The sequence below is a fragment of the Bradyrhizobium pachyrhizi genome (genome assembly GCF_001189245.1).
GTDB lineage: Bacteria > Pseudomonadota > Alphaproteobacteria > Rhizobiales > Xanthobacteraceae > Bradyrhizobium > Bradyrhizobium pachyrhizi.
On the sequence record NZ_LFIQ01000027.1, the window covers coordinates 1 to 94,749 of the forward strand.

Here is a 94,749-nt window from a genome sequence, read left to right on the forward strand (position 1 = left end):
GGCAGTTCCGGATGGCGTTTGACACGCCAGAACAAATGCGTTCCGCCGTCCCCTCGCCCGTACAAAGTTTTGCTCGGGAAGCGCTTTTCGAGGCCGCGGATCGAGAGGGCCTGCTCACAGCCTTGACCTTTGATGTGCCGGTACAGTGGCCGTGGGCGACTTCCGCCGCCCGCTCGCCTGAACAATGCGTCGCTCAGGAACAGCTTTTCGACGCAGCAGAACGGGGCGGCTCTGCGCCTGCTGATGGTTTCCACGAGCCGGAGCTTTGGCCGACAGTGCGCGCAACCGCCCGCCCGCCCGTACAAAGTGTCGGCCGAGAGAATCGTTTCGATGCTGTAACCCGGCAGACCAACTCGCTGCCGCACAATCCCGCCTCTGAAGACTACGTTGGACGGATGATCGATCGGGACGGCGCGGCTCCGGCCGCACTTGATCCGCCGGCCCCCGCGAACAGCGAGAGCTTCGATGCTTCCTTGGTCGTTCCCGAGGATTTCTCCCATGGCAGCCAGTCCGCGCCGGATATGATGCTCTCCAAGCTGGGCCGCTGGGGTCTGTTGCCAGATGCAGCACAGCGGGTAAAGACCTACGACATTCGTGGTGAACGTTATATGGCGGTATTAGGACCGAAAGGGCGCAATGATGTTCAGCTTATCCATCTGAGGTCTCCTGCGATCGGCGATACATTTGATGCTTCGTTCGCCATTCCCGAGGATTTTTCCCATCGCACCCAGCCCGCTCCCGACATGATGCTCTCCAAATTGGGTAAGTGGGACTTCTTGCCTGACACTGAATATCCGGTCATGAACTACCAGATTGGCGGCGAACGCTACACGGCTGTGTTGGGACCGGGAGGTCCCAACGACATTCAACTCATTCATCATCCTCGGCTCGCTTTGCTGGGTGACGCTGCCGTTGCGGCGCCGACAGTTCCCCCAGATCGCTACGGCGCTCGTGCGTCAGGGTTTGAGCCGCGCATGTCGTTCGAATTGCGAACGGACGCTTCTTCGGCGCTTGCGCCAGACCTTCTACTGCCGTCTGCCGCACAGGCATCGGGTCAGCAGCCGCCCCCGCAAATGCCTGAATTGGGACAGTTGTTCGGCGATGACTTCAGGCACCGGCCCCCGGGTCGCTTCTCCTGTCGTGGTCGACATGCTCCAAAACCTGGATCTTCTGCCAAGCCGGGATGTCCCGATGACCCGCTTTTTGATCCATGGTGAACCCTACACGGCCGAAAACCTACCCGAAGGCACCATTCTTCTCTTTCATCGGCCGCAATTTGGCTGAGCGAAGGGCGCCCCGGCAGCTACGCTCGAGCTGCTCCCGAAACCAGTCAGATCTTTTGCTTTCCAGAGATCCTACAACTGCCTCCGAGCGAACTCGACTGTGGTAAGCCCATCACAGGCAGTCCCATCATGGCCAGTGATATCCGGCTAGATATATCGATTGCATTATACTCATATGCGGCAGCGTGGCACTTTCAGTGGGACTGATGCTGGTTGAACGCGCGGGGGGCAGCTTGGCGAGTTGCTCGCATCTAGAACTGATGGCTCAATTGTAGCTCGGCGTCTTCGAACCTCGCCTTGTTCCGGCGCGACCACAATCGTACGGGGACTGTCACACGGGCTCCACCGCATCGGAGAGAGCGAGATCTCCTAGCCGGTCACTTTGCAACAAGGACGGGCGCTAAGCCTAGACTCAACTCGTCGATTGCCGGTTTTGGGGTGGAGCCCTGCCAGATGAGCTTGCTATACGCGTCATAGGCGATCGACGTGCAAGATGTGGTTACGGATCGGATCCACCCGGAGTGTGTTGACTGGAAGTCGCCCCACATTGATGCAAAGTCATATGCATGATTCTTGGCTATACGCCAGCCAAAGTCCAAAGAGATTTCCAGCACGCAGTCGCTGGTGGATCCGGCGGTCGAGACATCACCAGCAACACTCGAACTATAGTGCTACGGAATCTGCAATGACAGCTTTCCGCGCCGGATCACTTGAAACTCCGAGTGATCGAAATTGGAATGGTTCTCAGTCAAAGCCGACTACCGTCATGTTCAGACCATCGTGTTCGTTTGACCACGTACTATGCCGGAAATCGGACATGAAGCTACGCGGCGCGGCGCGGATCACGCAGCCTCACTCACGTGACAGACAGATCTCATTGGCACGTGGATTGCTGGGACATGGCAAGGCGGTATACTCGGTCGCCGGGCAGGAGTTCGCAGACGTAGGTTGACTGACTTGGCAACGAAGGTGACAGCCCCCTAGTTCGAGGACACCATGACAAGCATGCGCTGCTGTCACCGCAGAAAACGCGATAATACAGCGCGCTCCCCAGCCGTCTTATTTATACGGCGCAATGGTTGAAGACGAATCCGCCGCATTGCGATGCGGCCAGCATCTCCGCTCTTCATCAGTGACGCGCAGTAGCGCTCGTATACGCACCGGAACAGTTATGAACGCTTCGCCAGAGATGATCCCACCAGACAGCGACGTCAAGCCTGCCACCGGGGATAACCTCCCGACGCTGCTCGCTGAGATCCGCGCCCGTCGAAACGATTTCGCCGTCGCTCAACAAATTCCAGGCTATATAATCGAGGGCTTCAAACGAGTCGGCGTCTATCGGGCTATGGTCGCAAAGCGCTTCGGCGGCGAGGAGCGAACGCCGGCCGAGTTTTGTCGCCTGATCGAATGCATTTCCGAGGCCGACGGCTCGGCCGGCTGGGTCGCCAGCTTTGGCGATGGGGCCTGCAATCTCGCTGCTCTTCCAGATGAAACGCTTGGCAAAATCTACGCGAATGGACCCGACGTGGTGTACTCAGCTGCGCTTTTCCCGCTACAGCCCGCCCGGCGAAGCACCGGCGGATTTGTCGTAAGCGGCACGTGGCCATTCGCCAGCGGCTCGCCCGGCGCGGCTTTGATCGGCGTCGGCATCACGGTGGAAGACGACCCAACCGGTGGCCTTCCGCGTGTAGCCGTAGTGCCAGCCGAAAAGGTGACTATCCGCCCCCATTGGGACGTCATTGGCCTGCAAGGAACCGGCAGCCACGACGTGGTTCTCGAAGATATCATCGTGCCGGAGGAATGGACCCTGATCCGCGGCGGCTCGCCGACACTTGACCGGCCGATTTACCGTTATCCGTCAGTCGCCTTCGCCGCCCAGGCGCATGCGGTCGTTGGCATTGGTATTGCACGCTCCGCGCTGAACGAGCTGATCTCGATGAGCCGGAGCCGCCCCTCGATCACTGGAGCGCCTGTGATGGGACAGCGTGGCTATGTCCAATTGGAGACGGCCAAAGCGGAAGCCAAACTGCGTTCCGCGCGGTCCTTCTTCTATGAGGCTACCGAAGAACTGTGGAATGAGGCGCTGAATGGCTCCATAAATCCGAACACGGCCACACTGATGCGGCTCGCCGCCACCCACGCCGCGCTACAAAGCGCCGAAGTCTGCAAGATCGCGAGCAGTCTCGCCGGAACTGACTCGCTGTACACGGCGAGCAATCTGGCGCGCGCGATGTGCGACAGCTTCGTCGTTGCTCAGCATGCGGCTTTGAATGAGGGAACACTTCAGCGTGCCGGCCAGCTCCTGCTCGGAGGTCCAGCACAGCCGGGTTTTCCGTGACATGGCTTATCGACGAGCATTTTCGCACGATCGCCACAATAGGATGGCTGCGAACAATCACGACGACTAGAAGCAATCTGGCCGTCGTCACCATCGAGACTAAGTCTCCTGGCTTGCGAAGCCGATTCACATGGGTCAGGGGGATCGAACTTTCGACACCAATCCCCCTGCGCGGTGCTTCTCGTTTACCAGATGAACTTTGCACCATCAGGAAGGTCGCAGATAAACTCGCCCTGGTTCACGAGCTCAGTCGTTCCGACGACAAGCTTGGAGGCACGCACCGTGAGCTTACCTTCGCGGCTGAGACTATGGCGGATGTATTCCGTCACGGCATGTCCCGTGCTATCCACCGTTTGATGCGCGTTGGCGAAGCTGATGCCATTCTGGGCGGTGACCCTGAAGGCATTGATGACCAGTCCAGCTTGCGTCGCCGACGCAGGCTTGCCTCCCTCCGCGGTTGTACAGCGGCTCATGTCCAGTATGAGCTTCACGTTCTTGCCGGTCTGCAGGGCATTGAGCACCTCGGTGTATTTTGGCGAGGGCTCATCGGCTCTGGCGTTCGTGCTCACGCTTGCCGCCGAAAGCAGAGACAACAGGATCGCCAAGCCTTTGCCAGTAAACTTCATATGCTCTTCTCCCTCCATTATAATCACAGATCGCCTAAGCTGACACTCGCATGATGACGTCTTCGCAATCCGATTGGCCGCTTTCAGACATCAAGCGCGGTCGTGCTAACGACAAGAACAAGCTGCCGCAATCATGCGCAAGTGGTTGCGAGCACTAATCCGACCTCACAACCTCGTAGGTTAGTTTTTGCCAAGCCAGTCTAATCAGTGCACCGCCGCCCGAGCAGTGATCGAGCGCAGGTGACATTGAATCGACCAATCGCAATGGTCGCGGCAATCTAGCCGCGCCAGTGAGATCGAGACGACTTATCCGAGAACTGCTTGGCATATCCGTGGTCGCCTCGTCACTTCGCCAATGGCTCGTTGGCACGAGACTCTGAAAGCCGCTTCTACTCATGGCCGGCTCGGCCTTGCGCTGCCTCGCCTTGGCCAGAAGACCGCTGGATGCGATCGCATCACCTAGCGGCCCAGTGGAGGCCACATCAGACATGGCAAGCAGCGCCGCACGCTACGCCTATCCGCCGCTTGAATGCGTTCCATCAAAACAATTGATTTTGCCGATCTTGCCCGACGCCTCCATAGTCGGCCTCAATCTTTGGAGGCAGCATTCAAGAATGTGGTGTGACAATCGATTCTCTTTTCAGTCCCTTGCCGGTCAATTCCACTTGGATAATCGTCTGCATCCAGGACGCTAAGCCTCACGCCTCAGATCAACGCATCTGGCGGCACGCCTGCCCGCCAATTGCCACACGTGAGCCGATCAGGCAATCGCACGCGCACGCGCGTTGTGGCTTGCCTTGGAGCGAAGCAAGAACGGTTGGATCTTCACACGACGCCGTCGCTGTGGCTGAACCTGCACATCATGGGATATAGGACAGACAAAATGCTCACAACGTTGGAGAAAGTCGCAATCCTCAAGGCTATGACGTGTCCAGACTATGTCGTTGTCGCTTCACGACCCGCGTTAGTTTGAAGACGCGTGTAACCAACTGTTAAAGAGGCTTGAAACTCTCCTAACGTCAGATTGTAGGATTTCCGACAGCTTCGCGACAAAGGCCCCCGCTCGCGCGAACACTTCCTGACAGGTAGCAAGAATTGCGAACGTCTCTCAAATTCAACGCCGCACCGCTCCGCTTCGTCACGCCGATCGATCACACCCGTCGACGACGTGTTCTCAAAACCGCTCGTATACAGCACGGAGGGCTCAGCGCTATGCCCGTTGCAGCGGCGGCGCGATTTCGCAGTCGAGCAGAACGCAGGCTCTGTTTACCTCGCGATTTCCGCGCACGACGCAACCAACGATTCGGGCTTCGATCATTCCGTCGCAGCTCAGCCAAGATGAGATGCAGCTGGCTGCCTGACCTCAATCACACGCGCCGCGGTTCCGACGAGCGGCGGCCCTATCCGCCCCTCGTTCGCTGCTGTCGGTCGGGCGCAGCATCGGACGAGACATCGGGATCGTTGGCCTCCCGCAAGTCTGTCTGCCGTCAGGGAACGGCTTACTCCGTAGTCGGGAGGAGCATCGATCCATTCGTCGCGCACCGCGGCTCTGGAACACTGATCCAGATGCGTAAGGTGAAACCTGTCTTTCACGCGGAAAAGCTTGCCTCGTTATGGCGATGCTACAGGCTCGACAGCACAGCAAGACTGACCGCGAGACCGGACAAAAGTGGGGAGTTCCTAAATGTCGATTTCGCTAGGCTGCTCAGCCATCAATCCAACCGTCGGCGCTTGCGCTTCGATTGCGCGCTCTAGCGCTGTCATGACCGATGGCGGCTACTCAGCGCGTGCAGACACAGCTGCGATCGACGCTCAGATGCACCAACCTGCCCCTGCGGCTTTCGGCTTCGCCAGTGATTTCGCGGTTCTTCTCGACACAATGGCCCTCATTGATGGCGGGCTATTCTTCAATCCGAAGACGTGCAAATCACGAGGATTGTCCGCCCGCCATCATGCTCTGCTTCATCGCCGTCGGAATTTTGCGCATGCGCCAATGCGGGCGTCTGCCGATTCCATCGAACCTCTTGCTCAACCGTGACGCGCTTAACGGCTTGGCGTGGATGGACGAGAGGCGATGAAATGCGAATTCTCCTGATTGATCATCATTCGGACTTCGTCCGTGCTGTGAAGGAGGCGCTGTTGAATTGCGGGTTCGCTGTTGATGTGACGCGCACGCTCGATGAGGCGGCGGCCGCGCTCGATTGCGCCAACTACCACATTCTTTTGCTCGAATTGGTTCTGCCCGATGGAGACGGCTTGGACTGGCTGAAGCAGTTGCGACGCGAGGGACGCTCAATGCCGGCCATGATGATGAGCAGTCTCAACGACCTCGGCCGGCGGATTGCGATTTTCAACGCGGGAGCGGATGATTTCCTCCCCAAACCTGTGTCGACCGACGAACTCATCGCGCGCATGCGGGCCATTCTGCGGCGGTCGACGCAAATGATGGCGCCGGTCGTGACATTCGGCAATCTGCATTTCGACCCGATCGGGAGGCAAGTCGCGGTCGGCGGTCGGGTACTGCGGATTGCCCGCCGCGAAGTGTGCATTCTTGAACATCTGCTCAACCGCGCCGGCCGCACCGTGCCGCGCGCATCGCTGGAGGATAGCCTTTATGCGTTCGATGACGAGGTCTCGACCAATGCGCTGGAGGTCGGGATCTATCGCTTGCGCACGCATTTGAACCAGGCGGGAGCGACGCTCAGGATCAAGACCGCGCGCGGCGTCGGTTACACCCTTGAACTCATTGGCGCGGCATCGGCCGCCTAACTGAATCGAACTTGAAAGCAACAATCCCTTGAAGGTCGTTTATAATGCTGCCGGCGCTGATGAGCCGTGGATGGTCGCCGGGGCGGCGCGCTCAGCTGTTTTGCCTCTCATATGCTACGTCCTGTGCGGACTTGCACTGCTATTTCCACTTGCTGCAGCAGCCGAGAGCAAGCGGGATGGCAAAGCAGAACCGCCGCGGAGCGCGCCCGGCAGCACCTCCGGCACGCTGAACCTGATTTCCTCCCAGGGCAAGACGATCCATCTGACCGCTGCGGCGGCGAGCATCTTTGTTGCCGACCCGACGATTGCGGATTATCAGGCGCCGTCGAATACGACGATCTTCGTGTTTGGCAAGAAATCAGGACGGACAAGCCTCTTTGCCCTGAACGAAAACGGCGAGGCTCTCGCCGAGCTGCGCGTGGTCGTCACACAGCCGATCGAGGACCTGCGGGCCACGCTTCGAGCCGAGGTCGGCGACTATCCGATCCAGGTCAGCTATACCCCGCGCGGGGCGATCCTGAGCGGTACGGCGCCCAATGCGGAGGTTGTTGAGACTGCCAAGAAGGTCACCGAGCAGTTTCTCGGCGCGGGAGCGCTGGTCGTCAACAAGATCCAGGTGGCCGGCTCGTTGCAGGTAAATCTCAGCGTACGGGTCGCAGAAGTCTCCCGCAGCGCCGTCAAGGATCTCAATATCCACTTCACCGCATCTAGCCCGAACGGCGCTTTCCTTATCAGCGGCAAAGATGGCGGGTCCGGCGCGGCCGGCGGCGGCGGCACGATCGGCATCGGGTTTAGCGCCGGCAATACCAACCTGAGCGCTGTTCTTGACGCACTCGCCAGCGAGCACCTCGCCTCGATCCTGGCTGAGCCGAATCTGACGGCAATGTCCGGCGAGTCCGCGAGCTTCCTGGCCGGCGGCGAATTTCCGATTCCGGTCATGCAGGATAATCGGCAGGTGTCGGTTCAATTCCGCCAGTTCGGCGTGAGCCTCGAGTTCGTCCCGACGGTTCTTAACAACAATCAGATCAATGTCCGTGTGAAGCCCGAAGTCAGCGAACTGTCGAGCGAAGGCCAAGTCAAAATCAATGGCATGGAAGTCCCTGCTCTCTCAACCCGGCGGGCCAGCACCGTGGTCGAGCTCGCCAGCGGTCAGAGCTTTGCAATCGGCGGGCTCATCAGGCGCAACTTCAACAATGACATTGGCGAGTTTCCCTGGCTCGGCGACGTGCCGATCCTCGGCGCCCTTTTTCGCTCCTCATCGTTTCAAAAGCGCGAGACCGAGCTCGTTATTATTGTCACGCCCTACATCGTGCGGCCGGGATCGAACCCGACCCGGATGAGTGCGCCGACCGACCGCATAGCACCGCCCTCAGACACAGGCCGCATCTTGACGAACACGCTGGCGCGGCCACCAAAAGACCGAGATGCTCCCCGCACGAGCGCACCAGGATTGACCGGCAGCGCCGGCTTTATCATCGAATGAGGATCGTCAAATGACCTTGCGACGTTTGTGCCATTTGGTCGTTGTTGCGGCAACATTGGGCGGATGCGCAAACAGTGCTTCGATCCCTCCCGGGCCGCCTGAACAGGCGATCCAGGTGGAGCAAAAGAACAGCGTTTTGTTCCTACAGAGCCTTCGTGGCTCGGAAAGACATCGGCTGCGGAGTTTCATTGCGAGTGCAAGTGGCGGCCGGCGGGACGCACTCCATGTCGATGTCACCGGCTCGCCCCGGCTCATTGCACAGGTGGCCCATGAGGCCCGTGCCATGGGCGTTGCCCCCTATAATATCCGGCTATCCGCCTCACCTCTCGATCTGCCCTCCCGTTTCGGGGTAAGGATCGAGGTGATCACCTTTGAAGCCCACTCTCCTGTCTGTCCGTCGCTTTCCATCGTCGGGCCTGCGGTCAACGATAATTCGTTCGACCCGACGCTTGGCTGCTCGACCAGAAGCAATCTGGCAGTCATGGTCAACGATCCGATCGACTTGCTGGACAATCGGTCGGTCATAACGAGCAAAGGCGATCGCGCTGCCATACCGGTTGCCAGCTATGGCACGTTTGGCCCAGGCAACAAGAGCAACGGAGAAGGCGGACAGAGCAGTGGGGCCGCGTCGGAAGCCCCCGCGGTGGCAACGAGGGACGTACAGCCTCCTCGATGACGGCGTTGCATCGCTACCGCCTGATCAAAACGATCTAGCGCTTTTCCGTGCCGATGAATCGCAGGCTGGATTTTTGTTCTGGCGCGTTTTCTTCCGCGAACCGGTACCCCACTTCGCTCGAAAACACCCTGGAGCCTTGTCCGTTCCGATTGAATCGGAACGGAGCTCCAGATCTTGTTTTGACGCGTCTTCTTCGCGGCAACCGGTGTTCACTTCGCCGGAAAACGCTCTAAACCAGCCCGGCAGCGTAAAGCGCTTTTGCGACCGACTCGAAATATTGCGACGGAACCGGATTGCCGAGTCTTGCTTTGCCGAGCAACTGACGCGTCAGGACGTCATCATCCACTATCTTGAGGCGCAGCGCCCGCGCCTCGCCAAGCAACTTGGAAGCAGCTTCGCCCTCCGCCCGACAGACCAGAACCGGCACGCCGGTTTCGCCGCGAACATAGCGCAGCCCAATCAAAGCTGCGGACCCCTTCAGTATCAAGTTGGCGCGATTGACGCCAAGCGGACCCTCGTCCGCCGACACCTGGCGCAGACGCCGGCGTTCACCCTTCACCTGCGGATTGCCTTGCTGTTCCTTGTTCTCGCGCTTGGCCTCGGTTTCGGTCATGCGCATCTCCTGCATGAACAACCAGCGCTGAATCAGAAGGTCGGCCAATCCGCCCACGAGAAAGGCCCCAGCAGCGATTCCTGCCAGCAGCTTGACCTCGCTGAAGACTATTGCGAGACAGCCGATGCCGCAGACAGGCAAGTACACCAGCGCTTTCCAGCTTGCAGTCACGGTGAGGAAAAAGCACGTCCCCAGGAGCATCACTTTAACCAGCGTCTTGCCAAGCTCGATGGCCGAACGTTTCGATGCGATCCGCTTCAAGCCTTTGATCGGATCCAGTTTCTCAAGTTGCGGTTTGAGCGGCTCCAAAGCAAACATGAAGCCGCCATTGGCCAGAACATTGGCCAGAAGGCCTGCTACCACGGCAGCCGCAAGCAATGGCCCGACCGCCGCAACCGAGAGTTCCAGTAAGCCGTTGAGTGCCTGCGGAACCGCACTCGAGAAGGGCTGCTGCTGCAGTTTGTCGATCAGCCGGACCGTTTCATGCCACTTGTCTTCGATCGCCCCCGCTCTCCACCACAGACAGGAAAAGCCGGCGCAGGCGCTGACCCCGCTCACCAGATCGGAGCTGCGCGCGCTCTGCCCTTTCTTGCGCGCATCGCGCAGCTTCTTGGGGGTCGGAGGAAGCTTTTTCTCCTCGCTCGCGCTGCTCATTTCAAGAGCTTCTTGAAATACTCGAGCAGATTGTTCGAGGTGAGGATTTCAGCTCCCGCGTATTCGAGGAGATAGACGCTGTAGCTGACCATGATGACGCCGAAGGCCACATTCTTGATCGTAGGCGAAAGATCGTTCAGCTTGAGCTGCGATGCGAAGCGGCCGAGCATCATGACCGATATGTCGATCAGCAGCAGCAGAGCCAGCACCGGCCCGGCGACCAATAGCGTCGTGAGCATGATATGATCGAGAAGGGTGAGGCATTCCATTGCCCCTTGTTCCGTCACCGCAGGCAAGAACTGATACACGGGCCAGATCAGATAGCTGCCATAAAGGCTGCTCACCATGGTCTGGAGGCCGCCAACCAGAACGAAGATCGTGACCGCAGTGACACCGAAAAAAAGCCCGGTTCCCGACGCCTGGCTGTGCGTCGCAGGATCTTCCGCCGCGACCTGGCTTGAGATTCCTCGCTGGGTATCGATGATGTCGCCGACTGCCTGGATACTCCATAAGGGAATGCTGAGCAGGATCCCGAGCAGAAGGCCGACGAACACCTCCTTCAGACCGAGCATGGTGACGCTGACCAGACGCGTGTTCGGGTCCAGCGCTTGGAGGCCGAGTTTGATCTGCGCCAGACAGGGTAGTCCGATCGCAATCGTCAGGCTTCCGCGGATCAGGCTACTGATACGCGGTCGGGTAAAGACGGGAAGAACGAGCATGATGCCTAAGGCGCGGGCCGCGCTCAGGCCGGTTGCGGCGACAAGTTCGATTCCGCCCTGGACAAGAGCGTGCGCATCTGAGGGTGACAAGCCAGCCATCCAAGCCCTGCTAGTATCTTGAGGTGAGTGCAGGAAACTCCCGGAAAATACGCTCGGCTTGTTCGATGAGTGGGGCGCTGAGCACCGGAGAAAACCCGGCGAGCACGGCGACGACGACCAGAAGCTTCACCGTCAGGGGCAAGGTTTGATCCTGGAGCTGGGTTGCCGCCTGGATGAGGCCAATGATCAATCCCGAGATGAGAGCTGCGAGGAGCGGCGGCAGAACCCAGATCATGAAAAGCACGAGCGATTGGCTCAGGTGCATGAGGATGCTGGCTTCGTCCATTGTCAGCCTCCCGGCGTCGCGTAGCTTAACACCAAGCCGTGCATGAGACGTGACCAGCCGTCGATGGTGACGAACAGAAAGAGCTTGAAGGGGACAGATATTACCGTAGGCGACACCATCGACATCCCCATGGCCATCAAAATCGTCGTGACGATCAGATCGATGGTGATAAAGGGAAGATAGAGAAGAAAGCCGATTTCGAAGCCGCGCTTGAGCTCCGAGATCAGGAACGACGGCACAAGAATGGCAAAATCATCAGCCGTGGCGCTGCCGCGCATCTCTTCCGACCAGACATGCTCGGTCGAGGACAGGAAAAACCGGCGCTGCTCTTCATTGGTGAACTTCTTCAGATGGGCGCGCAGCGGCTCCTGCCCCTCCTTGGCGGCCGTCACCCAGTCATCAAACGTTTGGTAGCGAAGTTGCGGATCCGTCAGGCGCTTGTAGGTCTGCTCGAAAACCGGGGCGCTGATGAAGACGGTCAGGATCAGCGCAGCGCCGTACAGGACGATGTTAGGCGGTATCGACTGGGTCCCGAGGGCGTTGCGCACCAGGAAAAGAACAACCGAGACCTTTATGAAGGCGGTCGTTGTCACGACTGCGAAGGCGAGCAGGCCGAGGCCGACCGTGATCGCAAGAAGCGCGAGAATGCTGGGTTGAATGTCAGTCATTGACCGCCAACCTGCCGCGTAACCTGACGGCAAGTTCCTCGCCGATCCGCACGATATCGCCGCGGCCGATACGTTGGCCGTTGGCAAGGATATCGACGGGGCCGTCGAGCGGCCGGCCAAGTTCGAACACATGGCCTTCGTTGATGCTTCGCAAAGTTCCCAGCGGCATCGGCCAGCGGCCGCATTCGAATACGAGTGTGATCTCGAGAGCGTCAATATCGGCCTCGGAAGGGAGCTGCTGCGCTTCGGTTTGTGTCGTCATGTGTCCACTTTTCAGGGGGTGGGTTTGCAAGCGGAATGGCCCCCGCAGGACCAGCCGGTCGCCAGCAATCTCGGCAGGGGCCCACAATCGGTCGGCGGTGAGGATGACTCGGCCACGGGCTAGGGGAATTTCGTCCGGCAGCAGCGCATCGCCTCGCCGAGCTTGACGAACAAGGCCGATTGTGACCCGGAGCGAGCCAATCTCGCCTGCAACGATGACAGGGAGTTCAGAACCAAGCTTGGGCGTCTGTCGCGGCAATCGGCCAAGCAGTTCCCCAAGGGCGGTGAACGCGGGCGGAACTGGACCGTCCAGAGACGAGAATAGGAGCAGGCGCGCCTTGCTCGTGAGCAGACCATAGGCGACGTCGAATTCCAGGTATGGGCCTGATTTCGTCGCTTCATCGGTGCGGATAAGCTGCAAATGCCGCCGCATTAGTCTCTCCAGCGAGGACAGCAACGGTTCCAGCGCCAGTTCAAGGACCAGCGAACGCGTCGGCTCGGAAGGTAAGGTCAGGCCATTCTGCACGGTCGCAATCAGCACTTCGGCAAGCGGACCAGGTAACGATAGGACGAGCTTTTCGCCGCCAGCATCAAAGACGCAGTCAAGCATCGATGTCTCAGGCGGCTCGACCTGCCAGACAAGCCGGTTCATACGCAGCGATAGCGGCTTATCACCGAGACGGCTTTGCAGAGGTCCGCGGAAAGCTGCGAACTCATTGAGCCACGAAACCACAGCATGAGAGAGGGTCAGCGCCGGTCTGAATGGTGCGGATCCACCCGGCCTCTGTATCGCAGGCGGCGCCTGCCCATCACGGCACGTCCGCGCCGGCAAAGGAGAATCGGCCATCAGCTCGGCTCGCCTCCCCTTTGGGCGGGCGCGCCGCTCCGATAGCGAAGCAAGATCTCATCATCGGCTTCGATTTCCGCCGCGGCTTCAACATGAGCATTGGTGATGCGCTCAACGTCACGCCCGATCTCCTGCCATTTGTGGCACGCCGCCGAACGTTTGGCCCAAAGCGTCCGCGCCTCAAGGACCGCTGCCTCGGCTTGATCTTGAGCGGTGCGCGCCTCGTCAAGAACCCGCTGCGCCGCCGCGATGTCCTCTGTGAGCCGCCCGATGATGAGATGATGGCGGCGCTCGAGTTCGCTGACGGATATCGCATCGGCCGATAACATCTTCCGATAAAGCTCAGTTTCGACCCTTGCACGGTGTCTTTCGGCATTTGCAAGCTGCTCCGAAGCTCGTTCGACGGCCTCACCTGCGACGCGGCGCTTGGTTTCCATGCTGGACAGTTCACGAAGGGCACTCCGCTCTCTCATGTCCTTCACGAGCCGCAATTTCGACTCCTGCACGAGATTCAGGTGGTCAGACGCGACATCCATGCGACTGTCTCCTCAAAGTTGCATGCCTCGTCCTGGCCCTGCCGCAGGAACGCCCGCAACTCCTCCATCGAGGCGATCGCCCGGTCGGTCAGCGGATCGGAGCCTTGCTTGTATTCGCCGACCTTGATTAAGAACTCCGCCTCCGCGTAGCGCGAGAGCAGATCACGAAAGACGGACGCCCCCTTTCGATGCGGCACAGACACGATCGCATCCATGACGCGGCTTCGGCTCGACAGCACGTCGATCGCCGGAAAATGCTCTCGCGAGGCCAGCGCGCGCGAGAGAATGATGTGGCCGTCAAGAATGCCGCGTGATTCTTCTGCGATTGGATCGCCCGTACCATCACCTTCGACAAGTACGGTATAGAAGGCCGTGATGGAGCCATGCTCGCCCATGCCGGCGCGCTCCAACAGGCCCGGCAGCAGCGCAAAGACGGAGGGCGGAAATCCGCGCCGGGTCGGAGGCTCTCCTGCGGCAAGGCCAATTTCGCGCATCGCGCGGCTAAAGCGCGTCAAAGAGTCCATCATCAGGACGACGCGAAGTCCCTGATCACGAAAATACTCGGCAAGCGCCGTCGCCATATGGGCGCATTGTGCCCGCTCCATCGCCGAACGGTCGGATGTCTCAACGACGACGACTGAACGGCGGAGCGCCTCGCCAAGATGACGCTCGATGAATTCACGCACCTCTCGGCCGCGTTCGCCGATCAGCGCGACAATCGTGACGTCGGCGGCTGCGCCTTTGACGATTTGCGACATCAGCGTCGACTTGCCGCAACCGGCGTCGCCGTAGATTCCGATCCGCTGGCCTTCTCCACAGGTCAGAAGCCCATCCAAGACACGAACGCCGAGCGGAAAAGGCTGTTCGATATCGCGCCGTTTCATGGGATTGGGGGCCCTGCCGCGCAGCGGGCGAGCCTCGCCAGCCTTGATTGGGCCCTTACCATCGAGCGGGCGGCCAAAACTGTCGATCACGCGGCCGAGCAAGTCGGGGCCGACTGGCACTTCCTGCATTCGCCCGGTCGTGACGACTTCCGCCCGGTTGGACAACCCGACCATGTCGCCGATCGGCGTGAGTAACACCCCGTCCGGCAATAGCCCGATCACCTCGGCCTCGAGCGACCATCCGCTGCGGGGATCCCGCAAGAGGCATAGTTCCCCGACCCGGGCCTCCGGCAAGACGGCATGGAGCAGCGTGCCAATCGCCCGCGTGATCCGCCCCCGGACGGCACGCGTATCGATATGCGTGGCGGAAGATCTTAAGGATGAGAGTGCGGCGTGGACAGCCCTCTCTTCAGCCGTGGCATCGTGGGTCGGTCGTTGCGTGGTCACGGCTCACCTTCCTGCGAAGACAGGCCAAGCCCCAGCCGAAGCGCGCGGAGTTGTGCGGCAAGTCCGAGATCGACATTGCCAAACTCGCTCCACAAAACGCATTGGTCCGCCGCCAGCGCCGGATCCGGCTCAATCCGGACCTTGGGCCGACCGTCCTGTCCGTTATAGGCGGCGAATTCCCTGGCAAGCAGATCGGCTTTCAGGGGGGATACGTGAAGGTAAACTTCTGTGTTTTTGTACTTTTGCTCGATCGCATGACGAACACTGCGCACCAGCATCTCACCCGGATCAAAGGCGCCAATCAAATCGCGCACGATCTCAATGACCAGTTCGGGCAATTCCCGTTCCAAAACGGCCTTTCGCTGCGCGAGTTCGCAAGCAGCCTGCGCAATCAACCGCGCCATCTCCTCTGCGCCCGCCTTTACGCCCTCAGCATGGCCGCGCGCCCGCTCGCGCTCATATGCTTTGCGCCCCCAACTTCGAACGCGCTGGAGATGCCGCTCGGCAGTGGCCCGCGCGTGTACGGCGTCATGCCAGATCTTGAGCTCGGCCGCCGGAATCAGGGGGCCGAGCGGGCGGATCTGCGGCGCCACGGGCAGTGCTGGGACGTCGACTGTCATACCGCGGCAGCCTCCATCCCCAAATGGGAAACGACCAGGGAAAGCAGTGGAGCTGCGACACTGCGATGCTCAGCCGCGGGATTGTCCACGGCGGTCCCAATAGGCAGACGTAGAAGCACGCGGATACGGTCAAGCGCCGGAGCCTCGTCAAGCCAGGCGCCGAGACAGGCATGTCCATCGTGTTCAATGTGTCGCGACAACTGTTCCGGATCGGCAACGGGCGTCGTTGCAACCGCCGTGGATAGATGCCGGATAGCGAAGGCATGCGCTTCAGCACCGATCATCTCGACCAAAATCGAAAGATCGCGCTTTGAAACCAGCTTCAGGACGGAGCGTGCATGCCAGATACTGCCCGCGAGCAGGGCAGCCCGACGCGGATCATGTCCGAGCAGAAGGTCGTCGTTCCAGCCAGATCCGCTCACATCCACTTCGCTGCCGAGCAGCAGTTCGGCCAGTCTTGGCTGCAGCCTGGAACTCTGCTGTAGTCGGAGTAATGTCGAAGGCGACAGCAGCGGATCAAGACCCGCAGCAAAACGGCTCGGATGGATCGAGGCAGCAAACTTGCGCAGCCGATCGGAAGCTAGCGGGAACGAACGATTGGGTTCGGTGGGCGATATTGATGCCGACATGAGCGTCCGAGCTATGCCGCATCAGACGTGATCTTTTTACCAGCAGCCTGGACAGCGGGCACATTCGAACGCCTGCAGAACATGATCAGTTTGCGCGATGATTGCCCGAACTGACGAAGACGCGCGCCAAGCAACACATAAGATGCAATGACGAATGTGGCGCCGGCGCCCCCCACCCCGAGCGCAAGCCACGGAGTTGAAGCCGACTTTGCTGATTGAGCCGAAGCGGCTGCCGGCGGCGCCGGCTGCTCAAGTGGAGCCCGCTCAACCGGCACGAAGACCACCGCCACCTTGTCGTAAGACAGCCCTTCGATGCTGTTGGCGACCAGCATCTTGATCTGAGGCAACAGCGCCGAGAGCCTCGCATTCGAGCCATGCCGGATGAAAACCGACGCCGAAGACGGGGTCGCATCTTGCCGCAACAGATCGTTCTTCGGCAGAACCACGTGCACGCGGGCGGAAAGGACGCCATCGATATCGCTAATGGTGCGCGACAATTCTTCGCTCAGCGCATAAACGTAACGGGCGCGCTCCTCGATCGGGGAGGCAACGAGACCCGATCCTTTGAACACTTCGCCAAGATTCTTGAAAGATTGGCGCGGCAGCCCCTCAATATTTAGCAAGTCGATCGAATATGCGAGCTGCCTTTCCTCGACCTGGATCGTGCTGGTTCCGTCCTTGGCGACAACACGAACGGCATCGATACCCTTGCCCAGGAGAAGCGCAAGCATCTCATTGGCCTCACGCTCCTGAATCTTGCTGTAGAGATCAGCCTTGCAGCCGATCAACGGAAGAAGAAGCGGCAGAGCAAGGCAAATGCGAAGCTGCCGCCAAGATTGACGACCGCCGTTGCCCCCGCTGCGCATCGCACCAGTCATCAACTTCACTCAGCCCGCCGATAGTAGCTTGTTCAGTGACGAGCTGACGGCACCGGTGCTTTTGGAGACGAGGGAAGCCTGAACGGCCCCCCTGTAGACACCCCTCAGATTCACCACCATCGCATCGAAATCCGCATCCACCGGCTTAACCGCCGCATGCGCGCCGATGTCGACCGGTTGCAACAGCGGCTGCGCGGCAGGTCCAGGCTGCATGCCGTTCGGCGCAGACCGCGCGCTGCCGGCCGCCGGAGCAACGGCATGGCTGTGGCACACGCTGGAAAGGGCTTGAAGGACGCGGTCGCCCGATGGACTCGCCAGCGTGCTCGCGCGCTGCACTTCCGATACCGTCGGAACCACTGCGGCTCTATCTGCAACTGATGAGGCGGCATTCTGATTGGAGGCCACTTGCCCAAGGGACTGCTCAAAGCGCGCCTGCTCGCCGGGAGCCGCCGGCGAGCAGGCATTGGAAAGACAGTGGGCTGGACTGGGAGAGATCGGCGTTGCGCCTAACATCATATAAGGAGTCATTGTGCTCGTTGATGAGACTAGGCGTTGTTGACCGATGAACGGATCAAGATCGTAGATTGGTGAGCTGACGAAAACCTGACGAAAAACTGCGCTGGTTGCGTCCTCTAAAGATTGCGTTGACTTGCAAGCTGGAACGAAATTCCAGGTTGATTCTCAGGCGGAAGGCCTTCGGGAATGCTTGTCCCCCAAGATCCGAATGGAGAAGAGGGCTTCATTCGTATCACAGAGTAGCTGGACCCGACCCTTTAGCCCGAAGACCCCTCTGAAGATCGACCCGCAGACTCTGGGGAAGATCGGACTACCCGCTAGCGACCATAGCCCGTGCCTCGGCAAGGACGGCGAAAACCTGACGAACGATCACCAGTCCGCCCTCTTCTCGCTTTTGGCCTCTCTGCCTTGCGTTGTACGGGGCCGCGAAGCCTTTGGCCAAGATGCGTAAAGCTGTTCCGTCGGCCCTTCTCAAAAAAGGATGGCGAGCGTGCAACCCCTCCTTCCCAAGCCGCATCGCAGGCCTCGATGCAAGCAGCCTCGACATCGATTACGTCCTGCACCTCAAGCGAACGCAACTTGGGCTTGAGTGCATTTGCGCATCGGCACGTCAACGGACGCAGTTTTCTTCGATCGGTTGCCCTATACCGCGCGTCTCCGCTCATCCCGCCGAGAGCCTTGTGATAAGCTCTGATACCGGTGGAACCGTTAAATGGTGCTCACCGCCTCCAATTTGGCCGATCGATGCCGAACCCGATGCCCACCCATCATAATTTCGAGCGGCGTAAATCATGCCACTGATGTCCGCTGCGCCCCCCGCAAGCAGCGGCGGAGCCTCCTTTCGCGAACGCCCGGGATGTACGAGCGGACGCACCAAAGCGCTGTTCCGGCTGCCTACATGCGGCCGAAAGCTGCCCACACTCCGTCTTCGCCGTCCCAGCTGCCGCGGCTCGCCGCCTTGGAGTACTCCGTGGCGCGCTGCTCGAAGAAATTGGCGTGCTCGACACCATTGAGAATCTCGACAAGCCACGGCAGCGGATGCGTCTTGAGCTGGGTGAATCCGCCCTCCTTGGCTTCGAAGAAGCCGAAGACCGGGTCAATCCGCAGTTGGGTCAGTCGCCAGTCGGCGACATAGCGGACGTAGGCGTGGATCTGCTCAGCTCGCATGCCCTCGATCTTGCCGAGGCCGAAGGCGAGGTCGACGAAGTTCTCCTCCAGCTTCACCATGGTCTTGGCGACGTCGACGATGTCGTCACGGACAGCGCGCGTCACCGCGCCGGTTTCGCGGTGCCATTCGTGAAACAGCTTGATGATACCCTCACAATGCAGACTCTCGTCGCGCACTGACCAGCTTACGATCTGTCCCATGCCGTTCATCTTGTTGTGGCGCGGGAAGTTGAGCAGCATGGCGAAGCTCGCGAACAACGCCATGCCTTCGGTGAAGGCGCCGAACATCGCCAAGGTCCGAGCGACATCGGCCACGCTATCGACGCCGAACTCGTGCATGTAGTCAGCCTTGGCGCGCATCTCGTCATAGCCGCGGAATGCCTCGAACTCGGTCTTGGGCATGCCGAGCGTCTTGAGCAGCAGCGCATAGGCGTCGATGTGGACCGTCTCCATGTTGCTGAAGGCCGCCATCATCATCTGAACAGTGAGCGGCTGGAAGATCGGGATGTAGCGCTTGAGATAGTTGTCTCCGACCTCGATGTCCGACTGAGTGAAGAAACGAAAGATCTGGGTGAGCAGCGCGCGCTCGCTGACGGTGACGCGCTCCGACGCCCAGTCCTTGAGGTCGGCGCCGAGCGGCACCTCCTCGCCCATCCAATGGGTCTGCTGCTGGCGCTTCCAGAACTCGTAAGCCCAGGCGTAGCGATCGACGTCATAGCTGCCGGCCGAGTCGAGAAGGCCGACGCGCCCCTTGCCGATCAGCGTGCGTGGATCGACGGACGAGAGATCGATCACTGACATGCGAGGCACTCCTCATAGTCGGTGCGCGGCCGCGGTGGCGCGGCCTTGTCGCCGTCGCCGATCCTGCCGGCGAACGCCGCGCGCGAGATCGATTTTGAACGGCAGTAGTAGAGGCTCTTCACCCCGTGCTTCCAGGCCGTCCAGTGCAGCATGTGGAGATCCCACTTGTCGACGTCAGCCGGAAGATAGAGGTTAATCGACTGGCTCTGGCAGATGAACGCGGCGCGGTCGGCGGCAAGCTCGACGACCCAGCGCTGGTCGATCTCGAAGGCGGTGCGAAAGACCGCTTTCTCGTGCTCTGACAGGACGTCGAGATGGGCGACCGACCCCTCGTGCGCGATGATCGAATGCCAGGTCGCCGAGGTGTCTACGCCTTTCGCGGCCAGCACCTTGGTGAGATGCGGATTACGCACCGAGATGGCGCCGGACAACGTCTTATGGGTGTAGATGTTGGCCGGGATCGGCTCGACGCAGGCGCTGGTGCCGCCGCAGATGATGCTGATCGAGGCGGTCGGCGCGATCGCAATCTTATGGCTGAAGCGCGCCATCACGCCGCGTTCCAGGGCATCCGGGCACGGGCCACGCTCGCGCGCGAGCGTCACGGATGCCGCGTCGGCATCGCGACGGATTTTTCGGAACATGTTCAGATTGAAAGACTTGGCCATGACACTTTCCATTGGAATGCCCTTGGCCTGCAGGAAGGAGTGGAAGCCCATGACGCCGAGACCGACGGAGCGCTCACGCAGGGCGGCGTAGCGGGCACGCTTCATGCCGTCCGGCGCCACCGTGATGAAGTGGCTGAGCACGTTGTCGAGGAAGCGCATGACATCCTCGATGAAGATGGGCTCCTCACTCCACTGGTCCCAGGTCTCGAGGTTGAGCGACGACAGACAGCAGACCGCGGTGCGCTCCTCGTCGCGATGATCGATGCCGGTCGGCAGGGTAATTTCGCTGCACAGGTTGGAGGTCGAGACCTTGAGGCCCAACTCGCGCTGATGCTTGGGGAGCGCGCGGTTCACGGTGTCGATGAACAAGAGATAAGGCTCGCCGGTCTGGAGCCGGTTCTCAAGGATGCGTTGCCACAGCTGGCGGGCATCGATCTCGCGGACGACCTCGTTAGTCTTCGGGCTGCGCAGAGCGAACGCGGTGCCGGCGCCCACGGCACGCATGAACTCATCGGTGACGTTGACGCCGTGATGCAGGTTGAGGCTCTTGCGGTTGAAGTCGCCGGATGCCTTGCGAATCTCGAGGAACTCCTCGATCTCGGGATGGTGAATATCGAGATAGACCGCCGCCGAGCCGCGCCGCAACGAGCCCTGGCTAATCGCCAGCGTCAGGCCGTCCATGACGTGGATGAACGGGATGATGCCTGAGGTGACCCCGCCCTTTACTTTCTCGCCGATCGAGCGAACATTGCCCCAGTAGGTGCCGATGCCGCCGCCGTTGGAAGCAAGCCAGACGTTCTCGTTCCAGGTACCGACGATGCCTTCGAGCGAGTCCGACACCGAGTTGAGGAAGCAGGAGATCGGCAGGCCGCGCGTGGTCCCTCCGTTGGAGAGCACCGGTGTGGCCGGCATGAACCACAGCCGAGACATCGCATCATAGAGACGTTGGGCATGCGCAACATCGTCCGCGAAAGCGCAAGACACCCGCGCGAACATGTCCTGGTAAGTTTCGCCGGCGAGCAGATACCGGTCGCTCAACATCAGCTTGCCGAACGACGTCAACAGGTCGTCGCGCGACGGATCGAGCGTAAGGTCAGCCGGCTTTGGCGATGGCGCGAGAGGCCACGGCAGCGGAGCCGGCGATGGCGAAAGGGGCACCAGACACGGCTCAGGCGCGGTAGGCTTTGCCTGCGCTAGGCGCGGCCGCACACTCGGCGGCGCGACGAGATGACCATGCTGATCGAAATCGTAAGACGGCGACATCGGCAACCCCGCGATGTTAGACGCTGGGGCCCGCGCGGACGACTTGCGAGGAGAGCTGGCAAACGTCCCCGACTGCAAGCGACCCACCGGGGCACCCCGCCCGAGGACTTTCGTTCAGTCGCGGCAGGTCTCCTGGCTCGCGGGTCGCTACGGCTGTCGGCCTTCCCGGCGCTGTGTCGCGCCAGTGGCCATGATGACACCCGCTCGCCGCTTACAGTTGCGGGGGCAGCCCCGGAGTAGCCGTTTCGGCGCACCGGGTTCCCTCTTAGCTTCCGACCTACAAGATGTGGGGAACGGAAGACCGTGACTGGCTAGACATAGGCACCACTCGCCGGGATTCGTCAACCGGAGAGATCAAGATTTATAAGGCAAAACCATGCTGACCGCCCGGCCTACTCTATCACCGCTGTCGCTTCCGCTGCAGGTGAGATGCCGTTGGCGGCATGTCCGGTTTCCGTTAAGCTTGCGCATGGTCAAGGAAATTCTGGCCCGCGCGTGCATTGATGCGATCTATGAACCGCGCGTCAGTGGAGAAGCAATTCGGCAAGGCGCTCTCCGATCTGAAGCGCAGCGCTCCCGCTCGCCGGGACAAATGGCATCTGGACGACTCGTTATCCACACGCGGGCGAACAACATCAGCTCCGGCGCGCCGGCGACCAGAATGGCCTCGTTCTCGACATCTTGATCCAGCGCCAAAGAGACTCGCGCGCTGCACAGTGGTCCCTAACCTGTCACGGCTCCAGCGCGACCTGCAAGCCCTCCTTACTTTCAACATGAACGTAACGCGGTCCGATCGGCCGTCCCCTGCCGCTGGCGACGGTGACAACGTCTTCCAGAGGCGTGGCGCGCGCATCCGCCTCGGGGCGAGACAAGATCAGATCGGCGTGAAACAGCCCCTCCGATTCGAGACCGGTGGCATCCACGTCGAGGGCCGCCAAGCTGGCCAAACAACTTTCAAACTCTTCAGCATCGCGAAAGCGACGCTGGATAAACGTCGCGCCGGTAAGACGTTCTGTCACAAGACCACGCTTTGCGAACGTCGCGGCCAGCGACTCAAATGGGAACATTCGTAGCACGAAGGAGATGATCCATGGTTGCTTCTCTGTCGCATCGAGAATCTCGCTGAACGTCTTCTCGGTAACGTAGCCGATGCATCCGGTCGACATGATAACATCCACGGAGCGGAGAATGCGCGCGCTGTCCGTCGATAGCGTCTCCTTTTCAAGGTCAGCGACAATGCCCTGCTCCAAGAGGCCAACACTCTTTGCATAGCTGATCGCCCGTGCCGACACATCGAGGCCGATAAAGCTCGCTAACCCGACATCAGGCCAGGCTGCATAAAAATTGCGATCGAGACTCACGAGTTTCTCAGAACTGATCGCTCTCATCTCACGCCGGGCGTAGCGGTGACGCAAGCCCCCGAAGGTCAGCGGAAAGCGATGCACCGCTGCGTTGATGCCGTATGAACAACCAACATCGAGCACGACGGGCTTAAGGTCGGTTGCCGAAGCTTTCGCTGCCAGGATTTGGCGTACAACTGGCTCAGCCACGTCCGGAATCATATAATCCAAGTCTCCGAGGACCGAGAAATATGCCCTCGGATCATCCGAAGCATAAATATCGTGGAATATAGCTTTAGACCGATTGATACGCGAAAACTCTATCCGCAACGCAATGTCTCCCATCTCATTTGCAAGCGACTCGACGGCTGTTGCCTTCGTACTCGCCCGCACTTGGATATATAGGGCATATAGATCGGTCTTACATCCGCCGATGCGATAGCAGAAGCGGCGAGCGGACAAGAGCATCAAACCACCCTCCCGCCGTCGCGCCGTGAGCGATCCTGCTGTTGTGTGAAGAACCCATCAGCCCGTTCAACCCGCCGATAGAAGCTTGTTCAGAGATGAGCTGACGGCGCCGGCGCCCTTAGAGATGAGCGAAACCTGAATGACGCGATCGTAAACATCCCGTAGGTTCGTCAAGGCCGAATCGAAATGATCCCCACCTTCCGGTTTACCTGCCGGATACACCTCGACTTGCTGCGAGCGCAACAGCGGCTGCGCGGCCGGCCCGAGCTGAAGACTTTTCGCAGGAGCGGGCTCAGTGACAAGGGTCGGCGGAACCGCACCCGGAGAAGATGGTTTGCGCCGGTGGATTGCAGAAATATTCTGCAGGACGCGATCGCCAAGCGGGCTCGCCGGCGTGATTGTACGCTGAACCTCCGACAGCGCCGGAGCTGGCGGGCGATCGGCTGCCGAAGAAGCTGCACCTTGCTTCGAAGCCGCCTGCGCAAGACTATCATGAAACTGGTCCCGCACCGATGAACAGCCGCTGGAGAGACATTCGGCCGGGTTGAGAGCGATCAAGGCAACGGCAGGCAACATGAGAAGAACCGCTTTTGTCACGTGATGAGATTGGCAGCTTCGTGAGCGCGAATGGGCCAGTACCCTAGAGAAGCGAGCTGACCGAAACCTGACGAGCGTTCGTCACCTGATGATCACGGTTGGCTTCCATTTAGGAGGAAGCGTCGATCTCCAAATTTGGAACGAATTTTGGTGTCGATCCTGTCGTGAAAAAATAGCAGGAATTCTCATCCGATCTCGGAGGCTGTCATCTTGAAGAAAGTGCTATGTGCTGTTGTTTTCATCTGCTTGAACGTCGGCAGGACGCTCGGCGCGCCGCTGACGCTGCCATCGACGCCTTACAGTTACACGGTTCTGGATCAGGACCTCGCGGCCGCACTGCAGGAATTCGGCAACAATCTGAATATCCGGGTCAATGTAAGTACTGAGGTGAAGGGGCGGATTCGCGGGCGGATACCGGAGCTCCCACCGCGAGAGTTTCTCGACCGCTTGATCCATCTTTATAATCTTCAATGGTACTACGATGGGCTGGTGCTCTACATATCCGATGCCCACGAGGCGCAAAGCCGACTACTGGTCTTGAATCCGATAAGCTTCGATGCATTCAAGACGGCACTCGATGCACTCAACATCTCAGACGAGCGTTACATCGTGAGAGCTGCACCAGGAGATGGTCTCGTCTTCGCTTATGGTCCGCCTCGATTTATCACACTAGTGGAGCAAACGCTGAAAGGACTGCTGGCGGAGACACAGGCACGGCAGAGTACGGCCGGTGTCGATAGGTCGCCGCACGAGTCGGTTCTGATGCTGTTTCGGGGATCCTCAAGCACGGTCATTCGCGACGGACGACCGGATGCCACTGCTTCGCCGCAGGCACCGCATCAAGACAGCCCGGTCCATGCGACCAACTCTGGCCGACAATGACTCGATCACAAAAAGTCGCTTGCGAAGAAATTCAGTGCGTCTGTGCATACTCTCCGCTTTTCGAAAGCTGGTGCTGCCCGGTATGAGCGCGCCGGTGTTGAAACGGCGAAGCAGTCGCGTATCGTGACGACGCTACAGGCTCCGAACAACAGCTGTCCGAGCTAGAAGGAAGCGGCATTCTAGATTTCGGCTTGCGGATTTATTCCTGATGCGAATTGCTCTCCAAGATTCGTCATGCGGATGAAATTCGTCGAAGGATGAGAGACGTTCCGCTGTCAGGAGTAAACGGGCTTCAACGCGCCAATAAGCGACATGCACGGTCAATCCAAGGAGCTTTGGGCAGAAACTGACGGGACCGCATGAAGCGGACGAATTTGACTAGGATCTGATTTGGCCGAAGCTGGCAGCCGCGCCGTCACGCGCCGAGCCATCATTGAGAAGCTGCAATGTGATGTCGGGCAGGCATCTCCGGACAACAACCTTCGCCATGATGGGTGTGCCTCACACGGCCGAATGGCGAGGAGAAGACTTATTCGTCTCAAAAGTCGCTAGACCCGCTCTTGGAGCCAGTTTGCGTCCACCCTTCGTACACCGGGTGATCCAACGGTTATCCCGTACTGAGCTCGGGACATGGATTCGATGCCGGCTCGAACGATCGCGGCGGCTAAGGACGAATAAAAGAACAAAGGCCGGGGCGTCCGGGCTTTGACGTTTGTCAGAGCAACTGGGCCCGCTCAACGCCTTTGACGATCGAGTTTTTCGAGGACTTGGTCGACGACCCGTATCTGATCCGACCGTGCTGGATGCGCGGCTCCAGAGGGCGCCAGCACTTTTGGGCGCAGGCGCGGAGTGGCTACTGCGAAATCAGCGTCCACCTTGAGATGCTCCGGAGCTCTTGCGAGAATTGTTGGATCAAATCAACGAATGCTGCGGATAGGCAGACGTGAGGCCGTTAACCCGCCGACATGGCACCAGGCCAGGCGAACGCAACCAAACGAATCTGGCACCGGCATTGAAAATACGTCCGGCCTTGTTGGCAAGGCCAATTCATCAATCACCTCGAAAGCGTCTATGGGCCGTCAGCTTCTCGAAAGCTTGTCCGTCTTACCATACGGCGTGAATATCTAGACGGCGGTGTTCCCATGGATAGTCGCGGAACTGAGCGCTGGAGCCGCACTGAGCAACAGGATGCAAGTCGCAGCACCTGTTGAACTCTGTCGATCAACACTCCTTGTTCGTCGCGATCTCGGGGCGCGTTACGTGACCGTCTTGTGGTGCACTCTTATATCGGAGGACGTATAATGTCAGTCGACCTATCGCCAACCGCCAACTCAGCTGTGGCTTTACCCGGAATGCCCGCCCCGCCGTCTTCGGCGCAGGACTTTTCCAGCTTTCAGGCGATGCTGGCCAGCCTCTCGTCGAAAGACACGACCAACGATCATTCCGCACCGCAGAAGCCGGCCCCCACAGACGCAGCCAAGCAACTGACGGAGGAACTCACGCAGGAGACGCGGAATATCCTGCCACCGGAGATTAGGGCAGCACTGAATGCATATCAGGATGACCCACAGCCGTCCTGTGCTGCGAGCAGCCCTATCATTGCGGAGGCACCCGCACAAAGCTCAAGGATCACCTGGAACGGTGGCACGCTGACTAATGCGGAACTGCATATTGTCTCTGTGCTGAACCGCCACAAGGACAAATGCCCGCTTGATTGGAAGTCTTTGGGAGATTTGGCCAACGATCCCTCGACACCGCCGGATCTAAAGGCGGCGATCGAGGCACTGCAACAGGACCCGGAGCTCTTCTATGCGATCGGTTCGCAAGGCGACGGCCGCTGTGGCGGCAAAATCAAAGCGGGCGATCTCTGCGGCTTTTCCGATCACCACCCCCAAGTTGCCACGTTCCAGGAGCAGCGGGCGCAGACCTACGAGCAGAACTACATACCATCCGACGGGACCGGGAATGGTGAGCCATCGGTCATGACCCTGACCGACGCCCTGCGCGAACTCTACCGCTATTCCGATAACCTGCCCAAGAACTTGAGCCTTGCGGATTTCAGGCACATCGTGGACGGCAACGCCGACATTGGCAAATGCCCCCCACAGGTCCTCGCGGCGGCTCAATATTTTCTCGACCACCCGGATCAATGGAAGCAATTGTACGGCGGCTCGATAGATCAGGTCCACAAAGAGGACTTTCTGCAGGTCGCTTCATTATCGATGAGTCTCACTCGCCCCGAGCTGGGTACACTAAACACGATCAACAAGAACCAGGACGCTTTCTTTGGAAATGGCGTTCTGACCCGGGAAAAGCTCGTGAGTATGGTGGACGACAAGAGCCTTTCTCCCGAGGTACGACAAGCGGCCTCCCAGCTGCTCTCGGATCCTGTGCTGTTCGGGTTGATGAATAACGCGATTACCGGCTACAAAACCCACCACAAGTTTTTCGACTTCGGCGGCGGCCATACGGTTGATTCCGGAAACATCAGCAGAAACGATTTCAACCAGTTCTTCAACAACATGTCTGACGCGAACCGCGCCGCTCCGCAATTGAAGACGCATGCCGCTCGAACGCCGGCCGAACAGGAAGCCACCGCGGACATGATGATTGGCGTGGCAGACCAGCCCGACATCAAGTCTCCCAAGAAGAACGGCGGCGCTCTCATGCACGCACTTGATGACGTGCTCAAGGTAGGCTCGAAGGTGCTCGACTGGACAGCGACGGCCGTTGGTGTACTCGGCTTCATTCCAGGGCTGGGCGAACTGGCCGATCTTGCTTCAATGGTGATCGAGGCCGAGGCGCAAGCTGCAAATCTTCTGCACACCGCGATCAGCGGCGGCAACATAAAGAAGGCGCTGGAGGAAGCCGGGCTCAGTCTTGCGGCGCAGGCCGTGGGCTGCATCGCCGGCCCCGAGGTCAAGATAGCGATTCGGGAAGGCTTGGTGAAGCAGGCAATTCAAGAAGCTGCGACGGCCGGCATCAACCTGCCGGTGTCAATGGCTCAGTCCTACGCGGAGGACTATCTGAATAACCTGAAGGTACGGATTGAATCTGAGCGCACGCAAGCTGCAGGTGCCTACGCTTAGCGGCGCTATCGACACAGAACAAAGCTGGAACAAAGGTTCGCTTGCGAGGCCACGGCGCAGTTAGGTCGCCCGCGCCGCGCAGGTCCCGCAAGCTCCGCCAGCATATTCGATGCTTACAGCGACGAGCGTATTTTGTCGCTCGCTAAAACGGCGCATTTGTCGGCTGTCTCGAGCGCCCGACGGGCATTCTCACATCGCGTGCGCCACCGCGAAGGTCTCGCCGCGCTAATTGCGCCGTTCATCGCGGACGGTGAACTTGTCGATGCCTTCGCGCCGCCACAGACCGAGCGGCGAACGTGACCAGTTTAGTCGTCGGATCGAGAGCACATTAGTGGACGTGACGCTCAAGGTGCTTGTCTCCAGCGCCTCCTGATCGCTGTCAGACAAAGTGGATCAATTTTTATGGATCTGCCACGAGCGGAACTGGAGGATCGCTCTTCGTTACTGACTCGCATGAGCAACTTTAACCTGCCGCAGCGCCCTGGGGCAGGTTGGAGACAAAACGTTGAGTGGTTCGAGGCAAGTAAATTGCGGAACGAATTGTGAGTGGTCCCGGCCGGCGACCCCCGAGATTGGGCCACGTCAAAGCTTAAGCCCATTTTATCCGTCCCGGCGCTTACATTCAGTTCATCAAAGCTGCGCTTTCACGAACAACGGGCTTGCCTGATCAAGTGCCACATAGGCGATGTCTTCCAACGCTCTGATCTGCAGCCTTCGCCGGCACACTGCCGACATATGAGGCGGCCTTTCCAAGCAGCATCAAAGAGATCGGCTCATTTTATTTCTGAGGCTCGTCAGCTTGTCGAAAGCTAATGCTTCCATAGTGGACGTGACGGAGACTGCTTCCTCCGCACGAACGAAGTTTGAAGTAGGAGAACCCCGATGCGCATTTCCAGCTCAAACGCCGCTGGGCATCTTGATTCTGACCTCCATGCGACTGGCGGCGGCAAAAAGGGATCTCGGGCCCCTGGCGAGCACGATGATCGTGGCCAATCGCCTGGTGCAGGAGTTCCCGTAAATGGCGGCACGTCTGGTCCAGACGCTGACCCGCAAGCCGCTGCTATGCAGCAAGCGTTCAACGTCGCTCTCGGCGCCGCCGCTATGCAATTTGTAAATAGTGAAATGGGTCGTTTCGACGACGCCATGGCCGAGACAGAGCAGGATTCCTGACCTCGCATGTTGCGGCGTCAGGAAAATCAGAGCCGCAAGGCGCGGCAATGTTCGAATAAACAGGAGAAAAAATATGGCTGATAAGGTTGGTGCTTCTCATAGCTCGACTGCGGGTGGCGCAGCTGGTACCGCTACTGCAGCCGCTGGTTCCGCCGCTGCTGAAGCTGCGGGAGAAGCGGCATTCAACAGGCAACTCGCCGCCCTGACCGCCAGCAGCACGAAGGCTGCTGAAAGGGATGTAGAACTTCGCGTCGTCTCGACAGAGCTTTCGACCGTCAAGAAGGCGGCCGACGAGCGGGTGCAGTAACGGATGAAGCGGGACGGCGTTATATCCTCCCGCTTTCGCCGGCCGCAATGATCTGTGAAGTCGCAACGGGCCGTACGGCTTTGCCGTACGGCCTCGTTCTTCGTTCAGGAGGCGACCGTGAATGAATCAGCTTCCCCGCTTTTCGAAGTGTTGTCGGGGTGTTATTCCGGGCTGACCGGCAAAGCGGGTGGCGGCTCGTGCTTAATTGGCAGCAGCCTCGATGCTGATTTGGTCTTCATCGAGCAAGGCCTCGAACCGCACCATCTTCGCGTCAGCTGGCATGTCAGCTCGATCGAGATCGAGGTCCTTGCCGCGGACGTCGCGATCGAGGGCCGCGCCCCTATTTCGCCAAATGAGACCGTTGTTGTCCCTCTTCCTGCCGTCATCCATATGGGCGCGATGTCCATTCGCTGGTCGATCGAAGGCTCTCAACAAGCCGGCTCTACCGGCCGCTGGCATGTACCGATTACCGCACTCACCTTGGTCCTGATCAGCTCTGCCGCAGTTGGCACCGTCTCAACGGGCTTTGTCCGGTCCGAAGGCGTCGCACTGAGCACTTCGTCCCCCGCCACGGACATTGGCCCCAAAGTCGCGCTCGCCGCCCCTGATGCTCCGCCCACCGACGCAGCTGCTCAACGGCTGCAAGAGGAAGTTGATGCAGCGGGCCTGCTCGGTATCAAAGTCGGTTCTGGGCCAGGCGTTGTGACCGCCGATGGCACCATTCCGCCTGCCTCGCTCGCTAAATGGCGGGAAGTCCAGCAGCGGTTCGATGTCCAAAGCAATGGTGCTTATACGCTCGTTAGCGCGGTCGCAACCAAGGAGGAGAAGACGCCCCCCGCGATTGCCGTCCAGGCAGTTTGGCGCGGAAACGACCCTTATCTGGTCATTGCTGGTCAAAAGTATTTCGTGGGCGCGCTCCTGAGCAATGGATGGACCGTAAAGGAGATCGAGGACGGACGTGTGCTGCTGACACGCAATGGCCAGCTAGCTGCTCTGTCCTATTAGAGTTTTAGCCCGCGGGCAACGAAGGAACGTTTCATGACTAGGCTGCCGCAGCGGTCCGTAGAGCCTGGCACCGCCTTTCAGGGAATCAACAACGAGCATCATGCACCTGTCATCGCCCCGGCCACACCTCAGGCCAGCAGCCTCGGCATCGACAAGGTCCATGGAAATGGCGGCAATGGTCACACGTCAGTTGTCCAAGACCGCGAAGCGCAGGAGCGTTTGGCTGCCAACACGATCGATAACGCGCTCGAACTCAAGTCAATCGATCCAATCTTGCGGATCAATCCCACCGATGCCACCGAACACGCAGGTAAGATCGAAACGAGTCCGGAACTCGCCTGGCTGACCGGCCCCAATCTCGCGGATAGCCTGCTCTCCTTCGTCACGCCCTGCCTGCGTCATTCGCATGTTGTGCGTCCAGAACAACACGGCCTTCTCCTCGAGCGGCTGGCCGATGCGCTGTCAGCCGCATCAGAGGGCTCGGTGGCGCGCGAAGGGGCCGCGCTTCTGCAGCTAGAGCTGCGGCGCTTAATCCTGCTCCGGCAGAATCACAACGGCTTGATCCAAGGCTAGCAATGCCAGATCCGCGCGCAGTGCAACACTTCACACCTGCCCAGTCGTCGAATGTTTCCAAAGCCGATGGGGTGGTGCCGATCTCTGGGCCCGAGCGCGATTTGCTCTGCGCGCTTTCCTATGTCCACCTTGCGTGCGGGCAGAGCGCACACGGTCTGGCTCTTTTACGGCCCGTCGTTCACGAACATTCTCAAGACGTCGAGCTGCTTCGTATCCTCGCCTATGCTCTCATCTCAGAGCGCCTCGGCGAGGAAGCGCTATCGGTATTGGACAGGCTGGACGTGCTTGATGATCAGCCATCGTCTCGCCTGCCATTGCTGCTGCTGCGCAGCCATGCTCTGCGTCAGGCTGGCCGCATGGTCGAGGCGCAGGCCACTTTCAAGCGCTATGTTTCATTGCGGGGCAGCACGGCTCCGGTCAAACAATAAGGCTTTGCATGGCCAGGCACCTACGAAATCTCGTCGCCCGCGCGCCGTCTCACCCGGATTTGATGGTCGCGTTGATGCTGCTTCTGGCGATCGGAATGATGATCATGCCGATCCCAATCGTGGTGCTCGATATGCTGATCGGCTTCAATCTGGGCTTTGCCATATTGCTGCTGATGGTCGCCCTTTATCTCAATACGCCGCTCGACTTTTCGTCGCTGCCGGGCGTCATCCTTATCTCCACCGTCTTTCGTCTAGCCCTTACCGTTGCAACGACGCGGCTGATACTCGCCGAAGGCGATGCCGGCAGCATCATCCATACGTTTGGCGATTTCGTCATATCGGGCAACATCGCCGTCGGAATTGTCATATTCCTCATCGTGACCATGGTGCAGTTCATGGTTCTCGCTAAGGGTGCCGAACGCGTCGCAGAGGTGTCGGCGCGCTTCACGCTCGACGCCCTGCCTGGCAAGCAGATGGCTATCGACGCGGAGCTGCGCAACGGCCACATCGATCAGCACGAAGCCCGCAACCGGCGTAGCGCGCTGGAGCGAGAAAGCCAACTTCACGGGGCCATGGACGGCGCTATGAAATTCGTGAAGGGCGACGCCATCGCCGGCCTCATCGTCATCTGCATCAACATGCTGGGCGGCATCACGATCGGTTCGCTTTCGAAGGGCATGTCCCTTGAGGAGGCGATGCATCAATATACCATCCTGACTATAGGCGATGCGCTCATTTCGCAGATTCCGGCCTTGTTGCTTTCAATTACAGCCGCGACCATCGTCACTCGCGTCAACGGTCCCTCCAGGCTTAATCTTGGCGCCGATATCGTCAACCAGCTTACTGCCAGCACACAAGCGCTACGGCTGGCCGCCTGCGTCCTCGTTGTGATGGGGCTTGTTCCCGGCTTCCCCTTGCCACCCTTCGTCATTCTGGCGGCACTCTTCTGTGCGGCGAGCTTTCTCAAGGTTGGTACGCGGGATGGCAAAGCGGACATCAAGACAGGCGCCAGTTCGACCGGCTCGGCTCCCACTCCCGCACAGGGTCAGAAGCAAACCGTGCCTGCGGAAGCACTTCCGATCACGCTCCTGCTAGCACCGAACCTGACACAAGCGATCGACAAAGCAGACCTCGAGCAGGGCATCGGACGGGTTTCGGCACTGGTCTCATCTGATCTTGGCATCACAATTCCACGCATTCCAACCCAGGTCGACCAGCAGTTGGCGGATTCGCAATTCAGGGTGGATGTCGAGGGAGTGCCCGTCGAAGCGGACAGCCTCAAGCCGACACAACTCTTGCTCAACGACGACGCCGTAAACATTGAATTGAGCGGAATTCCCTTTCGGCAGGAGCCAGACACGAACCGGATCTGGATCGAACAAGCTCATACTGCTGCTCTCAAAGCAGCCGGAATAGGATATCACCGTGCAAGCGATGTGATCGCTTTGCGGGTCCAGTCAACGTTGAGGCGCTATGCCCAACGCTTAGTGGGCATTCAGGAAACCCGTCAGCTGCTTGGCCGGATGGAGCAGGAATATGCTGATCTCGTGAAGGAGGTGCTACGCACGACGCCGATCCCCCGCATCGCGGACGTCCTGCGCCGTTTGCTGGATGAGGGCATCCCGATCCGCAACACTCGCCTAGTCCTGGAGGCGCTCGCAGAATGGAGCGAACGGGAGCAGAATGCCGTGCTGCTGACCGAATATGTCCGCTCCGGTCTGAAACGGCAGATCTGTCATCGCTATGCTAACGCCCATCGTGTTGTCGCTGCCTTTATCGTCGAGCGCGAAACCGAGAATATCGTGCGCGGTGCCGTGCGCGAAACCGCTGTCGGTCCCTATCTTGTTTTGGAGGATCGGCAAAGTGAGATGCTGCTTTCACAATTCCATCAGATCCATGCCAGCCTCGCGCGGAGTCAGAGCCAGCCAGTCATTCTTGGCTCGATGGATATCCGGCGTTTCGTCCGCGGCTTCCTCACCCGCAACGGGATCGATCTGCCAGTTCTCTCGTATCAGGATCTTGCCGCGGACTTCACGGTCCAGCCGATTGGCTCCGTCAAGCTTTCTGCGGGCAAGGACAAGCCCCCCACAGGAGAGCATCGCGATCTTCTCCGCGCGGCCGGCTGACGAGTAAAGCTGTGGGCGTGAGATAACCCATGAAATCATATGAAATTGACGTTCTGCGGTGCCGGCGCAGCTTTCGTCCGCACTCGTGCTCAGCCCTTCTCCCAATTCTCGCCGTTTTGCTGCTCGCAGGCTGCGCAAACCTAGACCACCCCGGCCTTTCATCACAGCAGATGCCCACAGCAGAGTTGGTTGGCGTTGCGGAGATCGATCCCGCTATGCGAGAGCGCATCGCTCACGCCCTCGTTCGGGACGCTGACGAGCAGCACTTGTGCGATGCGCTGAAGCAAAGACCGGACAACGCCGATGCGGCGATTCCTGTTGCGCGGGCACTGCTGGCTCGTAAATGCCCGGGCGAGGCGATTGAGGTGCTTGATACCGTCTTGTTGGCGTCACCCGGCGACCTGCGCGCACTGAACGCCAAAGCCGTCGTCCTCGATCACTAAGGCCGCCACCAGGAGGCCCAAGCGCTGTACCGCCAAGCTCTCGCAGCCGAACCGGCAAATCCGATGTTGCGCAACAATCTCACGCTATCGCTCGCACTTGACGGCAAGACAGAGCCAGAGAACGCCAGCCCCCGACCGCAGTGGGACGGCCGACAGGCATTGGCCCGATCGAGATAGACCAGCGACTAAGAGCGAACCACAGATGCTTGATGCTTGCCCGAAGGTTGACTATTCGCCGCGATGCTCGAGGACCGCTTTCCTGGGAAGTGACGTCTTTGGTGGAATGGGGGTCGTCATAGATCGCTGGCGAGATCGGGCAGCTATTCTTGATCTCGCCACCGGCGCTCAAGCAGTGGAGCACTGAAATCTGCCGATATAGGCTTGGACAGCCGGATGGCCTCGACCAAGGCGCTCAATAATGCACGTAGTCCATACTCGCTATGGGCACGTTATCTGCTCAGAAGACAAAGTATGTTCGACTCGTGTCCGGCGCGCCATTAAACTCAGATCATTATGAGATTTTTGGCTGCCGAGCAATCCATCAGGTAAGCACGCGCGAACTCATAAAATGTCTCTCGAGCTCCGCAACTGCCCGTTCCTCCCACTCCGCGGCTTGCGCCAGCAATGAGCACCCTTGGATTGGCCGAAATGCCGCGGTCTGACGGCACAGCGAAGCTATCGCGCGATAGCGGCGCACGTTTTCCATAACGGCCATTCCTGTCATGTCTGATCTCTTCACCTGCTGTTCGGGGCGAGAGCTTGGCGCAGAATTGTTTTCGATCCGTTAGCGGTCAGAGCAGAAAGCGCAAATGGTTGGCAAAACCTTGCTAGCCCGATGTCCTATGATGAGCTCCTCCCCGCGGGAAATCAAACCAGCCTTGTATATCAAGATGCTTCGGCACTTCGTCTAACTGTGCACTGTCGAGCGGGACGTGAAGGCGCGCTCAGGCGCACTATGCCAGTCCGAAACGTCGGCGGGCCATCGTGGATGTCCGCACCGCGCTGCCTAGGCGTGTCGCGCCGGCCGCAGGAGAATTAGATTGCCTGCCTCCTACGGCCACACCGAAGCCGAGGACCACTTGACCTTAGATTATGATCTGCCTTGGCAGCGTCATCAAAGATCTCGCGCGAAACGATCGGAATGGCTCTTCCGCAGACGAAATCTGCTAAGTGCCACCCGCCGACGCGCAATCCTTGCCCGCACGTCGCTCGAGCGTGAGGCCGATCGCTGCAGCCGCTCACCTAGTTCGCAGATTTGGTCGTGCAGCTTCGTCCCGTAGCAAAACGTGTCCCGACCGGAGACTGGTAATGAAAAGCATTCCTGGCTTGGCCGCTTGAGCATCGCGAACCTCTGTCCTGCGCCGTTCACGACACTTTACGCCGGGCCGAAATGTTTGTGGCGCAGGAACTAGCATCCCACCAAAATAAGGAGGTGACAGCACGTTTTGTTTGAACGAGGATCCTATGCGACTGCTCGAAAGATAGTTTTTAGCCAGAGCGATCGCACCGCTCGCGACCAGGGGACTCGGATGATCACGCCGGTTCGACGGAACTGGAGTCCAAAAGAATTATTCAATGGTCTTACGCCTACGATGTTCACCGCCGAACCATCGGCCGTACGCGCACGTTGGGATAAATTGTGGCCTGATCTGTACACGGAATATGACGCCCGGTACTTGAAGCAAGAATTGGCCATCCGAAATCTCGTCGTTACCGATGAAGCTGCGGCATTTCTCAACGCCTGGGCGATCGATGAAGAGCGCCACACCGATGGCTTCATCCGCATCATTGAACTTGTCGCTAATGAATCCGAAAAGGATCTTCGGGAGAGATTGGACGCTCGACCGCATGATTTTGGTCCGATCATTGAACACCTGAAGGACGAATTCTCCCTAATGGTTATGATCGCATTTGATGAGATGTGCACTTGCCGCGCCTACGCAGCAGAAAAGCCGTTTTATGACGGTCTTGGGAACAAGACGTTCCATCTTTGGCTGCGAGAGGTAATTGCCGACGAGGCGGTTCATTCGATGAATGCTGTTAACGTTATTCGCGCGCGCTATCGCGACCGCATTGGCCAAGTCGGCCCAATCCTCGATAACCTAATCCGCGCGAGCAATAATCTACGCTATTGCGGCACCTTCGTCCTGGATTACTTCGGCACAGTGTACTCAAAGGAGCTGCTCGCCAACTCTCGTCTCGCGACCATGAGAAATATTGCCAAGCCACTCACGGTGTAGAGCGAGACTGTAACAGCGAGCCGTACGAAACTTGATCAGCCGTCATATCGCGGCTCAATCCGTCCTTCCCTGTAGGTTGCCAGTTGGCGAACACTGTGCGCTTTCGTGCGCAATGTCGTGTTCACGACATGCCGGCTGTCGACCTTTGGCAAGAACATGCACGTAGGTTCTGTTTTGCACCCGCCTGGCGCGCCGTTCGTCCGTGCGCGGGTTTTCGGGCAATTGGCCTGCCCTTTGCTCCGTCGCTTGCTAAACGGTGTGCAGCTGTCCGCTTTGTCGGTCTGTCCGGCACGGAACGTGACTCTCGATGGAAGAACCGGATTTCGGTCACCGCCACGGCGCAAGATATCGCCACTGGCGCCATAGATTTGATGAGGCGCACCGCCCTGGCGGTCGAACACAGAACGGATGATAGCACAGATCGTAACCTATCCTTTCTTGCGGAGGAGAGCGTCTTTGCCCAGGACACGATCAGGTCGGATCGACCAGCTAGCTTCGCGCTTCAGAACGGCCTGCAGGTGGTGGCAATCCCGGATCATCGGATACCCGTTGTTACTCAGATGATCTGGTATAAGGTCGGCTCGGCGGACGAGCCGGGGGGCAAATCGGGGCTGGCGCATTTCCTCGAACACCTGATGTTCAAGGGCACCTCCAAACATCCGTCGGATGAGTTTTCCCAGACCGTATTGCGCGTCGGCGGCTACCGAAATGCCTTCACCGGGAAGGACTATACCAGCTATTACCAGCATGTGCCGCGCGAGCACCTCGGCAAGATGATGGAATTTGAAGCTGACTGCATGACTGGTCTCATTCTCAAAGACGAGAATGTGCTGTCCGAGCGCGACGTCGTGCTCGAGGAACTCAATATGCGCGTCGCCAACGTTCCAGGTGCGCGGCTCTTCGAGCAAATGATGGCAGCGCTTTACCTCAACCATCCCTACGGCCGGCCTGTGATCGGCTGGCGGCTGGAGATTGAAAAGCTCGACCGCGAGGACGCGCTCGCCTTCTACAAGGGCTTCTACGCGCCGAACAATGCCATCCTGGTCATCGCGGGTGACGTCGAGGTCAGTGAGATCCGCCCGATGGTGCAGAAGAATTTTGGCGGCATCCCCCCGCAGCCATCGATCCCCGCGGACCGCCTGCGACCGCAGGAGCCGACGCCGGCCGCGCCGCGCACCGTGACGCTGGCCGATCCCCTCGTCGAGCAACCTGCCTTGCACCGCTGCTATCTCGCACCGTCGGCTCACACCGCGGACGCCGGGGACAGTGCAGCGCTCGAGAAACTGATGGGCCGTGGCGTCAACTCATATCTTTATCGCGCGCTGGTAAATGACAAGCAGCTCGCGGTCAGTGCCTCGGCGGGCTACCACGCTACCGCACTCGATCCCTCACAATTCTGGATTTCCGTCACACCAAAACCTGGCGTCGAGTTCGGCCAGATTGAGCGCGCGACCGACGAGGTGATCGCCGACATTGCGCATCATCCCGCGAGTAGCGAAGATCTCGAGCGGGTCAAGACCCGGCTGATCGCGCAAGCAATCTACGCCCAGGACAATCACGAAATGCTCGCGATCTGGTATGGCGGCGGCCTGGCGACGGGACTTTGCATCGACGATATCCGAGGCTGGCCGGACGGCATCCGCGCCGTCGGCGCCCAGCAGGTGCAGGAGGCCTCGCGGAAATGGCTCGACAAGAGACGCTCGGTGACCGGGTATCTCATCAAAGAGTCAGCGCCACAGCACCGGGAGAAGCAGCAGTGACCTATTCTTGTGCACGACGTGAAGTTCTCCTCGGCGGAGCGTCGCTCTCAATCGCGATGCTCGCCTCTCCACCTTCGCTTGCCGCCATTACGACCAAGGTCCAGCGTCTGGTCTCGTCTTGCGGTATAGAAGCCTGGTTCGTCCGAGATTCCACTGTCCCGTTGATCGCGATGGAATTCGCTTTCGGCGGCGGCGCGACCCAAGATCCCACCGACAAAGCCGGGGTTGGCCACATGGTTGCTGGCCGGCTCAACGAAGGTTCCGGCGATCTCGACTTCAGGGCCTTTCACGAGCGACTCGACCGTCGTGCCCTTGAGCTAAGCTTTGGATCGACCCACGATCACTTCTGTGGTGCCTTGCGCACCCTCGAGGACAACGGGGACGGGGCCTTCGACCTTTTACGGATGGCGCTAATCTCGCCCCGCTTCGACCCGACCGATGTCCAACGGATCCGTGCCAGCATGCTCGCGCGCCTTCGGCATTACTCGACAGATCCATCGTCGCTCGCCGATCGCAAGTTCCTCGAGGTCGCCTTCAACGATCATCCTTATGCTCGCCCAGCCGCAGGCTCGATCGAAAGCTTGCCGAAGATCAAGGTCGCGGATCTAAAAAGCCATGTCCGACGCGTGATCGCAAGAGACACGCTCAAGATCGCGGTGGTTGGCAACGTCGATCCAGAGGTTCTCTGCAAGCTTCTCGACAAGACCTTTGGCGGCCTGCCCGCCAAGGCGGACTCGACGCCGGTACCCGACGTGGTCGTGGCAAAGCCGCCGCAGCGCGTGTTCATTCCGTTCGACGTGCCGCAGACAGTCGTGGCTTTCGGCGGTCCCGGCGTTCGCCGCAGCGAGCCCGATTTCATGGCCGCCTATGTCGTCAACCATATCCTCGGCGGTGCCGGTCTGAGGTCGCGGCTGTTCCGCGAAGTCCGCGAGAAGCGCGGGCTAGCCTATTTCGTACGCGAGCACTTGGTCTGGAGGGATCATTCGGCCATGTTTGTCGGCAAAAGCGGGACCCGAGCCGATCGCGCCGGCGAGACGGTCGAACAGATCGAGAAGCAAGCCCGCCACATCGCCGAGGCAGGGCCCACCCAGCAGGAACTCGATGACGCAAAGTCTTGCCTGAAAGGCTCGCAGATGCTGGCGCTCAACTCATCATCAAAGCTTGCGCGAACACTGCTGCAGCATCAGCTTGACAAGCTCCCGATCGACTATTTCGAAAAGCACAACGCCGTCGTCGATTCCGTGACGTTGGAGGACGCCAAGAGGGTCGCGCAGCGGCTGTGGGGCCAGGGTCTACTCACCTTTATTGTCGGGCGCGCCCCGCTGGGCGCAGACCGGTCGTCCCCTGTCCCATCGGCCACGACGCCCCCGCCACACGTCGACCAGCTAAGCGCCACGCCATCACCCACCTTACCGAGAGAACCAAATTAGCTTTTGGGCAGCTCGGCGTCGTAGCCACAAGGCTCGCTCTCCATTTCTCCTTCCGGTGGAGAACTGGCACTTGGCTACCCCGGTGGATCCGGCTCAAACTCGCGGACCAACGGCTGGGCCACACAAATGACCGCTCGCCGATTGCCTTGTTGCTAATCTTTTACCTTCTGGCTCAAGCAGCGATCCGCGGCACCCTGAAGTCTTCACAGCGCTATAAATTGCTCCTTTTGGAGGATTCCGGGACGAAGAAGCAGGAGCTATGAGGTCGTCGCTTCCCGTTTCCGATCCTTACTCGATCTGCTGAGGTAAACTCTGCCTTTAGGCGCCTTACAGTTGTGCTCAGCTAGTGCTACCAGTCGAGGACTGGCGATATGTACCGTGGCGCCAGCGATGCACAGATCACCCGGTGCACGTCGTCTAGGGTACGCCGTGAAAGACTCCTCACGTCAGGCGCGCGCGAGACTGGCGCCCCTAGAGACACGCAAGCTGCTTCACACTCTTGCGCCAGCGTACGCTCCACGGCGACCGGATCACGATCGATAATCGTCAGATAGGCGCGCGGTCTGATCGGGAGCATATCGCCCTTGCTCCCAATCTCGCAGGCTGGCCAGCTTTACAGAGAAGCGCGGGGCACATTCCTCCTGCGTCAGTCCGACCTTCTTCCGAATTGCCTTCACATCGATCATTGTGCGGCATGGTCTGGGGCTAACGCAACCCGAGCCCGCGAAGCTCTTCGCGCTTACGACGCATCAGGTCGCCGAGATCGAGCGCGGCGTAGCGAATCGGAACTCCGAAACACTGCAAAAAACTCGGGCGCGCGTTTGGCTTCCAGCTCGAGTTCTGCCGATCGCGCAGACCATGGCTCGACTCTTTCATTGTCATCTTCGAACTGACTAGCCACGTCACCTGCTGAAGACGACGGCCGCCATGATTGTCGAGTTAGACGTTTGATGATCGACCAGGTCATCACAGCCGCGCAACCCGACGGGCGGAAAGCGCCTGCGCACCCGCGCGGCACCGCCTCGATCATGCTTCCACCAAGCCTACCATCTGACGTTACGTGAGATTCAAGTCATTTCATGCTGATCAATGATCAACAGAACTGTGCAGTTGATGGCGATCGCGATGGTCATCACCTGCGCACAGCGGCACTTGACGAATTTCTCTTTCAGCTCTTCACAAACCTCACGTGAAGCACGATCACGGGCGATTAGCTACTGTTCTCGACTGCATCGCCGTTGCAATCAAAAAGCTCTGATGGCTCGACGTTGCCAAAACTCATCAGTTGCGCCGCTCCCGCATCGAAGATTCAATTGCCCCTTCTTTCTGCCATGTTCACACCCAAAGCAGAGACTCGCCGTTTGCGCACTTCGCGCGCGGCAATAGCGAGTGTGTCTCAGGAGAATTCTATGGTGAAGCCAGTTGTGATTGTGGTGGGCGCAGACAAGGGAGGTGTCGGCAAGACGACCGTGTCACGAACGCTTCTGGACTACTTCAATGTCAATAGCGTGCAAACACGTGCATTCGACACGGAGTCGCCGCGAGGAACGCTGAAGCGCTTCTATCCCGCAATCACGGAAATCGTCGATATGACGACGACTGCGGACCAGATGAAGATCTTCGATACCCTGAACTCAGGGCTGTCCGTCACTGTCATCGACGCTCGCGCCGGCTTACTATCCACAGCGTTGACCTCCTTGCGCGACATCGGCTTTTTGGATTCGGCGCGGTCCGGCCAGATCACCTTTGCCGTATTCCATATCCTGGGATCATCCATCGCTTCGCTGGACGAAATCGCCGAGACTGCGACCTTCATGGAAGGCGCAAAGTACTATCTGGTCAAGAACTTCATCAACGACACTCAGTTCTTCCAGTGGGACCAGTCGACCTACAATTCCTATTTTCATCGCATCAAGCATGCGACCGAATTGACCATACCGAAGCTCAACGAGATGGCCTATGAGCAGGTCGAAGTCGCTTCTGTCCCATTCGTAGACTTCGTTGCAAACAAGGGGCGGAACGATGAGCCAGCGAACAACTCCTTCGTGCTGCGCGGCTATGTACGGCACTGGTTGGCTAATGTCTGGAGCGAATTTGATCGAATCAACTTGACGGAATTGGCCGGCGCCAAGTCAGCGGCCCGGAGTGCCGAGAAGTAGTCGCGTTATCGACGAGCGACGGGTTGAGCCCAAGCACGACGCGAGATTGATCTGCTGGCTATGTTAGCGACACCCATCTACATCATCTGCTCTCCTAGCCCGCAGGTCGGCAAAACTCTCCTCGCTCGCCTCGTGAGCGAGTACTTGCTGCTGAAGAATGGCACGGCGCTCTCCTTCGATGTCAATCTGAAGGAGCCGTCATTGCTCGATTACCTCCCCAACATCACGGAGACCGCAGATGTGATCGATACTTATGGCAAGATGCAGCTGATGGACCCGCTGATCATTCACGATCGGGTAGCCAAGGTGATCGACCTCGGCTTCCACGCCTTTGATGAATTTTTCAAGATGTGCGAGGAGATCGGCTTTATGAAAGAGGCTGCGCGCTGCCGTGTCGCGCCTATCATCCTCTTCGTTGCGGGCGCTGACCGCATCTCCTTTCGTGGCTATGAAATGCTGCGGCGGCAGGTTCCTGCGGCGTCGCTGGTCACCGTCCACAATGAATTCGTGCTGTGCGGAGGATTGCCTGAAGCAATGGATACAGAGCGGGTGCTTCGAATTCCCGCGCTGCCCCTGTTTCTAAAGAGATATATAGACCGACTTAGCTTTTCCTTTACCGGATATCTGCGCAACGAGAAGGACTGGTCCTCCGAGCTGCATCAGTGGATCCGACGAAATTACACCATGTTTCGCGATCTGGAATCGAACGTAATGCTGCGGGGGCCTTATCGATCCCGGGCGACGAATATCGAGAGCCTACGGCGCACAAGGGTAACTTGAAGTTCCGACTCGCCATCTATTTCGATGGATAGCCGCGCGACGCTTCATCTCGCGACGGATGGAAGCGGTGACGCGGCGGACTTGGCCCGAGATCCAGACCCTGAGCCGATGCGGGTGGTTGTGACCATGGCGCCTCTTTGTCGCGTGGATGCGGCGAGGCTCCACGCCGGTGAGCTTCTCCATGTAGGCAATGACAAGGCCGAGCGTGTGCCCGTCGAAGAGATTGCCATGCAATGCTTTGGCAAGGAGCAGGAACTCTCTGCCCTTCGGAGACGTCAAGGGTGCCGATACTGACCCTGCAGCCGAACTCGTAAGGAGCGCGGGCTTTGCCCTTGCCGTTGCGCTCGACCTCCGGCGCATGTAACGCTTAGATCTTGGACCGCGCTGATGCTGATCCTGGCTGCGCCCCCCCCCTGCGCTAAACCGGAGCAGTGGGCCGAAGCGAGCTTCCAGCATTGTATCGTCACCGATCTTGCGGCGGATATCACGAATGATCGGGCCAAGCCGTGTCCGAAGGAGCTTGGCTGGCACCGGGCGCGCTTGAACTGATGAGCGTGAGTATAGCGGTCGTCATGATGGCTGCGCGCTTAGCGAGGCGTAGATAGCTCTGGTGCAACAGCACACAAATGTGCTTGGCGCCACCCGCATGCGTCGTCGCGCGCTCTTGGCTGCTTGAGAACGACCGGATAACCTATCTAATCCTGATCGCTGATGCGGCACAAAGTATGCGGAAGACCCCCTGATTGCCTGGCTCCGCCTACCCAGATTGCCCCGCCGTAATGACACCCGCCGATAGGACGCATCGGACTAGCGGGCCCTGGAATTGAATGCGGCTTCACAGCTGGAGGCCGCGCTCAGCAAGTACCTGGCGCATTAGCTCGCCCTTGATCTCGCTGGCGATCTCATTTGAGATCTCGGGTCCGAGCAACCGCTCGGCGTCCTCGTCGCCGATCAGTTGAAGACCCGCGAGTCGGTGATTCAGCCGGTGCTTGAACTCGTCCCCCATCGCTTCGTGGAACCGGGTCTCCATCACGTTATGGGCTTCCGGTGCAATGCGCTTCACCACAATCTCCCAAGGCTCCCAGCGCGTCGCCAAATAGTTGGCGAATTCCGTCGCCTCCTTGTCCCGCACGATCGTTTCTGCCCTGTCGATATCAGCGTCAGTGACTTCCGAGACGTCGAAAAAGCGCATAGCTGGAGCGATGTGCTCCAGTCCCAGGCGCTCCCTCAGCTTCGTCTGATAGGCAAGGTAGACCTCGATATCGTCGACATCGCCGATGCGACCATCGGTTTGCAGCGATTTGACCTTCTCGCGGGCAATCCCCTCCAGCGCGTCCAGGCGGAACATGACCCGGCCCAGATCGATGAGAACGGCAAGGCGACCGTCATTATCATAGACGCCATTCTTGACGTCCTCGATCATGCGTGCGTTTTGCATGGCGTTCCAGGTCAACGTGACCCGATCTTCGCACGTTTCACTGGCGTCAAGGGCCAGGTCGAAATACTGCTTGCGCAAGTTGCTGTTCGTCGTGGCCTGCCGCAGATCATTAACCACTGTCCGTCGGAACCCCTCATCGCTAGAGTTCACTGTTCTCGACAGCCGGTCGAGGAACCGCGCGTATTCCGGGGCCCCTCTTTCTTGTTCGAAGCGATGCCAGGTGGCCATTACCGATGGCTCGGCCTCGAGCCAGTCCGCAATAACCTCTTGCAGAGACCGCGGCTCGACTTCCACAGCTCCTTCGGCGGTCGAGAAAAAAACCTGCGGACCTGCATAGCCTGCGGCATGTACCGCTGTCGCCAGGCCGGCCTGCACCCAATCGGGGAGCGGGTTATTCTCCAGATCAACGCTCGAGTCACGGCTTAGCTGTGTCAGCAGGGTGTCGGGTACGCTGGTTAGCTGGTTGTTGCTGGCGCCGAGCCATAGCAGTTCGGGAGGCATCGTTTCGGGCAGACTGGTCAGCTCGTTATGGCTAGCGCTGAGCCATTCGAGCCCGGCCGGAAGAGGCTCGGGCAGAGCCGTCAACTGATTGTAATCGACGTTCAGGCGCTGGAGCCCACCTGGAAGCTCGGGCAGACTGGTCAGATGATTGCCGCTGGCGTCCAGTTCCTCAAGCGTCGCCGGAAGGCGATCAGGCAGACTGGCCAGCTGATTGTTATCGACGTTCAGGCGCCGCAACCCGGGCGGTAACTGTGCCGGCAGGTTGGTCAGCCCGTTGCTGATGACATATAGCCGTCGCAGGCCAGCTGGCAGCTCAGGCAGATTGGTCAGCCGATTATTGCTGGCATAGAGCCGCCGGAGACCAGCCGGAAGGTCCGCGGGAAGGCTGTTCAGTTGATTGTCGTCGACGTTCAGGCGACGCAGCCCGGCCAGGATCGGTCCAGACAAGGCGGTCAGGGACAGCGACGACAGATCTAGGGCCTCATTGACGTCGCCCGTCTGCCGCCAATCCATCGTTCGACTTACCGCCTGTTGGCGATTCTCATGTTGCCCCTGCTCGTATTCGGCAGCCCAGCCCGCCAAGGTCTCGTGCTGCCGGCTGGATGCCTCACCGGCGAATGCCAACGCATCCGTCAGGGCTTCGCGCCACTGCGTTGTGGCCGGAGACCCCGGCTCGGAGGTTTCCGAATCGGAAGTTTCGGAAGGAGAGCCTGAGCCAAGTTGTTCTGTATTCATCGACGCCGTTTATTCCTGTCCAAATGAAGCGAATGCGTCCGGAGCCGCACGTTTAAGCCGTCAGACCTCACCATGGTTGTTGCGCTCATCGGCAAATGATACAAAGCTGGCGATCATCGCGCGGTCACGACCCACGACTGGCGCAAACGCCCTGCCGGTCTTTCGGCCGGTCCGCTGCAGGCGGACGCAGAGCGCCCCCAAGGCTTGGTGGTATCGCTTGATGATTGAATCCATCCAATTCTGTTCCGCCAGATCTGAAGCCGGACCTGCCAGCCAACCAGCAAAGACCTTATGCTACGAGACCGAGCTGTCGATAAGCTGACGGGCTTCGGAGCGAGGAACAAGGGGCGGATGGCTAGCCATCGGCCTCTCTTGCCGGAACGCCTTCTCGGTTGAACGATTGATAGCTGCATCTGCAGATGCGATGGAAGTCCTTCGCCTCGAGCTCAATGTAGTAGATCCGCCCCGCGACCGATAAACTCGAGCACCGATTGCGACTCGTTGATCTCGCGCGAGACGCGCTTTAATATCCGAATTGCCACCTCTTCCGTAGCGATCAACCCTGCCCTCTCGCAGGCTAAGCCGAAATGGTGCATCACCTGTTCGTAGGAAGGCGCAACACGATTCTGCAACAAGCTGATCGCCAACGATGAGAGCATCTGCTCGACGACAGCCTCCTCAGCCTGGATCAAGAACTACATCCTCCTGATTGTTTGCTCAATTCTGTGAACTGTAGACGCCGCCGACGGCATCACGAGGGCATCGCTGCGTGGGATTGTCGCATTGCGACGTCGCCGCATCATGTGCGTTGAACACCGCTAGGAAGAGATTTCTTTGGTCGATTGCCTCGTTTGGTGGAACCACTTCTCCCCCGTACGAGGCTGGGTAGCTTCACTTTGTATGAGTTGCAGCTCCCCGATGATCTTCGCTATCGCCTCATGGCCCGTTGCGCCTTGCGGCCATCTGCTGAAGTCATCCAACAGACTCTCCGATTCCGACTTGGTAAAGTCAAAGAACCGGACACCGCGGCCAAGGACCTCCGTGACAATCGCGATCGTGGCTTGCCGAGCTGCACTCTCCTGCGGCCATCTGTTAAAACCGATCAGCAAGCCCCTGAGGTCCTGGGCGGTGAAGTCTGAGAGCCCCGACTTGCGGCCGGCACGACGAAGGACTTCGCCCGCGAGCACCACGGTCACTTGACCACACGGCAGTTCCTCCGGCCAATTGCTGAAGCCGTTCACTAAGTTCGCGAGTCCCTGCTGAGAAAAGTCGCAGAGCTGAGTGGCACGGCGTAGAACCTCACGAGCGAGTGAAACCGCTGCTCGGCGAAACGCCGACTCTTCCGGCCACTTGCTAAAACCATTCACCAGGTTTGCCAAGCCCTGCTGAGTAAGATCGGGGAGCTGATCAGCACGCCAAAGTACCTCCCCAGCGATCGCGACTGTAGCCTTACGGCAGGTCGCATCGTCAGGCCATTTGCAAAACCCGTTCACCAGATTCGCTAGTCCCTGCTGGCTATAATGAGGAAGTTGGTCAGCACGGCGCAGGAGCTCACTTGCGATCGCGACAGTGGCTTGACCAGAGACCGCCTCATCTGGCCATTTACTGAAGCCATTCACCAAATTTGCTAGATCCTGCTCGCTATACTCATGAAACCGGGCGACCCGTTCAAGAACTTCGCTTGCGATCGCAATCGTGACTTGACCACAGGCCAGCTCTTCCGGCCACTTGCTGAACCCGTTCACCAGTATGGCCAATCCCTGCTGAGGAAACTCGCAGAGCCGGCCGGAACGATGCAGGATTTCAAGTGCAAGCGCGGCTGCGGCCTGGCGCGAGGCCGCCTCGTCCGGCCACTTGCTAAATCCGTTGACCAGGCTCACCAACCCTTGTTGTGTAAAGTCAGAGAGCTGGTGATGACGGCGCGCGCGCCGAATGACATCGCCCGCGATTGTAACGGCGGCCTGGCGAAACTCTTTCTCTTCCGGCCATTTGCTGAAGCCGTTTACCAGCGCCGCCAGGCTCAGATTGTTCAACTCTTGAAGCGGCCTGCTTTCCTCACGACAGAACTTAGCTATTCTGATCGCCCCTTTGCGACATTCCGCTCTATTGGAGTGCCGACCGAATGATGCTGCAAAAATAGAAAGAGCTCTTATTCCAATTTTCCCAATCAACCCATGGTCAAGCAACGACACGCGAGACGCTATTCTCTCGCAAGCGTCCCGGCCCGCCTGACCTCCGGCCTTTCGGCTCACCGCATTGCATGTCGTGGCATAGCCCCACGATCTCCCGGCACGGATGCTTTCCTCGAAACCCGGCAGGAATCTAGATTGAAACTCAATGGCTGCCTTTTGCAGAAAAACCGGATGGTCCGTCTTGCGCAGCTGTTTGTCCCGCGCAACCACCACGGTTGAGAATTCAACGATGTCGCGAGCACGATCGATCTCGCTTAGCGCCGTCGTCAGATTGGCTTGAGCAGACATGGGACCTTTCGAGCTTTCGCCGCAGCACCTTGTGCGGCCACCAGCTCAATGCGACCGGTCACCGCTCCCGGCTGAATATTAACCGCCTTGCAGTTGAAGCACCTGCTTGCGAGAGCCGAGCTGCTCACTTGGCGAGCCCTCGCTGCACAGCAAGAAATGCGATTGTAGAATTTGTCAGCGACATTCTACTTCGCGCATCATTCCATTACCTCATGACACATCACGATTCCAGCCGTAGCAGGGCGATTGACAACGGCCAGCACGGCATCGCCCGCGCCGATGGATGCCAATTGTTTTCTTGCCAATGGCCCGCAAGCGACAACATCGGCAATTAGGAAGCCAGCTCTGCCCGAACATATTGAACTGCTTGTCTTTACTCTTTACGAGACTACAACCTGACGCAGCGTGGGGTTCAAGCTATTAAATGGGGATCGTGGCGTGGACCTTGCACAGACGACAATCAAGTGACGATCGCAGCCCTTATTCAGTTCGACACGACTTCGAATGACATTTCCCCCCTGAAATCCCAAGCCCGCTCCTGCGCTTCATTCGATCGAGTCGCACGCGCAGGATCTCGCGGTAAGCTCGTCTTATCTTGCCGCCTAGCCATTTCCATGATGCTGGTGAGCGCGACAACCCTAATCGTAGACATGCCCATTGAGAAACGATTGTGATTGTCCGGCGGCAAGCGCGACACTGATCACCGCGGGGGACGGCGAGCGCAATGAAGCCGCGACGGTCGTACCCATGCTGCTGGAGTCAACGTCGCTACGCCCCCCCCCCGTGAACTACTGCTGTGAGTTCGACGCCGATCAACCCCTGTGGAGGGCAGGAATTACGCAACTCACACGATCGTAGCGCCGAAAAACCGCGGTGAGCCACAGCAAATTACGGTCGCACGCCCAGCGTAAGGTGATATGTGTTGATGACAGTCTTGAATACATTGAACCGCTTGCCACATCCGCCAGGCAATGGCGACGAATGGCGTGTTATCACGCAATTCCATCGGTCGTGAATGCGGATGGAGCGTTCTCAGTGCTGACGCGTACGCGTTGGTTCTACTTCCAATGTCCAAGTAAACTTGCATCTGTGATGACTTCGATCGATGATAAATTAAGTGAAATCAGATGGGTGCGAAACGAGATCTGGCGCTGTCGTAGGTTGCTTACGACGGAATTGCCTCGCGAGGAGAGTGTCGCCGTTGAGAAGCGCCTCCTTGAACAGCTTTCCGCCTTCGAGCGGCTCTTGACGACCGCATTTCCTCTGGTCTTGAGTTCTGGAGTGAAATCGTCCGAAAGCAATCCGATCGGCCTAAGTGAATCCACCGAAGCGCTTGTTGAGAACGCCTCAACGGCATCAACCGGCTCCGTCGGGAGCTCGATCGGCGGCTAATGCGAGCGGCTTCTCGTGGCTGCGCGGTCAATCATCAGGGGCCTGCTTAAGAAGCGCTTCTGCTCCGGTGTCTCAGTCTCGATGCAGGACCGGAACGTTGTTGACACCTCGTTTTTTTGATCCGCTCTTTCTCTCCGCCGCGGTTGGCATCACCTGGCGACATTCGACACGCAACCCCTTGAAATTGTCTCTAAGACAGAACATGGCCGCGTCCACGTCGCCACGCCCTGTAAATCGGTCACAGAAGCGCATCACGTCTGGTCTGCAAGACGTCAAGATCTCTTCTGATCTTCGTTCTCGCGCGCGAGCGAATCCTGTGACTGCGATCGCAATCGCAACAAGGGCGGTTACATGGCAAAGCGCAGGGTAGGTCCAACCCGTCCGTCGCTTTTGCCTCAACAAACCTCTCTTAAGCTGCATACCCTTCACTATTGTTTTTTGCCCTTGCGAGTATCGTCTGCCTAGCAAAGCAGGTCGCCGCATTGGCAGGAGCGGATTTGGCGTCGTTGTTGCGGGACATCCGAATCATCGTTGCATCGCACGCCAGGATTGCGGTCAAGATCAAAGCACAGCACAGCACAGCACAGCACAGCACAGGATGGCTGCATTCCAGCGCGCTGTGCTAATGTTTTAGGTCTTGTGACATTCGCGACGTCAGTTCCCAACATGACATTTCTGCAAAGGCGGTCGGTCCCGCATTACCTACAACCTGACGCTACGGTCGATTCAAGCACTTTGATCGTATTACCAATGCGCTCCAAGAAGGGCATATCCATATCTTGACGGGAGACAATAAGGAGAGTTTCTCGACAACTAGACACTTCACCGGCGGCAGCGCGTGTCAGACATCACCCAACGCCGACCGGTAACTGCCCGGCTACGCGAGGGCCAACACATTGTTGAAGGCTTCGCAAGGGCACATGATTCCATCGCGTCGATCACGCGACGAATTACGTCGACGCTGCTCGTTTTGATAGGCGTCCGACCTAGGTCGCAAGCCTGCGCGCTCAAATCATGGGACCGACAGCTTTACGACCTGCCAAAATCGTGGACCGGAATGCCTTCTCAGGGTGCTGATTGTCGCGTGTGGGACGATCGGTTGATTCCAAGGGTTCGAGCCGACTGCTGCCGTTGCTGTAATTGAAGACCACATCAACAGCCGGACCTTCTCTACTGGCACAGCGGTTGCTACCAAACTGGCACAGCGGTTGCTACCAACAACGATACCGGATGAGATCTGGGCGAGATACCGAAAAGACGCCATTCGTCCTTGACTGTAGGGACTCATTCCGATGACAGGCGGGCGAGCGGCGACCCGCACCTGTTCGCGCACGAATTATGACAAGGGCGAAGCCTGGGATGAGGAAATCAGCGGTACGAGAGCTTTACATCGTAGGCAGGTTATGTGTTCTGGCCGCTGGGATTCTGGCTTCGTCAACGGCAGGCGCCGATGATGATTTGATGAGTGCGGCGAGGCAGATTTTCAAGCCGATCCCCTCTATCGTTCCTGCGGTCAAGGACAACCCTATCACCCACGAAAAAGTCACACTCGGCAAGACCCTGTTCTTCGATCCGAGGCTATCGGCAAGCGGGGTCATTAGCTGCAATACATGTCACAACCTTGGGACCGGTGGAGTAGATGCCGGCCCGAAGTCGGTTGGTCATCGCTGGCAGCTAGGTTCACGTCGCGCGCCAACGGTCTATAACGCGGTCTTCAATGTGGCGCAGTTCTGGGATGGGCGCGCGGCTGACCTCAAGGCGCAGGCTGCAGGCCCTGTCCAGGCCAGTGCGGAAATGAACGCGACGCCCGCTCGCCTTCTCAACACGTTGAATTCAATGACGGATTATATCGTCATGTTCAGCAAGGCATTCCCTAACGATGCGACGCCCGTCACCTTTGACAATTTCGCCAAGGCCATCGAGGCCTTCGAGGCAACTTTGATCACGCCCGCCGCTCCTTTCGATCAATACCTCGAGGGCGATCCGTATGCTCTCAGTGCTCAGCAGAAAGCAGGATTAAAGCTATTCATAGAAAAGGGATGCTCATCCTGCCACAATGGTATCAACGTCGGTGGCCAGGATTACTTCCCGTTCGGCGTGATGGAACGGCCAACCGCAAGCCTGCTGCCGAGGAACGACAAGGGCCGCTTCGCCGTCACCAAGGTCCCCAGCGACGAGTATGTTTTCCGCTCCGCGCCGTTGCGCAACGTCGCATTGCGTCCTCCCTACTTCCATTCGGGCCAAGTTTGGAGCCTCAAGCAAGCTGTTGGCGTGATGAGTGAGATACAACTCGGAGCGAAGCTCAACGATACAGAAAAAGACGACATCGTCGCGTTTCTAAATTCGCTTACCGGCCAGCTGCCTAAGATTGATTATCCGATATTGCCCACGCGTACCGATACAACGCCAAAGCCCTCTATGGACAAATAGGACTGTCACCTAACGGTGCCAAGCACTCGTCAACTGCGAAGAGGGAAATGGCGCGGGGACTCAAGCTTTCCGCAGCCAAGTCAGAATGCACCGTTTCAGACTCGAGCTCGCAGTCCAACACTCCGGCTCTGAGTTCCTCCGGCTGGCTCCTCGGCTTCTGCCACAGAAGCAAATACTTGCCTGAGCCCGTCCGCCTCTCGAGGCAACGAGCATTCCTCAATTTCGAGAACGCGTTCGTGGAGCGCCACGGCCCGGGGCGTGGATCTCGATGGATCGTCAGCCATCATGGCCTGGTTTGCTGTTCGGCAGCTCGATTGATTCCGCGTTCCAGTTTGGCGGTGTCTGCTCGAGAATGTTACGGACGAAGAACTCCAGGAGCTTGAGCTGTGTATAACTGCCCGGTGTTCCGTGATCTGCGCCTGGCACGTAAAGCATATCGAAGTATTTTCCCGCCTTGATGAGCCGATCAGCAAGCTGAAACGTGGCGGACGGATCGACGTTGCGGTCCATTTCGCCGACTATGAGCAGCAGCTTACCTTGTAGTTTGTCGGCATTGTCGATGGCGGAGGATTGCGAGTATTCGATGCCGACCGGCCACCCCATCCATTGTTCGTTCCACCAGATCTTGTCTAGCCGGTTATCGTAGCAGCCACTGTTTGCGACCGCGACCCTATAGAAATCAGGATGGAAAAGTAACGCGCTCACCGCGTTCTGCCCACCGGCTGAAGTGCCAAAAATGCCGACGTTGGATATATCATACCAGGAATACTTCGCGCTCGCCGCCTTGTGCCATAGGATCCGGTCGGGAAAGCCGGCATCCTTCAGATTTTTCCAGGCAATGTCGTGGAACGCGCGCGAGCGATGGTTGGTACCCATTCCATCGATCTGAACAACGATAAAACCGAGTTGTGTGAGCGGCTCGATTGAAGCCGAGAAGGACTTGGGAACGAAGGAACCAGTGGGGCCTGCATAGATGTGCTCCACCACGGGATACCTTTTGCGCTGATCGAAATTGATCGGCAAGTGAATGACACCCCATATGTCCGTATCGCCGTCGCGCCCCTTGGCGTGGAAGCTGAGCGGTGGCTGCCAGCCAGCGGCAAGGAGCTCAGAAATGTCGGCGCTCTCAACCTGCATCAGTTCGGCATTATCACCGACACGGTACAACACCATACGCGGCGGAACGCCGATGCGTGACCACAGGTCGACATAGTAGCGACCGCTGGGCGAGAACTCGATATGGTGATTGGCTGGCTCAGGCGTCAGCGCCGTGAGTCCTTTTCCATCGAAGTCAATGCGATAGGCATGGACGAAATAGGGATCCTCGCCAGGGTTCATGCCGCTGGCGCCAAACCAGATCTGACGCTTTATCGGGTCGACACAATACACCGCACGGACCACCCACTCTCCTCTGGTGATCTGGTTCTTGAGTTCGCCTGTCCGGCCGTTGAACAGATAGAGGTGCTCGTAACCGTCACGCTCCGAGGCCCAGATGATCTCCCTCCCATCATCGACGTCGTAGCGGAACGTTTTTCCAGTGTTAACACGGTTCATCACCAATGGCTGGTAGTCGACAAAGGTCTTGCTTGCCTCATCAATCAGCGAGCGCGCTCGGCCCGTGGCGCCGTCGACCTCCACCACGCGATAGCGCTGGTGCCCACGCTCATTGTATTCGAAAGTGAATCCCCGCCCATCCTTCCACCACTGGATCGCCGAAAGACCGTAAGGATTTCGGAACGCTGCATTATCGATTGCGATCGCGCGTCGGCTGCTGACCTCAAACAGCACGGGCTGGAGTAGCGTCAGGGCATCGCCCGGTTTTGGATACACCATGGTCGAATGTCTGGGCTGACGCTGGTCCGCCGGCGATGATTCGAGGTAATGGACCTCCCGTTGGTGGCCTGGACGGACTCGGTAGACGGCCAGGTGAGTTGAAGCTGGAGACCATCTTAGCGTCGAGAGAGCATAATAGTCACTCTCAGCCCCGTCCCAGGTCAACGGGATGTCCTGCAAGTCGTCCTGGCTGCGCAGGAAGATATTGTAGTTTCTAATGTAGGCCAGCCATTTGCCGTCAGGTGATGCGCTTGTCTTGTTCGGATCGTTCTCTGCCGGCGGCGTGTCGTCGTACGGGCTCTGCGGATAGGTGCCCGGGTGCATGGCATTGCCTGTGCAGTCATAGCGTACAAGATCGCAACTCCAATGCGTATGCGCGAGATTGAAGGTAATCTTGCCACCCTTGTCGGCCAGCTCGAAACGGTCGAACGGAAGATCCTCGGGCCTATAGTTCTTGTGGCTCGCCCTGCTCAGCGCCGCCGCGAGGCGGGCTTGATCAAAAGCCGGCTGCTTTGAGCCTTCGCCGGCATCAACCAGCATGAACTGGTGCTTGCCTTGGGTCGTCCGCCGATAGACGAACGCCTCGCCCTCGCCGAGCCAGAACGGCACGTCGGGAACATTGACAGTAAGCCGGCTATATCGGTTCTCAATCGTGAGCGCCCGCTCGTAATCGGACCGCTCAACCGGCGCATTCACGACCTCGTCTACCAGGCCGTGCGCAGCTTTGCATTCCTGCTGAACCAACAGTGCAAGCATTAGGGCACCAACTTTGTACTTGATGATCAACCTCTCCTTTTGCATGCCGACACCGATCTGAGATTACTTCGCGGCATGCAATTCGCCATTTGGCTGACCTTGTTGCACGTTAAGCGACATGAAACTTGCACTCAGCCTCGAGGCAGAGCCGTATGGTACTCTGACGAACAATTCGCCGACATTGTCGCACCACTTCCACGCCGCTTGTGGTAAGCAGAATTTATGCCAACAAACTGATCCGCAAGCCCGCGGCTTTCTTGACCACGATGCCGTCAGCGCAACAAGATCGGTGGTGTTGAAACAAGGCGCGCATCAGGGGCCGAGCACAACACGCATGCTGCGCGTGACCACCTGAGGCAGATGACGCCAGTCCGCGAGCGAGCACCGCGTGTTCAAAATGAATGCGCCGTGAGAGCTAACAACGCGACGCCCGCCTCTTCCTTCGCCACGAACGCCGGCGTAGCTGCAGTTCATCAGATACCGGACGGCTCTTCCTCGCCAAAATCGCGCGCCCCGATCTCAACGCCTATCGACGATAGGCGCTAGGTGCCGCCGATCAGATGGATGACCTCGTCTGCATTGACATTTTATTGACCGGCCAGCGGTCCGGTGCAATTGACGGGCTGCCGACGATCAAGCCCGTGGCGACATCAGTGCAGATTACCCTACCCGGTGCCGTCGGGTCCGCTTCATCCAAGACTGCGATGTCGCAATCTCGACACGGCGACTGCGGTGCGCTGATGCGCAGCGGGGCGATAGTCATAGCCTCTCATACGCGCGCGTATCAGGACGCGAGAGTGGTTGGCGCAAGCGATTGTTCGCAAACGAAGACGCCTGCGTGCTGGTAATGAGATCAGGAGATCAATTGTGAATTCGCATTGAGACATCGCCTCAGAACTGCAACGGCGATCGCAAAGGCTGTGGACCATCCAGGAGATCACTACCTTCTAGTTAAGTGGCCAAATGCAGCCAACGAGAGCCCCCCTGTTCGTCGGCGCAGAACAGCCAGACGACGAATCCTAGTGCCGACCACTGCATGAGGGGCGAATGTCGCGGTCGTGGCCTCTCCAACCCATTCTCGCCGCAAGAGCCGACAGTATCATCTTCAGCTTCCATCCCGTCCATCCTGCATGGCCGGTTCGCGACGCGGACGTCTGGAACTCGACGACACGATGGGACGATTCACACGCGGGGTGGGGCCCATACGAGCTTCACCATGAACGAAGCCTCCCCGTGCACCATGCTATTAACCGGCACGCAGATTGCTGGGTGAGGAACAAGGAGCTGCCGCGAGAAAAGGCGGCCGCAGCGGACCATCTTCGGAGTCCCAATGAGGCTTATCCGATTTGACCTGGCTTTGATGCTGCTTGCACCTGAAGTCGCAGAAGCCATGAATCCCGGCGTCGGCGAACACTTCACATCGGCCCCTAACGCTGTGGCGCCGTTCGAGCCGATTGCCGACCACGAGGCGGTATCAAGCCCTGGGGGTACCCGACGCGTCTACAGCCAAACGACGCAAGCCACGCCAGTTCATCCGGCGGACAAACTGCGTCCGGCCAAGCCGGCTGAGGATTCCGCGATACTGGACGCCCGCCTTGCATGTGTGATCGGTCAGCGCTTCCGGCAGCGTTCGATCGCCACGTTCCTCGATGACAGGGAGATGCTCAAGATGCCGGCCGTCGTAACACCGTCGATCTGCAATGCTGCCGCGGCACCTTTTGGCCTCCTCGGGGCGGAAACGCCGCGCTGGCGCAAAACGGAGTGGATTTTCGCTAGCATGGTGATCATCACCTTTGCGGCCATTCTCGTCGTGATTTGATGGAAAGATACAGCATAGGCGCGGGCTCGTGAGAGAAGCAAAACCGGGCTACATCGAAGTCGCCTTCAACGGCGCCCCCGCAAGCATCCCGTTGGATGCGCGATTCAGCGTGCCGGCCAAGGGTGTCACGGCAATTTTCGGTCCGCCAGGGTGCGGCAAAACCACGCTCGCGCGCTGCATCGCCGGCGTCCAACGTCTGCCGGGTGGATTCTGCGGCATCGATGGTGAAATTTGGCAGGACGAAACGACGTTTCGGCCGCCTCATCTGCGTCCCGTCGCATATGTATTCCAGCGACCGATTCTTTTTTCTCATTTGTCTGTCAAGCACACCCTTCTGTACAACGCATCGAAATCGACATCGACAGTGATCGACTTTGATGGCGTGGTTCAGTTGCTCGATTTGGCGCCATTGCTGGACCGTTCGCCTTCACATCTTTCTGGCGCCGAGCGACAGCGACTTGCTCTAGGCAGCGCGCTACTAGCTCAACCGCGGCTACTTTTGCTGGACGACCCGCTCATTGTGCTCGACCGTGCCGCCAAGCGCGAGATTCTGCCATTTCTCGAGCGCATGCGTGAGGAGCTCACGTTGCCGATGATCTATGTTTGCCACGACATGGCCGACATCGAGCGCTTCGCCGATTATCTCGTCGTGATGAAAGATGGCATTGTGACTGCGGCCGGGCCGCTGCACGTCGTTCAGAGCAATCCAGCGCTTGCAGCGCGGGGCGAAGCGGCGGTTTGCGTTGATACCGTGGTCGGCGGCTATGACGGGCGCTATGGACTGGTCATCGTCCGCCTCAGAGGCGCGCGTCTGTTGATACCTGGGCCGCCGCTCAAACCTGGCGCGCAGCTACGGCTGCGCATCGCAGCTGCCGACGTCAGCATCGTGCGCGAAGCTCCGCGCGCAAGCTCCTTCCTGAATGTCTTTCCGGCACGCATCAAAGCCTCCCTGCCGTTCGACGAAGCTGAGGTCACGCTGGTTCTGGCGCTCGAAACTGGCCGCTCGGGCGTGCCGCTTTTGGCCCGCATCACACGCCGCTCCTTTGATGCATTAAGGCTCAGTAACGGAATGGACGTATTTGCCGAGGTCGCGCGAGCCTTGCCGGTCTCGCCCCCCGAGAGATTGCTCATAACGCCTGCGACATCGGTAGGAGGTCTTTCACAGCTGAGCGCGGACACACGAAGCGAGCGGAAATAGGACCACGACCATGATCGACAAGCTTGATAATATCGATCCGACAGATGTGGCAGCGATTCTCTACCAGCCAGAAGACGACGCCGACAAGCTGCTTGCCGATTTCGTCCAGGATCTCGCGCGGCATCACGTACGCGTCGGCGGCCTCGTCCAGCGACACTTCAGGAATGCAAGCGGCACGCACGTTATCCTCGCAGTCGACGTTGCGACAGGGCGACAGATCTCGATTTCCCAGCTGCTCGGCAGCGCGGCGGCATCCTGTAAGCTCGATCCAAACGGACTAGCCGAGGCCGCAGTTGTCGTTTCCCAGGCGCTTCGCGACAAGATCGATCTCCTCGTGATCAGCAAATTCGCCAAACAAGAAGCCGCTGGCCGCGGCCTGCGCGCTGAATTCGTTGACGCGATCACTCGGGGTGTGCCGCTTCTGACAGCGGTTCCAAGAAAATGCCTTGCCGACTGGAGAGCTTTTACCGGTGATGTTGGCACGCTGCTACATTGCGATCGCCAAGCCGTAGAGAAATGGTGGTGCGACGTCGCCACTCGCTTGGCGCGGCGCCACGCCTTCAGCCCGAGCTGGGGCTATTTTGGGACGATGATACCGGATAGCTTGATGACGGCTGCGAGAATATCGCCAGCGTCGACACAGCCATCGCCGGTCGGGCTCCTTCGCTTCCCACGAAAACAGCCTTAGCTTCGGCGGCCGTTTCACACCGTGAACTACCGTGATGCTCTGCGAGGGCGCGGCGGATCCATTCTCGGTCGCCACTTAGACGTCTCAACCAGCGGATCAATTGCTGGTCGAAGCATTTGGCTGCGACTTTTGCACTGCGGCGCCCCACTCATCACTTACGCGGCGCGCACACGGCGTTCCAAGCGATCAAGCATCTCGTATCCAGACAGCATGATTGGCGGTGGATGTATGAGCCATCAGACCTCAGGATCAATGTCTGCAGCCAGGCCGCTGGTCAATTGGGACAATCCGAACTTGAGAACGGATGGCATGTCGCTTGCTTCACCAGTGATGGCACAACTTACGCAAAGCAAACTTGTGAGGTCAGCATGCTCGGAATTGGAAGTCAGTTGCCGCCGTTCGAAATCACGGGCGTGAAGCCCGGCTTTCAGGCGCAAGAAGAAGACGGACGCAGCGCATTCGAGACGCTGACCGAAACAAGCTTTCCAGAGAAATGGAAGATCATCTTTTTCTACCCCAAAGATTTCACGTTCGTCTGTCCGACCGAGATCGCCGAGTTCGGCCGACTGTCCAAGGAGTTCGCCGATCGCGATGCTGTTGTACTGGGTGGTTCGACTGACAATGAGTTCTGTAAGCTCGCCTGGCGACGTTCGCATGCGGACCTGCACAATCTACCGATTTGGCAGTTTGCGGACACCAAAGGGACCTTAGTCGATGGCCTTGGCGTGCGTTCGCCCGAGGGCGTCGCTTACCGCTACACCTTTATCGTCGATCCCGACAACACAATCCAACACGTCTATGCGACCAATCTCAATGTCGGGCGCAGCCCCAAGGACACGCTCCGCGTACTGGACGCGCTGCAAACCGACGAACTCTGTGCCTGCAACCGCGAGGTCGGCGGCGAAACCCTGAAGGTTGCGTGAGGCAGCATGTCGTCAATTGAGCAGTTGAATGAGACGATCCCCGATTTCGCCAAGGACGTCAGGCTTAACCTGGCGTCCTTGCTGGGCGATGATACGCTGTCGCCGCAGCGACAATACGGCCTGCTGCTGGCGACTGCGATTGCCACTCGCAATGCAGCCCTGATTGCCGCGATCGAAGCGGCAGCCGCTGCCGTGATGGCACCTGCCGCGATTGCCGCAGCGAAATCCGCAGCCTCTGTGATGGCGATGAACAACGTCTACTACCGATTCGTTCACCTCGTATCCAACCCGGAATACAAGAGCATGCCGCCACGACTGCGCATGAACGTGATCGGCAATCCTGGTGTTGACAAGTCCGATTTCGAGCTGTGGTCTTTGGCGGTCTCGGCCATAAACGGCTGCGGTGCCTGTGTCGACGCTCACGAGAAGACGCTGCGGGCTGAGGGCGTCAGTTCCGGAGTGATCCAGACTGCCGTGCGCTTTGCTGCGATTGTGCAATCAGTGGCGGTTGCGATCGAGGCCGCCGGGCTCGCCCCCTCGAAGGCGAAGGGTTGATTTCCTTTGCGCGTCATCGGTTGTGGCGCCACTCAACGGCGCTACGACCATTCCTTCGCCAATCCTAAGCGCGTGTAGTATTCTCAAGCTGTCTTACCGCGCGTCCCCTCGGGTGCGCGCTCGTTCGAACTTCACCCTCCGTGCGGACGAGCAGGAATGCGCCACAAAGTGCCCTGCTTTATGGCGATCACACCGCGGGCCCTTCGTTGCACTCTCACCCAAACTTGAACAGCACGCCGTACCCGCCGCGCGGATGGCTCCATTTGATGTCGCCGGTAGGTTCAGCGATCACGCGACAGGTGCCGCACTCGATGCAGCCGTCGACGGTTATCTCAACTTGGCCATTGTCGTTGAGTTCGTAGCATCGCGCAGGGCAGACTTTCAAAAGCGCAAGTAGCTGCGGCGACGGCGTCGTGTGTTCGCGCACGGTGACGTGAGGGTGACCGACATCGACAAGATAGCGGTTGTAGTACAGCTTGTCTTCGACGCGCACTGAGGGCTCGACATTCATGTTTTGACCTTCCAATTGCAGGACTTCACACCGTTGTCGCTCAGCGCCAGGCTCGAGCAAAACGACACGCATCTCCGAACAGACCTGTCCATGAACGCGCCTTGACGAAGGATTTCAGGGTCGCCTTCTCCTTCTCAACTTTCGGCGTACCATCGACGCGTACAAAGTTCTGCAGCGCCTTGGAGATGAGCTGCGGATAGGTAAGAAAGAAGTTTTGCGAATGAGTGTGCATCAGCGTCGGCATGTCTTTGTACTTCTTGAGGTCTTTGATGACGAAGGACTCGTCCAGCATCTTCTTGTAGAGCGACAGATTTTTCGTGGACATCGGCTCGCGGCGCGATTTCACCTGGGCGATCGCTTCGGCCGCGATGCGGCCTGAGGTCATCGCAAGATTGGAGCCTTCGCGATGAATGGCATTGTTGAGCTGTGCCGCGTCCCCCACCACCACCCAACCCTCACCGTAGAGCTGCGGGATTGCTTTGTAACCGCCTTCGGGAATGAGATGCGCCGCATATTCCTTGACTTCGGAACCTGCGATCAGCGGCGCCACGGACGGATGTTGCTTGAAATGGTCGAGCATGCCGTAGGGCGTCTGGCCGGTGCGCTGGAAATCGGCGACGAGACAGCCGATGCCGAGCGAAATGCACTCCTTGTTGGCATAAATGAAACCCATTCCGGTCATGCCGCGGGATATGGTACCGGCCGCCTCGATCACGACGCCTTCGTCGCCCTTGAGATTGAACCGCGCCTCGATAGTCTCGCGAGGCAGAAAGTGCATTTCCTTGACCGCGAGCGCAACCTTATCCGGCGTTGGCCGTGAGCGCAGACCCGCTCGCGTGCCGAGCAGGCCATTGACACCCTCGGCCAGCACGACGACGTCGGCGTGTATTTCGCCGTCGCGGCGATCTGTACGAACTCCGACGATTCTCTCATGGTCGTCCCGTACGAGTTCGGTGACTGTGGTCTCGCACAGCACGGTCGCGCCCGCCTCCCGCACCTTTGAGGAGAACCATTTGTCAAACTGCGCGCGTATGATCGTGTATCGGTTGGGCCGCTCCTCGTTGAAGTCATCCGAGCGGTAGTGCATCCCGACATGGGAGCGATCGTCCATCATCCAGAAACGCTGTTCGACCAGATGGCGTTCCAGCGGAGCCTCCTCGCGAAACTCGGGGATCAGCTTTTCCATCATGTCGGCATAGAAAATTGCGCCCTGCACATTCTTCGATCCGGGATATTCACCCCGCTCGAGCTGTAGCACCTTCAGGCCGCGCTTTGCCATCGTCAACGCCGCCGCGTTGCCGGCCATACCGGCTCCAACAACGATCGCGTCGAACCTCTCTTCAATCATCACATCATCTCCTCTAGACCGCGATGCGGGCTCGCGAATTCGGCAAAAGCCTGGCGCGAAATGCTGCCGTCAGCGACGGGAGCAACTGCATGGCGTCACTGACGATCGCGACGTGGGCGAAGTCGAGGATCGGCGCATTCTTGTCGGTATTGATGGCGACGATCAGGTCCGCGCCCTCCACGCCGACCCTGTGCTGGATCGCGCCGGAAATGCCGGCCGCAATATAGAGCTTTGGCCGAATGGTCTTGCCCGTCTGGCCGATCTGCCGATCAGACGTCACCCACCCCTTTTGCACCAGAGGACGCGAGCAGCCAAACTCGGCGCCAAGCAGAGCCGCCAGTTCGCGCACCAGCCGAAAATTCTCGGGCGATCCCAGTCCCAAGCCGCCGGCTACAACGACATCGGCATAGGCTAGATTGGACGTTTCGGAATCTCGGTCGGGAATGAATGTCAGCACTTTCGTGACGATATCGTCTTCAACGAGGCCCAGCGGATGGATAATAATGCGAGCGGCATCGCGTACGATGCGCTCGGGCATCGGCATGACGCGCGGGCGGACGGTTGCCATCTGCGGACGATAGTTCAAGGTATAGATCGTGCACAGCAGCGAGCCGCCAAAGGTCGGACGCGTCGCCGCAAGCGAACCATCGGCGTCGACGTCGAGGGCGGTGCAGTCGGCGGTGAGCCCTGTCGACAAGGTGGTCGCCACCGAACCTGCAAGATCGCGACCGAGTGTCGTCGCGCCCAACAGCAGAATTTCAGGCTTGTAGGTGTTGACGAGTTCGGTTAGCGCTTTCGTATAGGATTCGTTGCGGTAATTCGACAGAACATTATCGCTCACGAGATAGGCCAGATCGGCTCCATAGCAAAATGACTCCAGCGCGGCGTTGCGCGTCGGCTGCCCTTCCGGACCGATAACGACCGCGGCGAGATTCACCCTCAGCCTGTCAGCAAGCCTGCGCCCCGCACCCATGAGCTCCCAGGAAACCGGATGCACCTGGCCTCGCTCCTGCTCGACGAACACCCAGACATGCTTGTATGCCTTAAAGTGCTCCGGCAGCTCTTTTTTGGCCGCCGCGCGGCCGGCCGCCGTCGGCGCGGCCGCTTTGGTGACATTGCTCATGCTTTAAATTCCCCTCAATAATACGGGCGCCCGCGCCACAGGATCGCTTTCCACTTCGGTTGGCTAGGATCACCTTTGATCAGCAGGTGGCCGGCTGCTCGGTGGTCCTGTCTGCTCGGTGCGGCCCAATCGCGCAACGAGAGACGTCGCCTGGGGTGAGCGTACCTGGCGTGTCAGATTCCGAGAGCGCCACGACACAGGTTTCCTGCGCACTCTATTCGACCAGCGCCAGCGAGGCGGCGAGGCCGCGTCGATCGCTCTGTCCGACCCTCTCCATGCTCGAGTACGCGGCTCCGCTTGCTGCGCAATAGCTACACTTCGCTTTCGACCTAGCGGTCCACATTGGCTGTGACAAGCAGGGTTATTTTGCCACCACATTGTCATGCGATCCGTGTTTAGCCTCCAGCGCCCGTGGGCCAACATGCGCCCCTTCTCCAGGCCAATATTGCTATCGGCCGCGGGGTAGATGTGCGCAAAATCGGGCACCAACTTGAAGCGATGCATACCTTCCCTGGCTGCAGCGTGGACGGACGACTTACCCATTGACCACCATTTTGCGCTCGATACCGGCTTCAATCGCATTCGGATGGCACTGCGTGAGCATGAGCCACGAGATGATGCCGCAGCTCTCGGCAGGCAGTAGAATTAACGTGAAAGCTTTTCCTTCAAGTCTCATCTTGGACGGCTACCATTTGTCGACATCGATGACAGGATCGGCACCACAACAGCAAGTGTCGTACCAGTTGCAAGAACCAAGAAAAGGCGGGCGGAAGCAACGAGTTGGGAGACACCTAGAATGGCTGCTAACACCCAGGGCATGGCCAGTCCGAACATGGGTCGGGAATACGACAGCGCGCTCGAACCATAATTGTAGGCAGTTGATCTGGATGAAGAGAAAGACTGCACGAGGGGCTGCCACGACGCCATTCGGGACAAACCTCGCTGCGGTGAAGCGCAAGATCACTTCAGCTCGCTCAATGGGACAAAGGCCTTCGGCTTGTCATGCTCCGTGGCCGCATCCTTCAAAGCCTTAAATACTCGCTCGTCGATTGGCGACGATGCCACGAAGTCGGCATAGGCCTGCTCCAGCATCGCTTTGCAACGAGCTCTGATGTCCGGCTCCGCGGCACCAGCGAATTGCTCCTTGGCAAAATATTGTCCCATGCGCTTTAGGATGTGAAGGCGCGCGACATTGACGATCCTGGGATCGTACTCGACGTCTAGCAGCAAAAAAAATTCTTCCGCTGACGAGGCCTTGCTGAGCCGGTCCAGGATACCGGCTGCTGGGTGCGAGTTACTCATCCAAAATCTCCTTTTGAACTTGCTTGTGGACATTCGGCGAAAACGCGGCAGTGCCCGGTGATCCTGCTGCAGCCCCGACCTCGTACAACCAAACGGAGGCAGGCCGTCGTCGTTGCTGCCGATCAGCTAACAGTCCTGTCCTCGCGGCGCCTGGCTTTAGAATGGTCTGCGCAAACGTTGCTGGGCAGGCCTCTTCACGCGGGGCGGGGCGCCAAGCTTCCGCACACTTCGCGCCAGATCGCCGCGACTGCTTCGCGCTCGACTGGTAGCTTGTGCTCGATGGCATGCCTGCGGACTTGCGACAGGATCTGTCTAGCCTGATCGGCGCTGGCGACGAGCTGTAATTCAGTGAGTAACGCAGTGATCGCCGAGAGCCCAGAATGCTTGCCGATCACAAAACGGTTGCAGCGCCCAAGCAGAGCCGGATCAAGCGACTGGTAGGTGCGTTGATCCTTTAACAGGCCATCCACATGAATGCCCGATTCGTGCGTAAACACATGCTCTCCGACGATGGCCTTGTTCAGAGGAATCGCACGTGCGGCTGCGGCTGCAACCACCACGGCGACGTTCTCGAGTTCCGGCAATATGATGCCGGTCTCGCAGCCATAGAGCTGCTTGAGCGCGACTGCGACTTCTTCGAGCGGTGCATTTCCGGCCCGTTCGCCGAGGCCGATAACGGTTACCGACGCGTGGCTCGCGCCAGCCTTGATGGCAGAGAGCGTATTGGCGGTTGCGAGGCCGAGATCGTCGTGACCATGAAACTCGAGTTCGAGATCCGTGGTCGCACGCAAACTTCCGACCAGCGCAAAGGTTGTGTCCGGGTCGAGTACACTAAGCGTATCGGCAATACGAAATCGACGCGCTCCCGCCGCTCTTGCCGCAGCTATCAGTCTAATGAGAAAATCGATATCGGCGCGGGAGGAGTCCTCGCCGCCGACGGCGACCTCAAGTCCCCGCTCACGCGCATAATCTACCACTCGCTTCACTTGTTCCAGCGCCAGATCGCGACGACCGCCAAGCTTGGCCGCGATCTGTACATCGGAACTCGGGATCGACATATTGACCATGGACACCTTCGCTTCGATCGCCGCGTCGATGTCTGCTTCCCGCATCCGGCACCAGCCTATGGTGGTCAGTGGAAGCTCTGCTTCGACGACAGCGCGGATGGCGGCGATCTCCTCCTTGCCCATCGCGGGCGTTCCCGCCTCGATCTCCGTCACGCCGGCCCGGGCCAACGCCTGCGCGATCGCCAGCTTTTCTTCTGTGGTGAACGCAACGCCGGGCGCCTGCTCGCCGTCACGTAACGTCGTATCGTTGAGCACAGTCGGCTTGGCGCGCGCCTGCTCGGGCCAAGACTGTTTGGTGGTGGCGGCCATCACGAAAGGGCTCCTTATTGTTCTTTGATCCACCTACGCTTCAGCAACCCGCGTGCCAGCCCGCCATCCCTGGCAACCCATTGAAAAACGCAGTCTTCCTCGGCTAGCTTCCTTCAAATGATTTGTCGCAAACGCGACAGATTTAGGAAGCGGACGCCTCACCTTGCCTCTTGCCACGCTGGCTCGAAAGCTAACCCGGTTGTGGCACGCCGGGATGCAGGAATGGTCGCGGAGCCCTTGCGGCTTGCCACCTTGGACTCATCGTCGCATCGAAACGGCGTGAGCCGCGCCCTTCGACTCCTGCGGAGGTCGCCAAAGCCCGTGAGGCGTTCTCAGATGACTGTGAGATCGACGATCCTTGTGACAACTCAAATGGGCCAGTCGCCGCTGACGTCCGGGCGAGCCGCCTGCGACAGAAGGTCGCGGCGGCGCTCGGCCATCCGGCTCTCGCCGCCCTCTTCGCCGAAACAGAGATTGAAGTCGTCACATTGCGTGCACACGGGCGTTGTGCACATGGCGAGACCTTCGTCCTCGCACAGCGAGCGGTAGAAGAAGCGCTTCCAGCGCATATTGTTGATATTGCGCGCGGCGAGCGGCGAGAAGTGGCGGCTTAGCAGCCGAGAGAGTTCGCCACGATTGCGTAATCCGAGATCTTCCCACAGGTGATCTGGCTCTATGGCGCGGCGCGCGATCATCGCGGCCAGCCAGCCGCCGATATGCCCTTCCGTCGAGCGTTGCTTGAGCAAGAGATCGCGCACCATCGCTATCTCGTCATTCTCATCGCACTTAAACGCCAGGAGCTGCTCCGAGATATTGACCTCAACCGATGGAAATTGCTGCGCCAGCAGGGTCGCCAGCTGGTGGCCGGACAGGCCGGCCTTCTCGGGAAGCGGGCCACCATCCATCGAGGCGGCCGCCAGGATTGACGCCAGGATATGGCAATCGAAACTGCTGTCGGTCGCAATGTCGGCATCTTCAGGAGACACGCCAGTGAGCGCTCGGTAGGTCGCAATTCCTCTTTGCACCTTGCTGCTCGCGTCGACGGCGCAAGAAGCCATAAGCGGAAGGAAGTGCGCTTCTGGCATGATGTCTTGGGTTCCCGCAGCTGTCACGTTTGCCCCGCTCCACTCTGGCTGTCAGATAATCGTCAGAACGCCGGTCTCCCCGGATGGGGGGTGAGGGAGACCGGCATCCGTCGCGCGCCTTCACAAGGCCGCGACCCGCGACCTTTACGAGGCCGCGAGTTCGGCGGCGGTCTTGCCGACGATGGATTCGTCGACGGGCTTCATTATGCCATGCTCCATCAGCATGTCCTCGAGCTCGTCCATGGAGATCGGGGTCGGAATGATGCCTTTGCCGCCATTGTTGTGAACCTTGGTCGCCAGATTGCGATAATGATCGGCCTGCTGCGAATCGGGCGCATACTCCAGCACCGTCATGCGCCGTAGCTCGGCATGCTGCACCACATTGTCGCGCGGCACGAAGTAGATCAGCTGAGTGCCTAACTTCTTGGCCAGCGCCTCCGCCAGTTCGAGCTCCTTATCGGTCTGCCGCTCGTTGCAGATCAGGCCGCCCAGCCGCACGCCGCCAGAGTTTGCGTATTTCAGGATGCCTTTGGAGATATTGTTCGCGGCATACATTGCCATCATTTCTCCAGACATCACGATATAGATCTCCTGCGCTTTGTTTTCGCGGATCGGCATCGCAAAGCCACCACAAACGACGTCGCCGAGCACGTCGTATGAGACATAGTCAATGTTCTCATAGGCGCCGTTCTCCTCCAGGAAATTGATCGAGGTGATGACGCCGCGGCCGGCGCAGCCGACACCCGGCTCAGGACCACCGGACTCCACGCAGCGGATGTCCTTGTAGCCGACCTTCATCACGTCCTCGAGTTCGAGGTCTTCCACGCTGCCAGCGCTCGCTGCAAGGCTCAAAATCGTGTCCTGCGCCTTGGCGTGCAGGATGAGGCGGGTCGAGTCCGCCTTAGGATCGCATCCCACGATCAGGATTTTCTGGCCCATCTCGGCCAGTGCCGCCAACGTATTCTGGGAAGTGGTCGACTTGCCGATGCCGCCCTTTCCGTAGAACGCGATTTGTCTCAGTGAAGACATGTTGTTCTCCATCAACCGATTTGCCAAAAGTTGCGTGCTTCCGACACGCGAGCTTGTTTCTCTCTCAGAAACGGGGCACACGGGTTCAAGGGAAGGAGCGCATCGCTCGTCTTACGCGTCGGCGTGCACCCAGCCCTCACTCAGTGTTGCTGCAGCTCAACAGCAATCGCCATGCCAACACTGTCCGCGCTTATTAAGCTTCTGATTACGCTCTAGAAAGCCAACGAAACGCTGAGCGACCCCAGGGAGATTTGCACCGGACAGGATCTGCGCGGCTGTCAGAAAACGAACAACGGCCACACCCATCAACCGGAAAACGCCGGTTTGGCATGATCTGGTCCGATTTCCTCAACTGGAACGGGACTTGCTCCTCTTCTTGCAAGAAGGTGGCGGCAATTTGCGGAGAGCAATATGCAGATCGAGGTCACAACCTCTAAGGCAAGTGGCCGGCGATGGGGTTCGTGGTCGAGGATGACGAGATCAATTGTGCGGCTGACCTCCCGATTGATCCATCTCATCAGATCGGCGCGCATAGCTTAATGGCAGCAAGAAGCTGCTTTACAAGGGCCCTGCAGGTCGAAGCTAAATGAGGTCCAGCTCTGCGCCGATCGTTCAGCTCAGCTTACCGACATAGGTATACCATGGCGACAATCCTCTTTTATCAGAAGCCCGGCTGCGTAAGCAATGCGCGTCAGATGCTGGCGCTGAAGGCCGCTGGCCATGATGTGATAGCCAAGGACATATTGAAGGAGCCGTGGGCTGCGGAGCAATTGCGACGCTTCTTCAACAATATGCCGATCGCATCCTGGTTCAACCGAGCCGCACCTCGTATCAAGTCGGGCGAAGTCAATCCTGACGCGGTCGACGCAGCGAGTGCACTCGCGTTGATGCTTGCAGATCCACTCCTGATCAGGCGCCCGCTAATCAACGTCGATGGCTCTCGATGCGCCGGATGTGATCATGAATCTGTGCTGTCGCTGCTTGGCCGGGACACGCCAGATGGCCTTGAGGGATGCTACCAGGAACAAAAGAGCACGCACTGTCCGTAAATGTGAGGATGCGATCGATCATAATACCATGCCGCCAACCAATGGAACAACGTCCCTCCCACTTCCGGCTTTTTCAATATGACCGACGGCAGTTCGCTGAGAACGCCGACGTACGTGGCTCTTCGTAACCAGCGGCGCTCAGATTTGCTCGGTTTGAATATGACCTTTCCGTCGCCAGCGATATATGACACCGCCCAGTTCGACCGCGTTTATTGCGCATGATTCCTGCAGCCTGCGTTTGGTCGGAGCTTCAAGCCGAGATACGGGCTTATTGAATAGATTCGGCTCAGACAGAACATTGAACTGAATAACGATCCGCACGGAACAGCGACGCTTCGTGATCCTTATGCAACGTGGCTGCATAATTGCGCTACGCCGTCTCGCCATTTGATCAGCATCAAATCTTTCGTCGTCCTCCATGTGTGACAGAGATCTCGCGCGACTTTGCGCGCGAACTTTGGAATGGAGAATTCGATGAGGACAAAAACAATTCTGACGACGGCATCGCTCCTTGCGCTCACGTGTCCGTTGGCCAGCATCTCGGTACAGGCCGCGGACCTGGCGCGGGCCCCGATCTACTACAAAGCACCTCAAATCGAACCCTTCAATCCGTGGATGATCCGCCTGCGCGTGCTGGGCGTTTTGCCGGATACCGCAGGCAGCTCCGTCAATGTCGCCGGGGCGCCGCTGCTGTCCTCGCCCGCTTCCGGCCTATCGATCAGCGACCAAGCGGTACCGGAGCTCGATATCACCTATTTTTTCACAAACAACGTTGCCGCCGAACTCATTCTCGGCGTGACCCGCCATCACATCAGCGGCACCGGCACGCTAAATGGCCTGGATATCGGCAAAGCTTGGCTGTTGCCGCCAACACTGACACTGCAATATCACTTCACCGATTTCGGCCCGTTCAAGCCCTACATCGGCGCGGGCATCAACTACACCGTATTCTTCAAGCAATCGGCAGCCAATACGTCGCTCGCCGGCCTTGCGGTGACGGATTTGCACATCGGCAACCAGTTCGGCGCTGCGGTCCAATTCGGCTTCGATTACATGCTTGACCGCCATTGGGGCCTCAACTTCGACGTGAAGAAGTTGTGGTTGCGGCCGGATTATACGGCGACCGTAAACAATGCGATCGCCGTCACCGGCCGCGCCAATATCGACCCATGGCTCGTCAGCGGCGGCGTCACTTACAAGTTCTGAAGCTAGACACACGCTTCAGTGAACTTTCGGACGCGCCGAATCGTCGGGTGCGTCTCCCCCCGCTGTAGTGCAGTCCAAAGGTGAGCGAGATGATGTATAAAAGATACGTCGTCTCGCCGAAGGCCGGGAGCCATTCGCAGCATTGCACTCGCTGCGGACTACGAACGTGGCGGTAAGCTGTGGAACACAAACAGATCGAACCAATAGCGATTCAAATGATCCTGCTCGTGTTTATCGGCGATAGCAGAAGCGGCTGCTCGCTTATCAGAGCCTAGAATTCAAGCCGGCACGCTACCGTGTGAAAATGACCGCCTTGCGAGAACTTGAGTTCATGGCTCTTCGACTGCGATCATGAGCAAGACTCAATCGAGCCTCCCTCCAATCGAATGTTGCGGACAGGGCCATAGCGACGGGTCAGTCGTCCGCCGCTGCGCACGTACTGGAAGCATTAGGGCACCGGTCATCGTCAACTGTTCCGAGATGCCAGCTATTGGCCGGATAGGCCAGCCACGTTTGATACCCCGGGACGAGCGGCGCTAAAGCGAGGCCTTTAGCTTCGCCTCAGCACCATCACAAGGCGGTCGACACGTTTGCCCTGCTTGAGATGGGATTCTACGATTTCATCAACGTCTTCAGGAGTGGTGGCGCGATACCAGACTCCGTCAGGATAGACAACCATCAAGGGACCGGAGTTACAAAAGCCAAGGCAGCCCGCCACCGTGAAACCGACATCGGTGAGGCCTTGGGCTTCAATTGCCTTACCCAACCGATCCCAGAGGGCCTGCGCCCCAGAAGCGCCGCAGCTGCCATGCGGATGATTCGGCGGACGCTGCGTGTGGCAGGCAAAGACGTGATGTCTATAAAGTTGAGGAAGCTCGAATTCAGTTTCTGCGTTCATGCGCCTATCCTGCAATCAACGGGCTTCGTCATCTGAAAGAGACAATATCCGAGCGTATCCGCTCAAACAATCTACTCTTCAGTCGAACGCCGCATCGACCAATTGATGCTACTAATTCCCACTCGAGCTTGCGAAAGCAGGCGAAATGAGCGGGCGACATAATGATGATTATCGCTGAATCAGCGACAGATTCTCGGCATCTGTTTCACCCTCGCGATACTCTTCCTCCGTATCACTTACGCAACCACCAACCTCTTCAAGCAAGTTCCGCACCAGATGCGTGGCACTCATTTCTGCAATCGCTCTCATTCTCCACGCCGGCGCGTATGCCAAGGTTGCGACAATGTCGCGCTCCACTGTTTCGTGCATGACAAGTGTCGCATCGCGCTTGACACTCTGCCGCTTCCGCCTTTTGCATTTCGAGTTCGCACGCAAAATCGCCGGGCCACCCGCACGTGCCCGCTCATGCGTTCGACCTTGGCCGCCGCCGTCGGCTGTCCATCGTGGCGGCACTCGCTAAGGGCATCGCATGAACGGAAGCGTGGAATTGCAATTGCTACGCCCGCTTCGGCGACCGTCCAAGGATCGCGACACAGGATCGTCATTCCTCCAGACCAAACGGTCCTGTCAGTCTGGGTCCCCCCATTTCACCCAGCCCAGACGATGCCCTCGGCGAACTTGTAACTGCCGAGGGCATTTCCTCCTTCGCGAAGATATTGTATTCAGCGGGGGCAATGGCCTGCTGGCTTGATTTGGTGAGCTAGCGCCGAATCACCTCGTTGGTACCGCCCAAGATCGCGGTTGCATGCCCGGGATACGACGGGCCGCCTGTTTGCCCCTCAAGTTCAAAGGCATTGACGCGCGGCCGCGCCAGCACTCACAAGTACGATGACATTATTCGGTGGCAACGCGCCGGGGCAGCAACTTGAGCAACGGCCAAGTGATACGCCTGTTAATCGGGATGGATCGTTATATCCATGGTTTCGTCGCTGTCCTCAAACGCATTGGAAAACCGATCGTCCTCCAGCAGCTTGACGCCACAAAGGCAGACGTCACCTTCGATAACGGCGAGCGCAACCGGCTCAAGCGCTTGTCCATTGCACGGACCATCGATGCACAACCCAGTGTCGATCTCAAATCTCGCACCGTGCCGTCCGCATCTAAGAAAGGAGCGATCGGAGGAGAAAAACTCGCCGGAGCCGATGTTGAGCCATACGCTGTCATGAGGACAACGATTGACGTACCCTAGATAGTCGTCGCCGAAAGTGCGAACCACGACAATTGGAAAAGGCCGGCTCTCGCCGCTGTCGTCGATCCGCGACAAGCTAAAGCCCCTGGCGTTACTCCGCTCGATGGCGTCGGCCGGACACACGGCGAACACCTCGATCTGATCACCGATCGGGCCGATCATCCCTTTGCTCATCCGGGCCTCACAGTTTCCTGTTTGAAGGCTTCGACCGCTGCCCGGGCCAGGCGAAAAGCGCCGCGGCCACGTGCAAGCGGCCGATAGGTCGATCCAGCGCGGGTGCTGAGAACATCAAACCATTGGGTCGGCGTGAGCTTCGCTGGGCGCTCGCTGATTTGGATCACCCTCCCGTTCGGAGCGAAGCGGACGTGAATGATGACTTGTTGCGAGTTCATAGCAATCCCGTATTTGGCCGACTTTAAAGACCCGAGCTTGGCGCGCCTCGACCGCGGCTTGGAGACCGCGCCTCGCTACCTGCAAGCAGGTCTTCTTCGCGCGCGGGCCGGTCCTCGCTCGCCTTGCTCATCTCGCGCAATGTCACAAAAGTCGCATCATCGCCGTTCAATCGTCCTCCTTCCATGTGGTGGATGACGCACGCTCAGTAGATCGCTGCCCCTGCGCCCACGTTGACCGACGCATCTTTCATGGTCTCGACAATAAACTCGATCTTGTTATTCGTGAGATGGGTGTGAAACGGAAGGACCAGAGCGCGATCGGCGATCTTTTCCGCAACCAGGAAATCGCCACGTCGATAGCCGAGCTCAAAATAGTGGCGTTGCAAGTGCAGCGGATGGCTATAGGCGGCGGATTCAATTCGAGCGGCGCGCAGATCATCGACGATGGCATCGCGGCTGGATCGAGTGAAGCGTGTCCCGAGATGGACGAGATAGAGCAACCAGTTCACCTCGGTCACATGGGGACCAACATAAGGCGGCTTGATGCCCTCAAATGATTGCATATGCGCGTTGTAGAGCTGATCTACCAGCCGACGACGCTCCAGGATTTCATCGAGACGCTTGAGCTGCGCCAGCCCCAAGGCGGCCGTGAGATCACTCATGCCGGCCTAGTATGGTGCTGTGGCACCGACGATCACTGAGGAACGCTCGTCCAGGCAGTGGGCGCGATAGCGACGCAAGCCAACCGCGATCTCGATATCGTCCGTTACCATCATTGCGCCTTCGCCACAGCTTAGAGCCGAGGGCTGGGCAAAGTCGAACACCGCCAGATCGCCAAACCGGCCGACGAGCTCGCCCTTGTAGCGCGATCCGATTGCTTCGGTGGAATCCTCCAAAAGCGCCAGATGATGGCGCTGCGCGATCGCCCGCAGTTCAGACCACCGCGCGGGGTGACCATTGGGATTGCCGGCGACAATCGCCCGCGTGTTGGCCGTAATGCGCTCTTCGGCTTTCTCTGGGACCAGGGTTCCCGACCAATAGTCAATGTCAGCAAACACCGCCCGTGCGCCCGCAAGACCGATCGCATGGACCGTCTCGCGAAAGGAATAGGGCGAGGCGATGACCTCCTGCCCTGGCCCGATGTCGAGCGCCTTGAGCGCCAGCAGGAGCCCGATGGTGCCGCTCGAGACCGCAACGGCATATTTGCGGCCAAGATAGGCTGCAAAAGCCTGCTCGAACGCCTCAGTGCCCCACCCATTGGAGATCTGCGGTGAGCACAGAACCGTTTCCACGGCGGAGAGCTCGGCGAAGCTGATATCGGGATCAGACAGTGGAATGAAGGATGTATTTGCCTCCATCCTCTCCGCGCCATCAAGCCGATGGTCTGCGAATTCAATGCCACTCACCGGGCAACATTCCTTTTTGCCAATACGACGCCGGTTGCCCGCCCCGGATCCGCTGTAATCTGCACGCAGTGATCCGACCCATCGAGCAAATGCAAGTCAAAGTGAGGAAACTGCCGGAACGGCCGATCCGCCACATCCGACGCATCGCAGCGCACGCACGCAAGCTGCGGAAAGCGGCGCCGCAGCTCGATAAACGGGCCTGCGTCAGGGACATCAGCCGCAAGTAGCCGTTCGATTTCGATCAGTTCCTCCGCTGTGAGCGCCATCATGGCTCCTCTATCACTCGTCAAAGGCGGTCGTCATTGCCAGAACAGACGCTCCGGATCTGCGTCCAATTCATCGATTGCTGAAGTCAGGCGGTGGTAAAGGCTGTAAAACTCCCAGATCCCTCGCGCGTGATCCTTGCAAAACAGCTTCCAAATCCCACTCACCGCATCATATAGAATTAGCGCGACATCAACGAGACCGCCATCCTTGTCGATATTGCGCGAGCAACAGGGACTCTCGATCAGATAGCCACCCCTCACCGGCGTCACATTCGGCGAGACGTAGAGATAGCGCTTGCGCGAGCTCAAGCCGCGCTCGATCCGCTTGCGATCGACCTCGTTTGGGTGAGGGACCAGCCCGGTCTTTACCTTCCTCATCAGCGCGGCAGTCATCGCGAAAGCTCCCCTTCAGAGCACCGTGATTTCTTCTTCGAGACAGCCAATGAGCAGCTGCTCACCAAAATCAACAGTATAGATCGGCACGTCCGCTTCGGTATGGATAGCGACCCCGACGATTTCGCCGGTTGCTCCGGCGCCGAGAACGAGCCCCTCCGGTTCCGTATTGGGAAACGAACCATCGTTGATGAGATCGACTACGGCTTTAACGCGCTGGCCCCGCCGATACTTCGGAAAGCGGACCTCAGTCATGACACAACCTCTTCCGGCAATGGCAAATCATCGATCTCCTCGCCGGCGTCCACCGGCTCAAGCTCCTTGCGCTTCATGCCAACGCGATAGCCGCTTTCCAGAAACTCGACGCCGTAGATGTAGAATTGCTGCAGGAACGTGCCGATCGAAACGACGTAACCCACGTCGCCCTTCTTGACCAAAATCTCGCCAATCTCCTTGCCGCGATAGGTGCCATCATTGCGGATGGTGCGATTGGCTCGCACCTTCTCGCTAAAGCCGAAGACAGGCGGCCCGCTGAGCTCGATCACGTCGCTGTCGCGGACGATTTTATTCATGCAGCTCTCCCTCAAACGCTGCCATACCCGCGCGAGCGAGGTCCTGCATCGATTTGTCCTCATCCTCGAAGACGCTTGGCGATTCACCAGCGGCAATGCAGCGCGCCATTTCATGGCGGACGTGCCGGTCAGGATCGCGCTGTGGAGCAGTTTGCGCCTTCGGCAGCAACCGTTGTGTGTTTTCGAACCGCACGGAGGCGTCCGGGTCGATCGCCATGGCTAGCGGCCACTCATTTTGGACATCGCGTGCCACAATGTGGCGGAACTCGACCTCCTCATCGCTCATCAATCGGTCGAACGGCTGCGGCGTGATGCGGCGCGCGACGGCACGCTTAACTTCATCCTCCTGGCCGGCCAGCATCGGCGTCACTCCCTCGCATCAAACGAAGATCCGGGCCGGACGAGGCTGCGATGGGACCCGTTTCGCAACCGCAGGAGCAAGCGCATGAGCCGCATTCCTGGACACGGTTTCGTCCACATCATCGAGCAGCGGCGGCAATCCGTTCATGGAGCTCACCTTTAGGCCGACGCCTGGTAGCGCGGCAAGGACCTGTCAACGACACAAGTATTGTCGACCGGACAGACGGCGACACATTGCGGCTCGTCGAAATAACCTATGCATTCGGTGCATTTTGCTGGTTCAATCACGAAGCTCCCCGCCTTCTCCGAGATTGCAACGTTCGGGCATAAGGGTTCGCAGGCTGAGCAACTCGTACACTGCGAGGCGACGATCTTGAATGGCACATGACCTCCCTACGCCGCAGAGATCAGGGCTCTCTGCCGAATAGACGCGTCGCCGCGCTTCGCGTGCTGAATCTCACCGCTTTTCACCTTGTCGAGATACCACCGGAACCAGGCGACCGCCGACTTCTCGATGAACTCATGCGCGTATTGATCGATCGGCTCGATTCCAGCCTTGATCAGATTGCTTTTCGGGCAACCGCCGATTTTGGCCACAAACACCGCATGGCAGTCATGGATGCTTCGGATGATGGTCGAAAGCCTATCCTCCTCGCCATAATCGCCCTGGCAGTAGGCGTCCACCCGGCGGTGGCCGACGAATTTTGTGCCCGAAGTGGAAAGTTCGTAGATTTGGAATTCCTTCGCATGTCCAAAGTGCTCGTTGATTAGCCCCGAGCCTTTGGTTGCGACTGCCACCAGAAGCGAGATCTCACTCGCTTCTCCAGCCAATTTCCCGAGCTCGGCTTTGCTGGCCGCGGCTTTGGCGGCACGCTCATCCTCCAGGCGGTCTTGATAAGCCTTGCGCATCTCGAGGTCATATTCGACGTCCATCTTCATGACCTGATCGGTGGTAAACTCTGCGCTGCGATCCTCTCCGAGCAGACCCACAGCATCGGCCCGGCACTGACGGCAGTGCCGCATCATATTTATCTCCCCTTCACAAGAATCTTGCAGCGCCTTCAATTCCCGCGCTGTCGGCCCGCGCTGACCGTTGAGGCCAAATACTGTGCCGTACTCGGGTGCGGAGATCAGCGGCATGATATTGTGGAGGAAGGCGCCGCGTGACTTCACCGCCTGGTTGACTTCGACCAGGTGATGGTCGTTGATATGCGGGATCATCACAGAGTTGACCTTGCACAAGATTCCCCGTTCGCTAAGCATCTCCAGGCCTAGCAGCTGGCGATCAGTGAGTATCCTTGCCGCGTCGATTCCGGTGTAGCGCCTGTGGTTGAAGAAAATCCAGGGATAGATCTTGGCGCCGATTTCGGGATCGATCATGTTGATGGTGATCGTGACATGGTCAATCTTGGACTTGGCGATGACCTCAACGTAATCTGGCAGACTCAGGCCATTGGTTGACAGACACAGCTTAATGTCCGGAGCCGCTTTGGCGACGAGTTCGAACGTCTTGAACGTCTTTTCTGGATTGGCCAGCGGATCGCCGGGACCGGCGATGCCAAGCACGCTCATCTGAGGAATAGTGGCGGCTACCACAAGCACTTTCTTTACTGCCTGCTCAGGCGTGAGCTTCTCGCTCACCACGCCCGGGCGTGATTCGTTGGCGCAGTCGTATTTGCGGTTGCAGTAATTGCACTGGATGTTGCAGGCTGGCGCCACCGCGACGTGCATGCGGGCGTAATGATGATGCGCCTCTTCGCTGTAGCAGGGATGGTTCTTCACCTTTTTCCAGGTCTCGGTCGGCAGATCGTCTTGCCCCCCCCGCGAGCCGCAGCTCGCTTGGCCGATGTTGGACGAGGTGCGGCAGCCCTTATGCTCGGCGGTCGGCTGCACCATCTTGCCGGCATCTACCGCAGCTTTGGCATATTCGCGCCCGACGACCGCGTTCATTTTCCACTTCTCCCTGAAGGCAATCATCGGCTTCTCAGGACCAACCCGAGCGCCTCAAGAAGAGCAGTAGCAACTCACATGCCATCGCGGAGACGCTGACATTGCAGCCATGCGCCAAAGAGTTAGCGGGAACATTGACGCCAACGCATGCAGGAAAAGCGATCATGCGCATGCAAGAAACGCGACAAGTACGTCGTGTTTCTGCCGCCGAGCTCTACGGCCGCGTGCATTCATTCACCCGCCAGGCTCGCGCCCGGCTCCCATCCCTATTGGCTTTGATGTGATGCGGCCTCTCACAACAGGCCAATGCGAGCTGGGCGATCCGGCTTCGCAACGCCACTAACGGGTGAGCAGTATCTCGACCGCGCGAGGCAGTGCAACCGCAAGCGGCGTCAAGCCTTGCTCACGTAGAAAACGGAGCTCATTGCGTGAAAGTGCATCCACGTCAATGATCGCATAGTGCGTGTTGGCCGAACGTTTGATGATTTGCCGGGCGTAGCTACGCAACAGTTGATCGTTAAAGCGACAGCCGAGAAAGAGAAAGCTCTGTCCGATCCGCCTTTGCTTGATGATGTCCGGAATAGGTGTCTGGATGTCGATTTCCGTCAGCACCTCGACATAATCGGAGTCTGAAATCAGGAAGTTCTTTGCCGGCTGCACGCTGCCGTGCGGCTTGTACAACACCGTCGCCCAGCCGTCCGCTACGATACTGTCGACCTCCTGGCCAGCCGAGTCATAAAAGCGATACCAGCGATTCTCGCCAATGCCGGCGCGGGTGGTACCCTGCACTTCGCCCCATTCATCGTGCTTGTCCAGCGCCGCGCGCATCGACCCATCATACCAAGTGTCAACTATGATGGGCAGTGACAGAGACGCAAGATGATAGTGCAACGGGATCGGCGCGACCGGCCGAGCGAAGGCGTGCGCCATCAATGCCGCCACGGTGGAGCGATGTTTGCTGATCTCGATGTGCTGCGCCGCGGCCCATACGTTACCCTTGGCCCGCCGCGGCAGCGCAACCTTGCTGCCGAAGAAATCAGATAACGCCTCGGGTGTCGTCGGCACGTCGGGTCTCGACAGTTCGGCGAGGCCAGGACCGAGATAGGGAACAACGCTCGCAGCCCTCAGCCCGGCAGCGACGTCCGCGAGAATGGCCTTAGCATCGGTCGCGTGGACAAAATCGATTTGCTGGGTCGCCTTCACGGACCGTCACCGTTTTCGCCCCGTTTTTTGGCGTTGATTGTCACCGGCAAGCGCGTATCGCTTGCCATCTGCGGCAAATCGAGCACCCAGCCATTAGCTATTTTGATCCAGCCGCCCCATAGCGTTTCGTGCTCCGATTCCACGATCGGCTCTTCGAGATCCTTTTTCGGCACGTAGATCGACAGGCCCGCGTCGGGGGAGCGGCGGATCATGATCTTCACGAACTCAACTCCCCCGAATGCGTAGCATGATTGGCCAGACTGGCAGACTCCCGCAAGTTGGCGCGCAGGCGAGCCACGATGTCGGACAGTACGCATACGACCTCATCGACCTCCGCAACAGAGGTTTCACGCGACAGGGAAAAACGCACCGCGCCGCGCATGCTCCGCGATGGCACCTGCATAGCGCGCAGAACATGCGATGGCTCCATTGAGCCGGAGTTGCAAGCTGATCCCAGCGACACGGCAATGCCCGCATGATTGAGATGATGGACGATAGCTTCGCCATCGAGATCATCGAAGGCAATATTGGCCGTGTTCGGTAGCCGGTTGCTGGCACCGCCGAGCACCGCGCACTCGCCATTGTGCAAAATCCCCTGCTCCAGGCGGTCGCGCAATGCACCAATGCGAACACGCTCCGGCTCGAGCCGCTCGACCGCCAACTCCGCAGCTTTTCCAAGACCGACGATGCCGGGGATATTCTCAGTTCCGCCGCGGCGCCGACGTTCCTGCGATCCGCCCCTGATCAGCGGGCGGAATTTTGTCCCTTTGCGCAGATAGAGCGCGCCGATCCCTTTCGGGCCATGCAGCTTATGCGCTGAAAGCGACAGCATGTCGACCGCACTATCCTTTAGGTCAACACGTATCTTACCTATGGCCTGGACCGCATCTGTGTGAAACAGCGCGCCTGCCTCACGGGTCAACCCGGCTAGAAACTCCACCGGAAAAATCGTACCGGTCTCGTTATTAGCCCACATGATCGAGACGATCGCTGTGCGTGGACCGAGCGCGCAGCGAAACGCCTCGACGTCGAGCCGGCCGTGGGAATCTACGGGCACGATATGCGTCTTGACGCCTTTCGTCGACAATTGCTCGACCAGCGAAAGGATGGCGGAGTGCTCAACCGAGGTGGTGACGATCTCGTCGCGGTCCTCCTGGGTCGCAAGCGCCGAGAGGATGGCGGCGTTATTCGCCTCGGTCCCACCGGAGGTAAAAACGATCTCCTGATCGTGGGCATTCCCCAACAGATCCTGCAAGCTACGGCGCGCCTGCTTCATCGCAATCGCGACCTCGCCGCCAAAGGCATGGCTGGATGACGCATTGCCGAATTGCTCGGTGAAGAAGGGCAACATGGCTTGCACGACGGATGGATCGGTCCGCGTCGTCGCATTGTTATCGAGATAAATCGCCACTTGCCCCTCGCTTAATCTCATGCCTTGGCTGCGGCAGCAACCGGGATGACAGACGAATTCGCCTAGCCTATCGGCAAGCCACGCCTGAATGCTTTCCAGCGACCCGCCCGGAAGCTTGCAGAATGCGCAGGCACCAGGCTAACCGCGATCCGCTGCCATCGAGCCGAATCAGCCGACTGTGGCCGCCGCGTTGCAAAATGGATCGGATAACCTCGATTACGGCGCGAATACGCAGTTCTCGGCCGTTCGCGGCTGTCCGCAATTGCCTCAGTTTGCTCTGATTCAGGCAGCATGCTTGACGTCTCTTCCAGACTAGCTGAACGATTTTCCGCAGGAGCAACTCGAGGCGGCGTTCGGGTTATGAAAGGTGAAGCCCGGGCTCTCCAGCGCCATCGCGAAATCGATGGTTGTACCGACCAGATGCTCATGGCTCTTGCTGTCGACAAACACCTTCAGGCCACCGCACTCGATCACCTTGTCGTCGGGCTTCGGTTCCTCGGCCAGACCCATCCTGTATTTGAACCCGTTGCAGCCACCTGCTTCGACCATAATGCGCAGGCCACTTGCCGGCTGCGTCGATGATGATATCGCGCTCTTGACCGCATTCACCGCGCTATCCGTCAGGTTGATCATGACTTATCCTTCATCTGCTCAGGGCTGCCTGCCAATGGCAAGTCATGTGCCAGCATGCAGACGTTTGATGATGTTCACCTTTTCGGGTCGTGCCTGTTGGCTTTGGAACTCGTGTCGAATTTCCGACAAGCCGGCTTGATGCGGTCGGAGCCATTTACGTCCCTTCCTTGCAAGCAACGCCGAAGACTGCTGCGCACGGGCGGCAAGCAATTTGCATTGCGTCTCGCACCGGCCGGCGCGTCGGTTAAACGCTTAGATCGAGGACGATTTTAATGACTGCAATCGAGAACACCGCACTCGGTAGACTTGAGAAGGAGGGCCGCCTGCTCAATGCCGTATTCAAAGGCGGGACCATTAAGCCCGGCCGGTTCGGCTTTCGCGGCGACGTCGCACTGAAATTCCAGGCCCAAGTCGCGGACGAGAAACGGCCGCCGGACTATTCGATCGAGCAGGTTTTGACCATCGCGCAGGACGGAGAGCAAACCATTCCGGTGCTGGCCGGCTATCTGCATTCCTTCGCGTATCTTGCCGACGTTGCAGGCGTGCTGGACGGCGCGCTAAGCCGCGACGGCAGCTACTTCATGTTCTGCAACAATATAGATCTGCTGGCGAAATACCGAGTCAAGCTTGGCAATGCTACGTTCCACGTCCTCCCGTGCGATGAGTCCACAGTTTGGAAGGAGATGATGGACCTGGTCGGGATCAACAAGGACGACATCAAGAAGCTCGATTCAGGTGGCAAGCTTGATTACCTGCTCGATGCGGCAAAGACTCTCGATCTGTCCTATGACGAGATCTCGTACGAAGATGGACTGAAGAGGATGGAACCCGTCAAGAATCGCAATGAAAATCGACCGGTCTGAGCGCAACGGTTCATTCGTTGGAGGGCGCATCGCCTTCGACAAGACGGACGCCGACGGCGCAGATATCGCCGTCCAGCACTGTCAACGCGATCGGCGTCAGCGCTCTCCCCTTACATGGACCGTCGACGCACCGCCCGGTGCCGAGTTCGAAGGTCGATCCGTGTTTGCCGCACATCAGCCGGACACCGCATGGATCGAGGAATTCGTTTCGTTCCCAATCTAGATTGACGCTGTCGTGCGGGCATTTGTTGATATAGCCAAACACTTTCTTGCCCCATCGGATCACAACGATGGACCACGGCCGTTGATTGCCCTCGTCATCGATGACCATAAGATGGAATCCCATGGCCCGGCGGCTTGGAATATCTTTAAAGCTGCAAATCGCGTAGATGACATCTGACTGCATTCATGGCTCTTCCAACTAACCAACTGCACCAAAAATCTGGCAACGCGGACCTGCAGGCGCGGACACCGGAGTTCTTGTCAAGAGATGTGCCGGCCTTTTCTCGCCAGCTGGAGCGACATTGTAAACTCAACCCGTCGCACGCTGCGATCGTCCATCAAGAGTTGGCGGCCAGCGTCTTCAGCCGTTTTGATCTCTAGTCTAGGTGGCAACGGGGCGCACGCTGCAGCCGTGCGCCCCCTAGGCGGAGACTATTGCGCCGGCGCGTGCAGTCAGGAAAAGCCGGTCATCTTCCGCGCGGGTGTCGAGATCGCGCCTGCTTTACCCCATGCGCAGTCCTTGAAGGTAGCGCTCCAGGTAGAATGATGGATCATCGTCGGAAGAAGCATTTGATTCGATGCTGGTTGCAGCATCGGAATCATTGTCCGCTCCTTGTACTTCGTCCTCTACTACTTTGGAAAGATACTTCGTAGGCCTGTCTACTCGCTGCCACTGGTTGTTCTCGTTCTTTGTCCACACTTCGGGATGCCGATTAGGATCAAGCACCCAGTCATTATCACCCACGTGAACAAAGCCCATTTCCCCTAGGCGGCGTTCCATGCCGTCCAAGGCAGGACGTGACAGTACCAACGGATTAGCGCCGTCGATTCGCAGTTGATGTTCCAGCAGAATATCGCCCGCGTTCTCGACCAGCGGATGAGTCACCCGAAGGTCCACCACAGATGTGATATCGTCGCGCCCAAACTGCTGGCGAAGACGTTCTTCATTGATCTCAACCGGGCCGCTTCCTACTCTTAGAAGGCCAACACTTTCGTCACCCAGTTGATAGCTGTAACATTTCGCCTCTATGTTCGGATCATCGTATTTACTGGAATAGCCTCCGGCGACCATTGCTGCGCGCTCAGCTTTCTTGGACACGAAACGCGAGTATTCTTGTGGGTTACTAACGATGTCCCTGATGTCGCCACCCAAATATCTCCTCACTCCTTCCATGAAGGTAGATCGGTCTTCGATCTCTATAATGGGCGGAACGGAATCGTTAGAATACGGCGCCGACGACGATCCACCTGACTCGATGCCCGCAACTGTTTCCGCAAAGCGGGGGCTATCACCAGCCTCTCCCGATTCATCAGCTTGGCTAGCGCGCGTAGACTGGCTGGATGAGCCGACGATTCTGCCATACATCAGATCGCTTTCCTATCGGCACAATTGCACCCGTTGAGCTCGTGCCGCGCGAGCTCGCGGACGAGAATAAGTAACTTAGCTGACTACAAGCTGACCCATAGGCGCAGAGCATCTGTCCGAAGTCCCACACAACGAGCAGTCATCCGCGCGACTGGCAAACAACCGCCAGTCATCAAGCCGCAATCTATAGGCAGACATTGCATGATCCCCTTGACGGTCATCCATCAAGGACTGGCTTAACGGCACAGGTCTACACAACAGCAGGTTGGAACGCTTAATGCGACTATTCCCTTGCATATATCGCGCCAGCCGCGAGGGGGACCTTGCCGTCACTCAGGCAGCTTCTGCTGTGGCTAAAACGTGTGTCTGGCAATTCGTCGGGCAAACCCTGCCGCAGGCACCGCATCCGATGCAAGCGCCCTGATCACTCAGAATCATGACCTTCTTTTCGATCTCATCGTCCTCGTCGTCGTCGAGATCGACAAGTTCGCCCTCCTCGTTGATTCCTTTCAACGTCATGACGTCTCGACCGCACACCTTGAAGCAACGGCCACAGCCAATGCACTTCTTGGCATCGATCGAGATCAGATAATTCGGCGTCCAGTCACGGCCATCGCGCGTTGCAAATGACATGCTTCGAAACCCTTCAAGTTTCTTCTAGCGATTTCAAATCATGGCTCTTGCGTTCAAGTTCGGCATAGGCATCGTGCGCCTCCTGCGCTACCACCATGATCGAAGTCCAGTTGATGGGAAGTTCTTCTGAAAGGTCGTGCAGATCCATTTTGGCTTGCAGCGCTTTGGCTGACAACTTCTTTAGTTCAGCCTTCAGTGTTTCACGATCGCTCATGAGCGCCCTCAATAGTTCGCAACGTCCGGAACCTTCCGAATAAAGTCGATTCCGCCCCTGACATATTTGTCGCCCTCCTCTGCGAGTTTTGCGAGATTATCGAAGCCGAAGCGATGCACATCGCGCAGCTGCTTGTTCACTGCGATCAACCGACCTGCGATCAGCACCATGCGGCCAAAGCCTTCATTATGCATCTTCAGCATCGGCTGGATCATCACGCCCGTGGCCTTCTCAATTGAGAGTGCGACCGCATTGAAGAACAGCTCCAGCCGCCACAGGGTATCGGGATCAGGATCGCCGACAATCGGTAGTACACGCCGTTTCTCCTTGTCCAAGATATAAGGCTCGAGCAGGTCGAAATCGCTCTTGGCTTCCCAGGCTCCGTTGGTATCTTGAGCGCGCCATATCTTGACTAGCTCCTTGAGGAAGGGCCCATCGAGGGTGCCGCCCTGCCGCTCTTTTTCTGCTGCCTCGGTCATTTCACCTCATCCGTCGAACTCGAATGTGCGCCGTTGGTCCTTCGCCAAGGCCTTGCGGAGCCAAGGCGGCGGCGTGCCCTTCAGGACGTGCTCGAGCTTTTCGAGCAGCACAAGGATATTTTCTGGCTTGCTTACCTTGATGGGATGGATGTTGTTGGCTACCACCCGCGCAGCGCCTGCACCGCCGATGGCCGCAACGTACAGGATTGCGCAATCCTTGATCGCTTCGATCTTCGGAGCCAACTTGTCATCGTTGCCGTCTTCCGCGAGATCTCCCTCGAACTCAACCGCTTTGAGAAACACGTGTCCGTTTGGCGCGACATCGTAGATGGCGATATTCTTTGCCCAACCAAAATGGGCATCGACGCGTCTTAGGTCTTGTGTTGCGAATGCGACCTTCATGCGATCGCCCTCTCAGCTGCCCTGCGATGACCCGACATTAGTGGCAGTGCGGCCGACGCGCGCCATTTATCGGGCGTCGGCTGATGGTTTTCCTCGCGGTCCGCGATCACAAGATTGGCGATATCGAAGATCAGATCCCGCGTGCCACGATAACCGATGGTTAGTTGGTGCCCCGCGCCAAGCCGATCGAACATCGGAAAGCCGGCTCGATAGAACGGAATTTTCAGCCGAGCCGCCGCTTGCCTGCCATGCGAATGCGTGATCAGCAGGTCGCAATGCTTGGTTCTGGCAACCTCTTCCAGATCCTCGAGATCGCCAATCAGCACCTCCTCCGTCTTGATGCGTTCGATCACCGCCGACTGCGTGGTCGTCACGGCCGCAGTCACGTGCGCGCCCATGTCGTGCAGCATACTGGAGAGGTCGAATAGGAGATCTGGCTCGGCCGCGATTGCAACTCTACGGCCGCCAATATGGAAGTGCGCGTCCAGCATTGCATCGGCAAGTTGACCCCGCAGGCGCCGATATTTCGGTGGCACGGGGCGGCCGCTGATCTCGCTCAGAAACGTCATGAAGTCGTCGTTCGGACCGAGACCGCACAGGCGTTCGAACAGGCGAAATGGCACGCCAGTCTTGGCCCGCATGAGCTCTGCTGCTCGCCGCATCTGCGCGCCGACTGCAATGGTCCACCCGGCGCGGCCCATGCTCGCAATCTCGTCGACGCCGATGCCGCCAATGGTCGTTGCCGTAAACTCGTCGGGGATATGCCCATCGAGCGACCCCGCCAGATCAGGCAAGAAGGACGGCCGCAACCCAAAATCCTCAAGGATGGCGCGGAGTTCATCGAGATCACCCGGCGTGAGGTGACATCCTGGAAGAACATTCACCCTCGATGGATCGCGCAGGCCATTGACATTTGGCCCTTCCACCAGCAACTCCACGGTGCGCGCCACAGCCTTCTCCCAGCCGTCCTGGAATGCTCCCTTGAAATCAGGCGTCGAGACATAGACCAGCGGCAATTTCGCAAGTTGCGGATGCTTGTCCCTGATCAACTTGAGGTAGGCATCCACATCGTCTCCATTGGTCTCGGTGACGCCGGTTGAGCAGATTCCGATGATCTTTGGCTTAGTACGGTTGTAGATATTGAGTATCGCTTGCTCGAGATTTTCATAGCCGCCGAGCACGGTCGCAACCTCGCTCATTGCGGTGGTCTGCAGAGGTACAGCCTCCTTGAAATGCCGCACAAAGAGCGTGAGCCCGAAGGACGTGCAACCTTGTGAGCCGTGCAGAAGCGGCATCGCTCCACATATGCCCATGAAGGCAAATGCGCCGCCGATCGGCTGGCTCATCTTCAACGGGTTAACGGCGCATGCTTTTGTCGGCACCGTGGCGATGGCCATGACATCTCCCTATTCGGCGGCCTGCAGCCCAGCGAGCGGCGTGGACGCCAGGACGTCCTCGATGCGTCGCTTGCAACAACCACCGACTGCATTTGTGTGGTCTCTGACTGCCTCGACGCTCGTCAGGCCATGCGCGTAGATCGCATCCTCGATTGTGCCGAGATCGACGGTATTGCAAAAACAGACATTCCTCCCGCGCCGCGCCGCCTCCGAGACCGCCGGATCGCAGGCGATCGTGGCGACCGGTGATTTCAACTGCACCATCGCCTTGGCCAATGCCTCCCAGGGCGCCGGTCGGCGTAACTGCTCCCACATCGGGTTGGAGAGCGACTTATCGATCTCCTCCACTAGCTTGACCATTCCGACATAGCCCATATAGGCGTGGCAACGCTCCTGGTTGATATCGAGCCAGGGCATCGCCGCCTTCAGTGCAACGAACTGCGATTTGCCGCCCGAGAGCATGATGTCTGCCTTGGCGTCCTTCAACAGCTTGTACATTTCGCGGGGCGTCATATCCTCGATCATGTGAGCATCCTGCCCCATGAGCAGCTTGATGCGTTCCTTGTCCTCCCTTGTCGATTTCTTCACACTGGTTCCGACCAGTTCGAGGCCGGCTTCCTGTAATGCCGCAACGACTGACCATGACTTGACGCCGCCGGTAATCAACAAAGCCTTCTTGCCTGTGAATCGTGGCTTGTACGGCTCGATCGCAGCCCACGCGCTCGCTTCCTCGCGTGCGATCACAGCTTCGGCGCGCCCGAGCAGATCTTTCGGCGCGCCGCGCTCAACCAACAAGCGGGCGATCTGACGCAACGAATCGCTTGAGTCCTGAATACCGTAGAACGACCCTTCGAAGAACGGGATCCCGTAGCGTTCCTTCATCTTGCGTGCGACGTTGACCATGGCCTTCGAGCACACCAACATCGCCGCCCGCGCACGATGGGATGAAGCGACCTCGCGATATTTGCCATCACCCGAAATGCAAGAGAGAATCCGGATGCCAAGCTCATCGAACAACGGCTTTACCTGCCAGAGTTCGCCCGAGAGATTGTATTCGCCGATCAGGTTGACATCGTACGGTGTGGTGTAGTCCGGCTCTTGCGTTCCGATCACATAATCGAGCAAGGCCTCGCCGGCGAGCTTGTTACCAAGGTTCTTGGAACCAACGAACCCCGGAGAATTGATCGGGATCACCGGCTTGCCGAACCTTTGCGAGGCCGCCTTACAGACCGCGTCGATATCGTCCCCGATCATGGCCGGGATGCAGGTCTGATAGACGAAGATCGCCGGCGGGTCGTATTTATCGATAATCTCCTTGATCGCTTTGCAGAGCCGATTCTCGCCCCCGAATACGATATCGGTTTCGCTCATATCGGTTGTGAATGCGGTGCGCCACAGACTAGAGCCGGAAGACGCCGCGCCGCGATTGTCCCACGAATTGCCCTCGCACGCGATCGGACCATGCACGAGGTGAACGACGTCGGTAAAAGGCTGAAGCGCAATCTTGGCGCCATCGAAGGCACAGCCACCCGCAGCGCTGCCCGGCTGCAGTTGCTTGGCGCAGCCCTTCTTGCGCTCAGCCTCCGACTTACTTCCATTCTTGGCGCAGCCCGGTTCGCTGAAAATACCCTGGACCGTGGCCGCTAGCGAACTCATCAGCATTTTCCTCTCAGCGGAAGCAAATTTCAACGTCAACCATCCTGCGCGCGTGCCATCGCCGCGTGTTTCGTCGACGGCACGCACATTGCCCGTCATTAACGAATGATGTCGAAACTGTAGTCAGTTTTGCCAAGAACGCTGGTCTTCTTGTCGATTTCGTCGAAGATCTTGTCGAGGATCTTCACCAGCACATTCAGGCCGCCCTGATAGCCCCATACAGGGAAGCGGTGATGGTGATGCCGATCAAAAATTGGAAAGCCGATGCGGATCAATGGCGTTCCAGTGTCACGCTCCAGGTACTTGCCATGGGTGTTGCCAATCAGAAAGTCGACCGGCTCTGTGAACAAGAGCGAGCGCATGTGCCAGAGGTCTCGTCCCGGATAGGCTTGGCAAGCCTGTCCAAATGGCGAGCCTGCAAACAGCGCCTGCATTTTTTCCTGCCACGCCTTGTTGCCGTTGGTGGACAGCACATGAGTTGGCTCGGCGCCGAGTTCGAGCAGAAAGGCAGCCAACCCATAGCAGAGATCTGGATCGCCGTAGATCGCGAACTTCTTGCCATGGATATGCGCGCTGGAATCCGCGATAGCATCAACCAAGCGGCCACGCTCTCGCGCGAGTTGCTCCGGAATCTCCTTGCCGCTGATGCGTGATAAGGCCACGAGAAGATCATCCGTCGCGGATACACCTACCGGGTAATTGAAAGACACAACGTCCTGTCCATGCTCGGACACGAACGGCAGCGTTTTTTCCGTACACCATTGCTGCATGGAGATTGTCGCCTTGGCGTGAATCGCGTTGGCCGTGTCCTCCAGCGTGGTACCGCCGTCATACATCAGGAACTCGCCATCAGTCGGGGTATCGAAGACTTCAGAGTTATCGGCGAGAATCGTGTGTTTGATGCCCATCAACGCTAAGATTCGCTTGATCTCACGAAGGTTTCCAACGGTATTGCCATCGAAACCGCCGATGATGTTGATTGCCTCGTTTGGTTTGCGCTCCAGCTTCGGCGCCGTTCCGGCCTTGCCGTTCCAAAAATGCTCGAGAATGCCCTTGAGTGCGTTGTCATAGCCGGTGACGTGGCTGCCGACGAACGCTGGAGTGTGCGCGAAAGGCACGTCGAACTCCGCCGGAACCGAGCCTTTTTCCTTTGATGTCTTGATGAAGGCGTTCAGGTCATCGCCGATCACCTCGGCCATGCAGGTCGTCGAGACCGCAATCATCTTGGGTTTGTACATGTTGTAGCTGTTGGCGAGGCCATCGATCATATTGTTCAGCCCCCCGAATACAGCGGCGTCTTCCGTCATCGACGAAGACACGCAGGAGCTCGGCTCCTTGAAGTGCCGCGACAGATGGCTGCGGTAATAGGCCACGCAGCCCTGCGAGCCATGGACGAAGGGCAGCGTGCCCTCAAAACCAACCGAGACGAATACGGCGCCAAGCGGCTGGCAAGCCTTGGCCGGATTTACCGCAAGCGCCTCCCGCGCGAAATTCTTCTCGCGATATTCGGGCGTTTTCGTCCATTGCTTGATACGTTCGACCTCGGCAGGATCGCGGGGATTCTCGAACATCTTCTTGTCGGCCAGCATTTGTTGGTATTCTGGACCGCGGAACAGTTCGAGATGATCGAGCACATGGTCTGCACTCTGCGCCATTGTTAAGATCCTTCACTATCGAAATGATGTCGCCCCAGCTCTCCGCAGAGAGCGGGATTGGTCGCTCTATTGTGGAACCAAGTGCTTGTTATTCTGCAGCCAAGAGCTTCGGCTTCGCAGCTTCCTTCCAGGGGGCCTTCGTCTTCTTCCAGATCGGCGAGTTGACAGCCATGTCCATGTCCCGCGCGAAGATCGCAAAGCCGTCATAGCCGTGATATGGGCCGGAATAGTCCCAGGAATGCATCTGCCGGAACGGCACACCCATCTTTTGAAAAACGTATTTCTCCTTGATGCCCGAGCCAACCAGATCTGGCTGGACCTTTTCGACGAAGCGCTCGAATTCATAGCCATTGACGTCGTCGTAGATGAGCGTGCTGTCCTTAACGTAGTGCTGGGCGGTGCGCTGATAATCGTCGTTGTGGCCGAACTCGTATCCCGTGCCCACGACTTCCATGCCGAGATCCTCGTACGCGCCAATCACATGACGTGGACGAAGCCCGCCGACGTACAGCATCACAGTCTTGCCCTCCAGGCGGGGGCGATATTTTGCGATTACGGCGTCCACCAGTGGCTGGTATTTTTCAATTACTCGCTCGGCGCCTTCCTTGATCTTGTCGTCGAAATAGCCCGCAATCTTGCGCAGCGATTCTGCGATCTTCGACGGTCCGAAGAAGTTATACTCGCACCAGGGGATGCCGAACTTCTCCTCCATGTGGCGGGAGATGTAGTTCATGGAACGGTAGCAATGCAGAATATTGAGCTTTGCCTTCGGCGTTGCTTCGAGTTCGGCGAGGGAACCGTCGCCGGACCACTGCGCGATCACCCGCAAGCCCATTTCTTCCAGCAGAATTCGCGATGACCAGGCATCGCCGCCAATATTGTAGTCTCCGATGATCGCAACGTCGTAGGGCGTCGGCTGGAACTTTGGTTCGCCGTCGGGCTCTAGCTTGTCGAAGATCCAATCGCGCACCGCGTCATTGGCAATGTGGTGGCCAAGCGATTGCGACACGCCGCGAAAGCCCTCACAGCGAACAGGCACGATGGTCTTGCCGTCGTATTCCTTGGATTTCGATCTTGACACGGCCTCGATGTCGTCCCCGATCAGTCCGATCGGGCATTCCGATTGGATGGTGATGCCGTTGTTGAGCGGGAACAGCTCCTGGATTTCGTCAAGGACTTTGATCAGCTTCTTGTCGCCGCCAAATACGATGTCCTTTTCCTGGAAGTCGGAGGTGAACTGCAGGGTCACGAAACTATCGACGCCCGTCGTGCCAACATAATAGTTGCGACGCGAGCCCCACGAATACTGACCGCAGCCGACCGGGCCATGGCTGATATGGACCATGTCCTTGATCGGTCCCCAGACCACCCCTTTGGATCCTGCATAGGCGCAGCCTCTGATTGTCATCACACCAGGTATTGATTTGATGTTGGACTTGACCCCGCAGTCCGACTTGCCGGCTTGGTGAACGTTGAGGTGCTTGGCACGCCGTTTCGCGGTCTTCTCCGGATAGACTTTCAGCACCTCCTCGATCAGCTCTTTGTTGCGAGCCCTGATTTCTGCGATGCTCTGGGTCGTGGCGAGACTCATGCTGATGTCCTTCAAGAATTGGCTATTGCGGGAGCAGCTTCTTGAACAAGACTGCAACGAGCATGCCAGCGCGGCGCGAGCACAAAAAGCAGAATAAATAAAAACAGTTAGCGCGTTTCGTCCGATGGGGCTGGTTGTTGTTGCGAAGGCGACATCGCGCTTTGCACGGAGAATTCTTCGTCTTGGCCCTGTTCGAAATGGAACAAGGCCTGGATAGGCTTCAAGTTACGTCGCAATTCTCGCAGCCGCGGAATAGCCGTTGTTTGCAGCACCTTGCAATCGCGCTCGGTCGGAAGCGGCCAGTAATAGGTAAAGCCGGCTGGGCGGTTCCGGCTTGCCAATACCACCTATGTTTGCCGAGACGACCGATGCTTATCATCAGCGATGACGATAATGATCTTGTGCATGACGTCATCGCCTGCGGAGGTCGATACAAGCTGCCTAGCCACTTAGACGTGGCCCACGCGCCGGCTCACGAGAACAGCTGCCGCGCCTTGATAAGAGCACGGACAAGCGCATCAATCTCTTCGCATGTGTTGTAGAGGCCGAAGGACGCACGGCACGTCGCCAGAACACCGAAGCGCTTGAGCAGCGGCATCGCGCAATGGGCCCCCGCCCGCACCGCTACACCCTCCCGGTCGATGACGGTGGCAATATCGTGCGCATGGGCACCCTTCATATCAAAGGAGATGATCGGCCCCTTCTCGGCCGGTGTCCCGACCATGCGCAGGGAATTGATGTCCCCCAGCCGCTGCTGAGCGTAGGCAAGCAACCCGCTCTCGTGCTCGCGGATCTGCTCCTTGCCTATCGAATTGATGTAATCCACAGCCGCCCCCAGACCGACCGCCTCGACGATCGGCGGGGTACCCGCCTCGAACCGGTGCGGCGGATCACCATAGATGACGCCGGCACGTGAGACCTCACGGATCATCTCGCCGCCGCCATTGAAGGGTGGCATCAACGCCAGATGCTCAGATTTGCCGTAAAGCACGCCGATGCCCGTCGGACCATAGAGTTTGTGGCCCGTCATCACATAGAAATCGCAATCGATGTCGCAGACGTCGGCGTTCAAATGGACGCATCCTTGCGAACCATCAATCAACACCGGGATACCACGATCGTGCGCGATGCTCACCACCTCCTTTACCGGCAAGACAGTCCCGAGCACATTCGACATGTGTGTGATCGCAACCATCTTGGTGCGCCGGGTCAGAAGCTGCTCAAATTCGTCCAGCAGGAAGTTGCCGTCATCATCCACTGGCGCCCATTTGATCACCGCACCGTGCCGTTCCCTGAGAAAATGCCACGGCACGATGTTGGAATGGTGTTCCATCACCGAGAGAACGATCTCATCCCCTGGGATGACGCGTTCGCGGCCGAAGGTCTGGGCGACCAGATTGATTGCCTCTGTGGCGCTGCGGGTGAAGATGATCTCTTCGCATAGATGGGCGTTCACAAATCGAGCCAACTTGGTGCGGGCGCCTTCATACGCCTCGGTCGCCGCGTTAGCGAGGTAGTGCAAACCGCGATGTACGTTGGCATATTCGCTTGAGTACACCCGCATCATGCGGTCAAGTACCGCCTTCGGCTTCTGCGCCGAGGCAGCATTGTCGAGATAGACTAGCGGCTTGTCGTAGACCGTCATGCTCAGCGCTGGAAAGTCCGCACGCAGCCGGTCAACGTCGTACCTGCCATTGCTCATCGCGGGATGCATGCTCATCGACGCGCCAGCAGCCAGTGTTCAGCTTGCGCGCTCACAAGATCGCGCAGATTTTCGGTAGCGATTTCCTCAATCGGTTCACCCAGGAATGCTTTAATCAGCAACGCCTGCGCGTCCTTCTCGGATAGACCGCGAGCGCGCATATAGAATACGAGAGCGCCGTCCAGCGCGCCTAATGTCGATCCATGACGGCAAGTCACGTCCTCGGCAAAGATTTCAAGTTCGGGCTTGTTGTCGGCCTCGGCCTCGTCGGACAGAAGCAGCGCTCGCGTCGTCAGCGTGGCGTCCGTTTTCTGCGCGCCGGGACGAACGACAATCCGGCCTTGGAACACCGAACGACCGCAATCGTCGACAACCGCACGGAACTTCTCCCGGCTGGTGCAATGAGGCACGGCGTGGTCGACGACGATTGTCGTGTCGACGTGCTGCTTGTGCCTGATGAGATTGACCCCGTTCGCCGAAAGCTCGGATCCCTCGCCGGCCAACGTGACGAATCCCTGATAGCGACTGATGGAGCCGCTGCAGGTCATGCTGAAGAGATCAAGCCTCGCCCCGGCGCCGACCGCGATGATCCCTGACGAGATGTTCACCGCGTCAGCAGCATCGGCTGCCAGTCGGATATGCGAAAGGCTCGCCTCGTCACCAACCAGGACGATGGTCGCATCGTTGGTCTGATAGGCGCTCGTGCCTTCGGCCGAGACAAAGCTTTCCAGCACCGCCGCATGCGCGCCTTGGCCGAGCTGCAGATAGGAACGCGTGAAGGTGGACACCAACGATCCGGTTGCGACGTGAACGATCTGTATCGGACGTTTTACCGCTCTGCCCTCAGCGATCGAAATTACCAAGCCATCGGTCGCCATTGCCGCATTGAGCGAGATCACCGCGTCAGTCGTCGTCGACAGCACCAGAGCGGCTATCGCGCTATCGGCAGAATTTTCCAGGACCTCTCGGAGCGACCGCACATCGACCCCGTTTTCTAGCCTGCCGACATCGGAAAGCTCGGGGGCGAATATACCATCCACCAAGACGAGCTTGACCGCCTGATCGGCTGCCGCTTGCTTAACCGACCTCGCTGCGCGCACCAGCGCAGCCGCATCGGGTCGCGGAGCGAGTGGAAGGACCTCGCCAATCAGGGCGCGCAGATCGGTATATTTCCAAGCCTCGATGCGCCGATGCGGGAGGCCGGCACGCTCGTAGGCCTCAAATGCCCTCGCACGAATATGCGCGACGGGCCCGGAGCCAGGCAGCCGTCCATGCGCCGCGGCGAAGAGATTGCCCATCGCGCGCCCGGCGGCGGCTTTGGCCACAATTTGCTTCATCGGGAAGTTCCTTGAGCGGTCACGCCGCGCCTTCGAATTGGGCGTAGCCACAAGCCTCAAGCTCCAGCGCGAGTTCCTTGCCGCCGCTCTTCCTTACCTGCCCTTTCGACATTACGTGGACAACGTCCGGCTCGATGTAGTCGAGCAGCCGCCGATAGTGGGTGATCACGATCATCGCTCGTTCCGGCGAACGCAGAGCGTTGATGCCGTCCGCGACAATCCGCAGCGCGTCGATATCGAGGCCGGAATCTATCTCATCCAGGATGCACAGGCTCGGCTCGAGCAGCGCCATCTGCAAAATCTCGTTGCGCTTCTTCTCGCCGCCGGAAAATCCGACATTGAGGCCGCGCTTGAGCACGCCTTCCGGGATGTTGAGCGACTTAGCGACCTCGCGAACTCGTTTCAGAAAATCGGGGGTCGAAAACTCCTTTTGTGCGCGCGCCCCACGCTGGGCGTTAAGCGCCGCGCGGAGGAAGTTCATGGTGGTCACCCCGGGAATTTCCACCGGATATTGGAATGCAAGAAATACGCCCTTGGCGGCGCGCTCGTCTGCTTCCATCGCGAGTAGGTCTTCATCCTTGAACAGGATTCGACCAGTGCTCACTCGATAGCCAGGCTTGCCGGAGATAATGTGGCTGAGTGTGGACTTTCCGGAGCCGTTCGGCCCCATGATCGCATGCACCTCACCCGCATTGACCGTAAGATCGAGGCCGCGAAGAATTTCGCAGTCCTCGATACCGGCATGCAAATCTCGAACCTCGAGTAGCGCCATTGTGATCTGACCCCTGAAATGCGTCATCCGGAACGCAAGCCGCAATCGGGAGGGCTCGCGGAACGTTTGGTTATCCGATGGATCCCTCGAGCGAGATTGAGATCAACTTCTGCGCTTCCACCGCGAATTCCATCGGCAATTTTTGCAGAACGTCTTTCGCGAAACCATTGACGACGAGGCCAATGGCCCGTTGCTCGCTCAAACCTCTCTGCGCACAATAGAACAGCACGTCCTCGGAGATCTTCGACGCGGTCGCCTCATGCTCGAACGTCGCCGAGGAATTCTTGGCCTCGACATAGGGCACGGTGTGCGCGCCGCATTTGTCGCCGATCAGAAGCGAGTCGCAGGCGGTATAGTTGCGCGCGCCGGTTGCCTTGCGATGGGCGCTGACCAGGCCGCGATAGGTGTTCTGCGACTTGCCGGCG

89 protein-coding genes, 3 pseudogenes and 1 riboswitch are annotated in these 94,749 nt (G+C 58.6%); of the genes and pseudogenes, 31 read left to right on the top strand and 61 right to left on the bottom strand.

The genetic code is table 11. The annotated features are described in order from the left end of the window. Positions 1–1,217 (top strand): annotated as a pseudogene (locus AKL29_RS44360) (hypothetical protein); the annotation flags it as partial. Between the two features lie 1,237 nt (positions 1,218–2,454). Continuing rightward, positions 2,455–3,621: an acyl-CoA dehydrogenase family protein gene (locus AKL29_RS03355; protein ID WP_050383079.1), complete on the top strand. Its 1,167-nt coding sequence runs from the start codon at positions 2,455–2,457 to the stop codon at positions 3,619–3,621. Positions 3,622–3,806: 185 nt separating this feature from the next. Here the strand turns inward: AKL29_RS03355 and AKL29_RS03360 are convergent, their stop codons facing one another. After that, positions 3,807–4,247, bottom strand: a complete 441-nt coding sequence (locus tag AKL29_RS03360; protein ID WP_050383154.1) for a VirK family protein — start codon at positions 4,245–4,247, stop codon at positions 3,807–3,809. Between the two features lie 1,684 nt (positions 4,248–5,931). Between AKL29_RS03360 and AKL29_RS41595 the strand changes: the two genes are divergently transcribed. From AKL29_RS41595 to AKL29_RS40245, 4 genes are read left to right on the top strand one after another with little or no spacing between them, the layout of a single operon-like run. After that, positions 5,932–6,285, top strand: a complete 354-nt coding sequence (locus AKL29_RS41595) for a hypothetical protein (protein ID WP_152977404.1) — start codon at positions 5,932–5,934, stop codon at positions 6,283–6,285. A 41-nt stretch (positions 6,286–6,326) separates the two neighbouring features. Beyond that, positions 6,327–7,016: a response regulator gene (locus AKL29_RS03365; RefSeq protein ID WP_050383081.1), complete on the top strand. Its 690-nt coding sequence runs from the start codon at positions 6,327–6,329 to the stop codon at positions 7,014–7,016. Between the two features lie 28 nt (positions 7,017–7,044). Further along, the gene (locus tag AKL29_RS03370) at positions 7,045–8,499 is read left to right on the top strand and encodes a type II and III secretion system protein family protein (protein ID WP_050383083.1); all 1,455 of its coding nucleotides are present in this window, start codon (positions 7,045–7,047) and stop codon (positions 8,497–8,499) included. Positions 8,500–8,509: 10 nt separating this feature from the next. Then, positions 8,510–9,175 carry a CpaD family pilus assembly lipoprotein gene (locus AKL29_RS40245; RefSeq protein ID WP_082190458.1) on the top strand — a complete coding sequence of 222 codons (666 nt, stop codon included), beginning with the start codon at positions 8,510–8,512 and terminating at the stop codon, positions 9,173–9,175. 229 nt (positions 9,176–9,404) lie between these two features. Here the strand turns inward: AKL29_RS40245 and AKL29_RS03380 are convergent, their stop codons facing one another. The 15 genes from AKL29_RS03380 to AKL29_RS40260 all read right to left on the bottom strand — a co-directional run bounded on the left by AKL29_RS03380 (position 9,405) and on the right by AKL29_RS40260 (position 24,133). Then, a complete protein-coding gene (locus AKL29_RS03380; protein ID WP_050383087.1) occupies positions 9,405–10,442 on the bottom strand; it encodes an EscU/YscU/HrcU family type III secretion system export apparatus switch protein in 1,038 nt (345 codons plus the stop codon). Further along, positions 10,439–11,260, bottom strand: a complete 822-nt coding sequence (gene sctT, locus AKL29_RS03385; RefSeq protein ID WP_050383089.1) for a type III secretion system export apparatus subunit SctT — start codon at positions 11,258–11,260, stop codon at positions 10,439–10,441. Before sctT ends, AKL29_RS03380 begins: the two co-directional genes overlap by 4 nt. A 10-nt stretch (positions 11,261–11,270) precedes the next feature. Next, positions 11,271–11,546: an EscS/YscS/HrcS family type III secretion system export apparatus protein gene (locus AKL29_RS03390; protein ID WP_028336668.1), complete on the bottom strand. Its 276-nt coding sequence runs from the start codon at positions 11,544–11,546 to the stop codon at positions 11,271–11,273. 2 nt (positions 11,547–11,548) lie between these two features. Beyond that, positions 11,549–12,214, bottom strand: coding sequence for a type III secretion system export apparatus subunit SctR (sctR, locus tag AKL29_RS03395; RefSeq protein ID WP_028336669.1), 666 nt, complete (start codon positions 12,212–12,214; stop codon positions 11,549–11,551). Beyond that, positions 12,207–13,208 carry a type III secretion system cytoplasmic ring protein SctQ gene (gene sctQ / locus AKL29_RS03400; protein ID WP_082190459.1) on the bottom strand — a complete coding sequence of 334 codons (1,002 nt, stop codon included), beginning with the start codon at positions 13,206–13,208 and terminating at the stop codon, positions 12,207–12,209. Before sctQ ends, sctR begins: the two co-directional genes overlap by 8 nt. 113 nt (positions 13,209–13,321) lie before the next feature. Further along, complete coding sequence (locus AKL29_RS40250; RefSeq protein ID WP_082190460.1) at positions 13,322–13,858, bottom strand: hypothetical protein; 537 nt, start codon at positions 13,856–13,858, stop codon at positions 13,322–13,324. Further along, on the bottom strand, positions 13,834–15,189 hold the full coding sequence (gene sctN, locus AKL29_RS03410; protein WP_050383091.1) for a type III secretion system ATPase SctN: 1,356 nt from the start codon (positions 15,187–15,189) through the stop codon (positions 13,834–13,836). The genes AKL29_RS40250 and sctN overlap by 25 nt, the downstream gene beginning before the upstream one ends. Then, positions 15,186–15,809 (bottom strand): type III secretion system stator protein SctL, encoded by a 624-nt coding sequence (gene sctL, locus AKL29_RS03415; protein WP_028336673.1) that lies wholly within the window; start codon positions 15,807–15,809, stop codon positions 15,186–15,188. Before sctL ends, sctN begins: the two co-directional genes overlap by 4 nt. Then, entirely contained in the window at positions 15,806–16,438 is a 633-nt protein-coding gene (locus AKL29_RS40255) for a nodulation protein NolU (protein WP_082190461.1), read from the bottom strand. Before AKL29_RS40255 ends, sctL begins: the two co-directional genes overlap by 4 nt. Positions 16,439–16,449: 11 nt before the next feature. Continuing rightward, entirely contained in the window at positions 16,450–17,316 is an 867-nt protein-coding gene (sctJ, locus tag AKL29_RS03420; RefSeq protein ID WP_050383157.1) for a type III secretion system inner membrane ring lipoprotein SctJ, read from the bottom strand. A gap of 9 nt (positions 17,317–17,325) precedes the next feature. Then, a complete protein-coding gene (locus AKL29_RS42685) occupies positions 17,326–17,844 on the bottom strand; it encodes a nodulation protein NolB (protein WP_160321704.1) in 519 nt (172 codons plus the stop codon). 882 nt (positions 17,845–18,726) lie between these two features. Next, positions 18,727–19,800 carry a ribonucleotide-diphosphate reductase subunit beta gene (locus AKL29_RS03435; protein ID WP_050383097.1) on the bottom strand — a complete coding sequence of 358 codons (1,074 nt, stop codon included), beginning with the start codon at positions 19,798–19,800 and terminating at the stop codon, positions 18,727–18,729. Continuing rightward, positions 19,791–21,623, bottom strand: coding sequence for a ribonucleoside-diphosphate reductase subunit alpha (locus AKL29_RS03440; protein ID WP_244481730.1), 1,833 nt, complete (start codon positions 21,621–21,623; stop codon positions 19,791–19,793). Before AKL29_RS03440 ends, AKL29_RS03435 begins: the two co-directional genes overlap by 10 nt. Positions 21,624–21,833: 210 nt before the next feature. Beyond that, a riboswitch (cobalamin riboswitch) is annotated at positions 21,834–22,049 on the bottom strand. A gap of 410 nt (positions 22,050–22,459) precedes the next feature. Then, positions 22,460–23,413 (bottom strand): class I SAM-dependent methyltransferase, encoded by a 954-nt coding sequence (locus AKL29_RS03445; RefSeq protein ID WP_193395185.1) that lies wholly within the window; start codon positions 23,411–23,413, stop codon positions 22,460–22,462. A gap of 189 nt (positions 23,414–23,602) precedes the next feature. Next, complete coding sequence (locus AKL29_RS40260) at positions 23,603–24,133, bottom strand: nodulation protein NolB (RefSeq protein WP_244481731.1); 531 nt, start codon at positions 24,131–24,133, stop codon at positions 23,603–23,605. A 207-nt stretch (positions 24,134–24,340) separates the two neighbouring features. Between AKL29_RS40260 and AKL29_RS03450 the strand changes: the two genes are divergently transcribed. The 9 genes from AKL29_RS03450 (at position 24,341) to AKL29_RS03490 (ending at position 34,156) form a co-directional block, all read left to right on the top strand. Next, on the top strand, positions 24,341–25,015 hold the full coding sequence (locus AKL29_RS03450; RefSeq protein WP_050383102.1) for a secretin N-terminal domain-containing protein: 675 nt from the start codon (positions 24,341–24,343) through the stop codon (positions 25,013–25,015). Positions 25,016–26,415: 1,400 nt separating this feature from the next. Beyond that, positions 26,416–28,104 (top strand): HrpF/NolX family T3SS translocon protein, encoded by a 1,689-nt coding sequence (locus AKL29_RS03460; RefSeq protein WP_082190467.1) that lies wholly within the window; start codon positions 26,416–26,418, stop codon positions 28,102–28,104. 882 nt (positions 28,105–28,986) lie between these two features. Beyond that, a complete protein-coding gene (locus AKL29_RS42690) occupies positions 28,987–29,274 on the top strand; it encodes a hypothetical protein (protein ID WP_160321705.1) in 288 nt (95 codons plus the stop codon). 73 nt (positions 29,275–29,347) lie between these two features. After that, positions 29,348–29,581 (top strand): hypothetical protein, encoded by a 234-nt coding sequence (locus AKL29_RS40265; RefSeq protein ID WP_028352434.1) that lies wholly within the window; start codon positions 29,348–29,350, stop codon positions 29,579–29,581. Positions 29,582–29,698: 117 nt separating this feature from the next. Continuing rightward, positions 29,699–30,586, top strand: coding sequence for a SctD/MshK family protein (locus tag AKL29_RS03470; RefSeq protein WP_050383162.1), 888 nt, complete (start codon positions 29,699–29,701; stop codon positions 30,584–30,586). Positions 30,587–30,619: 33 nt separating this feature from the next. Beyond that, positions 30,620–31,159 carry a hypothetical protein gene (locus AKL29_RS03475; RefSeq protein ID WP_050383107.1) on the top strand — a complete coding sequence of 180 codons (540 nt, stop codon included), beginning with the start codon at positions 30,620–30,622 and terminating at the stop codon, positions 31,157–31,159. Positions 31,160–31,161: 2 nt separating this feature from the next. Next, complete coding sequence (locus AKL29_RS03480) at positions 31,162–31,587, top strand: hypothetical protein (protein WP_050383108.1); 426 nt, start codon at positions 31,162–31,164, stop codon at positions 31,585–31,587. 8 nt (positions 31,588–31,595) lie between these two features. Then, the gene (gene sctV / locus AKL29_RS03485; protein ID WP_050383109.1) at positions 31,596–33,713 is read left to right on the top strand and encodes a type III secretion system export apparatus subunit SctV; all 2,118 of its coding nucleotides are present in this window, start codon (positions 31,596–31,598) and stop codon (positions 33,711–33,713) included. Between the two features lie 29 nt (positions 33,714–33,742). Beyond that, a complete protein-coding gene (locus tag AKL29_RS03490; RefSeq protein WP_244481733.1) occupies positions 33,743–34,156 on the top strand; it encodes a tetratricopeptide repeat protein in 414 nt (137 codons plus the stop codon). A gap of 541 nt (positions 34,157–34,697) precedes the next feature. Here AKL29_RS03490 and AKL29_RS44365 read toward each other — a convergent pair. Further along, the gene (locus AKL29_RS44365) at positions 34,698–34,880 is read right to left on the bottom strand and encodes a hypothetical protein (protein WP_080667211.1); all 183 of its coding nucleotides are present in this window, start codon (positions 34,878–34,880) and stop codon (positions 34,698–34,700) included. A gap of 805 nt (positions 34,881–35,685) precedes the next feature. Here AKL29_RS44365 and AKL29_RS03495 point away from each other — a divergent pair. The 3 genes from AKL29_RS03495 to AKL29_RS03505 all read left to right on the top strand — a co-directional run bounded on the left by AKL29_RS03495 (position 35,686) and on the right by AKL29_RS03505 (position 39,586). Continuing rightward, positions 35,686–36,396, top strand: coding sequence for a hypothetical protein (locus AKL29_RS03495; RefSeq protein ID WP_244481734.1), 711 nt, complete (start codon positions 35,686–35,688; stop codon positions 36,394–36,396). Between the two features lie 371 nt (positions 36,397–36,767). Further along, a complete protein-coding gene (locus AKL29_RS03500) occupies positions 36,768–38,156 on the top strand; it encodes a M16 family metallopeptidase (protein ID WP_050383110.1) in 1,389 nt (462 codons plus the stop codon). Continuing rightward, positions 38,153–39,586, top strand: coding sequence for a M16 family metallopeptidase (locus AKL29_RS03505; protein ID WP_430648849.1), 1,434 nt, complete (start codon positions 38,153–38,155; stop codon positions 39,584–39,586). The genes AKL29_RS03500 and AKL29_RS03505 overlap by 4 nt, the downstream gene beginning before the upstream one ends. A 530-nt stretch (positions 39,587–40,116) precedes the next feature. On the opposite strand, the gene AKL29_RS46570 is transcribed toward AKL29_RS03505, so the two are convergent. Both AKL29_RS46570 and AKL29_RS42695 read right to left on the bottom strand, forming a co-directional pair. After that, positions 40,117–40,272, bottom strand: a complete 156-nt coding sequence (locus AKL29_RS46570; RefSeq protein WP_152977411.1) for a helix-turn-helix domain-containing protein — start codon at positions 40,270–40,272, stop codon at positions 40,117–40,119. 19 nt (positions 40,273–40,291) lie between these two features. Further along, complete coding sequence (locus AKL29_RS42695; RefSeq protein WP_160321706.1) at positions 40,292–40,462, bottom strand: hypothetical protein; 171 nt, start codon at positions 40,460–40,462, stop codon at positions 40,292–40,294. Between the two features lie 533 nt (positions 40,463–40,995). On the opposite strand from AKL29_RS42695, the gene AKL29_RS03510 reads away from it, so the two are divergent. After that, complete coding sequence (locus AKL29_RS03510) at positions 40,996–41,745, top strand: P-loop NTPase family protein (protein WP_050383112.1); 750 nt, start codon at positions 40,996–40,998, stop codon at positions 41,743–41,745. A 60-nt stretch (positions 41,746–41,805) separates the two neighbouring features. Continuing rightward, positions 41,806–42,525 carry a hypothetical protein gene (locus AKL29_RS03515; RefSeq protein WP_028336690.1) on the top strand — a complete coding sequence of 240 codons (720 nt, stop codon included), beginning with the start codon at positions 41,806–41,808 and terminating at the stop codon, positions 42,523–42,525. 27 nt (positions 42,526–42,552) lie between these two features. Here AKL29_RS03515 and AKL29_RS44370 read toward each other — a convergent pair. From AKL29_RS44370 to AKL29_RS03535, 5 genes and pseudogenes are all read right to left on the bottom strand, one after another. Continuing rightward, positions 42,553–43,162 (bottom strand): annotated as a pseudogene (locus tag AKL29_RS44370) (transposase family protein); the annotation flags it as partial. A gap of 198 nt (positions 43,163–43,360) precedes the next feature. Further along, positions 43,361–45,199 carry an NEL-type E3 ubiquitin ligase domain-containing protein gene (locus tag AKL29_RS03525; RefSeq protein WP_050383114.1) on the bottom strand — a complete coding sequence of 613 codons (1,839 nt, stop codon included), beginning with the start codon at positions 45,197–45,199 and terminating at the stop codon, positions 43,361–43,363. Positions 45,200–45,259: 60 nt separating this feature from the next. After that, a complete protein-coding gene (locus tag AKL29_RS42700; RefSeq protein ID WP_160321707.1) occupies positions 45,260–45,433 on the bottom strand; it encodes a hypothetical protein in 174 nt (57 codons plus the stop codon). 212 nt (positions 45,434–45,645) lie between these two features. After that, positions 45,646–45,891 carry a hypothetical protein gene (locus tag AKL29_RS03530; RefSeq protein ID WP_244481735.1) on the bottom strand — a complete coding sequence of 82 codons (246 nt, stop codon included), beginning with the start codon at positions 45,889–45,891 and terminating at the stop codon, positions 45,646–45,648. A gap of 126 nt (positions 45,892–46,017) precedes the next feature. Beyond that, positions 46,018–47,679, bottom strand: coding sequence for a hypothetical protein (locus AKL29_RS03535; protein WP_050383115.1), 1,662 nt, complete (start codon positions 47,677–47,679; stop codon positions 46,018–46,020). Between the two features lie 1,035 nt (positions 47,680–48,714). Here AKL29_RS03535 and AKL29_RS40280 point away from each other — a divergent pair. Together AKL29_RS40280 and AKL29_RS03540 are read left to right on the top strand one after the other, a co-directional pair. Then, the gene (locus AKL29_RS40280; protein ID WP_244481736.1) at positions 48,715–49,071 is read left to right on the top strand and encodes a hypothetical protein; all 357 of its coding nucleotides are present in this window, start codon (positions 48,715–48,717) and stop codon (positions 49,069–49,071) included. Between the two features lie 1,359 nt (positions 49,072–50,430). Then, entirely contained in the window at positions 50,431–51,501 is a 1,071-nt protein-coding gene (locus AKL29_RS03540) for a cytochrome-c peroxidase (protein WP_050383116.1), read from the top strand. Positions 51,502–51,777: 276 nt separating this feature from the next. On the opposite strand, the gene AKL29_RS03545 is transcribed toward AKL29_RS03540, so the two are convergent. After that, positions 51,778–54,090, bottom strand: coding sequence for a S9 family peptidase (locus tag AKL29_RS03545; protein WP_050383167.1), 2,313 nt, complete (start codon positions 54,088–54,090; stop codon positions 51,778–51,780). A gap of 118 nt (positions 54,091–54,208) precedes the next feature. On the opposite strand from AKL29_RS03545, the gene AKL29_RS41610 reads away from it, so the two are divergent. The 6 genes from AKL29_RS41610 (at position 54,209) to ahpD (ending at position 59,273) form a co-directional block, all read left to right on the top strand. Continuing rightward, positions 54,209–54,445, top strand: a complete 237-nt coding sequence (locus AKL29_RS41610) for a hypothetical protein (RefSeq protein ID WP_152977413.1) — start codon at positions 54,209–54,211, stop codon at positions 54,443–54,445. Positions 54,446–55,420: 975 nt separating this feature from the next. Further along, positions 55,421–55,909, top strand: a complete 489-nt coding sequence (locus tag AKL29_RS03555; RefSeq protein ID WP_050383118.1) for a hypothetical protein — start codon at positions 55,421–55,423, stop codon at positions 55,907–55,909. 28 nt (positions 55,910–55,937) lie between these two features. Next, a complete protein-coding gene (modC, locus tag AKL29_RS03560; protein WP_082190463.1) occupies positions 55,938–57,107 on the top strand; it encodes a molybdenum ABC transporter ATP-binding protein in 1,170 nt (389 codons plus the stop codon). Positions 57,108–57,117: 10 nt separating this feature from the next. Next, positions 57,118–57,795, top strand: coding sequence for a DUF2478 domain-containing protein (locus AKL29_RS03565; RefSeq protein ID WP_063779882.1), 678 nt, complete (start codon positions 57,118–57,120; stop codon positions 57,793–57,795). Between the two features lie 368 nt (positions 57,796–58,163). Then, complete coding sequence (locus AKL29_RS03570) at positions 58,164–58,718, top strand: peroxiredoxin (RefSeq protein WP_028336697.1); 555 nt, start codon at positions 58,164–58,166, stop codon at positions 58,716–58,718. Between the two features lie 6 nt (positions 58,719–58,724). Next, positions 58,725–59,273 carry an alkylhydroperoxidase, AhpD family gene (gene ahpD, locus AKL29_RS03575; protein ID WP_028336698.1) on the top strand — a complete coding sequence of 183 codons (549 nt, stop codon included), beginning with the start codon at positions 58,725–58,727 and terminating at the stop codon, positions 59,271–59,273. 214 nt (positions 59,274–59,487) lie between these two features. Here the strand turns inward: ahpD and AKL29_RS03580 are convergent, their stop codons facing one another. From AKL29_RS03580 to nifH, 7 genes are all read right to left on the bottom strand, one after another. After that, positions 59,488–59,784: a ferredoxin family protein gene (locus AKL29_RS03580; protein WP_050383119.1), complete on the bottom strand. Its 297-nt coding sequence runs from the start codon at positions 59,782–59,784 to the stop codon at positions 59,488–59,490. 40 nt (positions 59,785–59,824) lie between these two features. Further along, entirely contained in the window at positions 59,825–61,132 is a 1,308-nt protein-coding gene (locus AKL29_RS03585) for an FAD-dependent oxidoreductase (RefSeq protein WP_050383120.1), read from the bottom strand. Between the two features lie 13 nt (positions 61,133–61,145). Beyond that, positions 61,146–62,255 (bottom strand): electron transfer flavoprotein subunit alpha/FixB family protein, encoded by a 1,110-nt coding sequence (locus tag AKL29_RS03590; RefSeq protein ID WP_050383121.1) that lies wholly within the window; start codon positions 62,253–62,255, stop codon positions 61,146–61,148. Positions 62,256–63,215: 960 nt separating this feature from the next. Beyond that, entirely contained in the window at positions 63,216–63,557 is a 342-nt protein-coding gene (gene nifW, locus AKL29_RS03595; protein ID WP_050383122.1) for a nitrogenase stabilizing/protective protein NifW, read from the bottom strand. 194 nt (positions 63,558–63,751) lie between these two features. Next, the gene (nifV, locus tag AKL29_RS03600) at positions 63,752–64,933 is read right to left on the bottom strand and encodes a homocitrate synthase (RefSeq protein ID WP_050383123.1); all 1,182 of its coding nucleotides are present in this window, start codon (positions 64,931–64,933) and stop codon (positions 63,752–63,754) included. A 368-nt stretch (positions 64,934–65,301) separates the two neighbouring features. After that, positions 65,302–66,018, bottom strand: coding sequence for a nitrogen fixation protein NifQ (locus AKL29_RS03605; protein WP_167350375.1), 717 nt, complete (start codon positions 66,016–66,018; stop codon positions 65,302–65,304). A 144-nt stretch (positions 66,019–66,162) separates the two neighbouring features. Further along, positions 66,163–67,047 carry a nitrogenase iron protein gene (gene nifH, locus AKL29_RS03610; RefSeq protein ID WP_028336705.1) on the bottom strand — a complete coding sequence of 295 codons (885 nt, stop codon included), beginning with the start codon at positions 67,045–67,047 and terminating at the stop codon, positions 66,163–66,165. 641 nt (positions 67,048–67,688) lie between these two features. Here nifH and AKL29_RS03615 point away from each other — a divergent pair. Both AKL29_RS03615 and AKL29_RS03620 read left to right on the top strand, forming a co-directional pair. Continuing rightward, positions 67,689–68,096: an ArsC/Spx/MgsR family protein gene (locus AKL29_RS03615; protein WP_050383125.1), complete on the top strand. Its 408-nt coding sequence runs from the start codon at positions 67,689–67,691 to the stop codon at positions 68,094–68,096. A gap of 474 nt (positions 68,097–68,570) precedes the next feature. Beyond that, positions 68,571–69,302: an OmpW/AlkL family protein gene (locus AKL29_RS03620; RefSeq protein ID WP_167350376.1), complete on the top strand. Its 732-nt coding sequence runs from the start codon at positions 68,571–68,573 to the stop codon at positions 69,300–69,302. 550 nt (positions 69,303–69,852) lie between these two features. On the opposite strand, the gene AKL29_RS40290 is transcribed toward AKL29_RS03620, so the two are convergent. From AKL29_RS40290 to AKL29_RS03690, 15 genes and pseudogenes are all read right to left on the bottom strand, one after another. Continuing rightward, positions 69,853–70,200, bottom strand: coding sequence for a (2Fe-2S) ferredoxin domain-containing protein (locus AKL29_RS40290; protein WP_080667215.1), 348 nt, complete (start codon positions 70,198–70,200; stop codon positions 69,853–69,855). 168 nt (positions 70,201–70,368) lie between these two features. Beyond that, positions 70,369–70,569 (bottom strand): hypothetical protein, encoded by a 201-nt coding sequence (locus tag AKL29_RS41615; RefSeq protein ID WP_152977415.1) that lies wholly within the window; start codon positions 70,567–70,569, stop codon positions 70,369–70,371. A gap of 583 nt (positions 70,570–71,152) precedes the next feature. Then, positions 71,153–71,623 carry a Rieske (2Fe-2S) protein gene (locus tag AKL29_RS03630; RefSeq protein ID WP_244481737.1) on the bottom strand — a complete coding sequence of 157 codons (471 nt, stop codon included), beginning with the start codon at positions 71,621–71,623 and terminating at the stop codon, positions 71,153–71,155. A gap of 421 nt (positions 71,624–72,044) precedes the next feature. Next, positions 72,045–73,199 (bottom strand): annotated as a pseudogene (locus AKL29_RS03640) (DegT/DnrJ/EryC1/StrS family aminotransferase). Positions 73,200–73,243: 44 nt separating this feature from the next. Continuing rightward, positions 73,244–73,513: a DUF6129 family protein gene (locus tag AKL29_RS03645; RefSeq protein WP_050383169.1), complete on the bottom strand. Its 270-nt coding sequence runs from the start codon at positions 73,511–73,513 to the stop codon at positions 73,244–73,246. Between the two features lie 33 nt (positions 73,514–73,546). Continuing rightward, complete coding sequence (locus tag AKL29_RS03650; RefSeq protein ID WP_050383129.1) at positions 73,547–73,906, bottom strand: DUF3024 domain-containing protein; 360 nt, start codon at positions 73,904–73,906, stop codon at positions 73,547–73,549. Between the two features lie 15 nt (positions 73,907–73,921). After that, complete coding sequence (locus tag AKL29_RS03655; RefSeq protein ID WP_028336711.1) at positions 73,922–74,161, bottom strand: nitrogen fixation protein NifZ; 240 nt, start codon at positions 74,159–74,161, stop codon at positions 73,922–73,924. Then, on the bottom strand, positions 74,158–74,478 hold the full coding sequence (locus tag AKL29_RS03660; RefSeq protein ID WP_050383130.1) for a nitrogen fixation protein NifZ: 321 nt from the start codon (positions 74,476–74,478) through the stop codon (positions 74,158–74,160). The genes AKL29_RS03655 and AKL29_RS03660 overlap by 4 nt, the downstream gene beginning before the upstream one ends. Beyond that, positions 74,471–74,839 (bottom strand): hypothetical protein, encoded by a 369-nt coding sequence (locus AKL29_RS03665; protein WP_050383131.1) that lies wholly within the window; start codon positions 74,837–74,839, stop codon positions 74,471–74,473. Before AKL29_RS03665 ends, AKL29_RS03660 begins: the two co-directional genes overlap by 8 nt. Before the next feature lie 158 nt (positions 74,840–74,997). After that, the gene (locus AKL29_RS40295) at positions 74,998–75,222 is read right to left on the bottom strand and encodes a 4Fe-4S binding protein (RefSeq protein WP_082190464.1); all 225 of its coding nucleotides are present in this window, start codon (positions 75,220–75,222) and stop codon (positions 74,998–75,000) included. Positions 75,223–75,231: 9 nt separating this feature from the next. Continuing rightward, the gene (nifB, locus tag AKL29_RS03670) at positions 75,232–76,788 is read right to left on the bottom strand and encodes a nitrogenase cofactor biosynthesis protein NifB (RefSeq protein WP_050383132.1); all 1,557 of its coding nucleotides are present in this window, start codon (positions 76,786–76,788) and stop codon (positions 75,232–75,234) included. Between the two features lie 339 nt (positions 76,789–77,127). Continuing rightward, positions 77,128–77,991, bottom strand: coding sequence for an SIR2 family NAD-dependent protein deacylase (locus AKL29_RS03675; RefSeq protein WP_050383133.1), 864 nt, complete (start codon positions 77,989–77,991; stop codon positions 77,128–77,130). Continuing rightward, a complete protein-coding gene (gene nifT / locus AKL29_RS03680) occupies positions 77,988–78,212 on the bottom strand; it encodes a putative nitrogen fixation protein NifT (RefSeq protein WP_050383134.1) in 225 nt (74 codons plus the stop codon). The genes AKL29_RS03675 and nifT overlap by 4 nt, the downstream gene beginning before the upstream one ends. Continuing rightward, positions 78,209–79,423, bottom strand: a complete 1,215-nt coding sequence (nifS, locus tag AKL29_RS03685; protein WP_050383135.1) for a cysteine desulfurase NifS — start codon at positions 79,421–79,423, stop codon at positions 78,209–78,211. The genes nifT and nifS overlap by 4 nt, the downstream gene beginning before the upstream one ends. Before the next feature lie 291 nt (positions 79,424–79,714). Then, positions 79,715–80,035, bottom strand: a complete 321-nt coding sequence (locus tag AKL29_RS03690) for a HesB/IscA family protein (RefSeq protein WP_028336716.1) — start codon at positions 80,033–80,035, stop codon at positions 79,715–79,717. 272 nt (positions 80,036–80,307) lie between these two features. On the opposite strand from AKL29_RS03690, the gene AKL29_RS03695 reads away from it, so the two are divergent. Then, a complete protein-coding gene (locus AKL29_RS03695) occupies positions 80,308–80,898 on the top strand; it encodes a hypothetical protein (RefSeq protein ID WP_050383137.1) in 591 nt (196 codons plus the stop codon). Between the two features lie 10 nt (positions 80,899–80,908). On the opposite strand, the gene AKL29_RS03700 is transcribed toward AKL29_RS03695, so the two are convergent. From AKL29_RS03700 to AKL29_RS03765, 14 genes are all read right to left on the bottom strand, one after another. Next, positions 80,909–81,304: a Rieske (2Fe-2S) protein gene (locus AKL29_RS03700; protein ID WP_028336718.1), complete on the bottom strand. Its 396-nt coding sequence runs from the start codon at positions 81,302–81,304 to the stop codon at positions 80,909–80,911. Between the two features lie 318 nt (positions 81,305–81,622). Continuing rightward, the gene (locus AKL29_RS03705) at positions 81,623–82,486 is read right to left on the bottom strand and encodes a host specificity protein (RefSeq protein ID WP_244481738.1); all 864 of its coding nucleotides are present in this window, start codon (positions 82,484–82,486) and stop codon (positions 81,623–81,625) included. Between the two features lie 333 nt (positions 82,487–82,819). Then, complete coding sequence (gene fdxB, locus AKL29_RS03710) at positions 82,820–83,119, bottom strand: ferredoxin III, nif-specific (protein ID WP_050383138.1); 300 nt, start codon at positions 83,117–83,119, stop codon at positions 82,820–82,822. A 13-nt stretch (positions 83,120–83,132) separates the two neighbouring features. After that, positions 83,133–83,333 carry a CCE_0567 family metalloprotein gene (locus tag AKL29_RS03715; protein WP_050383172.1) on the bottom strand — a complete coding sequence of 67 codons (201 nt, stop codon included), beginning with the start codon at positions 83,331–83,333 and terminating at the stop codon, positions 83,133–83,135. 8 nt (positions 83,334–83,341) lie between these two features. After that, a complete protein-coding gene (locus AKL29_RS03720) occupies positions 83,342–83,812 on the bottom strand; it encodes a NifX-associated nitrogen fixation protein (RefSeq protein WP_050383141.1) in 471 nt (156 codons plus the stop codon). Positions 83,813–83,818: 6 nt separating this feature from the next. After that, positions 83,819–84,214 (bottom strand): nitrogen fixation protein NifX, encoded by a 396-nt coding sequence (gene nifX / locus AKL29_RS03725; protein WP_028336723.1) that lies wholly within the window; start codon positions 84,212–84,214, stop codon positions 83,819–83,821. Next, entirely contained in the window at positions 84,211–85,611 is a 1,401-nt protein-coding gene (nifN, locus tag AKL29_RS03730; RefSeq protein WP_050383146.1) for a nitrogenase iron-molybdenum cofactor biosynthesis protein NifN, read from the bottom strand. Before nifN ends, nifX begins: the two co-directional genes overlap by 4 nt. Before the next feature lie 9 nt (positions 85,612–85,620). Then, complete coding sequence (gene nifE, locus AKL29_RS03735; protein WP_050383173.1) at positions 85,621–87,267, bottom strand: nitrogenase iron-molybdenum cofactor biosynthesis protein NifE; 1,647 nt, start codon at positions 87,265–87,267, stop codon at positions 85,621–85,623. Between the two features lie 98 nt (positions 87,268–87,365). Further along, positions 87,366–88,922, bottom strand: a complete 1,557-nt coding sequence (gene nifK, locus AKL29_RS03740) for a nitrogenase molybdenum-iron protein subunit beta (protein ID WP_050383150.1) — start codon at positions 88,920–88,922, stop codon at positions 87,366–87,368. Positions 88,923–89,010: 88 nt separating this feature from the next. Next, complete coding sequence (nifD, locus tag AKL29_RS03745) at positions 89,011–90,513, bottom strand: nitrogenase molybdenum-iron protein alpha chain (RefSeq protein ID WP_050383151.1); 1,503 nt, start codon at positions 90,511–90,513, stop codon at positions 89,011–89,013. 472 nt (positions 90,514–90,985) lie between these two features. Next, the gene (locus AKL29_RS03750) at positions 90,986–92,233 is read right to left on the bottom strand and encodes a cysteine desulfurase (protein WP_082190465.1); all 1,248 of its coding nucleotides are present in this window, start codon (positions 92,231–92,233) and stop codon (positions 90,986–90,988) included. Continuing rightward, positions 92,230–93,552, bottom strand: a complete 1,323-nt coding sequence (gene sufD / locus AKL29_RS03755; RefSeq protein ID WP_050383153.1) for a Fe-S cluster assembly protein SufD — start codon at positions 93,550–93,552, stop codon at positions 92,230–92,232. Before sufD ends, AKL29_RS03750 begins: the two co-directional genes overlap by 4 nt. Positions 93,553–93,571: 19 nt before the next feature. Beyond that, positions 93,572–94,324, bottom strand: coding sequence for a Fe-S cluster assembly ATPase SufC (gene sufC / locus AKL29_RS03760; protein WP_050383175.1), 753 nt, complete (start codon positions 94,322–94,324; stop codon positions 93,572–93,574). Between the two features lie 70 nt (positions 94,325–94,394). Further along, positions 94,395–94,749 (bottom strand): SufD family Fe-S cluster assembly protein (locus tag AKL29_RS03765; RefSeq protein WP_193395184.1); only part of this gene is annotated, 355 nt, incomplete at its 5' end.

Excerpts from the sequence above, each read along its gene's own strand:
- AKL29_RS03605 (WP_167350375.1), bottom strand. The coding sequence starts at position 66,018 with ATGCCAGAAGCGCACTTCCTTCCGCTTATGGCTTCTTGCGCCGTCGAC.
- AKL29_RS03490 (WP_244481733.1), top strand. The coding sequence starts at position 33,743 with ATGAAATCATATGAAATTGACGTTCTGCGGTGCCGGCGCAGCTTTCGT.
- AKL29_RS03660 (WP_050383130.1), bottom strand. The coding sequence starts at position 74,478 with ATGAATAAAATCGTCCGCGACAGCGACGTGATCGAGCTCAGCGGGCCG.
- AKL29_RS03480 (WP_050383108.1), top strand. The coding sequence starts at position 31,162 with ATGCCAGATCCGCGCGCAGTGCAACACTTCACACCTGCCCAGTCGTCG.
- sufD (WP_050383153.1), bottom strand. The coding sequence starts at position 93,552 with ATGAAGCAAATTGTGGCCAAAGCCGCCGCCGGGCGCGCGATGGGCAAT.
- AKL29_RS03720 (WP_050383141.1), bottom strand. The coding sequence starts at position 83,812 with ATGACCGAGGCAGCAGAAAAAGAGCGGCAGGGCGGCACCCTCGATGGG.
- AKL29_RS03690 (WP_028336716.1), bottom strand. The coding sequence starts at position 80,035 with ATGATCAACCTGACGGATAGCGCGGTGAATGCGGTCAAGAGCGCGATA.
- AKL29_RS03390 (WP_028336668.1), bottom strand. The coding sequence starts at position 11,546 with ATGGACGAAGCCAGCATCCTCATGCACCTGAGCCAATCGCTCGTGCTT.
- AKL29_RS03665 (WP_050383131.1), bottom strand. The coding sequence starts at position 74,839 with ATGCTGGCCGGCCAGGAGGATGAAGTTAAGCGTGCCGTCGCGCGCCGC.
- AKL29_RS03700 (WP_028336718.1), bottom strand. The coding sequence starts at position 81,304 with ATGCAGTCAGATGTCATCTACGCGATTTGCAGCTTTAAAGATATTCCA.
- ahpD (WP_028336698.1), top strand. The coding sequence starts at position 58,725 with ATGTCGTCAATTGAGCAGTTGAATGAGACGATCCCCGATTTCGCCAAG.
- AKL29_RS03645 (WP_050383169.1), bottom strand. The coding sequence starts at position 73,513 with ATGGCGCTCACAGCGGAGGAACTGATCGAAATCGAACGGCTACTTGCG.
- sctT (WP_050383089.1), bottom strand. The coding sequence starts at position 11,260 with ATGGCTGGCTTGTCACCCTCAGATGCGCACGCTCTTGTCCAGGGCGGA.
- sctR (WP_028336669.1), bottom strand. The coding sequence starts at position 12,214 with ATGACTGACATTCAACCCAGCATTCTCGCGCTTCTTGCGATCACGGTC.
- AKL29_RS03365 (WP_050383081.1), top strand. The coding sequence starts at position 6,327 with ATGCGAATTCTCCTGATTGATCATCATTCGGACTTCGTCCGTGCTGTG.
- AKL29_RS03655 (WP_028336711.1), bottom strand. The coding sequence starts at position 74,161 with ATGACTGAGGTCCGCTTTCCGAAGTATCGGCGGGGCCAGCGCGTTAAA.
- AKL29_RS03515 (WP_028336690.1), top strand. The coding sequence starts at position 41,806 with ATGTTAGCGACACCCATCTACATCATCTGCTCTCCTAGCCCGCAGGTC.
- nifE (WP_050383173.1), bottom strand. The coding sequence starts at position 87,267 with ATGAGTTCGCTAGCGGCCACGGTCCAGGGTATTTTCAGCGAACCGGGC.
- AKL29_RS40245 (WP_082190458.1), top strand. The coding sequence starts at position 8,510 with ATGACCTTGCGACGTTTGTGCCATTTGGTCGTTGTTGCGGCAACATTG.
- AKL29_RS03355 (WP_050383079.1), top strand. The coding sequence starts at position 2,455 with ATGAACGCTTCGCCAGAGATGATCCCACCAGACAGCGACGTCAAGCCT.
- AKL29_RS42685 (WP_160321704.1), bottom strand. The coding sequence starts at position 17,844 with ATGACTCCTTATATGATGTTAGGCGCAACGCCGATCTCTCCCAGTCCA.
- AKL29_RS41595 (WP_152977404.1), top strand. The coding sequence starts at position 5,932 with ATGTCGATTTCGCTAGGCTGCTCAGCCATCAATCCAACCGTCGGCGCT.
- sctL (WP_028336673.1), bottom strand. The coding sequence starts at position 15,809 with ATGACAGTCGACGTCCCAGCACTGCCCGTGGCGCCGCAGATCCGCCCG.
- AKL29_RS03460 (WP_082190467.1), top strand. The coding sequence starts at position 26,416 with ATGCTGGCCAGCCTCTCGTCGAAAGACACGACCAACGATCATTCCGCA.
- AKL29_RS03585 (WP_050383120.1), bottom strand. The coding sequence starts at position 61,132 with ATGATTGAAGAGAGGTTCGACGCGATCGTTGTTGGAGCCGGTATGGCC.
- AKL29_RS03650 (WP_050383129.1), bottom strand. The coding sequence starts at position 73,906 with ATGACTGCCGCGCTGATGAGGAAGGTAAAGACCGGGCTGGTCCCTCAC.
- nifX (WP_028336723.1), bottom strand. The coding sequence starts at position 84,214 with ATGAAGGTCGCATTCGCAACACAAGACCTAAGACGCGTCGATGCCCAT.
- nifK (WP_050383150.1), bottom strand. The coding sequence starts at position 88,922 with ATGGCGCAGAGTGCAGACCATGTGCTCGATCATCTCGAACTGTTCCGC.
- AKL29_RS46570 (WP_152977411.1), bottom strand. The coding sequence starts at position 40,272 with ATGATCGATGTGAAGGCAATTCGGAAGAAGGTCGGACTGACGCAGGAG.
- AKL29_RS03475 (WP_050383107.1), top strand. The coding sequence starts at position 30,620 with ATGACTAGGCTGCCGCAGCGGTCCGTAGAGCCTGGCACCGCCTTTCAG.
- nifD (WP_050383151.1), bottom strand. The coding sequence starts at position 90,513 with ATGAGTCTCGCCACGACCCAGAGCATCGCAGAAATCAGGGCTCGCAAC.
- AKL29_RS03545 (WP_050383167.1), bottom strand. The coding sequence starts at position 54,090 with ATGCTTGCACTGTTGGTTCAGCAGGAATGCAAAGCTGCGCACGGCCTG.
- AKL29_RS41615 (WP_152977415.1), bottom strand. The coding sequence starts at position 70,569 with ATGCACGAAACAGTGGAGCGCGACATTGTCGCAACCTTGGCATACGCG.
- AKL29_RS40265 (WP_028352434.1), top strand. The coding sequence starts at position 29,348 with ATGGCTGATAAGGTTGGTGCTTCTCATAGCTCGACTGCGGGTGGCGCA.
- nifH (WP_028336705.1), bottom strand. The coding sequence starts at position 67,047 with ATGTCTTCACTGAGACAAATCGCGTTCTACGGAAAGGGCGGCATCGGC.
- AKL29_RS03435 (WP_050383097.1), bottom strand. The coding sequence starts at position 19,800 with ATGTCAGTGATCGATCTCTCGTCCGTCGATCCACGCACGCTGATCGGC.
- AKL29_RS03555 (WP_050383118.1), top strand. The coding sequence starts at position 55,421 with ATGAGGCTTATCCGATTTGACCTGGCTTTGATGCTGCTTGCACCTGAA.
- sctJ (WP_050383157.1), bottom strand. The coding sequence starts at position 17,316 with ATGACTGGTGCGATGCGCAGCGGGGGCAACGGCGGTCGTCAATCTTGG.
- AKL29_RS03525 (WP_050383114.1), bottom strand. The coding sequence starts at position 45,199 with ATGAATACAGAACAACTTGGCTCAGGCTCTCCTTCCGAAACTTCCGAT.
- AKL29_RS42700 (WP_160321707.1), bottom strand. The coding sequence starts at position 45,433 with ATGGATTCAATCATCAAGCGATACCACCAAGCCTTGGGGGCGCTCTGC.
- nifV (WP_050383123.1), bottom strand. The coding sequence starts at position 64,933 with ATGGCCGCCACCACCAAACAGTCTTGGCCCGAGCAGGCGCGCGCCAAG.
- AKL29_RS03360 (WP_050383154.1), bottom strand. The coding sequence starts at position 4,247 with ATGAAGTTTACTGGCAAAGGCTTGGCGATCCTGTTGTCTCTGCTTTCG.
- AKL29_RS03565 (WP_063779882.1), top strand. The coding sequence starts at position 57,118 with ATGATCGACAAGCTTGATAATATCGATCCGACAGATGTGGCAGCGATT.
- AKL29_RS42695 (WP_160321706.1), bottom strand. The coding sequence starts at position 40,462 with ATGAAAGAGTCGAGCCATGGTCTGCGCGATCGGCAGAACTCGAGCTGG.
- AKL29_RS03615 (WP_050383125.1), top strand. The coding sequence starts at position 67,689 with ATGGCGACAATCCTCTTTTATCAGAAGCCCGGCTGCGTAAGCAATGCG.
- AKL29_RS42690 (WP_160321705.1), top strand. The coding sequence starts at position 28,987 with ATGCGCATTTCCAGCTCAAACGCCGCTGGGCATCTTGATTCTGACCTC.
- sctV (WP_050383109.1), top strand. The coding sequence starts at position 31,596 with ATGGCCAGGCACCTACGAAATCTCGTCGCCCGCGCGCCGTCTCACCCG.
- AKL29_RS40250 (WP_082190460.1), bottom strand. The coding sequence starts at position 13,858 with ATGGATGTCGCGTCTGACCACCTGAATCTCGTGCAGGAGTCGAAATTG.
- AKL29_RS03380 (WP_050383087.1), bottom strand. The coding sequence starts at position 10,442 with ATGAGCAGCGCGAGCGAGGAGAAAAAGCTTCCTCCGACCCCCAAGAAG.
- AKL29_RS03570 (WP_028336697.1), top strand. The coding sequence starts at position 58,164 with ATGCTCGGAATTGGAAGTCAGTTGCCGCCGTTCGAAATCACGGGCGTG.
- AKL29_RS03705 (WP_244481738.1), bottom strand. The coding sequence starts at position 82,486 with ATGTATGGCAGAATCGTCGGCTCATCCAGCCAGTCTACGCGCGCTAGC.
- AKL29_RS03495 (WP_244481734.1), top strand. The coding sequence starts at position 35,686 with ATGATCACGCCGGTTCGACGGAACTGGAGTCCAAAAGAATTATTCAAT.
- AKL29_RS44365 (WP_080667211.1), bottom strand. The coding sequence starts at position 34,880 with ATGACAGGAATGGCCGTTATGGAAAACGTGCGCCGCTATCGCGCGATA.
- AKL29_RS03620 (WP_167350376.1), top strand. The coding sequence starts at position 68,571 with ATGAGGACAAAAACAATTCTGACGACGGCATCGCTCCTTGCGCTCACG.
- AKL29_RS03695 (WP_050383137.1), top strand. The coding sequence starts at position 80,308 with ATGACTGCAATCGAGAACACCGCACTCGGTAGACTTGAGAAGGAGGGC.
- AKL29_RS03580 (WP_050383119.1), bottom strand. The coding sequence starts at position 59,784 with ATGAATGTCGAGCCCTCAGTGCGCGTCGAAGACAAGCTGTACTACAAC.
- nifS (WP_050383135.1), bottom strand. The coding sequence starts at position 79,423 with ATGAGATTAAGCGAGGGGCAAGTGGCGATTTATCTCGATAACAATGCG.
- AKL29_RS03500 (WP_050383110.1), top strand. The coding sequence starts at position 36,768 with ATGAGGCGCACCGCCCTGGCGGTCGAACACAGAACGGATGATAGCACA.
- AKL29_RS40290 (WP_080667215.1), bottom strand. The coding sequence starts at position 70,200 with ATGAACGCAGAAACTGAATTCGAGCTTCCTCAACTTTATAGACATCAC.
- AKL29_RS03510 (WP_050383112.1), top strand. The coding sequence starts at position 40,996 with ATGGTGAAGCCAGTTGTGATTGTGGTGGGCGCAGACAAGGGAGGTGTC.
- AKL29_RS03540 (WP_050383116.1), top strand. The coding sequence starts at position 50,431 with ATGAGGAAATCAGCGGTACGAGAGCTTTACATCGTAGGCAGGTTATGT.
- AKL29_RS03590 (WP_050383121.1), bottom strand. The coding sequence starts at position 62,255 with ATGAGCAATGTCACCAAAGCGGCCGCGCCGACGGCGGCCGGCCGCGCG.
- AKL29_RS03750 (WP_082190465.1), bottom strand. The coding sequence starts at position 92,233 with ATGAGCATGCATCCCGCGATGAGCAATGGCAGGTACGACGTTGACCGG.
- AKL29_RS03445 (WP_193395185.1), bottom strand. The coding sequence starts at position 23,413 with ATGGGAGACATTGCGTTGCGGATAGAGTTTTCGCGTATCAATCGGTCT.
- nifN (WP_050383146.1), bottom strand. The coding sequence starts at position 85,611 with ATGGCCATCGCCACGGTGCCGACAAAAGCATGCGCCGTTAACCCGTTG.
- AKL29_RS03630 (WP_244481737.1), bottom strand. The coding sequence starts at position 71,623 with ATGAGCAAAGGGATGATCGGCCCGATCGGTGATCAGATCGAGGTGTTC.
- AKL29_RS03535 (WP_050383115.1), bottom strand. The coding sequence starts at position 47,679 with ATGTCTGCTCAAGCCAATCTGACGACGGCGCTAAGCGAGATCGATCGT.
- AKL29_RS03715 (WP_050383172.1), bottom strand. The coding sequence starts at position 83,333 with ATGAGCGATCGTGAAACACTGAAGGCTGAACTAAAGAAGTTGTCAGCC.
- sufC (WP_050383175.1), bottom strand. The coding sequence starts at position 94,324 with ATGGCGCTACTCGAGGTTCGAGATTTGCATGCCGGTATCGAGGACTGC.
- AKL29_RS41610 (WP_152977413.1), top strand. The coding sequence starts at position 54,209 with ATGAAACTTGCACTCAGCCTCGAGGCAGAGCCGTATGGTACTCTGACG.
- fdxB (WP_050383138.1), bottom strand. The coding sequence starts at position 83,119 with ATGTCATTTGCAACGCGCGATGGCCGTGACTGGACGCCGAATTATCTG.
- AKL29_RS40255 (WP_082190461.1), bottom strand. The coding sequence starts at position 16,438 with ATGTCGGCATCAATATCGCCCACCGAACCCAATCGTTCGTTCCCGCTA.
- nifW (WP_050383122.1), bottom strand. The coding sequence starts at position 63,557 with ATGAGTAACTCGCACCCAGCAGCCGGTATCCTGGACCGGCTCAGCAAG.
- nifB (WP_050383132.1), bottom strand. The coding sequence starts at position 76,788 with ATGAACGCGGTCGTCGGGCGCGAATATGCCAAAGCTGCGGTAGATGCC.